The organism is Pseudomonas sp. SWRI18, assembly GCF_014268345.1.
In the GTDB taxonomy this organism is placed as follows: Bacteria; Pseudomonadota; Gammaproteobacteria; order Pseudomonadales; family Pseudomonadaceae; genus Aquipseudomonas; species Aquipseudomonas cedrina.
Map to the genome: position 1 here is coordinate 57,672 of NZ_JACCQQ010000004.1, position 114,707 is coordinate 172,378.

Consider the following 114,707-nt stretch of genomic DNA (forward strand, 5'->3'; position numbering starts at 1 on the left):
GGCCAGGAAAGCGTCGGCCGCGCCCAGCAGGAAATCACTCAGCTGGCGTCACGCCTCAATGGCACCCACGCAACCGTGCAAGGCCTGGCCGCGCAAGCCGAACAGATCGGCAGCGTGCTCGAAGTGATCAACAGCATTGCCAACCAGACCAACCTGCTCGCCCTCAACGCCGCCATCGAAGCCGCCCGCGCCGGCGAGCAAGGCCGTGGGTTTGCCGTGGTCGCCGACGAAGTCCGCAGCCTGGCGCAACGCACGGCGGTGTCCACCCAGGAGATCAAGACCATCATTGAAGGCTTGCAGCAAGGCAGCCGTGAGGCCGTCGAAGCCATGCACGACAGCCGCCAGGGCGTGGAACGCTGCGTGGAAGATAGCCAGGTGGCGGTGGACATGCTGCGTGCGGTGGGCGATGACATCGCGCACATCGACGACCTGAATGGACGGATCGTGACCACTACGCGCGAGCAGACCTCGGCCAACCTGGAGATTGTCGGGCGGTTGCAGTCGGTGCAGAGCATCGCACAAAGCACGGCCGATGACGTCGAAACCCTTGCCCGCAGCAGCGAACGCCTGCCGCCGATCGCCGTGCGGCTGGATGCGCTGGGCAAGCACTTTCATCAAGCTTGATGCGCCCTGTCGCTTATCCTGCCTCAAGCAGCAAGAGTGTCTTGCGATCCGGTTCACCGTCGAAAAACTGATCCAGTGCGGTTTGGTACACAGTGGACTCGTTCTGGACACTCATGAACAACGTCAGGCAAGAGCGAAACTTCAGGTCATCAGGCGCGCCGAACAGCTGACTGGCGTTTGTTCCGCGGTGTTGCAGAACCGCGTTGACGCAGCTTTCGAGCCTTGGGCCGAGCACCTCGTGCTCTAGATAGGCGCGTGCCTCGGCCACGCCGGATATAGCAAAACGCTGGGCCGTCTCGGAACGACCGAGCCCCTGCACTTGTGGAAAGATGAACCACATCCAGTGACTCGTCTTTCGCCCCGCGTGCAGCTCGTCCATGACGCGACTGAACACCGGGCGCTGGGCCTCGACAAAACGCGACAGATTGAACCTGTCTTGCATGGCTGGCTCTCCCTCTGGCTAAGCCACCTGGGTGGCAAACCTGCCCACTGCTTCGACGACCTTCTTTGCGCCGTCCTGAATTTCGACAATGACCTGGCCGGCCTGGGTGGCCAGCTCAAGGCCTTGCTCGGCCTGGGACTTGCTGTTGGCCATCTCCGCCACGGTCTCGTCCACCAGCTTCTGGTTCTGCAGGACCACCGATGCGATTTCTTCCGTCGCCGTGCTGGTGCGCCCGGCCAATTGTCGAACTTCATCGGCCACCACCGCGAAGCCTCGACCCTGCTCGCCCGCGCGGGCCGCTTCAATCGCGGCATTCAAGGCCAACAGGTTGGTCTGCTGGGCAATACTGCTGATCGTTTGGATGATTGAGCTGATCAACAGTGACTGCTTGCCGAGCGCTTCGACCCCGCCGGAGGCCGCCTGCATATCCACCGCGATTTTGCGCATGGTGTGCATCGTGTCGTTGACCACCACCGCGCCGCGTTGGGCGGTGACATCGGTCTGCTGGGATATTTCAAACGCCGTATGCGCTGCCCCGCTGACCTCTTGTTCGCGGGCCACCTGGTCACTGACCACCGTCGCGAACTTGACCACCTTGCACAGGTTGCCTTCGGTGTCGTAAACCGGGTTGTACGTCGCTTCCAGCCATACGGTCTGGCCACGGCTGTCCACGCGTTCGAATCGGCCGGCGACAAATTCACCTCTGTTCAAGGTTGCCCAGAAATCCTTGTATTGCTGCGACGACGTTTCCTCTGGCTTGCAGAAGATCCGGTGGTGATTGCCTTTGGCTTGCTCCAGGCTGTAACCCATCGCTTGCAGGAACTGGTCATTGGCCTTGAGGACATGCCCGGAAAGATCAAACTCGATCACCGCCGTCGAACGCAGCAGTGCGTCGATGAAGGAGGCATTTTCCGATGCTTTCTCCAAGCGGGAGGTGATATTCGTCGCATAGCAGGTGACATGGCTCAACTTGCCGGTCGCATCCGTTATGGGCCGCCAATGGGCGTGCAGCCACATTAAGGAACCGTCGGCGTGCAGGTACCTGTAGTCGTCGGAGATAGACTTGCCTGCGGCGACCGCAGCGCGGAAGTTATGAAAGCACGGCAGCTTGGACACGTATTGCGGGACAATCTGGGCCATGGCGCGCCCCAGGAGTTGATCCTGCGTATAGCCCAAGGCGTTGGCAAAGTTTTCGTTGCAGGCAATGATTTCGAACGCCGAATTGATACTCAACATGAGCATCTCACGGTCCAGACCATCGCGCAGTTGGCGCAGCTCCAACAGCTCGGCAGACTGCGACTGGAGCTGGTTCTTGATTTTGGTATTGAACATGGAATGCCGCCTCTTGGGTCATAACAAGTCTATCGGCATGCCATGCTGCATATTGAGGCCGTCCGATGGTCAAATAGCTCCTTTAACGCTCAAAGCATAGTTGAGCAAAAATATTACGGTGGTCGAAACTGGGGTCGTCGAATTACCCCCAGGCTATGAAGGCGGAATGGCCTCCGCTAAGTCGTACTATCTCTACAATATGGGCGGCTCTAATCCATCTACTCGCCTCGGCGAAACGGCCTAATCGAACCGAATTAATTCAAAGTGTTATGCGTCTTCAAGAAAGTCCTCCCTTGCCCCCTCGCTTAAAACGCGCTACAAAACCCTCGCAATGTTGTACGACAACTTAAAATAATCGGCCATCCACGACGGTGGCGCCAACTGCTCGAGCCTGCCATGACGCCCCCTGCCCCCGCTCCCTTCTCCCGCCAAGTCGCCGTATTGATCCTGCTGTGCATGGGCTGCGCCTTTGCAGGCAACCATATCGCCGCGCGCGTCGCCTTCGACGATGGCGCCGGTGTGCTATTGGCCATTCTGTTGCGCTCGGGCGGTACTTTGCTGGTGCTGGCCGTGCTGGTGCTGTGGCAACGCCAAAGCCTGCGCCTGCCGCCAGGTGCGTGGCGCTGGCAACTACTGTTGGGCGTACTCATCGCCACCCAAAGCCTGTGCCTTTATTCCGCCGTGGCGCGTGTCCCGGTCGCGCTGGCGCTCCTGGTGGGTAACGTGTTCCCGATCTTGCTGGCATTGCTCACTTGGGCATGCGGCGGCCCGCGTCCTAGCGCTCGCACCGCCTTGCTGATGGGCCTGATCCTGGTGGGCCTGGTGTTCGTCCTTGATGTACCAGGCCGCCTCTCAAGCCACACCGAACTCGGCCCGCAGTGGCTGCTCGGCGTAAGCCTGGCCTTCTGCGCCGCCTGTGCATTCGCCTGCGCGCTGTGGATCACCGACCACAAGTTGTCCCAGGTTCGCGGTTCGGTGCGCAGCCTGCTGACGATTTTCATCGTGTTCGGCAGCGTCAACCTGGCAGGCTTGAGCGGCGCCCTGCCGGGCGGCCTGAACCCGCCGGCGACCAGCATCGGCTGGCTGGCACTGGTCACGTTGGTGGTGCTGTATGGGACCGGGTTTATCGTGCTGTTCATCTCGGTACCGCGCCTGGATATGCCGCGCAACGCACCGGTGATGAACATTGAGCCGCTGGCGACATTGCTGATGGGCTGGATCGTGCTCGATCAAATGCTCAGCGCCGGGCAGCTGGCCGGAGGTGTGATTGTCGTCACGGGAATTGTGCTGCTGACGTATCGCAAGTCCCCTCGGCCTGCGCCTCGGTAACCCTCATCCCCGCGCCAGGCCTGGCCCGATTCCTGCCTGCTCCAATGCCAGCAAGTCGCTGCTGACTATGCGGACGACTCTTTTGGGCCCCGTCGCCCGAGCGCGTGCCCGGATAATCGGTTATCCCCCCGCCACACCGAGGCCTTCCCCATGACGAGCCCATCCACCGAACAGGTCAGCCCCCAAACCCTGCGAAAAGTCATCATCGCCGCCGGCATCGGTAACTTCGTCGAGTGGTTTGACTTCGCCGTCTACGGCTTCCTCGCCACCACGATCGCGCAACAATTCTTCCCCAGCGGCGATGCCAGCGCGGCGCTGCTGAAAACCTTTGCGGTGTTTGCGGTGGCCTTTGCGTTCCGGCCCTTGGGCGGCATTTTTTTCGGCATGCTCGGCGACCGGATCGGCCGCAAACGCACCTTGGCCATGACGATCCTGTTGATGGCCGCCGCCACCACCTTGATCGGCCTGCTCCCCACTTACGCCGCCATCGGCGTCGCGGCACCGATCCTGTTGTCGCTGATCCGCTGCGCCCAAGGCTTCTCGGCCGGGGGCGAATACGCCGGGGCCTGCGCCTATCTGATGGAGCACGCGCCCAGTGATAAACGCGCCTGGTACGGCAGCTTCGTGCCGGTGTCGACGTTTTCCGCCTTCGCCGCCGCAGCCGTGGTGGCGTACGCCCTTGAAGCGTCGTTGTCCGCCGAGGCGATGGGCAGCTGGGGCTGGCGCCTGCCGTTCCTGATCGCCGCACCGCTGGGCCTGGTGGGGCTTTACCTGCGCTGGAAGCTGGATGAAACGCCGGCCTTCGAGGCCGTGAAACAGGAACACGCGGTGGCCCACTCCCCGCTCAAAGACACCTTGCGCAACCATGGTGCGGCGATCTGCTGCCTGGGCGCTTTTGTGTCGCTGACGGCGCTGTCGTTTTATATGTTCACCACCTACTTCGCGACGTACCTGCAAGTGGCGGGCGGGCTGAGCCGGGCGTTGGCCTTGCTGGTGTCGCTGATCGCATTGATCTTTGCCGCGGCGATTTGCCCACTGGCGGGGCTGTATTCGGACCGCGTGGGGCGTCGGGTCACGGTGATGACCGCGTGCGCGCTGTTGATCCTCGTCGTGTACCCGTCATTTCTGATGGCCAGTTCCGGTTCGTTTGCGGCGTCGATTGTTGGCGTGATGTTGCTGGCGGTGGGAGCGGTGTTGTGCGGGGTGGTCACGGCGGCGTTGTTATCGGAAACGTTCCCGACCCGCACGCGCTATACCGCCTCGGCGATCACCTACAACATGGCCTACACAATCTTCGGCGGCACCGCGCCGCTGGTCGCGACCTGGCTGATCAGCACCACCGGCAGCAATCTGTCACCGGCGTTTTACCTGATGGCGGTGGCGTTACTGGCACTGGCAGGCGGGTTGGCGTTGCCGGAAACCTCGCGGATCTCCTTGCATGACGTGGGCACAGAGGAAAAAAGCGCAGCGGCGTTGGCCTCGCGGTAGGTTCATGAATGGGCGCGGGGCTGCTCGACACCGACCCCCTGTGGGAGCTGTCGAGCTTTAGCGAGGCTGCGAAAGCGGTGGGTCAAGCGCAGAAAATGCCAGCAATGCCGCCGCCTTCGCAGCCTCGCCGGGGCTCGACAGCTCCCACGAATCACTCAGAACCCGGGTATGATCCAGGCTAAATCGACCGCACTGGAGCCCACGCTCATGGCCACAACCCAAACCCGCCCTTCCCCCGCGCCTTTGCTTCAGCCCGGCGAGACCGTGGTGTTATTCGACGGCGTGTGCAAGCTGTGCAACGGTTGGGCAAGGTTCCTCATTCGCCATGACCACCAACGGCGCATAAGGCTGGCAGCCGTGCAATCCCCCGAGGGGCAAGCCTTGCTGGCCTGGGCGGGGTTGCCACTGGACCAGTTCGACACCCTGGCGGTCATCCGCGACCACCATTATTGGATGCGCTCGGACGCGGTGTTCGAAATCATCGCGCAACTGCCCGCCGCTTGGCGTCCCTTGCTGTTGTTGCGCGCCATCCCGCGCAGGCTTCGGGACTGGGCTTACGATCGCATCGCGCGCAACCGCTATCGGCTCTTCGGCCGATACGACACCTGCCTGTTGCCGCATCCGGATCATGAGCAGCGCTTTTTGAAGGGACCGCTGTGAACGCCCTGGCGCGTATCAACTGGATCGCCCGAGGCGGCCTGGCGTTCGTGTTCGCTTATCACGGGCTGGTGCCGAAGCTGCTGTGGCTCAGCGTGGATGAGCGGTCGATGATGCAGGCGCATGGGATCGAGCAGGTGCAGTTGTTCGCGACGCTGGCGGGCGTTGGGGAGATTGCCCTGGCGTTATGGATCGTGCTTTCGCCGCGCAGCGCCTGGCCGCTCGCGGTGGCGGCGACGGCATTGACCGGGCTGCTGGTGGATGTGGCGGTGGTCAGCCCAGCGATGCTCAGCGCGGCGTTCAACCCTGTGTCGCTCAATGTGGCCGGGCTGGCGTTGTGTGCAGTAGCGTGGCATGCGCGTCAGAGAAACGCGCCTCCACGCTCAGGTTCGCCGGGTCGTTGATGGCTGTCAGGTACTCGTCGACGGTGACTTCGCCGACGCACGGCCGCGCGCCGGGTTCCGGCAAGTAGCCTTGGGCGATTTTGATCGCCAGCGCGACAGCGGCGCAACTGGGGATTTGCGGGCCTTTATCATTCAAGGCGGTCAGTTGCACCGCCAGCGACAAGGGAAGGCCATCGGCACCCAAGCCCTGAACATTGATGTACATCGCGCTCTTGCCGTCACCCCATCGTTCGAACCAGGTGCCCAGCCGATGCAGCCGCGCAGCCCAAGCCAGATGATCACGCACGATCCCGACCCGCAGCGCGTGGGCCAACACGCAGTTGGCGACGCCACCCAGCTTGAGTCCCGCCCCCGCTTTGAAACTCAAGGTGTGGGCGCCATACCGGCCGGCGAATATATCCATGTCGGGCACGTCCACATTGGCCAGCACCCGCGTGCCGAGCTGAGGCAACTTGCGCAGCGTCAGGTCTTGCCAGCCCATCACTTCATGCACCTGGCCATTGCGCAGTTGCTTGATCGGTTTCCCCGCATAGGCGAGCACACCTTCGACCGTCGACAAGCCCGGCATCTTGGCCGAGGAAGAAATGCCGTGCTCGATCGAGTCGATGCGCGAGAAGCGATACCGGTACTGATCGAGAATCGCGGACGACAGCGTCGGCACTGAACTGCAACCACTGAATATCGCCACGCCCGCCTGCTTGGCCTGCGTGTCCAACACGCCCACGCCATTGACGAAGGTGCGGCAGTCGGACAGATCGCAGTAGTTCACGCCCGCCGCTATGCAGTGCTGGGCAACGGCATAGGACTGTCCCTGAAAAGGGCCACCGGTATGAATCACCAACCCAATGCCGTTCGACCGCAGAACGCCAGCGAACCCGGCCCCCAGGGCATCGCCACACCAGCCTTCGTAAACGTTATCGAACTGCGCGTTCAGCTCATCAAGTTTGCGCTGCAGCTTATGGGGGTCGCGTCCCGAAATCACCAGTTCGATGCCCGTCGCTTGCGCCAAATGCCGACAAACGATGCTGCCGAAGTTGCCGTAGCCACCGATCACCATCACCCTGAGTGCCATTCCATGCTTCCCTGAACAATCGATTGTGCGCTGAGTCTGAGGCAGACCGTCGGCGTAAGGCAATGCACTACGCTGCTGCCTTAGCTCCCGCATTCATCAAGAAATAAACTTACGTTACACTCGCCGCTCTACACATCAGCCAGGAAGGCAAGCATGAGCGTCCGCGGTAAAGACCGGCAAATCGACAACATCGAGTTCAACGTCAGCGATATTGCCCGCAGCAAAGCGTTCTACGGCCAGGCGTTCGGCTGGACCTTCGTCGACTACGGCCCCAGCTATAGCGAATTCAGCGATGGCCGCCTCACCGGTGGCTTCACGACCGGAGAGCCAATTCGCCCCGGTGGCCCTCTGGTCATCTTGTACGCCGATGACCTCGATGCCACGCAACAGCGGCTCAAAGGCCTGGGCGCTGTCATCACCCGCGAGACATTTTCGTTCCCCGGAGGCAGCAGGTTTCACTTCACCGATCCCGATGGTTATGAACTGGCGGTCTGGACCGTGCAGCGGTAGCGTTGCGAATGCGTGAGCACTCTTCGAGCAGATTGAACGGTGATCCATGAGCCTAACCCTTCAGACCGCAGCCAATGGTCACCTGACCCTGAACCTGAACGAGATGCCTGACGCATTTTGGCACTCGCTGGCCGACAGGCTCGTCAATCATCACGGATTCCAACGGGCCGGATCTCCAGGCTTCGGATTAGATGAACAGATTCACCCCGACTTCCAGTGCGCCGATTTCAACCTCGCGGCTGGCTGGGACATTTGGTCTGGGCATTATTTGCTTTCAGACTCCACGGCGGGTGATGCATTCCTGCACCAGCTGTTCGATCGGCTCCACACCTGACATCCTGACTTCGAATCAGCAAAGGACACCTCAATGGAACCTCTCAAAAACTCCATCATTGGCGAATTCTGGGAACACGGGTTTGTTGAAGCGCTGGTTCCGGGCGACGGCTCCAGCTTACGTGTTTGCGTTCGTGTGCCCATCGGCGCCGATTACCCGGCGCGTTTACGCAGTGCCGATGCGCTGTTGCCTGCCTTGATCGCAGATTTGAGGGCAGTAGAAGTCATGGCTGCCAGAGCGGTTGAAAGTGCCGCCCCTTCAAAAGTGTTTGATATCTGGATTGAGCCCGACGGTACCGCCTCTTATACCTGTGGGTTCTTCGATGGCGAGATGGAAGATGAGCTGGTAGTCGTTCATCGCAGTCAAGAAGGTGTTCTGAGCGTGGATGGCTAGGTGACCGACATCACGATCTCGCTGATAGCCCGGAATAACGACTGGAGGAAAAATGCGAATCTACATCACCGGCGCCTCATGCGCGGGCGTGACCACCTTGGGCCGAAACCTAGCAACACTGCTTGATATAAGGCAGGTGGATGTCGATGACTTCTACTGGATGCCCACGGACCCACCATTCACAACCAAGCGGCCTCCCAATGAGCGCGTGTCGTTGATGCCGCAGGCATGCGGTAATGATGATTGGGTGCTGACCGGCTCTTGCATGAACTGGGGCGATGCACTGATCGCCAATGCCGAGCTGATTGTCTTCGTTGTGACACCTACCGCCGTTCGCCTTGAACGCCTGGACGCGCGTGAAAAGGCGCATTTTGGAAAGCGGATCGCACCGGGTGGTGATATGCATCAGATCCATCTGGCCTTCCGAGAGTGGGCTTCGCAGTATGACGACCCGAACTTTTCAGGACGCAACCGCGCGTGGCATGAGGCTTGGTTATCGCGGCAGACGGCTCCGGTCCTGCGCGTTGACGGGATGAGCAGTGGTGAACAAATGGCTGCGCTGGTCATTCACGCAGTGGCGCGAGCAGCGCAATAACTGGAAACCGATTATTCTCTCCTCTGCACCTCAAGCAACCCGGAGCCGCCATGGACCTCACAACCCTCGCCCTCTTCCTCCCCGCCTGCTTCGCCCTGAACATGGCGCCAGGGCCGAACAACCTATTGTCCGTCAGCAACGCCACCCGCTACGGCTACCGCAACTCATGCCTCGCCGGTATCGGCCGACTGCTGGCCTTCGCCGGCATGATCGCCCTCGCCTCGGCCGGCTTGGCGGTGGTGTTGCAAACCTCGGAGCTGTTGTTCTACGGGATCAAGATTTTGGGCGCGGCGTATTTGTTTTACTTGGCGTACCAGCTGTGGCGGGCCAATCCGGAGGCGCAGGCGCAATCGGCTACGGCCACGGTGGGCGTGTGGGCGTTGGCGCGTCAGGAGTTTCTGGTGGCGGCGGGCAACCCGAAGGCGATCCTGATCTTCACCGCCTTTTTGCCGCAATTCGTGGTACCCGGCGAGCCCATTGCCGCGCAATTCGCCCTGTTGGGCGCGCTGTTTCTGCTGCTGGAATGGGTCGCCATCAGCGCCTACGCCTACATGGGCCTGCACATGCGCCGCTGGTTTGCCGAACCGCGTGGCAAGCGCCTGTTCAATCGCTGCTGCGCGGGGTTGTTGTCGGCGGCGGCGACGGTGTTGTTGATGGCGCGGCGTGCATGAGGGCTGCGCCGCTGCGCATCCCTCACGGTAAAGCCTGGGTCACGCTTACATGCGGAACTGCTTGACCATCCGATTCAGCTCAACGGCCAGGTTGGTCAGCTCAGACGTGGCGATCGCAGTCTGGCTCGCGCCTTCGGAGGTCTGGTTGGACAGATCGCGAATGCTCACCAGGCTGCGGTCAACCTCCCTGGCGACCTGAGCCTGCTCTTCCGAGGCGGTCGCAATCAGCACGTTGCGCTCGGTGATGTTGTCGATGGACTCGGTGATATCCACCAGTGCCGTGCCCGCACCCTGAGCGGTGTCCAGGGTTTTCTGGGCTTGGGTGTTGGTGCTGGTCATTGCCGAAACGGCAGCGCCCGTGCCTTTTTGAATCGAGCTGATCATTTGTTCGATTTCGCTGGTCGACTGCTGCGTACGATGCGCCAAGGCCCGTACCTCATCGGCCACCACGGCGAACCCTCGGCCCGCCTCGCCTGCGCGGGCGGCTTCGATGGCGGCGTTCAGCGCGAGCAGGTTGGTCTGTTCGGCAATGGCGCGGATCACGTCCAGCACTTTGCTGATGTCGGTGGCCATGACCGCCAGCCCCTGCACTTCCTGGGAAGCGTTTTCCACATTGGCGACCATCAGGCTGATGGCGGCCACGGTCTCGTCCACCCGTGCGCGCCCTGCCAGTGCCGCGCTGTTTGAGCGATTGGCGGCTTCGGAGGCCGCCGAGGCATTCCTGGCGACTTCTTCGACCGCTGCGCTCATCTCGGTGACGGCGGTAGCTGCCATTTCGACTTCGTTGTTCTGGCGCTGTATGCCTTTGTTGGCGTCCTCGGTCACCGCGTGCATCTGCTCGGAAGTCGAAGCCAGTTGGTTGGACGAATCGGAGATCAGCGACAGGGTGTTGCGCAGGCCCTGTTGCATGGCTTTCAAGGCCTGCATGAGCCTGGCGACTTCGTCATGCCCCTGCACGTCGATGGTTTCGCTGAGGTCGTTTTCAGCGATGCGCTCGGCGATCGCCAGCGACCGGCCCAAGGGCTGAGTGATGCTGCGGGTGTACATCAATGCCAGCACAATGGCCATCAACGTACTGACCAGGATAAACCCACCGACCGTGAGCTTCGCCTGGTTATAGGTGTGCGTGGCGTCTTCGCCTGCTTTCTTGGCCTTGTTGTTATTCAGCTCGATCAACTTTCTGATGTCGTTTTCTACGGCATCGGCCGACTGCTTCATCGCCTCGCTCGATAATTTGACCGCCTCCTCCAGCTTGCCGGAAGCGATAAGCGCCAGGTACTGATCCTGTACCTGCTGATAACTGCCATAGGTTTGTGTCAGCTCGGCGAAATTCTGCTTGCCCATGGGCGTCACGATGAGCGTCTGCAGTTCGGACAGCAGCGCCTGCAGATTGGCCCTGGACTTTCTGACGTCTTCAAGCGACTGCGCCTTGCGGTCCGCCGGCTCGATAGGGTTACGCAAGCGTGAGTTGCTGCCCCTGATGCTGACGAACTCTCGATCGATCTGGCCCAGCAGGGAGATGCTGGGCACGACGTTGGTTTCTACGAACTTTTCGGAAGCGTTCAGACTGGCAGCTTGCAGGAGTGCGATACCGCCCAGCGCGATGATCAGCACGCAGAAGAAGCCAAAGCAGAGCGCGGATCGGGGCGCCAGGTCAAGTTTACGCAGTAACATGGGGAAAACTCCTTATTGGTTCCCCTGTGTCGCCACTGATCTGGCTGCCTGTAGGACCGTCCGTCGCCCCTGACAGCGCAGGGCAATAAACCCTGGGTTTTGTCGGAGAATGGTTTATTACTGAATGTAACCTCAGCTACACCGCGCTTGGCCGCTTGATGCGCCAAATACAGACAACCATAGGACCCTCCGGTTGCGACCTGCCCGATCCCGGCCTATCGTCGATCTCATGTTTTGCCTTTCGCTGTCCATCCCATCCGTATTCAGGTGACGACATGCCCAGCCTTCCCCGCCCCGCCGTCCTCGAACTGATCGGCAACACACCGCTGGTTCGGGTCAGCCGGTTCGATACCGGCCCCTGCACGCTGTTTCTCAAGCTTGAATCGCAAAACCCCGGTGGTTCCATCAAGGACCGCATCGGCCTGGCCATGATCGACGCCGCCGAACGCGACGGCCGCCTGCGCCCCGGCGGCACCATTATCGAAGCCACCGCCGGCAACACGGGCCTGGGCCTGGCGCTGGTCGGCCGAGCCAAGGGCTACCGCGTCGTTTTGGTGGTGCCCGACAAAATGTCCACCGAAAAGGTGTTGCACCTCAAGGCCATGGGTGCCGAGGTGCATATCACCCGCTCGGACGTAGGCAAGGGCCACCCCGAGTATTACCAGGATGTCGCCGCGCGCCTGGCCAAGGATATTCCCGATTCTTTCTTTGCCGACCAATTCAACAACCCGGCCAACCCGCTGGCCCATGAGACCAGCACCGCGCCGGAAATCTGGGCGCAAACCCAGCACGACCTGGACGCGATCGTGGTGGGTGTCGGCTCGGCCGGTACGCTCACGGGCCTGAGCCGTTTTTTCAAGCGCGTGCAGCCCGAGCTGGCCATGGTGCTCGCCGATCCCGTCGGCTCGGTGATGGCGGAGTACAGCCGCAGCGGCCGCTTGGAAACGCCCGGCTCGTGGGCGGTGGAAGGCATCGGCGAGGACTTCATCCCGTCGATTGCCGACTTGTCCAGCGTGCGTCACGCCTATTCCATCAGCGATGAGGAAAGCTTCGATCACGCCCGCCAGTTGCTCAAGGCCGAGGGCATTCTGGGCGGTTCATCCACCGGTACCCTGCTGGCCGCCGCCCTGCGCTATTGCCGCGAACAGACCGCGCCCAAGCGCGTGGTCACCTTTGTCTGCGACACCGGAACGCGCTACCTGTCGAAGGTGTACAACGACCAATGGATGAACGACGCGGGCCTGCTGCAATACAAGCACTACGGCGACCTGCGCGACCTTATCGCGCGGCGCTTCGAAGACGGCCGCGTGATCAGCGTAAGCCCTGACGACACCTTGCTCACCGCGTTCCAGCGCATGCGCCTGGCGGATGTTTCACAACTGCCGGTGCTGGTGGACGGCCGCGAACTGGTCGGCGTGATCGATGAATCCGACATCCTGCTGGGCCTGCATCAAGACGCCGCGCATTTCAAAATGATCGTCGCCAGCGCCATGACCGACTCCCTGCGAACCCTGCCCCCCGGCGCCAGCCTTGGCGAATTGCAGGCAGAGCTGGATCGCGGCCTGGTCGCCATTATTGCCGACGCCACGGGCTTCCACGGCCTGATCACCCGCGTCGACCTGCTCAACCATCTACGGAGGTCCCTTGCATGAGCCAGACCGATAAAAGCGCGTTTGCCACCCGTGTGATCCACGCCGGGCAATCTCCCGACCCGACCACGGGCGCGCTGATGCCGCCGATCTACGCCAACTCCACCTACCTGCAAGACAGCCCCGGTGTACACAAGGGGTTCGACTACGGGCGTTCCCACAACCCGACGCGCTTTGCCCTGGAGCGCTGCGTGGCGGACCTGGAAGGCGGCAGCCAGGCGTTCGCGTTTGCCTCCGGGCTGGCGGCGATTTCGACGGTGCTGGAATTGCTCGACGCCGGCGCCCACGTGGTGTCCGGCAATGACTTGTACGGCGGCACCTTCCGCCTGTTCGACAAGGTGCGCCAACGCAGCGCCGGGCACCGCTTCAGCTATGTCGACCTGAGTGATCCGTCGGCGTTTGAAGCCAGCGTGCAGGACGACACCCGCATGGTCTGGGTCGAGACCCCAAGCAACCCGCTGTTGAGCCTCACCGACCTCAGCGCCATCGCGCGCATCTGCCGCGACCGCGGCATCCTCTGCGTCGCCGACAACACCTTCGCCAGCCCCTGGGTCCAGCGCCCGTTGGAGCTGGGCTTTGACGTGGTGGTGCACTCCACCACCAAATACCTCAATGGCCACTCCGATGTGATCGGCGGCATCGCCATCGTCGGCGACAACCCCGCGCTGGCGGAACGCCTGGGTTTCCTGCAGAACTCGGTCGGCGCCATCGCCGGCCCCTTCGACGCCTTCCTGACCCTGCGCGGCGTGAAAACCTTGGCGCTGCGCATGGAGCGCCATTGCAGCAACGCCCTGCAACTGGCCACCTGGCTGGAACAGCAACCGCAAGTGGCGCGGGTTTACTACCCAGGGTTGGCAACACACCCGCAGCACGAACTGGCACTCAGGCAGATGCACGGGTTTGGCGGGATGATTTCCATCGACCTGAACAGCGATCTGGCCGGCGCGAGGCGCTTTCTGGAAAACGTCAAGCTCTTCGCCCTGGCCGAAAGCCTCGGCGGCGTGGAAAGCCTGATCGAACACCCGGCGATCATGACCCACGCAAGCATCCCGGCAGCCACGCGGGCGCAGTTGGGGATTGGGGATGGGTTGGTGCGGCTGTCGGTGGGGGTTGAGGATGTGGAAGATCTGCGTGCCGACCTGGCCCAGGCCTTGGCCCATATATAAACAGCGCAGACAGCAGAGATCCAAATGTGGGAGCGGCGGTGCGACGATTCGACTTGCTCGCGAATGCGGTGGATCAGTCGATTAATCTGTCGACTGACACTCAGCATTCGCGAGCAAGCCCGCTCCCACAGGGGATTTGCGTCAGCTTGAAGCCAGGTTGGCGCGCGCCGCATGCAGCTTCTTGTAGCTCTCGATCAAGCGCTGATGCCGCTCCAGCCCTTCCAGCTTCATGCTGGTCGGCGTCAAGCCATAAAAACGCACGCTGCCGTTGACCGAACCAATCACCGCGTCCATGCGCTCGTTGCCAAACATGCGGCGGAAGTTGGTTTCGTAATCCGCCAGGTCCAGGTCGTCGTCCAGTTCCATCTCCAGCACCGCATTCATCGCCTGGTAGAACAGGCCGCGGTCGGCGGTGTTGTCGTTGTACTGCAAGAACATTTCCACGCATTCCTTGGCCTCTTCGTATTGCTTCAAGGCCAGGAAGATCAGCAGCTTCAACTCCAGGATGGTGAGCTGGCCCCAGACGGTGTTGTCGTCGAACTCGATGCCGATCAAGGTGGTGATGTCGGTGTAGTCGTCCAGCTCGCTTTCGATCAGGCGCTCGACCAGCGCGTGCAACTCGGCGTCATCCAGGCTGTGCAGGTTGAGGATGTCCGCGCGGAAAAACAGCGCCTTGTTGGTGTTGTCCCAGATCAGGTCATCCACCGGGTAGATTTCCGAGTAGTCCGGCACCAGAATCCGACACGCAGTCGCGCCCAGGTGTTCATACACGGCCATGTAGGACTCTTTACCCATGCCTTCGAGAATGCCGAACAGGGTGGCGGCCTCCTGGGCATTGGCGCCTTCGCCTTCGCCCGAAAAATCCCACTCGACGAACTCATAGTCCGACTGGGCACTGAAGAAGCGCCACGACACCACCCCGCTGGAGTCGATGAAGTGCTCGACGAAGTTGTTAGGCTCGGTCACCGCCTGGCCTTCGAAGGTTGGCTGCGGCAGGTCGTTCAAGCCTTCGAAACTGCGACCTTGCAACAGTTCGGTAAGGCTGCGCTCCAGCGCCACTTCCAGGCTTGGGTGCGCGCCGAAGGAGGCGAACACGCCGCCGGTGCGCGGGTTCATCAGGGTCACGCACATCACCGGGAACTCACCGCCCAGGGACGCATCCTTGACCAGCACCGGGAAGCCCTGGGCTTCCAGGCCCTGGATCCCGGCGAGAATCCCCGGGTATTTGGCCAGTACCTCGGCCGGCACGTCCGGCAAGGCAAACTCACCTTCGATGATTTCGCGCTTCACCGCGCGCTCGAAGATCTCCGACAGGCACTGCACCTGGGCTTCGGCCAACGTGTTGCCCGCGCTCATGCCATTGCTGAGGTAGAGGTTTTCGATCAGGTTGGATGGGAAGTACACCACCTGGCCGTCCGATTGGCGCACGAACGGCAGCGAGACGATACCGCGCGCTTCGTTGCCGGAATTGGTGTCGAACAGGTGCGAGCCGCGCAATTCACCGTCGCGGTTGTAGATCTTCAGGCAGTACGCATCGAGGATTTCGCTGGGCAGTTCGTCATCGGGGCCTGGCTGGAACCAGCGCTCGTCCGGGTAATGCACGAACGGCGCATTGGCCAATTCCTCACCCCAGAACTGATCGTTGTAAAAGAAGTTGCAGTTGAGCCGCTCGATAAACTCGCCCAGTGCCGACGCCAAGGCGCCCTCCTTGGTCGCGCCCTTGCCGTTGGTGAAGCACATCGGTGAATGCGCGTCGCGGATATGCAGCGACCACACGTTGGGCACGATGTTGCGCCACGAGGCAATTTCGATCTTCATGCCCAGGCCGGCCAGGATCGCCGACATGTTGGCAATGGTCTGTTCCAGCGGCAGGTCCTTGCCGGCGATGTAGGTAGGCGTCGCCCCGGCAGCGGCCGGCATCAACAGCGCCTGGGCGTCGGCGTCGAGGTTGTCGACCTCTTCGATCACGAACTCAGGCCCGGCCTGCACCACTTTCTTCACGGTGCAACGGTCGATGGAGCGCAGGATGCCCTGGCGGTCCTTGTCGCTGATATCCGCTGGCAATTCCACCTGGATCTTGAAGATCTGGTTGTAACGGTTTTCCGGGTCGACGATGTTGTTCTGCGACAGGCGGATATTGTCCGTGGGAATGTTGCGCGTGCTGCAGTAGAGCTTGACGAAGTACGCCGCACACAACGCCGACGACGCCAGGAAGTAATCGAAGGGCCCCGGTGCCGAGCCATCGCCTTTGTAGCGGATCGGCTGGTCGGCAATCACCGTGAAGTCATCGAACTTGGCTTCGAGCCGGAGGTTGTCGAGAAAGTTGACCTTGATTTCCATGGGGGCACACCAGAATAACGGGTAGACAAAAATGGCCGCCATTATGAGGGGTTTGCGCGCAAAGTTCAGGCTTTTGCGCTATGCGGGCCGCCGTGCGAAAAATCGAACCCCCAAACTCCAGGGCACTCCAAGCCACGTGATGTCACTCAAGCTGATATCCCATCACCCCGTTTTGATTGGAGAACAGCCCCATGCGACCGCAAACTTCATTTATCTTCGACCTCGACGGCACCTTGACCGACAGCGTCTATCAAAACGTCGCCGCCTGGAAAGAAGCGCTGGACGCCGAGCGCATCCCCTTGGCGATGTGGCGCGTTCACCGCAGGATCGGCATGAGCGGCGGGCTGATGTTGAAGTCGCTGTCCCGTGAAACCGGGCTGGACATCAGCGAACAGCAAGCCCGGCGTCTTGAAGACCTGCATGCCGAGGCCTACGCACGCTTGCAGGGCCAGATCATTGCACTGCCCGGTGCGCTGCAGTTGCTCGAGACCCTCAGCGAGGCCGGCCTCAACTGGTGCATTGCGACCAGCGGCGGTGTCGATACCGCCAAGATCAACCTCAAGGCGCTGCAACTGGACATCGAGCAGGTCAACATCATTACCCGTGACGACGTGAAGTACGGCAAGCCCGACCCGGACCTGTTCCTCGCCGCCGCCGAGCACATGCGGGTGCCGATCGATGAATGCCTGGTGATCGGCGATGCGGTCTGGGACATGCTCGCCGCGCGTCGTGCAAAAGCCACCGGCATTGGCCTGTTGTCCGGCGGCTATGACATTGGTGAGCTTGAGCGTGCCGGCGCCCTGCGCGTCTATGAAGATCCGCTGGATCTGTTGCAGCACTTGGATGAGATTGCTTCGCTGCCTTGAGCCCTTGCGTCGCTTCCTGAATACCGTCCGACAATCAGTCATCAACTTATCCCAAATGGTGCCGATGACCTTCAGGTAATTCAGGGAGCAGCCGAATGCGCAACAACCAGCCGGTAACACAGCGCGAGATTTCCCTCGCGCCTCAGCAAAAACTCATTTCCGCCACGGATGTGCGGGGCAACATCACTTACTGCAACGACGCCTTTGTCGATATCAGCGGTTTTGAACGTGATGACCTGATCGGAGCGCCGCAGAATATCGTGCGCCATCCCGATGTGCCGCCGGCGGTGTTTGCGCACATGTGGAGTGCGCTCAAGCAGGGGCTGCCGTGGATGGGCATCGTCAAGAACCGTTCGAAAAACGGCGACCATTATTGGGTCAACGCCTACGTCACGCCGATCTACGAAGGCAGCAGCGTGGTGGGCTTTGAGTCAGTGCGGGTCAAGCCCAGCGCCGACGAAGTTCGCCGTGCCCAGGCACTGTACCGCCGCATCAGCCAGGGAAAGCCGGGCGTGCCGCGCCAGGATGCCTGGCTGCCGGCCGTCATGAGCTGCGTGCCGTATGCGGCAACCGGGCTGGCCGGCAGCCTCGCCGGGCTGTTCCTCAGTGCACCGGTGGCCATTGCCGTGGCCGTCGCGGTGGCGCTGCCGGTGGGTCTGCTCTGCTCACACTGGCGTCAAGGCAGTACCTTGCGGTTGTTGCAGGGTGTCGAGCCGTCAACGTCGGATGCGTTGATCGCGCAAATGTACAGCGACACCCGCGGCCCCCAGGGACGCTTGGAAACCGCATTTCTCAGCCAGACCTCGCGCCTGAAAACCTGCCTCACCCGCTTGCAGGACAGTGCCGAACAACTCAGCGCCCTGGCCGGCCAATCCGACAAGCTCGCCACCGCCAGTTCCAAGGGCCTGGACCGCCAGCGCGTCGAAACCGAACAAGTCTCGGCCGCCGTCAACCAGATGGCCGCCACCACCCAGGAAGTCTCCAGCCACGTACAGCGCACCGCCGATGCCACCCAGCAAGCCAACGTGCTGACCAGCCGTGGCCGTGAAGTGGCGCGCGATACCCGCGAAGCCATCGAACGCCTGTCCGCCGTGGTGGGCGAGACCGGCGCCACCGTGGCGCAATTGGCCAAGGACAGCGACGAAATCGGCAGCGTGGTGGATGTGATCAAGGGCATTGCCGACCAGACCAACCTGCTGGCCCTCAACGCCGCGATTGAAGCCGCGCGTGCCGGCGAACAAGGCCGGGGCTTTGCGGTGGTGGCCGATGAAGTGCGCCAACTGGCCCAGCGCACCTCGCAATCCACCACGCAGATCCACGCGCTGATCACGCAGCTGCAAACGTCGTCCAACAACGCCGTGCACAGCATGCAAAACGGCCAGCGCCAGGCCCAGGAAGGCGTGGCCTGGGTACTGGAAGCCGATCAGGCGCTGGTGGGCATCAGCGAGGCCGTGTCGCACATCACCGACATGACCACCCAGATCGCCGCCGCCACCGAGGAACAGAGCGCCGTCGCCGAAGAGATCAGCCGCAACATCACCACCATCGCCGAACTGGCCGACCAGACCTCGATACAAGCGCATCAATCCACGGACCTGAGCAAGGAGCTGACCAATACCGCGGCCACCCAATATGCGTTGGTTGAGCGGTTCAACCGCTGACCAGCAGCCTTCCGGCGCCCGTCGTCATGGGCGACGGGCGCCGGTTTTTTCCACGAAGCGCGCTTTTCTGTGGGAGCTGACCTGCCTGCGATGGCATCAACTCGGTAAGCCTGATACACCGCAGCGTCTACATCGCAGGCAAGCCAGCTCCCACATATGGCCGCGTTCTAACCCGTAAATCGTCCACAGGCAGGCACGGGATGAGACACCCACACAACCGGTGTTCAACTCCAATCAGCCGTTTTCACCAGGGTTGATCAACGTTCTCAAAATAGGGTCTTCCCAAACCCCGGCAATTTTCAAATACGCCCGCGCATACCCTTCCCCTTCACAATCGCCTGGCTCATTGAACCGTCCTGATAGTTCTGATCGCCAGAAACGTAGTAGGCCCCTCGGGACCGGACGGCGCCCGGTAGCAGCCTTGCGCCTGGAGGTGATGAACGGCTGCGGCGGTCAGTTCCCAGGCCATGCCTTCGTCGTGAACCGCAAAGGCCTCATCGCTTCCAAAAATTTCACGCCCGGTAATGGCCTGGAGCTGTTTGAGTGGCAGCGCGGCGTCACGCAAGGCCGGTTCAACGCTAGGGTTACTCCAGGCCCATTTCCAGGTGTTGGACCTGGGCGAAAAACTGCCGACGCTCACCACTTCTGCCACGACGGCCAGCCTGTCGTGGCTGTCGAGGAACTGGACCACCCCGGTGGCCTGTTCGAACCACCAGCGGGCCATTTCACCCAACCCATAAGTGCGGCTCAACTCCGTTTGCTTGAGTGACAGCTCATCCATCACCTGCGCCAAAAATGCTTCGAATTCATGGTCCGTCATGGACGTCTCCTTGGTGAGGCTCAACCGGTTGGTACAAGGCGGCTTGGGGCACAGCCGTTGCGAATCATGCTGGCTGTGCGGCGCCGGGTTTTTATCACGCACGCAATTATGAAGAACCTGACCCGTCAGAACCAGCGACTAGTCGGGGTATCGAGCACACATGAACTCAACGAACGCCCGCACGTTTGGCGCCGCGAGGTGCCTGTCGTGATGATCTTGCCCAGCGATCTAATTTGAGTGTTATGTTTCGAGCCTCACACGCAACGGGACGTGCCATGCAACCGCCAGCCACCAACGCAGCACTGCTGATCATCGACATGCAGCAAGGCATGAACCAGCCGAAACTGGGGCGTCGCAACAACCCGGATGCCGAAGTGCAAATAGAGCGCTTGCTCGGTGCGTGGAGGCAATCCGGCCGCCCTGTCGTCCATATCCGGCATATATCCCGCGCCCCCGGCTCGGTGTTCTGGCCGGGCCAGCCCGGTTGTGAGTTTCAGCCCGCGCTGCAACCACTCGCGCATGAGCATGTGGTGGAGAAGAATGTTCCGGATGCCTTTGCGGCGAGCGGGCTGGAGCGCTGGCTGCACGCGCGCTCGATCCGGCAATTGGTGATCGTCGGTGTTATTACCAACAACTCAGTCGAGGCAACGGCGCGTTCCGGCGGCAACCTGGGTTTTGAGGTGACGGTGGTTTCAGACGCCTGCTACACGTTCGATCAAAGCGATTTATCCGGACGCTTGTGGCCGGCCGAGGATGTGCATGCGTTGTCGTTGAGCAACCTGGCGATGGACTATGCCGCAGTGGTCGAGACTGACCAAATCCTGGCTCATTCAGCTTGATTCCCGCCAGCCAACAGGCCTGTTGTGGCGAGCGGGCTTGTCCCGCGTTGGGCTGCGAAGCAGCCCCAAAACCAACCGCTACGGAATATCTGATACACCGTATTCGGCTTACCGGGGCTGCTACGCAGCCCAACGCGGCACAAGCCCGCTCGCCACAAGGGACCTCGTTAGCCTCTGACGTCGGCCTTGCATACCATAGCGTCTAACGCGGTTGCGCAACCATCGCGCGCCACGCCTGAACGCTAGCCCGTTCGTTCACCCTGGCAAGCCAGGCCTGCAAAGCCTCGCATTCGGCCGGTACCGGCAGTTCCACCAGCGCGGCGAAGATCATGCCGCCCAGCACGGCGATGTCCGCCATGGAAAACTCATTGCCCGCGACGTAGGGCCGGGACTTGAGCACGGCGTCGAAGTAGCGCATGCCTCGCACCGCCTTGTCGCGCATGCGCAGGCCCCATTCGGCGTTTTGATAGAGCTCGACCTCCGGGCCAAGCCCAGGCGTGGCGTGATGGAAGTACACGCTGACCGCGTCCATGAACTCGATCCGCGCGCTTGGTCATCATGTGGATCAAGCCTTGCTCGACCGGCGTTCTGCCGGTCAGGATCGGAGTGCCATCCAGAGCATCCAGGTACTGAGTAATCGCCGTGCATTCGGCGATGAGCGTGCCATCGTCCAGTTGCAACACCGGCAAGGTCCCGGAGTAGTTGAGGGCCAGGAACGCGGGTTGCTTGTGCTCGCCGTTCCAAAGGTTGACCGACACGAGCTCTATCCTGGGCAGCAGGCCTTTCTCGGCCAATGCAATGCGCACACGCGCCGGATAGGGGCCGTTGTACCAGTCATAAATCTTCATCATCGGTGGTTGGGCAGCAGCGGAATGTTGCGATTGCGTCGTCATGATGTGGTCGCCTACCTGTCAAGTGGTAGGTAAAGATTGTGGGCTTTTATCGGCACTGTCAAGCACTACCTACCACTTGGCAGGTAAAAAGCTTTAAGCGTAGAATCCGTCCATCTCCCTACGCACCGAGGAATCCACACGTGAGCGAAAACGCCCGGGAAGCCATCCTGGAAGCCGCCCGAATCGCCGCCCAGCATTACGGCTACAACGGCATCAACTTCCGCAGCATCGGTGAAACGGTGGGGATCAAGAACGCCAGCATCTACTACCATTTCCCCAGCAAAGCCGAGCTCGGCGCAGCCGTTGCCAAGCGGTACTGGGAAGACACCGCCAGGGTCCTTGAGGCCATGCGCGAGGAAAACCCCGACCCGCTGCAGTGCCTACGGGCCTACCCGAACATTTTTCGCAAATCGCTCGAAGACGGTAACCGCCTGTGCCTGTCCAGCTTCATGGCGGCCGAGTACCTGGATTTGCCCGAGGGCGTGAAGAAAGAGATCCTGGCGTTTGCCGATACCAACGTGGCCTGGCTCGCGGCCCTGCTCGATGAAATAACGCCAGGCGATTCGCAAAGCAACGAGCGCCGCGCCCGGGCGATCTACACCGCCATCGCCGGCGCACAATTGATTGCACGCACCCGCGCCGATCTGCGCGTGTTCGACGAACTGATCCAGAGCTATCGGGACGTGGGACTCATCCCTAATGCCGGTTAATTAAGCCTGCATTGCTCCTACAAACTGTGGGAGCTGTCGAACCCCGGCGAGGCTGCGAAGGCGGTGGCATTGCTGGCATCTTCATCGCCTGACACTCCGCTTTCGCAGCCTCGCTAAAGCTCGACAGCTCCCACAGGGGATCGGCTGTGGCAGGTGGGATTTGCGGTGTGGCGGCTGGCGCAATTCGAGCGGCGCTGGGGATCAATGTGGGAGCTTTCGAGCCCCGGCGAGGCTGCGAAGGTGGCGGCACTGCTGACTTATTCAGTGCCTGACACTCCGCTTTCGCAGCCTCGCTAAAGCTCGACAACTCCCACAGGGGATCGGCTGCATGGGTTGGATTTGCGGTGTGGCGACTGGCGCAATTCGAGCCGCGCCGCCGCTCGAAAATGTGGGAGCTGTCGAGCCCCGGCGAGGCTGCGAAGGCGGCGGCACTACCGCCTTATTCAGTGCCTGACACTCCGCTTTCGCAGCCTCGCTAGAGCTCGACAGCTCCCACAGGGGATCGGCTGCGGCAGGTGGGATTTGGGTTTCAGCGGCTGGCGCAACTCCAGTAGATGGAGCATCACTCCATCCCAATCTCCACCACTCCCCCGTTCAACCGCACCGGCCACACCCGCAGGTACTGATCCGGCGCCTCCAGGCATTGGCCGTCCTCAAGACGGTAATGCTGCTTGTAGATCGGCGCCGCCACCACCAAGTCGCCCTTGATACTGCCGAGCAAGCCACGACCGATCACATTCGCCCCTGACTCCGGGTCGTGGTTGTCGATGGCGTACAGCGTCTGGTTCTGAGCGCCCGGCAGGTAGAACAGCGCAACTTGCGCGCCATCCAGCCACACCACCACGCCGGAGTTGCTCACCAGGTCCTTCTCGCTGCACACGCTTTTCCAGGTAGCCAGGTTGCGTTGAGTGTTGAGCGTGCTCATCAGGCAGTCTCCTCGATCACGGGGATCAGGTTGAGTTCGGCGGCCATGATCGGCCGGCGCTGGCCACGCTCCTGGACGAAGTGGATGTCCGGGTCGGGGCGTTTGTCGTTGACGAAGGTGCGGAAGCGCTTGAGTTTTTCCGGGTCTGCGAGGGCGTTGGCCCATTCGCATTCGTAGCGGTCGACCACCAGCTGCATCTGCGCTTCGAGTTCAGCACCCAGGCCGAGGCTGTCGTGCAGGATCACGTCCTTGAGGAAATCCAGGCCACCTTCCAGGCTTTCACGCCATACCGAGGTGCGCTGCAACTTGTCGGCGGTGCGGATGTAGAACATCAGGAAGCGGTCGATGTAGCGGATCAGCGAGGCGTCGTCCAGGTCGGTGGCGAACAGCTCGGCATGGCGCGGGCGCATGCCGCCGTTGCCGGCGATGTAGAGGTTCCAGCCCTTCTCGGTGGCGATTACGCCCACGTCCTTGCTTTGGGCTTCGGCACACTCCCGGGTGCAACCCGATACCGCAAACTTGAGCTTGTGCGGCGAACGCAGGCCTTTGTAGCGGTCCTCGATCAGCAGCGCCATTTTCACGCTGTCCTGCACGCCGTAGCGGCACCAGGTGCTGCCCACGCAGGACTTCACCGTGCGCGTGGATTTGCCATAGGCGTGCCCGGTCTCGAAACCCGCCGCGATCAGCTCGCCCCAAATGTCCGGCAGTTCGTGCAGTTGCGCACCAAACAGGTCGATGCGCTGACCACCGGTGATCTTGGTATAGAGGTCGTATTTCTTCGCCACTTCGCCGATCACGATGAGTTTTTCCGCAGTGATCTCGCCGCCTGGAATACGCGGCACCACCGAGTAGGTGCCGTTCTTCTGCATGTTGGCCATGAACGTATCGTTGGTGTCCTGCAGCGGCACCAGGGACGCGTCCATGATTGGCTGGTTCCAGCACGACGCCAGGATCGAGCCGACCGCCGGCTTGCACACATCGCAACCGGTGTGCCCACGGCCGTGCTTGGCCAGCAGTTCGTCGAAGGTGATGATCCCTTCCACGCGCACCAGGGCATACAGCTCCTGGCGCGTATAGGCGAAGTGCTCGCACAGGCTTTTGTCGACGCTGACGCCACGGGCGATCAGCTCATGCTCGAACACCTGCTTGAGCAGGCCGGCGCAGCCACCACAGCCGGTGCAGGCCTTGGTCTGGGCCTTGAGCGCGCCGAGGTCGCTGCAGCCGCCGTCGATCGCTGAGCAAATCGAGCCTTTGGTCACGTTGTGGCAGGAGCACACGGTGGCCGACTCCGGCAAAGCGCCGGGGCCGAGGGTCGGTGCGCCGCTGGACGAAGGCAGGATCAGGCTGGCCGGCTCGGGCGGCAGCGCAATGCTGTTCTGCATGTACTGCAGCAGCGTGTCGTAGTAGCTGTTGTCGCCCACCAGTACCGCGCCGATCACATGCTTGCCTGATGCATCGACCACCAGGCGCCGGTAGCTGGCGCTGGCTTCGTCGATAAACTGGTAGCTGCGCGCGCCCGGTGTGTGGCCATGGGCGTCGCCGATGGAGCCTACGTCCACGCCGAGCAACTTGAGCTTGGTGGACATGTCCGCGCCAACAAACGGCTCGGCGCTTTGCTCGCAGAGCAGCGCAGCAACGCCGCGGGCCATCTGGTAGCCCGGCGCGACGAGGCCGAACAGGCTGCCGTTCCAGGACGCGCACTCGCCAATCGCGTAAATATTCGGGTCGATGCTCAGGCATTCGTCATTGATGACCACGCCGCCGCGCGGGCCGATGTCCAGGCCGGCCTGACGCGCCAACGCATCCTGGGCGCGGATACCGGCGGAGAACACGACCAGGTCGGTTTCGAGAAATTCCTCATTGGCAAAGTTCATGCGGTAGCGGTACTGCTCGCCCGCGCTGATCGACTGGGTCGCCCGCGACAAATGCACGCCCACGCCCAGCCGCTCGATCTGCGCCTTGAGCGCCAGGCCGCCGAAGTCGTCCAGTTGCACCGGCATCAAGCGCGGCGCGAATTCCACTACGTGCGCTTCAAGGCCCAGGCTCTTCAGCGCGTTGGCGGCTTCCAGACCCAGCAGGCCACCGCCCACCACCACACCGCGCCGGGCATTGGCGGCCGCTTTGCGAATCGCGTCCAGGTCCTCAAGCGTGCGATACACCAACCGCGAATCGCCCTCGGCGCCTTCAATGGGCGGCACAAAGGGATAGGAACCGGTGGCCAGCACCAGCTTGTCATAAGCCACGCAGCCCTCGGCGGTGATCACCTCGCAGCGGGCGCGGTCGATCTCCAGCACCGGCACGCCCAAGTGCAAGGTCACGCCTGGGGTCTGGTACAACGAGGCTTCGGACAATGCCAGCGACTCGGCATCGCGGCCGGTGAAATACTCGGACAGATGCACCCGGTCATAGGCGCGCATCGGCTCCTCGCTGAACACGTGCAAGCGGTAGTGATCCAGCGCACCGCGTTCGATCAGTTGCGCCACACAGTGGTGGCCGACCATGCCATTGCCGACGACGATCAGGGTTTTGAGACTGTTCATATAAAGCACCCGACAAAGCTCATCACGGTTTAAAAAAGCAAAAAAAAACGCCTGAAACCTTTCGGTTCCAGGCGCCTTTGCCTGTTCTTATGCAGGTTGGGACCGGGCGACTGCGCCGGATCCACCGCTATTGCCCAAGGTGTCGATCGTCGTTGACCGAAGTGGGTTGAGGGGGAGCTTGCAGGGTCTGTGCCAAATACTGGCACTGCCCATTGCAACGGCCTCTGGCGCCAATCGAAGGAGCCAGACATTTCCTCCTGCGCCTCCCGTTGGTGCGCCACGCTTCATAAATGTGCATGTAGTGAGCGGGCTTGCCCCGCGCTGGGGGGCGAAGCCGCCCCAATCGGACCGCTGCGGTGTGTCATTTGAAATTGGGGTGACTGGTTTGGGGCCGCTGCGCAGCCCAGCGCGGGCGGTGCGACGATTCGACAAGCCCGCTCACTACAGGGCCGAACCTGGCGCGTGATTTGCTAGGAAGATGCAAACCAAGCAGTCAACGCTGACTGCCTCTCACGACAAAGGCGCCGTGTAATCCCCGTGTTCAACGGAGGGTTGCAAGGCGCCTTTTTTGTTTACACAGGTGATTGATGGCAAACCAGAGCGTACGTAGCGTGTGTCCCTATTGTGGCGTGGGCTGCGGTATCGTCATGCAGGTCGAACACAATAAAGTGGTGAAGGTGACCGGCGACAAGGACCACCCCACCAACTTCGGCCGCCTGTGCACCAAGGGCACCACCTGCGGGCAAGCCATCGCCGAGTCCGGTCGCATGGAGCACGCCTATGTGCGCCAGGCCCGGGACCACGACCCGGTGCGAATCGCCATGGACAAGGCCATCAGCGAAACCGCCGGCCGCTTGCGCCACGTCCTCGACACGCACGGGCCGGATGCGTTGGCCTTCTACGTGTCGGGCCAGATGTCGCTGGAATCCCAATACCTGATCAACAAGCTGGCCAAGGGCTTCGTGCGCACCTCCAACATCGAGTCCAACTCGCGCCTGTGCATGGCCAGCGCCGGCAGCGGCTACAAACTGTCCCTGGGCTCCGACGGCCCGCCGGGGTCCTATGAGGATTTCGACCGCGCCGACCTGTTCTTCGTGATCGGCGCCAACATGGCCGACTGTCACCCGATTTTGTTCCTGCGCATGATGGACCGGGTCAAGGCCGGGGCCAGGCTGATCGTGGTAGACCCCCGGCGCAGCGCCACGGCAGACAAGGCCAACCTGTTCCTGCCGATAAAACCGGGCACCGACCTGGCCTTGCTCAACGGCCTGTTGCACCTGCTGGTGAAAAACGGCCATACCGACCCGGCCTTTATCGCCGCTTTCACCGAAGGCTGGGAGGCCATGCCGGCGTTTCTGGAAGACTACCCGCCCCAGCGGGTCGCCGCCATCACCGGCCTGGCCGAAGCCGATATCCGCCAGGCCGCCGACTGGATCGGCCAGGCCGCCGAGTGGATGAGCTGCTGGACCATGGGCCTCAACCAGAGCACCCACGGCACCTGGAACACCAACGCCCTGTGCAACCTGCACCTGGCCACCGGCGCCATTTGCCGGCCGGGCAGCGGGCCGTTTTCCCTCACGGGCCAACCCAACGCCATGGGCGGTCGCGAAATGGGTTATATGGGGCCTGGCCTGCCGGGGCAACGCTCGGTGCTGGTCGAGGCGGACCGTGCCTTTATCGAGGACCTGTGGCAGATCCCCCACGACAGCCTGCCGCGCAAGGCCGGCGACGGTACCGTGGCGATGTTCGAGCAGATGGCTGCCGGGCAGATCAAGGCCTGCTGGATCATCTGCACTAACCCGGTGGCCAGCGTGCCCAACCGCCAGACCGTTATCAAAGGCCTGCAAGCCGCCGAACTGGTGATCGCCCAGGATGCCTTCCTCGACACCGAGACCAACCGCTACGCCGACATTCTGCTGCCCGGCGCGCTATGGGCCGAGGCCGAAGGGGTGATGATCAACTCCGAGCGCAACCTGACCCTGATGCAAAAGGCCGTCGACGCCCCCGGCGAGACCTTGCCCGACTGGCAGATCATCGCCAGGGTCGCGTGTGAGATGGGCTTTGCCGAGGCCTTCACCTACACCTGCGCAGCCGAGGTGTTTGAAGAAATCAAACGCGCCTGGAACCCCACGACCGGCTACGACATCCGCGGCGCAAGCTACCCGCGCCTGCGCGAAAAGCCGCTGCAATGGCCCTGCGCATCCGCCGACGCAGCGGACCGTAACCCGATCCGCTACGTAAAGGACGGCACCCTCAGCTTCGCCACCGAAAACGGCAAAGGCCGGTTCTTCGCCCGCCCCCATATGCCGGCGACGGAGATGCCCGATGACGCATTCCCCTTCGTGCTCAACACCGGGCGCGTGCAGCACCAATGGCACACGATGACCAAGACCGGCAAGGTCGCCACGCTGAATAAACTCAACCCCGGCCCGTTCGTGGAACTGCACCCCGAAGACGCCGCGCGCCTGGGCATCAAGGACAAGGACGCCGTGGAAGTGCGCTCCCAGCGTGGCCGCGCCGTGCTGCCTGCCGTGGTCACCAACCGGGTGCGGCCCGGCAACTGTTTTGCACCTTTCCATTGGAATGATGTGTTCGGCGAACACCTGGCGATCAACGCCGTGACGCATGATGCCGTCGACCCGATTTCGTTGCAGCCCGGGTTCAAGTTCTGCGCTGTTTCCCTGGCGCGGGTTGAACTGATCGAACACCAGTTGCTGGACCTTCCCGCCCCTCTACCAGAGGAACTCGCCATGTCGCGCCTTGACGCTTTCGCCGACATCGCCGGCCTGCGCAATGTGCCGCCGCCTCAGTTGAGCGACAGCGAACGCACCTACCTCGCCGGATTTCTCAGTGGCCTGCAGTCCAGCGCCGCGCGTCAGGACGACGGCATGCCGACGCTCCCGGCGAATGCGCCGCTGGCCCGGGAGTCACGCTTGTGGCTGGACGGCTTGCTCGGCGGCTTGTTCAGCCGTGCGCAAACCATGGCAACGCCCTCCCCGGCCGTTACCCTGCTGTGGGCGTCGCAGACCGGCAATGCCGAGGCCCTGGCCGAGCGGTTTGCCCAGCGTCTGCGCGAGGCCGGCATCAGCGTAGAGTTGAGCGCGATGGCGGATTTTCCCGCAAGCAAACTGGCGAGCACCCACACCCTGGCGCTGATCAGCAGCACCTTTGGCGACGGCGACCCGCCGGACAATGGCGAGGGTTTCTGGCACAGCCTCAGCACCGCCGAGACACGCCTGGAGTCGCTGCGCTTTGCGGTGCTGGCCTTGGGCGATCCGAATTACGACCAGTTCTGCAACCACGGCAAGCGGCTCGACCAGCGCCTGCTGGAACTGGGCGCCACCCGCCTGCTGGAGCGCGTCGACTGCGATACCGAATTCGAAGCCCCCGCCGACGCCTGGCTGGTGCGGTTCCAGCAAAGCCTCAACCCGGTAAAGTCCATGGCGCCCGCCATGCCCGCCACGCCTGCCGGTAAAACCAAGCTGTATGGCTCGCGCCTGCTGCTCAACCGTCACCTGAACCCGCAAAGCCCGCACAAGGAAACCCGCCAGTTCGCCCTGGACCTGGCCGACTCAGGGCTGAGCTATGAAGCCGGTGATGCACTGGGTGTCAGGCCACGCAACTGCCCCGAGCTGGTCAGCGAATTGCTCGAACTGACGCGCCTGGATGCCAGTACCTGCGTGAACATCGATACCTTCGGCGACGTACCGCTGCAACAGGCGCTCACCCAGCACTTCGAAATCGCCCGCCCCAGCAGCGACACCTTGACCTTCATCGCCGAGCGCAGCGCCGATCCAGGCCTCAAGCATTTGCTCAACCCCGAGCACAAGGCCGAACTGAATGAGTGGCTATGGGGCCGGCAATTGGCGGATGTATTGCAGCAATACCCCATCGAGTGCTCGGCGGACGAACTGCTGGGCACCCTCAGGCGCCTGCAACCGCGCTTGTATTCCATCGCATCGAGCGCCAAGGCCTTCCCGCGGGAAGTGCACCTCACCGTGGCCGCGGTGCGTTACGGCAAGCGCAAAGGCGTGTCCTCGACCTTCCTCGCCGACCGCGTCGGCGACGGCGAAGTGCCGCTGTTCGTGCAGCCGTCCAAGCACTTCCGCACGCCAAGCGACGGCGATGTGCCGATGATCATGATCGGCCCCGGCACCGGCATCGCCCCCTTCCGTGCGTTTTTGCAGGAGCGTCGCGCCCTGGGGCATCAGGGGCGTAACTGGCTGTTTTTTGGCGAACAACACGCGGCCAGCGACTTCTACTACAAGGACGAGTTGCAGGGCATGCAACAGGATGGCCTGCTCACCCACTTGAGCCTGGCGTTCTCCCGCGACCAGGCGCAGAAGGTCTACGTGCAGGACCGCATCCGCGAACAGGGTGCGCAGCTTTGGGGTTGGTTACAGGATGGCGCCAAGCTGTATATCTGCGGCGATGCGAGCCATATGGCCAAAGACGTCGACCAGGCCCTGCGGCACGTCGCGCAAACCCACGGCGGGCTTGGCGCTGAAGGCGCCGTGGAATACTGGCGCCAGTTGAGCGAGCAGAAACGTTATTTGCGTGATGTGTACTGATTGGATACAGAACAATCGCAATTTGTATTGTGTACAAAAAACCCTAAAGGTTTCTCGAAGCCGGGCCGAAACAGAGTGATAGCAAATCGCCGTAGCGCCTACTGGTGAGCACGACGATTTGGCCGCCCTTCACGCTGATGGTCGTCTTGATGAAAATAAAAAATAAGCTGGTGCTGGCATTTGTTTCTGTGGCTTTTATCCCGGTGAGCCTTGTGGCCGTGATCTCGGTCATGAACACACGCACCCAGGCGGTGGATCAGTTTATCGATGGCAGCACCCGGGAAATCCGCCAGATCGACGGCAACATCCGCCAGTTCTTCGACGGCACGCTGCAGAACGTCGATCAAATGGCCACCGATCCTGTATACACGTCGATTAACACACTCAAGAACTATCAGCCCGCCGATGCGGCCAGCCAGCCGATGCCTGCCGAAGCCCAAACGGTGATCGAGCGTTTCGCGCGCTTTGGCGCTACGCACCCGACGGCGGCGATCCTGTCGATCGGGCTGGAAGACGGCACCTACGCCAAGTGGCCGGATGACCCGCAACTGGCCAAGTACGACCCGCGCACCCGGCCCTGGTACAAGGCGGCAATGGCCAGCCCCGGCAAGACCGTGCGCACGCCCGCCTATTACTATGACAAAGACGACGTGGCGTTGGTCGGCACCGCCCGCGCACTGTTGGAAAACGGCAAGGCCAAGGGCGTGTTCGTGGTCAGCGTCTCGCTGAAAAACCTCACCGAACTGGTCAAGAGCATCAAGCTGGGAGAAAGCGGCTACGTGATGCTGATCGAAGACGGCGTGGTGCTGGTTGACCCGCGTGACGCAGCCCACGGTTTCAAGCCGCTCAAGGACCTGGGCGCGCCGTATGCGCACCTGGCCGACACACCCCAGGGCTCCACCGAAGTGGTAATCGATGGCGTGCGCTATATGGCCAACGTATGGACCTCGCCCGGCCTGGGCTGGCGCTATATCGGGCTGATCGAACAGCGCGAAGTCATGGCCGAAGCCACACGCATGACCTACCTCACCGCCATTATCGTGGGCGTCCTGGTGCTGATTTTCGGGCTGATCGCGGCGGCGTTTTCCAACGTCATCGTCAAGCCCATCGGCCAGGTCAGCACCGGCTTGCAGTCTATCGCCGAGGGTGAAGGTGACCTGCGCCACGAACTGCAGGTGCAAGGCAAGGATGAAACCGCCGAACTGGCCGGCTGGTTCAACAAGTTCCTGGCGGCGATTCGTCAGCTGATCCAGCATATCGGCGCGGCCTCGGCCAATTTGCACAATGCTTCCAAGGTCAACAGCGAAGTGGCGCACAACATGAACGAAGCCGCGGGCCGGCAACGCGAGGCGGTGGAGCTGGTGTCCACGGCGTTCAACGAAATGGTCGCTACCGCCAACGAGGTGGCACGTTCCTGCAGCGGCGCGGCAGAATCCGCCGAAAACGGGCACCGCCGCGTGGCCGAGGGCAAGCAGCAGATCGAAGTCACCACCGACAACGTCAACCGCCTGGGGCGCCGCCTGACCGAGTCGTCCGAGGCCATGGCCGAACTGGAGGCTGGCAGTCGCAGCATCAACCAGATCATCGGCACCATCCGCGCGATTGCCGAACAGACCAACCTCCTGGCGCTCAACGCCGCCATCGAGGCCGCCCGCGCCGGTGACCAGGGCCGAGGGTTTGCCGTCGTGGCCGACGAAGTCCGTGCGTTGGCCAAGCGCACTTCGGACTCTACCGGCGAAATCGAGCAACTGCTCGGCACCCTTGGCAGCAAGACCGAGGAAGTCACGCAAAAGATGGGCAGTTGCCTGGACTTGTCGCGGGCCAGCGTCGCCTCCATCGAGAGCGCGCGCGACAGCTTTGAAGGCATACAGACGTCGGTCAACGAGATCCGCGATCAAAACCTGCAGATCTCCGCCGCCGCCGAGGAACAACACAGCGTGGCCGAAGAGATCAACCGGCATATCCAACAGATCTACGACGAGGCGCGGCTGGTGGAAAGCCTGGCCAATTCGGCGCAGGACGACTCGGGGCGGTTGTCGGACCTGTCGGATGAGTTGAATGGGTTGGTGGGGCGGTTCAAGTCGTAGCCGTGGTTTTTCGATGGCCTGACACACCGCTATCGCTGCCTCGCTAAGGCGGCGGCATTGCTGGCATTTTCGCCGCCTGACACTCCGCTTTCGCAGCCTCGCTAAAGCTCGACAGCTCCCACAGGGGATCGGCTTTTGTCGGTTGGATTTGCGGTGTGGCGACTGGCGCCCTTTTCAGCAGCACCGCCGCTCAACTGTGGGAGCTGTCGAGCCCCAGCGAGGCTGCGAAGGCGGCGGCATTGCTGGCATCTTCATCGCCTGACACTCCGCTTTCGCAGCCTGCTCGGGAGCTCCCACAGAGGATCGGCTGTGTTGGCTAGATTTGCGTTGTAGCGGCTGGCGCAATCTCAGCCGCGACGAAGATCAAATGTGGGAGCTGTCGAGCCCCGGCGAGGCTGCGAAGGCGGCGGCATTGCTGGCATTTTCATCGCCTGACACTCCGCTTTCGCAGCCTCGCTAAAGCTCGAGAGCTCCCACAAGGGATCGGCTTTTGTCGGTTGGATTTGCGGTGTAGCGACTGGCGCCATTTTCAGCAGCACCGCAGCTCAACTGTGGGAGCTGTCGAGCCCCAGCGAGGCTGCGAAGGCGGCGGCATTGCTAGCATCAGCATCTCCTGACACTCCGTTTGATCATACGAGCATCAGGAAAACTATCGTTGCTCCAGAATCATCCAAGCCAAAAACGCTTCGAGACGCACTGCGAACTTTTCGGCGGCGGCACTCGGATTTCTGGCTTCAAACAGGAAAAATGCCACCTCCGTCACCTTCATCGGATACGCCTGAACGAACAGCGCAACATGCTCTTCAAGTGTCTGAGGCCATGTAACCGCATCTTGCGGCCGTAGCACCTGCGTGGCCCGGAGCAATTTGCGCGCGGCTTCACGCTGCAAGACAAGCCGCTGCTGCTCTGTCTCGGCGCGCGCGATACGCGCAAGGTAGGCGGTCAATACCGATTCGAAGTCTCCGTTTACTGCCAAGGCAACGTCCAGTGAGGGGCGAAACCGCTCAAAGCGCAGTGCCAGGTCATTACCCCACAGGCATCGGCAGTGATGCTTGAGCCAGAACCCCCAACTGTATTTGTTCTCAGCCGCCAGTACCTGCGCGCGACTGCCGATATCAAAATCAACCTTGGTGACCAGCGGGTACCGACGCTCAATGTCGCGCCTCACCGCTTCCAACTGCTCCAATACCTGAGGCGTCGGCGATTCACTCAGAACCAGGGAGAGATCAAGGTCGGAAACACCCGGCACGGCGTCACCACGGGCGATGCTGCCATAAAGGTAGATGCCGTCCATTCCCAGTTCGTCCCGCGAAAGCGAGGTGCAGACATCATCAAGCAATGGCTGAAATGACGGCTGCATGCACGTCTGGGGAACAGTGAGGATGAACCCCTCTTGGTCGACCCCTCTCGCGTTCGTTCTACTCACGGCCGATACACCTCAATCACCAACCCCTCCTCCTCACTGGGTGCACAAAAATGCCGTGTGATCAGGTCAAACTCGGCATCCGTCGCCGCAAAGTCGTGTTCACCTTGCGCATTGCGCGCGTGCAGGCGGGCGCGGCAGGTGGCGTCGTCCAGTTCCAGGTAGTGCAGGCGGTGCGGTACGCCCGCCGTCCGTGCCAGGCCCACCAGCCAGGTGCGATTGGCCAGGGTGTTGGCCGGGAAATCCAGCACCACATTGACGCCTGCGGCCAGCATATCTATCACCAGCGGCTCCAGCACGCCGCGAATGCGTTGAGCGCAGCGCAGGTAATCCGCCACTGACGCGATCTCACCGGGGTATAGCCGCGCGAGCCACTGGTCCTCACTCAGCACCACTGCGCTGTGTTGCACGCCGAGGTGCTTGGCGAGCGTGGATTTGCCCGAGGCGATCTTGCCGCACAACAGGTGCAGGGTCGGCATGGGTGAAGGCTCCTTTCTCTAGATTGAGCGGCGCTTGAAATGCTCATAAAACGCCAGCGCCGCCACGTTCTTGTCCTTGGCTTCGAGCATGATGTCGAAGCGATCGAAAAACTGCAGCGCGTAGTCATTGGTCCAGCGGTTCCACATCTGCGCACTGTGAGCATACAGATCGCGCTTGGAGACCACCTGCAACAGCGCCTCCATTTCCAGCTTTTGCTCGGCGTCGAACCCCAGTTCCTGCAAGACTTCCTGCGGCTGCGAGTAGTGCATGGTCGGGCGCACGCCGCGCCAGCTTTCAATCACGCGGGCAACCCGTTCGGAATCGGGCGCAATGTAGTCGTTTTCATTGATCCAGCAATGGTGGATGTCCAGCACCACCGGCGCCAGGTCAGCCATTTGCAGGCAGTAATCGAGGCCGTAGGTTTTCTCGTCGTTCTCGAAGGTGATGCAATTGCGCGCCACCTCCGACAGGCGCGACCACACCGCGCGGGTGCCTTCCACACCCAGGCGGCCGGCGATGTGCACGTTGCACTTGAGGTCCTGGAAGCGTCGGCCGTAGCCCATCATGCGGATCATGTCGGCGTGGTATTCGAACTCGGCCAGGCTGTTTTCCACCACGCCAGGGTTTTCCGAACCGAGCACGCAGTACTGGCCAGGGTGGAATGACAGGCGAATGTCCGACGCGCGCGCCAGTTCACCGATGGCGGCGAAGCCTTGCGCCAACTGACGTTCGATGGCGGGGTCTTTGTACACGGCGGCGACTTTCGGGTGGCTGTAGAACGGCAGCAGATCGCTGCTCAAGCGCAGCATGCGCAAGGTCGGCGGCAGTTCAGCCACATAGGCCAACAAGCGCAGTTGGGCGGCCAGGTTGTGGGTGACCACTTCCACCAGCTTGTCGCGGGCGACTTGCGCGGTGACCCCGTCCATCCAGCGCAGGGTGGTGGTACGCGGGTTGAACGGGCCTTCGATCAGCTTCAGGGCGCTGGTCGACAGCAGGCGTTCGGGATGCTTGTACTGGCAGGCAAAGCCGATGCGGGGATGGGTCATGGGGGGCCTGATGGTGGCAATCGTCGGGATTATAAAGGCTTAGGCGCCCAACCCGGCCAGGGGTTCACTGCTCAACCACAGAGGCGATAGGTAGTGAGCGGGCTTGCCCCGCGCTGGGTGGCGAAGCCGCCCCAAACCAGGCGACTCGGTTCTGTCTGGAGCTCCGTGGTGTCTTTATTGGGGCGGCTTCGCTACCCAGCGCGGGACAAGCCCGCTCACTACAAAGGTTTGTAGACACCGTGGCCCGATAACATCCCGACACGAAAGCCAATGAACTTTCTGACAAAACGTACGCTCCTTTCCTATGCACTCCCCTGTGCAACGTCAATAAGGAGCCGCCCTTCACATGACTACCCTCCCCACCTACTACCCCACCAAGCCCGGTGCGCTGCATGCAATCTTGCTTGCCGGCAGCGTCCCGTTGTTTCTGGGCGCCCTGCTCAGTGACATTGCCTACGGCCAGACCTACCAGATTCAATGGGCCAACTTCGCGTCCTGGCTGATTGCGGGCGCGTTGGTATTCAGTGGATTCGCGCTGTTGTTCGCGCTGGTCAATCTGCTTCGCGCCGAGCGTAAATCCGGGCGACCGGCCGCGTATTTCCTGCTGTTGCTCGCCGCCTGGGTACTGGGCCTGGTCAATGCCTTCCAGCATGCCAAGGACGCCTTCGCGATGATGCCTGCGGGCCTGGTGCTCTCGGCGATCGTCACGCTGCTGGCATTGGTTGCCGCGTGGATCGGCCTGACTAACCTGCGCTCGGGAGTCGCCCAATGAAAACGTCCAGCACACTGACCCTGTTAAGTGCCGCCCTGTTGCTGACCGCGTGCGGTGGCGAAGGTGACAAGACCCAGGCGCGTGGCCCCGACCCCAAGTTGCCGGAGCAACAAAGCAGCCTGTTGCCGAGCATGAAGATTGCCGAGCCCGTCCCCTGGGGTGAACAGAAACCCAAAGTACCGGAAGGCTACAGCATCAGCGCAATCGCCACTGGCCTCGCCATCCCGCGCCAGACCCTGGTGCTGCCCAATGGCGACATCCTGGTGGCCGAAGGCCGGGGCGGCAGCGCGGCCAAGCTCAAGCCCAAGGATGTGATCGCCAGCCTGATCAAGGCCGAGGGCAACACCAAGGTCAAGGGCGGCAACCGCCTGACGTTGCTGCGCGACGCCGACGGTGATGGCACCTACGAACTCAAGACAGTCTTCGCCGACAACCTCAACGCGCCGTACGGCCTGGCGTTCGCCAACGGTAAACTCTACGTGGCCAACCAGGACGCCTTGGTGAGCTTTGACTACGCCGACGGCCAGACCAAGGCCGCCGGCCCTGCCACCAAGGTCACCGACCTGCCGGCGCAGATCAATCATCACTGGACCAAGTCTCTCGCGGTGAGCGAAGACGGCAGCCAGCTCTATGTGGGGATCGGCTCCAACAGCAATGTCACCGAGCGCGGCATGGAAGTCGAGATCGACCGCGCCATGGTCTGGCAGATCGACGCCGCGACCGGCGCGCACAAACCCTACGCCACCGGCCTGCGCAACCCGACGGCGCTGACCATTCAGCCGGGTTCCGGGCAACTGTGGACGGTCGTCAACGAGCGCGACGAACTGGGGCCCGACCTGGTGCCGGACTACCTGACGTCCGTGCGTGAAGGCGCATTCTATGGCTGGCCCTACAGCTATTGGGGCCAGAACGTCGACCCGCGTGCACAGCCGCAGAACCCGGCCAAAGTCGCCGCCGCGATCAAGCCGGATTACAGCCTGGGTTCCCATGTCGCGGCATTGGGCGTGGACTTTTCCATCCCGCAGATGGGCGAAAAATTCGCCGACGGCGTCTTCGTCGGCGAACACGGCAGTTGGAACCGGGACAACCCGGTGGGCTACAAGGTGATCTTCGTGCCCTTCAGCAACGGCAAGCCCTCCGGCGAGCCGGTCGATTTTGCCACCGGCTTTCGCGGTGACGACGGCAAGACCCGCGGGCGCCCGGTGGGCGTGACGGTGGACCCGAAAGGCGCGTTGATCATCGCCGATGACCTGGCCAACACCGTTTGGCGGGTAACGCGTAACCCATAACCGCGCACGACAGGGGCGACAAAGCCCCTGTCACTCCTCCTGCAGTTGCGCCTCGAGCCAGGCGAGCAACGCCGCCACTTCCTCCCGCCACCCCGCCGCCTGATGCCGGTAAACCGAGATAGCCTCGGGCAAGCGCACGCTCTCGGCGCACGGCCTCACCAGCGCTCCCATTTGCATCAAGCGGCTCGCGGTGCGACGCCAGCCCATGGCAATCCCATGTCCCTCCACGGCGGCTTGCAACATCAGTGGGTAGCTGTCGAACGTCGCGCTGCGCGCGTCCTCGGGCAATGCCTGGCCAAATACCTGCAACCACTCCTCCCACTCCATCAAGTGCGGCGGCGGGGCGCTATGGTGCAGGAGCGTCTGGCGTTGCAACCCGCTCAAGGGCAGCGGTTCGCCCGAGCTGAGGTAGGCCGGGCTGCACACCGGAAACACTTCGTCCGAAGCGGTGAATATCAGGGAGTGAGCCCCGCTGGCGCGCCGCGTGCTTTGCAGGGCTACGTCAAAGGGGTCGTTGAATTCAGTCAATGGCCGGGTGGTGGTCACCACCTGGATCTCGATATGCGGGCATTGCTGGTGAAAGGTCGATAGGCGCGGCATCAGCCAATAAAACGCTTCACACAACTGGCACAGCAACACCACCCGGTGGCTGTTGCGTGTCGCACGCAGGCTGGCGGCACTTTCACCGATGCGGTGCAACGCTGCGCTGACCACACCTGCCAGTTCGCGCCCTTGCGGCGTGAGAAACACGGCGCGATTACGCCGCACGAACAGCTTGACCCCCAGGTCGTCCTCGAGCCCGCGGATCTGCCGGCTGATTGCGGCCTGGGTGATGTGCAGTTCATCGGCCGCCTTGGAAAAACTCTCCAGGCGCGCCGCCGATTCAAAGGGCAGCAAACTGGCCAGGGGCGGTAAGGTTTTGCCGAGCGCATTCATAATCAGCGGTTATGCATCCAGGGCCGAGAACTCGTTTGTAGCACAGCCGCGCGGCCGCGCACCATGGCTGTCGATTACCGGATGGAGTACGCGGATGAAGCCGGCAGCTGTCTCACTGTTTCTCGGCCTGCTGTATGCGCTGGTGGCAACCCTGGGCTGGGCGCTGAACTTCATCACGCCCTACGTCACCGGCCCCTACAGCCTCTACGACCTGATGATGGTGCGATTCCTGTTCGTAGGCGTGCTGGGCGTCGGCGGGCTCATCCTGTGTCGCGCTCGGTTGCCGCTGATTACACCAGGCCGCCGGTTACTCGCCGCAGGCCTGGGAGCGCTGGGTTGCCTGGGTTACGGCGTATGCATCGCCGCTGGCGTGCACCTGGCAGGGCCCGTGCTCACGCCAGCGATGGTCGGGATGGTGCCGCTGTTGCTCGCCTTGCTGGGCAATGCCCATCACAAGACCGTCGAATGGGGCCGGCTGATCGCGCCTTTGTCGTGCCTGCTGGTGGGGTTGCTGCTGGCGAACCTCGGCAGCCTCCATCAACCGGCGTTGAACCCGGGCGCCTGGCTGGCGGGGCTGTTGTGTTCGTTGGGGGCCGTTGCTCTATGGTTGCTGTTCAGCATGCTCAATCAACAGCACCTGGACCGGTTGCCGGTTCAGGCGACCGGAGCATGGACCGCGCTGATGCTGGTGGGCGCCGGTGTGGCCGCGCTTTGCCTGTTGCCGCCGTTGCTGGCCCTTGGGCTGCTGAGGCTGCCGGTCCTCGGTGTCGGGGTTGAACAGGCGGCGCCGCTGTTTGCCTGGAGCCTGGTGATAGCGCTGATGTCCACCGTGGTCGGCGCCTGGGCCTGGAACGCCGCGACGCGGCGCCTGCCCATGGTGCTCAGTGGTCAGTTGATCGCCCTTGAATCCGTGTTCGCCAGCCTGCTCGGCCTGGCGTTCGAAGGCCGCGGCCCGACGCCGATGGAAGCGGCGGGCCTGGCGACGGTACTGATCGGCGTGGTCCTGGCAGTGCGAATCATCCTGGCAGGCAGGCATGGCGCCGACCTGCCCGTGCCAATTACAGGTCGGTGATTTCCTTGTGACGCGGCACCAGTGCCTTCATCACGCTCCAGGCCACCAGATAGGCCAGCGCACAAATCGCAAACATGATCATGTAGCCGGTGTGGATGTCGTTGATGGACTTGTAGTAGTCAAACACCCAGCCGCCGATCTTGGTCATCACCACGCCGCCCAGGCCGCCGGCCATGCCGCCGATGCCGACCACCGAAGCCACGGTCTTCTGCGGGAACATATCGGACACGGTGGTGAAGATGTTGCACGACCACGCCTGGTGCGCAGATGCACCCACGCCGATCAGCAATACCGGTATCCAGAAGCTGATGTAGCCCAAAGGCTGCGCCAGCAATACCACCAGCGGGAACAGTGCGATCACCAGCATGGCTTTCATGCGGCCATCGTAGGGTGCATCCCCGCGCGCCATGAAGTAGCTGGGGAACCAGCCGCCGCCGATGCTGCCCACCATGGTCATGCTGTACAGCACCGCCAGCGGCAGCACGATATCGGGGCCTTTCATGCCGTATTGCGCCGACAGGTAGGTGGGCAGCCAGAACAGGAAGAACCACCACACGCCGTCCGTCATGAACTTGCCGAAGGCAAACGCCCAGGTCTGGCGATAGGTGAGCAATTTGAACCACGAGACTTTTTTCTCCACCGCGCCAACGCTCGCGGGGGTCAAGGGCTGCACGGTCTGGTCGCTGCGGATATAGGCCAGCTCTTCGGCGGACAGACGCGGTTGTTCATCCGGCTTCTTGTAGAGCGCGATCCACACGGCGACCCACACGAAACCCAGCCCGCCGATCACGATGAACGCCGCTTCCCAACCCCACAGACCGGCAATCAACGGCACGCAGATAGGCGCCAGGATTGCGCCGACGTTGGCGCCGGAGTTGAAGATCCCGGTGGCCAGCGAACGTTCCTTCTTGGGGAAATACTCGGCGGTGGCCTTGATCGCGATCGGGAAGTTGCCCGCCTCGCCAATCGCCAGCACCGCGCGGGACAACATGAAACCGGCAATCGACACAGGTATCACCGCCAGGCCGATCGCACCGCTGATGGCGGCGATGCCCTCGCCCATCGGCACCGAGAACGCATGCATGATGGCGCCAGTGGACCAGATGCCAATCGCCAACACATAGGCGGCCTTGGTGCCGATCTTGTCGACGAAGCGCCCGGCGAACAGCATGGAAATGGCGTAGACGAACTGGAACACCGCGGCAATGTTGGCGTAGTCGGTGTTGCTCCAGCCAAATTGCGTCGACAGTTGCGGCGCCAGCAAGCTGAGCACCTGGCGGTCGAGGTAGTTGACGGTGGTTGCGAAAAACAGCATCGCGCAGATGGTCCAGCGATAGTTGCCTACAGCTTGGCCAACGCGGTGAGCGTGGATGGGCTCGATCAGATTCATGGCATCACTTTTTATTTTTGTTAGATAGGACATATGTAACGACATATGTCGTCGTACAACTGCCGCTTTTATATCGGGACGCCTGAACGCTGTCAATCTGAAGATTGCGCTTTATCGAGCTATTGCGAGGTTGTGTGAAGTATTAGGTTGTAGCAGTTGTAGGATGACAAACCCTGAACACCCGACTCGGCGCCCTGCCCGTTACGTCATCAAGCAGGCCGAAAGGCTGCATGCCGATCTTTTCCAGCACACGAATCGACGCGGCGTGGTCCGGGCGCACGAGGCCGAATACTTCGGGCAAGCCGAGGGTTTCGAAGGCCAGCGTCAGGGCGTCCCGACCCACTTCGGTGGCGTAGCCCTGCCCCCAGGCTTGCACGGCGAACCGGTAACCCAGGTTGACGCGCCGCTCGGTCAGGTAGTTAAGAGGCGCGATGCCACCAAAGCCGATGATGGATTCCGGCGCCTCCCTGCGGGCAATCGCCCACCAGCCGTAACCCTCGGCCGCCCACTGTTGGAGCCATTGGTCCAGCAGGCGTTGCGCCGCCTCCACATTGGCCAGGGGCCCGGCAGGGTTGAACTGGTTGGTCTGCGGATCGCCGAAGATCTCGAACAATCGCTGCAGGTCGCTGGGAAGGGGCTGACGGTAGACAAGACGCGATTCAGTGGTAGTCATAATGATCCTTGTAGTGAGCGGGCTTGCCCCGCGCTGGGTGGCGAAGCCGCCCCAAACCAGGCGGCTGGGTTCTGGATGAAAATGCGGTGTCGTTATTGGGGGCGCTCCGCACCCCAGCGCGGGGCAAGCCCGCTCACTACAAAACCTAAGCAAGCAAAAAAACCAAGACCGTGGTGAATTATTTAGTGTCCGCTTGTATCTGAACTGACAGAGCGGTGCCATCGCTGCGATGGCACCTCCCCTGTTCTGCTTTAGAGTGTCCCGCATGAAATTACGTAAGAAAAGCGTCAAGCCCATCGGATTGAAAGACATCACCATCGTCGATGACACCAAGGTGCGCAAGGCGATCACCGCCGCCGCACTGGGTAACGCCATGGAATGGTTCGACTTTGGCGTCTACGGGTTTGTCGCCTATGTGCTCGGCAAGGTGTTCTTTCCCGACGCCTCGCCCAGCGTACAAATGATCGCCGCGCTCGGTACGTTTTCCGTGCCCTTCCTGATCCGTCCACTGGGCGGCCTGTTCTTTGGTGCACTGGGTGACAAATACGGGCGACAAAAGGTGCTCGCCGCCACCATCGTGATCATGTCCCTGAGCACCTTCGCGATCGGCCTGATCCCCTCGTACGCCTCCATTGGTATCTGGGCGCCGATCCTGCTGCTGCTGTGCAAAATGGCCCAGGGCTTCTCCGTGGGTGGCGAATATACCGGCGCCTCGATCTTCGTCGCCGAATACGCCCCGGACCGCAAGCGCGGCTTCCTCGGCAGTTGGCTGGACTTCGGCTCCATCGCCGGTTTCGTGCTCGGCGCAGGCGTCGTGGTGCTGATTTCCAGCGTCCTGGGCGAAGCGGACTTTGAAGCCTGGGGCTGGCGCCTGCCGTTCTTCCTCGCCCTGCCCCTGGGCATCATCGGCCTGTACCTGCGCCATGCCCTGGAAGAAACCCCCGCCTTCCAGCAGCACATGGACAAGCTCGAACAAGGCGATCGCGAAGGCCTGACCCACGGCCCCAAGGTCTCGTTCAAGGAAGTGGCGACCAAACACTGGCGCAGCCTGCTGACCTGCATCGGCATTGTCGCGGCGACCAACGTGACGTACTACATGCTGCTCACCTATATGCCGAGCTACCTGTCGCACAACCTGCATTACAAAGAAAACAGCGGCGTGCTGATCATCATCGCGATCATGGTCGGCATGTTGTTCGTGCAGCCGTTCATCGGTTTTGTCAGCGACAAGATCGGCCGCAGGCCATTCATCATCGCCGGCAGTGTCGGCCTGCTGTTCCTGGCTATTCCGGCGTTCATGTTGATTACCAGCGGCAAGATCGGGCTGATCTTCGCAGGCCTATTGATCCTTGCCATCGTTCTGAACTTCTTCATCGGCGTGATGGCCTCGACGCTGCCCGCGATGTTCCCCACCCACCTGCGCTACAGTGCATTGGCGAGCGCGTTCAACGTGTCGGTGCTGATCGCCGGCCTCACGCCGACCGCCGTGGCCTGGTTGGTGGAAAGTACCAACGACCTGTTCATGCCCGCCTATTATCTGATGGTGTTTGCGGTGGTCGGCCTGGTGACCGGCCTGACCATGAAGGAAACCGCCAACAAACCCCTGCGCGGTGCGGCACCGGCCGCGTCCGACATGGAAGAAGCCAAGGAATTGCTGCAGGAACACCATGACAATATCGAGCAGAAGATCGAAGATATCGACGCCGAGATTGCCGCGCTGGAAGCCAAGCGCCAGAATCTGGTGCAGCAGCACCCGCGTATCAACTAACGCCTGAACAGATGGGGTGGCCCAGGCCACCCCACGAATGGAGTGTCACATATGCTGCCAAGCGTCACCGCGCCACAGTCTCTGCTCAGCGCAGACGAACGCGCCGCTATTGCCGAAATAGAAGCCACCACCAGCATCCTGCAATTGGTCACCCGCCTCACCGGAATGCGCTTTGCCGGCATTGCCAAGTTCACCGACCAGGATTGGATAGTGTGCTCGGTACACGACACCATCGACATGGGCATTCATGTCGATGACGTGCTCGATCTGGAAACCACGCTGTGCAGTGAGTTCTGCGTCGACCCCCACACCTTGTTCGTCCCGCAGATCAGCCAGAACGGCCGATTTGCCGCCCGCCCGGTGGTCAAGCAGTACGCCATCGAGAGCTACGCCGGCGCGCCGATCTTCCTGCCCGATGGCCGCCTGTTCGGCGCGCTGTGTGCGCTGGATTCGCGAGCGATGCTGTTCGAAGACCCCAACCTGCCGGAAACCCTCAGCCTGTTTGCGCGGCTGATCGGCTGCATTTTTTTCGCGAATTTGACCGCCGATAATTGACCGAGGGCCTTGGCGACCCGGTCGCCCCTGCCCAATCTAAATTTTTTGCCGCAGCGGCCGATAGCAAGACATACCCCTGACTTGCAGCGACGCCCTGCGGGAAATAATGCCGAACTCTCTCGCTCCTATCGCCCTCTCGCTTTCCGATCGAACCAGTCTTTCTCTGGCCCGCACCTCCCTGTTCCGCTTCATGGCCTTGCTCGCCGTGGTCTTCGCCGCCGCCGCCTACTCGCTGGTTTTTCTCGCCCACGAATTGGACCGGTCCGAAGAGGTTGAAAGCGCCTTCTATACCCGTAAAGCGGTGCAATCCCTGGAGAAAGCCCTGCGGGTCACGGTCAAGGACTACGCCTTCTGGAGCGATGCCTACAAGCACCTGCACGTTAAGGTCGATGAGGACTGGGCCTATGTGCGGGGCAATATCGGCGCCACGCTGTATGACGATTTCGGTTTCCAGGGCCTGTTTGTGGTCGACGACGCCAATCGCACGGTGTATGCGGTCATCGATGGCCAGCTGAAAAACGTCGAACTCACGCAATGGCTCGGCCAGCCCATTGGCGATATTCTCGAGCAGGCACGTGCCGGCGCAGACGACGAGACGCCGACCACGGCCTTTATCAATGTGCACGGCAGCCCCGCGCTGGTGGCCGCCGCCGCCATCACACCGGGCACCGATCCCACGGTCTCTACCGATGGCCGACAACCGTCGGTGCTGATCTTCATCGACATCCTCGACAGCGCCAAGCTGGCCGTGATCGGCAATGATTTCGGCGTGGATAAACTGCACATCGCCAGCCACGATGAAGTCGGCAAGACCCTGCTCTTCCCCCTCGGCGACAACGGCGCCGCCGGCAGCCTGCACTGGGAACCGACTCGCCCCGGTTTGCGCCTGATGGGTGTAGGCCTGCCGCTGCTGGGCCTGGCCGCGTTGCTGGTGTGCCTGATGACTTGGGTGATTTCACGCCGCACCACGGCCGCCGCGCTCGCCCTGGACGCCAGTCATTCCTCGCTGCGCAATAGCCAGGATGCCCTGGCCACCAGCGAAGCACGCTTTCGCGATGTGGTGGAGGCCAGTTCCGATTGGGTCTGGGAAATCGATGCCGGTTGGCGTTTTACCTACCTGTCGGAGCGCTTCGAAGGCGTCACCGGATTGGCTCGGCGTGCCTGGATCGGGGCCACGATGAACGACTTGCTGCAGACCGAAACCGGCCTGCTGTCCCAGTGGCTCAACGCGCCGGGGCGGCGCCCGGACATCAGCGTGCAATGTCGCTACGTCGATGCGCGGGGACAGGAGCGTAGCACGCGCTTGTCGGCGCGCCAGATGCCCTGCGGCGGGTTTCGCGGCACTGCCACCGACGTGACCGAAGAAGTCGAGGCCCGTCGACGCATCGAGTTCCTTTCCCAGCATGACGCACTCACCGGCTTGGCCAACCGCACGCGCCTGCAAAGCTTCCTCGACGGCAAGCTCAAGGCATTGCCCACCTCCAAGCAGTCGCTGGTCATGCTCAGCCTGGACCTTGACCGGTTCAAGCCGGTCAATGACCTGCTCGGACACGCCGCCGGCGACCGGGTGCTCAACGAAGTGTCCACACGCCTGGCCGACTGCGTGCGCCACGGCGATCTGGTGGCCCGCGTCGGCGGGGATGAGTTTGTGCTGATCCTGGTTGATGCAGGCACGCCAGACGAAGTCGAAGCCCTGTGCTATCGCTTGATCGAGTCCATCGAGCGGACGATCAAGATTGACGAGCAGGAAGTGTTCATCAGCGCCAGCATCGGCATTGCCATCGCCCCCAACGATGCCCGCGAAGCCACGGAGCTGCTGCGCTACGCCGACATTGCCTTGTACGAAGCCAAGGCGGCGGGTCGTAATACCTGGCGCTTCTACTCCGGCGAGATGAACGCGCGCATCATCGAGCGTCGCCGTCTGGAAAGCGACCTGCGCTTTGCGATCAAGCACGCCGAGCTGCGCCTGCACTTCCAACCGCGCTATCGCATTGCCGACGGGCAGATGGTAGGCGCCGAAGCCCTGGTGCGTTGGCAACACCCGACGCGCGGCCTGATCGCGCCGGACACCTTTATTCCGATTGCCGAAGAATCCGGCCTGATCCTGGCGCTGAGCGACTGGGTACTCGAAACCGCCTGCGCGTGCGCAGCCCAGTGGCCGGAACATCTGTTTGTGTCGGTGAACCTGTCACCCACGGAATTCAAGCGCGGCAACCTGGTGGCGCGCGTACGCCAGGCGCTTGACGCCTCCGGCATCGACCCTGCGCGCGTGGAGCTGGAGATCACCGAAAGCGTGATGCTCGAAGATGCCACCGGGGCGCTTGAGGTCATGAATACGCTCAAGCAATTGGGCATCCGCATCGCCATGGACGACTTCGGGACCGGCTACTCCTCCCTGAGTTACCTGCGTGCGTTCCCGTTCGACGGCTTGAAAATAGACCGCAGCTTCCTGACCCGGCTGGAAGACAGTGACGATGACAAGGCGATTATCCAGGCCATTGTCGGCCTGGGCCGCGCCCTGGCACTGACGGTCACCGCCGAAGGCGTCGAAACCGCTGAACATCTGGCATTGCTCAAGGCCGTGTCGTGTGAAGAAGGCCAGGGCTATTTCCTCAGCCAACCGCTGGATAACGACACCTTCAACGACCTGCTGGACGTGCACGCAATCAGCGTGCTGTGATCGCGCCCGACGCTAGCGGAAAAACTGGCTCGGCGTCTTGCCGAACTGTTTCTTGAACATGCTGGTGAACGCGCTGGGGCTGTCATAGCCCAGCTCCAGGGCGATATCGATCACCTTCTCGCCCACTGCGATGCGTTCCAGCGCCAACAACAGCCGCGCCTGCTGGCGCCATTGGCCGAAGGTCATGCCGGTTTCCTTGCGAAACAGGCGCTGGATAGTTTTCTGGTCCAGGTGCAGGCGCTCGCTCCAGTCCGCCACGGTGGAGGCATCGCCCGGTTCATCCTGCAACGCCAGGCAGATACGATGGATACGCGGCTCGGCCGGCAACGGCAGCGACAACGGCAAAGCGGGCAACAGCGCGAGTTCGTCGAGGATCAGGTGCATGATCCGCGCATCCCGTGAGTCTTCGGCATAGGGCGGCTTCAAGCTCACCGACGCCTTGATCAGCTCGCTCAACAGCGGCGAAATGCTCACCGCCTTGGTCTCGGTGGGCAGGTTGGGAAAGCTGTCGGGGCGAACGAACACGCTGCGCATCTTCAATGGCCCCACGCACCGCAGGGAATGCACGTGCCCACAGGGCATCCAGAAGCCACGGTTGGGCGGCACCGTCCACTGGTTCTGCGCCGAATGCACCACCATCACGCCCTCGGTCGCATACAAGAGCTGGTGCTTTTCATGGCTGTGGTCGGGGATCATCCAGTTTTCCGGATAATCGGTGGCCGAACTGACGACCGCCCAGTCGCCTTCGTCGATCTCCTGTAAGAATATATCCAGTGATTTGATCATTTCGCCCTTTTTGCGATGGTTGCCGCCCGAATTACGCGAGACAGGCATTTGCGGCGAATCTAGCATAAACGCCGAATCATTTTGTAATGGATGGCGACCTTAAGAAGTTGCCGCCTTTGATCAGCTGCCTTGTATGGAATGCCTGCATGTCGACCCTCACTGCGTCACCCGCCGCTGCAACCCCTGCGCCCCAAGCCAGCCCCTTGGTCATGCGCATCCTCGGCGCCTGCGCCCTGGCGCATTTGATCAATGACCTGATCCAGGCCGTGCTGCCGTCGATCTACCCGATGCTCAAGGCCAACTACGGCCTGTCGTTCGCCCAGGTGGGCCTGATCACCCTGACCTTCCAATTGACCGCCTCGCTGCTGCAGCCGTGGATCGGCTACCACACCGACCGCCATCCCAAGCCCTGGCTGCTCCCGGCGGGCATGGTGTGCACCTTGATCGGCATCCTGCTGCTGGCCTACGTCGGCAGCTTTCCCGCGATACTGCTGGCCGCCGGGCTGGTGGGCGTTGGCTCGTCGACCTTCCACCCGGAGACCTCGCGCGTTGCGCGCCTGGCTTCCGGCGGTCGCTACGGCCTGGCGCAATCGACGTTCCAGGTCGGCGGCAACACCGGCAGCGCCTTGGGCCCGTTGCTCGCGGCGGCGATCATCATTCCGTACGGCCAGGGCCATATCGCCTGGTTCGGGCTGTTCGCCGTGTTTGCGATCCTGGTGCTGTATGGCCTGAGCCGCTGGTACCGCAACCACCTCAACCTGTTCAAGCTCAAGCAGGGCGGCAAAGCCACCCATGGCTTGTCCAAGGGCCGCGTGACCTTCGCCCTGGTGGTGCTGGCCGTGCTGGTGTTCTCCAAATACTTTTACATGACCAGCCTGACCAGCTACTTCACCTTCTACCTGATCGAAAAATTCCATTTGTCGGTCGCCAGCTCCCAGATGTACCTGTTCCTGTTCCTCGGTGCGGTGGCCGTCGGCACCTTCGCCGGCGGCCCGATTGGCGACAAGATCGGCCGCAAGAAGGTCATCTGGTTTTCCATCCTCGGCGCCGCGCCGTTCACCCTCGCCCTGCCCTACGTCGACTTGTTCTGGACGGCGGTGTTGAGCGTGGTGATCGGCTTTGTCCTCGCCTCGGCATTCTCGGCCATCGTGGTGTTTGCCCAGGAACTGGTGCCAGGCAATGTCGGCATGATCGCCGGGATCTTCTTCGGCCTGATGTTCGGCTTCAGCGGGATTGGCGCGGCCTTGCTCGGCTTGCTCGCCGACACCCACGGCATCGAATACGTCTACACGTTGTGCTCGTTCCTGCCGCTGGTGGGCATCCTGACGGTCTTGCTGCCTTCCACCAAAGGCGTCTGACCAGCCTATGATTGACGCAGGCAAGGACGCCTGCGCAGCATGAGCGGGTCATTCCGTGCTTAAATCCTTGTTTGGCAGCTTCCCGTGCGTTTCTGCCCCTCCTAGGATCTTCGCATGCGCCTGCCCGACTTCATTCTTGAGAACCTCGAGCCGATCCTCCAGGCCTGGGAAGACTTTGCCCGCACCATCCAGACCCCAGGGGCCGACCTCGACCGTGCGGGCCTGCGTGACCACGCCGAGCAGATGCTGCGCGCCATCGTGCTCGACCTGCGAACCACCCAGACCGTACAGGAACAAATTGACAAGGCCCAAGGGTTGGCACCGCAGCAGGACGATGAGACCCCCGCTGAAACCCACGCGGTCACGCGCCTGATGGCGGGGTTCTCCATCGACCAGATGGTGTCTGAGTACCGGGCGTTGCGCACCAGCGTGCTCAGCCAATGGCTCAATCAGATCAAACACGGCACGCCGCTGGCAGTCGACGACATGAACCGCTTTCACGAGGCTATCGATCAGGCGCTGGCGGAATCCATCGCCAGTTACTCGCGCGCCGTGGAAGCCTCGCGCAATGTGTTCCTGGGCATCCTCGGTCACGACCTGCGCACGCCTTTGGGCGCGATCCTGCTGGGCGCCGATATCCTCAGGCGCTCCCCCACCGCAGACGAACGCGGTACGCGGGTGGCCAGGCAAATCTACTCCAGCGTGCAACGCGCCAGCCAGATCGTTGGCGACCTGCTGGATCTGACGCGTTGCCAGATGGGCCCGGGCATTCCGGTCAAGCGCACGACGACCGACCTGGCACCGATCTGCGAACGCATCGTCGAGGAGTTGCGCGCGTTTCACCCCGAGTCAAATATCCTGTTCGAAGCCGACACCCCGACCATCGGCGCCTTCGATGGCCCACGCATGGAGCAGGTGTTTTCCAACATCATCGGCAATGCGGTGCAGCACGGCGATGCGCAGTCACCGATCACGGTGCGACTGGCGGCATCAGCTGAAACGGTTGTGTTTACCGCGCACAACCACGGCGACCCCATCCCGGTCGATGTGCTGCCGTTTATCTTCAACCCCATGGGGCGCTTTTCCCAGCGCTCGGTGGTTGAACACGGGCCGACGGCCGGCCTTGGGCTGGGGTTGTTCATTGCTTCGGAAATTGCGGCATCCCATCAAGGGGTGATCGAAGTGGAGTCGGATCGGGCGGCGGGGACGCTTTTTCGCGTGGTAGTGCCCCGGCAATAAATACCAGGCCAGTTCAGCGAACGCAGTGCTTACAGCAACCTGGATCAAATGTCTGCGGTGAAGCGCTCATATCATTGCGCAAGCCACCAACCCGCCAAGCCCGAACAGGCATACTGTGCCGACCGCATACGCCAGGGTGCGCCAGGGCTGCCATCCGCCCAGATAAAGTAGCGTATGTGCCATGCGTGCCAAGGTAAAACCAACGAACAGCCCAGCAGTCATCTCACTGGAAGTCACCAGTACCACACACAACCCGCCAATCACAAAAAACAGCGGAATATTTTCCAGGTCATTGGCCCATGCCCTGGCCGCCCTCACAACCTGCGGCAACTGCACTGAGTGCACGGCGCGACTGAAGAATGCCGCGTCTTCGGGATTGGTAAACACCCGGCTCCTGAGGCGAAAAAAACCCTGGTAGCAGGATATTGCGAACATCTTCAGGCACAGCACCAGCACACACAGTGCGTAAACCTGCAAAAGCTCACTCATCCCGGCCCCCATTCACCACCAGATAGAGCAACGGCCCCACCGACACAAATACCGCCGTCAGCAAAAAATACGGCATGACCGACAACACCGAGCGCCCCCGGCGCCGCGCGTCCCGGTACATCCACACACACGCCAGCACCGCCATCAGGTACAGGTCGATCACCACTTGCGCGGTGTCCGGACGCGAGATCAACTCCCGGCCAAACGACAACAGCGACTGCTCGGCAGTCAGCATCGTCGCCAGGGTGTACAGGGAAAACCCGAGCAACGCGGCCAGGGCCATAGAGGGTCTTTTCATGGTGGCCTCCTTGAAGTGATCGAAGCTTAAGTTAGTGGTAAGGTTCGGCCCCTCGCAATGACCTCGGAGGTCATGGTTTGGTCACGGACTACTCTTCCACCGCTGGCGAACAACTGCGCCACTTGCGCAGGCTGGCCAAGCTGAGCCAACTCGATCTGGCGTTGATCACGGGGGTTTCCCAACGGCACCTCAGTTGCATCGAGACGGGCCGTGCCAAGCCGAGCCCCGGCACCTTGCATACGCTGCTCGCGGCGCTGGAGGCGCCGCTGGACCAGCGCAACCGCGTATTCCTCGCGGCCGGGTATGCCCCGCGCTACCCCTCCACGCCGCTCGCCTCCCCCGCCATGGCCGCGATCCGCGAAGCGGTCAGCCATGTGCTGCACGCCAACAATCCAGCCCCCGCTATCCTGTTGGACAGCCAATGGCAGGTGCTGGCGGCGAATGCCAGTACCCATGCGCTGTTTGCGTTGGTGGGCATCCCGCCGGATGCGGCGCAGGGTGTGAACCTGCTGGTCACCTTGCTGCAAGCGGGCGGCCTGGGCGATCACCTGCTCAATGCCGACGAAATTCGTACCCTGGCCTGGCAGCGTGCGGCCCGCGAAGCGCTGGGCAATCCCGAACTGGCCGCGCTACTCGCAACTTTACCCACGCCGACAGACACCGAGCTGCCCGCGCATCTGCCACCGTTGGTGCTGACGCGCGTGCGCTCCACCCAGGGCGTACTGAGCTTTCTGTCTACCTTCACCACCTTCGGCATGCCCCAGGACATCACCCTCGCCTCCCTGCGCATCGAACACCTGATTCCCGCTGACGCGGCCACCTGGCAGGTGATGCGCGGCGCCCAGGGGGATGATGCGGCGCTGGTTTTGTGAAATAGCTGTACGTAGACTGCCGCCATACACCCCCACTTGAAGGCGGCGAAAAAAACGTGATGCAAGTTACCGAAGTCTCCATTGCCCAATTGCGCGCTGCGCTCGAATCCGGCCAGACCACAGCCGTTGAACTGGTCAAGGCTTACCTGGCACGGATCGATGCCTATGACGGTCCGCAGACGGCCACCGCGCTGAACGCCGTGGTGGTGCGCAACCCCGACGCCCTGAAGGAAGCCGAGGCGTCCGATGCACGCCGGATGAGGGGTGAAACCCTTGGGCCGTTGGATGGTATCCCCTACACCGCCAAGGACAGTTACCTGGTCAAGGGCCTGACTGCGGCATCCGGCAGCCCGGCGTTTGCCAACCTGGTCGCCCAGCGCGACGCGTTCACCATCGAGCGCCTGCGCGCCGGGGGCGCCATCTGCCTGGGCAAGACCAATATGCCGCCGATGGCCAATGGCGGGATGCAGCGTGGCGTGTATGGCCGCGCGGAAAGCCCGTATAACGCCGGCTACCTGACTGCACCGTTTGCCTCCGGCTCGTCCAACGGCGCCGGCACCGCGACGGCCGCCAGCTTTGCAGCCTTCGGTTTGGCGGAAGAAACCTGGTCGAGCGGACGCGGCCCCGCGTCGAACAATGGACTGTGCGCCTACACTCCGTCCCGAGGGGTGATTTCGGTGCGCGGCAACTGGCCTTTGACGCCGACCATGGACGTGGTCGTGCCTTTCGCCCGCACCATGGCCGACCTGCTGGAGATACTCGAGGTGGTGGTGGCCGAAGACCCGGACACCCGTGGCGACCTGTGGCGCCTGCAGCCGTGGGTGCCGATCCCGAGTGTCGCTTCGGTGCGCCCGGCGTCCTACGCTGAACTGGCGGCGACGCCCGAGTCCCTCGCGGGCAAGCGCTTTGGCGTGCCGCGCATGTACATCAATGCAGACCCGGATGCCGGTACCAGCGAAAAACCGGGTATCGGCGGCCCGACCGGGCAGAAAATCAATACCCGCGCCAGCGTGATCGCGCTGTGGCAAGCCGCACGCCAGGCGCTGGAAGCTGCCGGTGCCGAAGTCGTGGAAGTGGACTTCCCGCTGGTGTCCAACTGCGAAGGCGACCGCCCCGGCGCGCCCACCGTGTTTACCCGCGGGCTGGTGTCCAAGGAATTCCTCCACGACGAACTGTGGGAACTGTCGGCCTGGGCCTTCGATGACTTCCTGCGCGCCAACAACGACCCCGCCCTCAACCGCCTGGCGGATGTGGACGGGCCGAAGATCTTCCCCCACGACCCAGGCACCCTGCCCAACCGTGAAGACGACCTGGCGGCCGGCATGGACGAATACGTGCGCATGGCCGAGCGCGGTATTACCCCGTGGGACCGGATCAGCAGCGTTCCCGACGGCCTGCGCGGCCTGGAGCAAACCCGGCGCATCGACCTGGAAGACTGGATGGACACGCTCAGCCTCGACGCGGTGCTGTTTCCCACCGTGGCCGACGTGGGCCCGGCGGATGCCGACGTGAACGAAGCCTGCGCCGATATCGCCTGGAGCAACGGCGTCTGGGTGGCCAACGGCAACCTCGCCATCCGCCACCTCGGCGTGCCGACCGTCACCGTGCCGATGGGCGTGATGGCGGATATCGGCATGCCGGTGGGGCTGACGTTTGCCGGGCGTGCCTATGACGATTCGGCGTTGCTGCGATTTGCTTCGGCGTATGAAGCGACGGGCAGCAAACGCCAGATCCCGCCGCGTACACCGCCGTTGGCGGCAGACTAAACACAGTGCAACTGTGGGAGCTGGCTTGCCGGCGATTGCGGTCTTTCAGGTACAGATATGCCGACTGACCCACCGCTTTCGCAGGCAAGCCAGCTCCCACATTTTTGAGCGTATTCCAGGCCGACTTGGCGTACACCGTCACCGACCGAAAACCCCAGATCCCACCGCAGGCAGCAGGCTAAACACCATGCAACTGTGGGAGCTGGCTTGCCTGCGATTGCGGTCTTTCAGGTACAGATATGCGACTGACCCACCGCTTTCGCAGGCAAGCCAGCTCCCACATTTTTGAATGTATTTCAGGCCGATTCGGCGTACACCGTCACCGGCCGCAAACTCCAGATCCCACCGCAGGCAGCAGGCTAAGCACCATTCAACTGTGGGAGCTGGCTTGCCTGCGAAAGCGGCCTTTCAGTGACAGATATGCCGACTGACCCACCGCCATCGCAGCATAGGTATCTACACAACTATCAACGACTGAAAAGTATCCCTGTAGTGAGCGGGCTTGTCCCGCGCTGGGTGGCGAAGCCGCCCCAATAAATGCATCGCCGAGCTTCAGGTAGAATCCGGTCGCCTGGTTTGGGGCTGCTTCGCAGCCCAGCGCGGGACAAGCCCGCTCACTACAAAGATGTGTAGATACCTATTGCCATCGCCGAGGCGTCGCTGGGCACCCTGGTATTTTTCATCGGGTGTCACGGGCGTGAATCCTCGTTTCGACGTAGCCACTCATCCACCACATCACCCAGGGTCTTGGGCTGGTCGTTGCGAATCCAGGCCATGAAGGGACGGTCGAACTTGAACCCCGGGCCGCAGTGTTCCAGCATGAAGCGGCGCACGTTCTGGGTGTTTTTGTAGTGACGGGTCACGGGTGTGGCCCGGGTGATGGGGTCGCTGTGCCAATTGAAGTCCATTTGCTTGACGCTCCGATGCCTCAGGAGCCAGCAGCATAGCGCCAAAATGCAACGGTGAACGCCGGTCAACCGACGTTCACCGTGGTTTTCTTTCGCGTCACGCGGCGAAATCGGCGCCGCGCGTATTGACGAACAACGCGTAGATCGAATGGCTGCCCGCCATGAACAGGCGGTTGCCCTCGCGGCCGCCAAAACACAGGTTGGGACAGCGCTCCGGCAGCGAGATATGCCCGATCGCCTTGCCCTGCGGATTGAACACACGCACGCCGTCGAGTTTTTCCAGGTCGGCCTTGGGGTCACCGTTGCCGCCCCAGCCGCACCACAGGTTGCCGCTCTCGTCGCATTTGATGCCGTCCAGCGCTGCGTAGTCAAACCCTTCGATATGCTTGCGACGTGCGCCGAGCGTGCCGTCGTCCTTCACGTCGATGGCCCAGACCAGCCGGTTGGGTTTGGCCCGGCCTTCCACCACATACAGGATTTTTTCGTCCGGGGAAAAGCACAAGCCATTAGGCCCGCTGAGGTCATCGATCACCCGCGTGACCTTGCCGCTGTCTGCGTCGATACGATAAACGCCGTGGGGCTGGGCGGGTGTGATCTTGTGCCCTTCATAGTTATTGCCGGTCTGGAAAGGCGGGTCAGTGAACCACACCGAGCCATCACGTTTGCACACGATATCGTTGGGCGAATTGAAAGGCTTGCCGTCAAAACTGTCCGCCAGCACGGTGATGCGGCCGTTGTGTTCGGTCCGGCTGATTCGCCGGCCCTCACTCGTGGTGGTCGAACCTTCGCACACCAGCAGACGGCCCTGGCGATCACGGCACATGCCGTTGGAGAAATTGGCGTTGTCACGGTACACCGACAGGCTATCGGTCACTTCGTCCCAGCGCAGGATGCGGTTGTTGGGGATATCGCTGACCAGCAGGTAGCGGCCATCGCCGATCCATACCGGCCCCTCGGCCCAGCGCAGGCCGGTCGCGAGCCGTTCGACGCTGGCGTTGAACAGGCGCAACTCGAGGAAGCTGTCATCGAGCACGTTGATCAGTGGGTCGGGATAACGCTGGCTCAAGGGTTCGGCGGCTTCTGCCAGGCCAGGCACGTTGCCGAGCACCGCGACCGATGCGGAAACAGCCAGGGAGCGCTTGAGGAAGACGCGGCGACTGTGGTCGGCCCGCGCAGGCAGAGGAGGAAATGCCATGGTGTGTCTCCGTTATTTTATTGTTAGACGGAGGACCATTCTTGCTTAGTGATGGGATGTCGTACAAGAACAAAACAATCTCAATACAAATGCCAGGCGGGTGTTTATATAAATAATCGAAAATTTACATTCCAAAATCGAGCTGAATATTGCAATGTTGTACGATGACATAATCTGTAACGTGTCTATCCTCCAACAACAATAAGGAACCCCCATGCAAAAACTCAAACTGCTGATCGGTTTTCTGTGCCTGTTCACCGGGTATGTCGCAGCGGCGCCCGCTACCGCCGAGAAGGAGGTGGCCCAAGCGGTCGACCAACTGACCCAAGCCATGCTGCACCTGGACCTCAAGCAGCTTCACGCGCTGACGTCCGACAAGCTCACCTACGGCCACTCCAGCGGCAAGGTGCAGAACAAGGCGCAATTCATCGCTGACCTGGAAACCCGCACCAGCGCCTTCAAGACCCTGGAGATGCAGAACCAGACCATCACCCTGCAAGGCGACACCGCGCTGGTACGCAACCACTTCCACGCGTTGGCCGTGAACAGTGGCGTTGAAGTCCCCACCGACATCGACAACTTCCAGGTCTGGCAGAAGCAAAAAGGCAAGTGGCTGCTGATCGGGCGTCAGGCTTACAAGTACTGATGGCCGCGGGTGAGCCGCCGCATCCGGCTCACCATGCCACCAGCCTGCGCACGGTCAGCAGCGCGTCACGCAGTGCCGGCATCGTCACCGAGCCCAACGCCAGCCGCAACGCGTGCGGGACATGGGCAGAAACGGCAAACGGCTCGGCAGTGGACACCGAGATGTTCTCGCACTGCAAGGCCATGGCGACCTGATCGGCGCGGGCCTCTTCGGCCAGGGGCAACCACAAGAAATACGATGAAGGATGGCTGGTGTAGGCCAACCCTTTGAGCACTTGCGCCGCCAGTGCCTGCCGCGCCTGGGCATCCTCGCGCTTTTGCGCTTCCAGTTGCGCAACGGTGCCATCCTCGATCCACGCCACCGCAATCGCACTCATCACGCCTGGGACGTTCCAGGTGGTGGCCATGATCGTGCGTTCCAGTGTCTTCACCCATTCCAGGGGTGCCGCGACAAAGCCCACGCGCAGACCGGTCGCGACACTTTTCGAAAGCCCGCCCACATACACCGTGCGTTCCGGCGCCAGGCTCGCCACGGGCGGCGGCGGGTGTGCGGCGAGGAACGCGTAGGCCGCGTCTTCGATGATGATCAGGTCGTGCTGGCGGGCGATGGCGACCAACCGCTCGCGCTGGGCCCGGTCCATCACCCAGCCCAAAGGGTTGTGCAGCGTTGGCATGCTGTACACGGCCCGCACCGGGCGCCGGCGACACAGGTTTTGCAGGGCGTCCAGGTCTGTGCCGGCGGATGTTACCGGGATTGCGACGATTTCCAGGTGCAGGGTCTCGGCGAGCACCTTGAACCCCGAATAAGTCAAGGCATCGACGGCGACCACATCGCCGGGCTTGAGCAGCGCCATCAGCGTCACCGCCAAGCCGTGCTGGGCGCCGCTGACCAGCAGCACCTGCTCGGCCTGTACGGTCAACCCGCGACTGCGCAAATGCCGGGCGAAGGTGGCTCGCTCATGCAAGCGCCCCGCGTGAGGCTGGTAGCGCAGCAGGGCCTCGAGGTCGCCGGACAGCGCCAATTGGCGTAACGCCGTGCGCAGCAGATCGGCCTGACCCGGCAACGAGGGGTAGTTGAAATTGAGGTCGCGCATGCCCGCTGCAACGGTCATCTGCCCACTGCCCTGCCCTGGCGGCAGCAAGATTTCACGCACAAAGGTGCCACGCCCGGTTTCACCGCTGACCAGCCCCATGGCCGCAAGCTCGCTGTACACGCGGCTCGCGGTGACCAGCGCCAGGCCGTGCTCGGCAGCCAGTTGGCGGTGAGTCGGCAGCCGCGTACCGGGCGGCATCTTCCCGCTGCGGATGTCCTCGGCAAACCCATCGACCAGTAATTTGTAGCGGGCACGCGGCATTGGGGATGTATCCATGACAATTTTTTGATTGTCACAATGCTCGCCCCTAGGATGGCCCAAGCGCAACCTTTCTTTCTGGCGGGCACTTTTCATGGAACGTACATCCCCCTTCAGCACCCTGGATACAAGTACCCGAGGCTGGATCAACGGTTTTATCGGCGTACTGATTTTCAGCGGTTCATTGCCCGCCACGCGCCTGGCCGTGATGGAATTCGACCCGGTTTTCCTCACCCTGGCCCGTGCTGCCATCGCCGCCAGCCTGGGCTTGCTGCTGCTGTGGCTGTTCAAGGAACAACGCCCCGCGCGCCACCAATGGATGCCTCTGGCAATCGTCGCCCTTGGCGTGGTCATCGGCTTCCCGCTGCTCACCGCCCTCGCGCTGCAATACGTGACGTCCGCGCACTCCATCGTGTTCATCGGCCTGCTGCCGCTGGCCACCGCCGTGTTTGGCGTACTGCGTGGCGGCGAGCGGCCACGCCCGGTGTTCTGGCTGTTTTCAACCCTGGGCAGCGCGCTGGTAATGGGTTATGCCGTCGCCCAAGGCTTGAGTGCCGCGCCCGTTGGCGACTTGTTAATGCTGTTGGCGGTGCTGGTGTGCGGCCTGGGTTACGCCGAAGGCGCCACGCTGTCGCGCAGCCTGGGTGGCTGGCAGGTGATCTGCTGGGCACTGGTGATCTCGCTGCCGGTGGTCTTGCCGTTGAGCCTGCTCCTGGCGCCGTCGAGTTTTGCCGGCATCAGCCTGCCGGCCTGGCTGAGCCTGGGTTATGTGGCGTTGTTCAGCATGTTGATCGGCTTTGTGTTCTGGTATCGCGGCCTGGCGCAGGGGGGCATCGCCGCCGTTGGCCAATTGCAATTGCTGCAACCCTTCTTCGGCCTGGCGCTGGCGGCGGGCCTGCTGCACGAACAGGTGAGCCTGGGCATGGTGCTGGTGACGGTCGCGGTGATCGGCTGCGTGGCCGGTGCAAGGAAGTTCGCCCGTTAGCGCTGCGGCGCGACCATCTTGAACTTGATGTTGATGTCATTGGACACCACGCTGTTGCCGGCCCACTCGCCCTCACCGATCCTGAAGTCGCCGCGCTTGAGAATGAACTCACCGTCAAACACGCCAATGCCATCCAGCTCCTTGAGCAGCACCTGTACATCAACCGGCCGCGTGGTGCCTTTGATGGTCAGGTGACCGCTGATCCTGAAGCGGTTACCGCCCAGCGCCTTGACCGAGGTGGACTCATACACGCCCACCGGATAGGTCGCGGTATCGAACCAGGACGCACGTTGCAGGGTGTCATTGGCATCGTCGCTCCCCGCGTTGATGCTGGCGAGCTGAATCTTGAGCAGCGCATGCCCCGCCTCCGGCCGCTGCGTATCGAAGGTCAGCGTGCCCTCGAACTGGCCGAACGTGCCGTACACCCGCTGCCCCAATTGCTGGTAGGTGAAGCTGATCTGACTGGCGGCAGGGTTGACGGCGGTGTACTCCACCGCCTGTGCATTGGCGATACAACCCAGGGCGAGCAGTAAAATTCCACGTTTCATGCCGCGCTCTCCGAACAAATGCATGTATTCCCATCAGGCGCCTGTTTTGCTAAACAGAGTAGCCGCTCACCACAATAAGGACTTTGCATGCATTCCCCGTCTCTGCAAGACATCACGGCCCCGGAAGGCGTCTGCTACGGCTGCGGCGCCAGCAACCCACAAGGCCTGCACATCAAGAGCCGCTGGGACGAAGACCGCATCCACGTCATCGCCGAGTATCAACCCGAGCCCCATTACACCGGCTGGCCCGACCTGGTCTATGGCGGCCTGATCGCCATGCTGGTGGACTGCCATTCCAACTGGACCGCCATGGCCTACCACTACCAGGCCGAACACCGCGAACCGGGCAGCCTGCCGCGTATCGATTGCGTCACCGGCAACCTGGGCATCAAATTTATCAAGCCCACCCCCATGGGCATTCCGCTGACCCTGCGCGCGCGGGTCGAAGGCGACGTGGGCCGTAAAAGCCGCGTGGTCTGCGAGGTATACGCCGGCGACGTGCTCACTGCAATCGGTGACTCGGTGTTCGTGCGCGTCGACACCGCGCAACTGGCCGCCGCCGCCCATGGCCGCGAGGGCTGAACCTGGTCTACATTGATTGCCACCGCCAATCGAGGATTGCACCGATGACTCGTCTCACCGCCAAAGACTTTGCACCCGAACTGCTGGAGCTCTACGACGGCTACGCCCACGGCAAGATCAATCGCCGCGAGTTTCTCGACCGCGCCGCGCTGTTCACCTTTGGCGGCCTCACCGCCTCGGCCCTGCTGGCGGCGCTGAGCCCCAACTATGCCCTGGCCGAACAGGTGAAATTCACCGACCCGGATATCGTCGCCGACTACATCACCTACCCCTCACCCAAAGGCAACGGGAGCGTGCGCGGCTACCTGGTGCGTCCGGCCAAGGCTGCAGGCAAATTGCCGGCCGTGGTGGTGGTCCACGAAAACCGTGGCCTGAACCCCTATATCGAAGACGTCGCCCGACGCCTGGCCAAGGCCGGTTTCATCGCTCTGGCTCCCGACGGCCTGAGCTCGGTCGGCGGTTATCCCGGTAACGACGAGAAAGGCGTGGCGCTGCAACAGACCGTCGACCCGACCAAGTTGATGAACGACTTCTTCGCCGCCATCGAATGGCTGATGCACCACGACAGCAGCACCGGCAAGGTCGGCATCACGGGCTTCTGTTATGGCGGTGGCGTGACCAACGCGGCCGCGGTGGCTTATCCGGAGTTGGGCGCGGCGGTGTCGTTTTACGGGCGCCAGCCAGAGGCCAAGGACGTACCACGGATCAAGGCGCCGATCATGCTGCATTTCGGCGAGCTGGATACACGTATCAACGAGGGCTGGCCCGCGTACGAAACGGCGTTGAAGGCGGCGGGCACGACCTATGAAGCCTATATCTACAAGGGCGCCAACCATGGTTTCCATAACGACTCGACACCGCGTTATGACGAGGCGGCGGCGAATCTGGCTTGGGAAAGGACATTAGGTTGGTTCCGCAAGTATCTGGTGTAATGCAGTTTTTACTGCGCGGCAGGCGTTCATAAATGCGCTGCCCCCTGTTCGGAATCCCGCCATGCGCCAAACGTTCGTAGCACGCCATTCAACCGCACTGGCGTTGTGCCTCGTGGCCGGCAACTGCCTGGCCGCGCCAGACCTGCGGGCGGTGGTGGACGCCAGCGTCAAGCCACTGATGCAGCAACAGTCCATTCCCGGCCTTGTCGTCGGCGTCGTGAAGGACGGCAAGATGGCGTACTTCAGCTACGGTGTCGCCAGCAAAGACACCCGGCAGCCCGTCAGCGAAAACACCTTGTTCGAGATCGGCTCGGTGAGCAAAACCTTCACCGCCACCCTTGCCGGGTATGCCGTGTCGACCGGCAACCTGACCCTCACCGACCCGGCAAGCCAGTATCTGCCAGCCTTGCGCGGCAGCCCGTTCGAGCACATCAGCGTGCTCAACCTGGGCACCTACAGCGCTGGTGGCCTGCCCCTGCAATTCCCCCGTGAGGCCGATAACAGCCAGCGCATGATCAGCTACTTCCAGCACTGGAAACCCGACTTCGCCCCAGGCACCCACCGCCTGTATTCCAACCCGAGCCTGGGCCTGTTCGGCTACCTGGCGGCGCAGAGCCTGAAGCAGCCTTTCGATCAATTGATGGGGACTATCTTGCTGCCGAAACTGGGCCTTGAGCACACCTTTATCAAGGTACCCACTGACCAGATGAGCCTCTATGCCCAAGGCTACGGCAAGGACGGCAACCCCGTGCGCGTGGGCTCTGGGGCCCTCGACAGCGAAGCCTACGGCATCAAGACCAGCGCTTCAGACCTGCTGCATTACGTGCAGGTGAATATGCGCCCGGCGACACTGGACCCTGCGCTGCAAAAGGCCATCGCTATCACCCACACCGGCTACTACACCGTCGAAGGCATGACCCAGGGCCTGGGTTGGGAGATGTATCCCTACCCGATCAAGCTTGATGCATTGGTGGCCGGCAATTCGACACAAATGGCCATTGAGCCGCACAAGGTCAACTGGCTGACCCCGCCGCAGGCCCCCAGTGCCGACAGGCTGGTGAACAAAACCGGTTCCACCAACGGGTTTGGCGCGTATGTGGCGTATGTGCCGAGCAAGGGCCTGGGCGTGGTGATAGTGGCGAACAGGAACTACCCGAATGCTGAACGGGTGAAGGCAGCCCATGGGATCCTGGAGGCGATGGGCCGATAACGCCGGGTGCGAAACCCCAGTGTGGAAAAGCCCGCGGCGGCCGTGGAGCCGAGCGATTCCTTATGTCGGCCCCGGTCAAACTGTGGGAGCTGGCTTGCCTGCGAAGGCGGAGTATCAGTGGATGCATGCAGCGACTGACACAGCGCGAGCTAACCCGCTCCCCTATCAGGCCCCATTGCTCATTGGCGTCATCGTTCTCTGTCTCTACAAAGCAATGCTGACCTCATAGGACTCGGCAGTTCCTCCAGCGCGTATTGCACTGAGAGGAGCCACCGGGTTTGCCCGTTAACAGTCTTTGACAGTTTTCGACAAAGCTGTCAAAGACCTCCGGGCGTCGTGCCCCTAGCATCCCGGCATCCAAACCACCTGCCGGGTGCTCTTCATGCTTCGCACATTGCGCAGTATTCCACTGCTCGGTTGCCTGTTGGGCAGTATCGGCTGCCATGGGCAGCCGCCTGCTCCGCCGTCGATCCCCAAGGGCGACTACAGCGCGATTATCCGCTACCTGCAAAACCGCATCCCCCATGACATGGCTCAGGCCAATACCCCAGGCCTGTCGATTGCGCTGGTCAACGGCCAGGAGTTGATCTGGGCCCGTGGGTTCGGCATGGCCGACAAAGCCAAGGGCCTGCCGGTGACGCCGAACACCGCCTTCCGGGCCGGCGCGATCTCCAAGCTACTCACCGCCAGCGCCGCCCTGCAACTGGTTGAACAGCAGCGACTGGCGCTGGACGCGCCGATCCAGCAGACCCTGCGCGAATTCCATGTGCGCTCGCGCTTCCACACCGACCAGCAGGCCGCCGACCGCGATATCACCTTGCGTCGCCTGCTCAGCCACCAATCCGGTTTGCCCAGCGAACACCTGCGCGACCTTCACAACCGCTACGCCATGGGGCAGATGCCAATGCGCCTTTCAGGCGTCTGGCTGAGCACACCGCCCGGCACGCAGGTGGCCTATTCAAACATTGGGTACGCGCTGGTGGGCGCTGCGATCGAGCGCAGCAGCGCAAAAGAATTTGAAGTCCAGCTGCAACACAGCCTGCTCAAACCGCTGCAGATGGACCGCGCAAGCTTTATCGGGACCGCTGCACAGACAGGCTATCGCGCCCAGGGTTATCAGGACGGTATCGCCAGCACCGACGCGCAAGTCCGTGACCTCGCCGCCGGCGGCTTGTGGGCCAGCCCCAAGGACCTTGGCCATTACGTGCAGATGCTCTTTGCCAAGGGGCTGTACAAAGGCAACCGGGTGATGGCCAGCCGCTCCATCGATGAAATGTTCACCCAACAGAACACCGGCAACGCCCTGGACTTCGATTGCCAGATCGGCCTGGCCTGGTTTCTTGCGCCCTGCGGTGACGAGCCGGTGGGCCGTGGCGTGCGTGCCTTCCAGCACAGCGGCGGTGGTGATGATTTTGCCGCGCAACTGACGCTGCTGCCGGACCAGCAGTTGGCCGTGATCATCATGGCCAATGACAGCAATGCCGAAGACCTGGTCGCCACATTGGCCACCGATACCCTGCGCCTGATGCTCCAGGCGCAAAGCGGCGAGCCGGTGTGCGGCGACGACTGCCAGGCGCCCCGCCACGGGCTCAAGTTGCGCCAGGTGCCGGCCGCCGTCGACCGCCAACGCCTGGCCGGGTTCTATGCCACCGCCTGGGGAATCTTTCGAATCAAAGACGATGCCCACCGGCTGCACGGCGAGCTGGCTGGCCATGACTTCGAGCTGCTGCGTGACGATCAAGGTTGGCTGCGCGCGCAAAAAAAGGTACTGGGCTTTTGGCTCAAGGACCTGGATGAACTGGGTCGCGTGCAGCTCGACGTCATCACCGTGCAAGGCCGACAGATGCTCACCGCGCGCAGCCATGGCCAGCGCGTCGCCATTGGTGAGCGCATCAACCCGCCGCCGCTGCCGCTGGCCTGGGCCGACACCATCGGCACCTATCAAGTGCTCAACACTCACGAACCCGATGCGCCGTTGAGCGGCATCAGTGTGCGCCTGGAAGAAGGTTTCCTGGTGATTCGCGGCCAACTGCACGACGAGCCGCTGACCGACTACATCCTGCTGCCCGTGGACAACGCCCATGCGGTGCTCGCCGGCACCGGCTACGGCCTGGGCGATACCGTCAGCCGCCAGGTCAACGGCCTGAGCGCTTCGGGCTACTCCTTCAAACGTACCCACCCCTCCCTGAGTTTCTGAGCCCATGAAAACCCTGATGAATGCCAAACACCTTTGCCTGTCCTTCACGTCCCTGTGCTTGCTAACCGGCGTCGACAGCGTGATGGCCGAGGATTGGGCCTACAGCCTCAAGGCCGGCGTGGCCAACCTGCCGCGCTACAGCGGCAGCGACGAGCGCAGGACCACTCCCGTGGTCGGCGCCGCCGTCGTCAGCCCCTGGGGGATTTTCCTCGACACCGACAAAGGGTTGGGCTGGGGCTACGAAGGCCATGCGTTGAGCTTCAGCGCCTACGTGGGCGCCAGCGAATCGCGCAAGGATAAAAACGCGTCCCTGCATGCGGGCTCCAAACGCCTCAAAGGCATGGGCGAGATCAAGTCGCGTGCGCAAGTGGGGGTCAGTGTTCGCTACAACCTGGGCCGCATGATAGTCGGCGCCACCCTGGAGCACGCCCTCAAGGAAGATGACCACAAGGACAGCGGCAAAGCGTTTACCCACCTGGAGCTGAGCCTCGGCACCCAGCTGTACGAAGGCCGCTACGGCTGCGTCGATGCCAGCCTCAGCAGCCATTTTGGCGACCGCAACTACCTGCAGACCTGGTACGGCGTGACCACCGGCCAGGCCGCGCGCAGCCGCTTCAACGCCTACAAGGCGGGTGCGGGCAATATCAGCAATGGCATGAACCTGGTATGGAGCCTGCCGATCAGCGAGCATACCCAATTCTCGACCTTGCTGGACATACAGTACCTGGCGGATGAAGCGGGCAAGAGCCCGATCGTGGAGCGGCGGCTGCAGACGTCGGTGATGGGTGTGATCGAATACACCTTCTAGCCGTTGTACGCCCATGTCATCCGGAACGACGCCCCGCCCCATTCCGAATCCAGCACTTGCACCTGGCCGCCGTGCCACTGCGACACCCGCTGCACCAGCGCCAGGCCCAGGCCGAAGCCGCCGGTGCGACGGTCGCGGCTGGCGTCCAGGCGCATGAAAGGCTGGAAAATCCTCGACCGGCCCTCCTCCGGCACGCCGGGGCCGTCGTCGCACACCCGCACTTCGTAGCCGCTGCCGAACTTGACCAGCGAGACTTCCACGCGGCGCTCGGCGTAGCGGATCGCGTTGCGCAGCAGGTTGATCACCGCACGCGCCATGAAGCGCGGTTCGATCTCGATAAAATCCACCTCACAGGTGCGCAACGACAGTTGGATGCCGGCGGCCTCAGCCTCCAGCGCCACGCTGCCGATCACACTGTCGAGCCAACTGTGGGCCTCGATGCGCTCGCGGGTGACCTGGGTGGCGCCACGCTCCAGGCTGGCGTAGGTGAGCAGCTCGGAGACCATTTCTTCCAGCTCGCCGAGGTCGGCATACATGTCCGCGATCAATTCACTGCGCTGGCGCGGGTCGCCCAGCTGCTTGAGCTGGTCAAGCTCGAACGACAGGCGCGCAATCGGCGTGCGCAGTTCATGGGACACGGCGTTGGTCAAGTCGCGCTGGTTGGCGATCAGGCTTTCGATGCGCTCAGCCATTTGGTTGAAATGCCCGGCCAACGCGCGCACGGTGGAGCGCCGTGGCAACAGGATGCGTGAGCTGAGGTCGTTGTTGCCAAAGCGTTGTGCCGCCAGGCGAATGTGTTCCAGGTCGCGCCAGTGCGGACGCACCCAGAAATACAGCACGATCGCCAGGCTCAACCCCAGCAGGCCGTAGGCCCACAAGTACAGCCATTTGGGCTCTTCGGGCAGCTTGATATTGAGCAGTTGCGGGCCGCCGTCGATGGTGGCGATGAACTCCATAAAATCGCCACGTACCACCAACTGCCCGTCCGCCAGCAATTGCCGCTCGCGTTGGCTCAACCCCAGTTCATCGCGCTGCACCAGGTCCAGGCGCAGGCCGTAATAGGGCTGCAGCTCGCGCACCCGGGCCTCGCGGGCACTCGCCGGCAGCGGCCGCAACTGCTCGACCAAACCATAGGCCGGGCCACGCATGGCTTCGCGGTTATAGGTTTCATTGGCTTCAGGCAGCAGCTCGTCGTAGGTGTAATTGACCAGCCAGATCGCCCCCGCCAGGCCCAGCGCCAGGATGATGTACAGGCGGATATACAGCCGCAGCATCTAGACCTCCCACGCGAACGGGTTGAACAGGTAGCCCTTGCCCCAGATGGTCTTGATGCACACCGGCTCGCGGGGGTTGTCGTTGAGTTTGCCGCGCAGTTTGCTGATGTACACATCGACGCTGCGGTTGAGGCCATCGAAGGCAATGCCGCGCATACGGTTGAGGATGTCATCGCGAGACAGGATCGTGCCCGAATTGCTGGCCAGCAGCCACAGCAGCTCGAACTCCATGGTGGTGAGGTCGATCTTGTCGTCGCCCAGGCTGACCACCCGGCAACTGCGGTCGATGGACAAGCGCCCGAAGGCCAGGGCCCCGCGCACCGTCGGTTCCGGCGCCTGCCGCCGTTGCAGGGCGCGCAGACGGGCCAGCAGCACGGGGGGCTTGATCGGCTTGATCACGTAGTCGTCGGCACCGGACTCCAGGCCAAGGATATGGTCAAGGTCGTCTTCCTTGGCCGTCAGGATCACGATCGGCGTGTCGGACACCGTGCGGATCCCGCGGCACACATGCAGGCCGCTCTGGCCGGGCAGCATCAGGTCGAGCACGACGATCTTCGGCTTGAAGTCCAGGAACGCCGCCAGGGCTTCGTCGCCGCGGTGCTCCACGCGCACCTCGAAACCATGCTGCGACAGGAAATGCGCGATCAGCCCTGCCAGTTTTTCGTCGTCTTCAACGAGCAAGACCTTGCCCAGCCCCAGGTTTTCCATAAATTCTCAGTGTGCCGACGCGGATTGAAGAGCAGGCATTATAGGTGGCAAGCTGGGCAACCCGAGCAGCTGGCCAGCATTGCTCGACGAAGCTTCATGCTTTTAAGAGTTTTTAACAAATAACCTGCAATCTTTAACGCCACCCACAGGGAGTTGTATGCGCAAGGATTACCTGGCGTTCTTCGTATCACTGTTCCTGTCACGGCTGGCCGACCAGATTCTGCTGTTTATCGTGCCGTTGATTGTGTTCCAGACCACCCAGAGCGTCGCCTGGGCCGGGCTGGCGTTTTTTGTCGAATCGCTGCCACGTTACCTGGCATTCCCCGTGTGCGGTGCATTGTGCGACAGGTTCGCGCCGGCGCGCATCCTGCATATTAGCCAGGTTTACCGGGCGCTGGCTTGTGTGCTGGCGGTCGCCTTGTACGCGATGTTCGACGGTATTTACTGGATCGTGCTGCTCTCGGCGCTGTGCGGGGTACTGACTACCCAGGGCATCATGGCGCGGGAAGTGCTGATGCCGCGGGTCTTCGAGCAATACACTTACGCCAAGACCCTCTCCTATTCACAAATTGCCGACCAGAGCGGCCTGGTGCTTGGCCCGCTAATCGCCGCCCTGATGCTGGAGGTGTGGGCCTGGCATTGGGTGGTGCTGGGGATCGCCGGGCTGTTTGTGCTGGCCGACCTGGCGATGCTGGTCTGGCAGCGCAACACCACGGTGAACCTGGAGCGCGTCGATCGGAACGCGGGTATCTGGCTGCAACCGCTGCGTATCGCCTTCGGGCATATCCGCAACTTGCCGGAACTCAAGCGCATCATTGCCCTCGCGGTCGGTGTGAACCTGATCATCGGCGTGACGCTGGCCACCTCGGCAGCGCTGGTCACGGGGCAATTCGCCGCCGGCAAAGAGGCCTACGCGCTGTTGCAGGCGGCCGGCGCGGGGGTGACGATTGCCATCCTGTTTTACCTGGCACGCGCCACCCTGGCGTTGAAAGTGCTGGGCGGGCTGTCGTACTCGATGATCGTCGTCGGGGCACTGGTCATGGCATTCAGTCCAGACCTGTGGGCCTATAGCCTGGGCTTCCTGCTGGTCACCGGCTTCGACAAGATGTTCAACGTGTACATGCGCAGCATGCGTCAGCGGGTTATCCCCGCGCAGGATTTCGGCAAAACGGTGGGCGTCATCACGCTGCTCAACAACCTGGCGCAACCCTTGGCCGGTCTCGCGATTGCCGTGCTGGCCGGGCCCTTAACGACCCAGACAGTGATCCTGCTGCTGACCGGGGTCAGCGCATTGATCGGCGTGGCCGTGGCCTCAGGCTGGCACGCCACTGTGAAAGCGGAACTCGACATCGGGTGATTCGATCAGTGCCTGCTCGGCCGCCCTCACCCGCTCGATGACCTGGGCGATGTCCTTGGCGTCGCCGTACTGGTACGCCAGCTTCAGGTAACCCTGGAAGTGTCGCGCCTCGCTTTTCAACAGGCCGAAGTAGAACTTGCCGAGTTCTTCGTCCAAATGCGGCACCAACGCTTCGAAACGCTCGCAACTGCGCGCTTCGATAAAGGCACCCACGACCAAAGTGTCCACCAGCTTGACCGGCTCGTGGCTGCGCACGACCTTGCGCAAACCGGAGGCATAACGCCCGGCATGCAACTGGCGCAGCTCCACCTTGCGCTTCTTGATCAGGCGCATGACTTGCTCATGGTGCACCAGCTCTTCGCGGGCCAGGCGCGACATCATGCTGATCAGGTCAACATGGCCGTGGTACTTGGCGATCAGGCTCAGGGCGGTGCTGGCGGCCTTGAATTCGCAGTTCTTGTGGTCGATCAGCAGGGTTTCCTGATCGGCCAGCGCGGCCTGGACCCAGGCATCAGGGGTGCGGCAACCGAGGAATTCGTGGATTTCTGGCAGGTTCATCGGGCTCACGGGCAAAAGCGTCACAAAAGGGCGCCGATTATACCGACCGCGCCGCAGACCACCAGTCGCGGGCCTTGATGTGCATCAACATGACGTGTGCCGCGCAGCAACTATAGTTGTTGCCTATGCCCCTTCCTGGAGATCCCGACCATGCAAGCTATCCGCAGCATCCTGGTGGTCATCGAGCCCGAACATTCGGAAAGCCTGGCCCTCAAGCGTGCCAAGCTGATCGCCGGCGTCACCGGCGCGCACCTGCACTTGCTGGTCTGCGACAAACAGCATGAGCATTCGGCGCTGTTGAGCCTGCTCAAGTCGGGTTTGCAGGAAGACGGCTACAGCGTCAGCACCGAGCAGGCGTGGAACACCAGCCTGCATGAAACCATCATCGACGTGCAGCAGGCCGAAGGGTGCGGGCTGGTGATCAAGCAGCATTTTCCCGACAGTCCGTTGAAAAAAGCCCTGCTGACGCCTGCGGACTGGAAACTGCTGCGTTATTGCCCGTGCGCGGTGTTGCTGGCCAAGACGGCGACGCCGTGGACGGATGGCGTCATCCTGGCGGCGATTGATGTGGGCAACACCGATGCTGAACATCAGCAGCTGCACAACACGATCATCGACCACGGCTTTGAAATCGCCAGCCTGGCCAAGGCGCAGTTGCATGTGATCAGCGCCCATCCGTCGCCCATGTTGTCGGCGGCGGATCCGACGTTCCAGCTCAGGGAAACCATCCAGGCGCGTTACCGCGAACAGTGCAAGGCGTTTCAGGCGGAATTTGATGTGGACGACGCGCACCTGCATATCGAGGAAGGGCCGGCGGATGTGTTGATCCCGTTTGCCGCCCGCAAGTGGCAGGCCGCCATGACGATCATCGGCACCGTGGCGCGTACCGGGCTGTCGGGGGCGCTGATCGGGAATACGGCGGAGGTGATACTGGATGCATTGGAGAGTGATGTGCTGGTGCTCAAGCCGCAAACGTTGATGGATCACCTGGGAGAGCTGGCTACCAAGGCCTGATTCGATGTTCCGGACGACGCCGCTCAAAAATGTGGGAGCGGGCTTGCTCGCGAATACGGTGTGTCAGTGAATACATAATTGGCTGATACACCGCCTTCGCGAGCAAGCCCGCTCCCACATTGGGTTATGTGTTATTCCTGGGAAAATGCATCCTTCAGGAAACCGGGGGCGATATAACGCTGATAATGCGCCTCGGACAGGATAAAGAACTCCCGATCAATCGCATCCCGCAGTTCCGGCAAGGCCCAGTCGCGAAACTCCGGCAGCAGCACCATGCCATATGCCTCCAGATTGGAAATCACCCGCGCGCCCCGGGCAATCAGCTGGTAGGCCCAGCAGTATTCGGACTGATGCGGCACAAAGCGGATCTTGCGTTGCTCCAGTTGGCCGCGCAGGGTCTTGGGGTCGAACACTTCCAGCTTGGCGACCATCACCTGCACCAGCAGTTGCTCCAACCGCAGCCAGACCGCGCGTTTTTCTTCTTCGTTATAGCCGTTCCACTGGATCACTTCGTGGTGGAAGCGCTTGCAGCCCCGGCACACGAGATCGCCGTAAACCGTGGAGCACAGGCCGACGCAGGGGGTCTTGATGGTTTGGTGGGACATGGGCAACGACACGCAGATCAGCGAAACACTGCGCCATGTTAGCCCTTTGTCTAACCTTCATCACCCTGCAAACTTGGCGTGGCAACTTACCTTTAGCATTTTTTTGCCGTAGAATCACCCGGCCTTGTAAGGCGCCAATAATCCGCTGGAAGCTGTTTTCAAAGCGTCACGAGCACAGTCGTTCCTTCAGAACGGTGTTGGCGATGGTCAATGACTCGGTAGGTCATGCCCTCGCCAACCCTCATCAGCTCCGTTCTGCAGGCGTAAAACTTTGAAAGCAGCTTCTGTGAGAGATGCCGGCAGCGCTGGCTTTGCGGCCCAAAAAGCCCCCGAGCGCACGCGTGCCGGTCATTTCTGGATGAGCGTCCCGTGGGACCACTGATGAGGGTAATAACTGTGCTTGAAGCCTACCGCAAACATATCGAAGAGCGTGCCGCCCTGGGTATCGTTCCCCAGCCGCTTAACGCCGAACAAACCGCAGGCCTGGTCGAGCTGCTGAAAAATCCCCCGGCCGGCGAAGAAGAATTCCTCGTTGACCTGATCACCAACCGCATTCCACCAGGCGTTGACGAAGCTGCCTACGTCAAGGCCGGTTTCCTGTCCGCCCTGGCCAAGGGTGAAGCCACTTCCCCCCTGATCGACAAGAAGCGCGCCGTTGAACTGCTGGGCACCATGCAAGGCGGCTACAACATCGTGACCCTGGTCGAGCTGCTGGACGACGCCGAACTGGCACCTGTCGCCGCCACCCAGCTCAAGCACACCCTGCTGATGTTCGATGCGTTCCACGACGTGGCTGAAAAAGCCCGCAACGGCAACGCACACGCCAAGGCCGTAATCCAGTCCTGGGCTGACGGCGAGTGGTTCAGCAACCGCCCTACCCTGGCCGACAAGATCAGCCTGCGCGTCTTCAAGGTCACCGGCGAAACCAACACCGACGACCTGTCCCCCGCGCCGGATGCCTGGTCCCGTCCCGACATCCCGCTGCACGCCCTGGCCATGCTGAAAATGGCCCGTGAAGGCATCGTGCCGGACGAGCAAGGCAAGACCGGCCCGATGAAGCAGATCGAAGAGATGCGCGGCCAAGGCTTCCCGATCGCCTACGTCGGTGATGTGGTCGGTACCGGTTCCTCGCGTAAATCCGCGACCAACTCCGTGCTGTGGTTCTTCGGCGACGACGTCCCTTACGTGCCGAACAAGCGCGCCGGCGGCTTCTGCTTCGGCAGCAAGATCGCTCCCATCTTCTACAACACCATGGAAGATGCCGGCGCACTGCCAATCGAATTCGACGTTTCCAACATGAACATGGGCGACGTGATCGACCTGTACCCGCATGCCGGCAAGGTTTGCAAACACGGCACCGACGAAGTCATCACCACCTTCGAAATGAAGACCCCGGTGCTGTTGGACGAAGTTCGCGCCGGCGGCCGTATCCCGCTGATCATCGGTCGCGGCCTGACCGACAAGGCCCGTGCCGAGCTGGGCCTGGGCCCTACCGACCTGTTCAAGCTGCCTGAAGCACCTGTCGACACCGGCAAAGGCTTCACCCTGGCGCAGAAAATGGTCGGCAAGGCGTGCGGCCTGCCGGAAGGCAAAGGCGTTCGCCCTGGCACCTACTGCGAACCGAAGATGACCACCGTGGGTTCCCAGGACACCACCGGTCCCATGACCCGTGATGAACTGAAAGACCTGGCGTGCCTGGGCTTCTCGACCGATCTGGTAATGCAGTCTTTCTGCCATACCGCGGCGTATCCAAAGCCGATCGACGTGACCACTCACCACACCCTGCCTGACTTCATCATGACCCGTGGCGGCGTATCGCTGCGTCCAGGCGACGGTATCATCCACAGCTGGCTGAACCGTATGCTGCTGCCGGACACCGTGGGTACCGGTGGTGACTCCCACACCCGTTTCCCGATGGGCATCTCGTTCCCGGCCGGCTCCGGCCTGGTCGCGTTCGCCGCAGCCACTGGCGTGATGCCACTGGACATGCCGGAATCGATCCTGGTGCGCTTCAAAGGCAAAATGAAACCTGGCATCACCCTGCGTGACCTGGTTCATGCCATTCCTTACTACGCGATCCAGTCGGGCCTGCTGACAGTCGAGAAGAAAGGCAAGAAGAACGCCTTCTCCGGCCGCATCCTGGAAATCGAAGGCCTGAACGACCTGACGCTGGAGCAGGCTTTCGAGCTGTCCGACGCCTCGGCCGAACGTTCGGCGGCCGGTTGCACCATCAAGCTGTCCAAAGAGTCCGTCACCGAGTACCTGAACTCCAACATCACCCTGCTGCGCTGGATGATCGGCGAAGGCTATGGTGACCCTCGTACTCTGGAACGTCGTGCCCAAGCGATGGAAGCCTGGGTTGCCAACCCTGAGCTGATGGAAGCCGATGCCGACGCCGAATACGCCGAAGTCATCGAAATCGACCTGTCGGAAATCAACGAGCCGATCCTCTGCGCGCCGAACGACCCGGACGATGCCCGTCTGTTGTCCAGCGTTGCCGGCGAGAAGATCGACGAAGTGTTCATCGGTTCGTGCATGACCAACATTGGTCACTTCCGAGCTGCCGGCAAGTTGCTGGAGCAGGTCAAGGGCCAGTTGCCGACGCGCCTGTGGCTGTCGCCGCCGACCAAGATGGACGCTCACCAGTTGACCGAAGAAGGCTACTACGGCATCTACGGCAAGGCCGGCGCGCGCATGGAAATGCCGGGTTGCTCGCTGTGCATGGGTAACCAGGCCCGCGTAGAGCCGAACTCGACCGTGGTATCCACGTCGACCCGTAACTTCCCGAACCGCCTGGGTGACGGCGCTAACGTCTACCTGGCTTCGGCCGAGCTGGCCGCAGTGGCTTCGACCCTGGGTCGCCTGCCGACCGTGGAGGAGTACATGGGCTACGCGGCGAAACTGGACACCATGGCCAGTGACGTCTACCGCTACCTGAACTTCGACCAGATCGCCGAGTTCCGCAAGATCGCAGCAAGCGCCAACATCCCGGTGATTCAAGCCTAAGGGTGTGTTGATGTGAAAGGCGCCGCGTATCGCAAGATACGCGGCGCTTTTTTTTGCCTGGAACAGTATTAATGACAACCCGAAACAAATGTGGGAGCTGGCTTGCCTGCGATAGCGATGTCTCAGTCAGCCCATCTGACATTGATACACCGCCATCGCAGGCAAGCCAGCTCCCACAGTTTCAGCCCTGCTCAGTCATAGAGACCGCGTGAGGCTTAAGCAATAAACGAATACACCAACGCCGTAATTGCCACCAACCCCACCGCAGTGACAAACACATTCGACGCCTGCCCACGGTACTTGGCCATGGCCGGCACCTTGCGGATCGCGTACATCGGCATCAGGAACAGGATCGAGGCGATGATCGGCCCGCCCAGGGTCTCGATCATGCGCAAAATGCTCGGGTTGAGCGTGGCAACGATCCAGCACACCACCAGCATGAAGGCGGCCGTCATGCGGTCCAGGTTCTTGGCGCTCGGACGGCGGCCGGTTTTCAGCACCAGGCCCTTGAGGCCTTCGCTGGCGCCGATGTAGTGCCCCAGAAACGACTTGGCGATCGCCACGAACGCGATCAGCGGCGCGGCAAACGCGATGGTCGGGTTGTTGAAGTGGTTGGCCAGGTAGGACAGGATCGACAGGTTCTGCGCTTTCGCTTCGGCCAACTGCGCCGGCGACAGGGTCAACACGCAACTGAACACGAAAAACAGCACCATCGCCACCATCAACAGGTGCGCGCGGGACAGGATCTGCGAGCTGCGCTCATCGGCGTGGGCACCGTACCGGCGCTTCTGGTCCACCGCAAAAGCCGAGATGATCGGCGAATGGTTGAACGAAAACACCATCACCGGAATCGCCAGCCACAGGGTATTGAGCAATGTGGAGGGTGCCGGGACCACGCTGGCAGTGCTGAGGATGCCGCCATTCCAATGCGGGACCAGGTACACCGCCAGGAACAGCAAGGCGACGATAAACGGATACACCATCAGGCTCATGGCCTTGACGATCACCTGTTCACCGCAACGCACCACGGCCAGCAGGCCGAGGATCAGCACGAACGACAGGATCGCCCGTGGCGGCGGCAGGATATGCAGCTGGTGTTCCATGAAGCTGCCGACGGTGTTGGTCAACGCCACGCTGTAGATCAGCAGGATCGGGAAGATCGCGAAAAAGTAAAGCAACGTGATCAGCGCACCGGCCTTGATGCCGAAGTGTTCTTCAACCACATCGGTGATGTCGGAGCCTTCACGCCCGGACAGGACGAAACGGGTCAGGCCACGGTGGGCGAAGAACGTCATCGGGAAGGCCAGCAGCGCCAGGATCACCAGCGGCCAGAAGCCGCCCAGGCCCGCGTTGATCGGCAAGAACAGCGTGCCGGCGCCAATGGCGGTGCCGAACAGGCCAAGCATCCAGGTGGTGTCCTGACGGCTCCAGGTTGTGAGAGTTGCAGGTGTCGTCTCATAGCGTTCGTCGACGCTATTGGCCTGATCATTCATCCGGTAGGATCTCCGCATTGACATGGCCGGGACGAGTCAGAAAACCTGACAGGCAGCGCCCCAACTATAGAAGGGGCCGGATTGTCCGGGATTCTTTCGAATAAGCAAAGACTTAGCTGAGGAACGGTGGGCCGGTGCAGCGGCCGGAATTGGGAGCAACGCGCCGCTACCCGGGGCATTGCCGGTTGACAGCGCCTCGCCCACGCAAGCATGATCGGCCCATGAATTTTATTGCGCCGAACCTCACCCACACTTCCACCACGACCGCTTCCGGCGGGCCGTGCGGTGGCTGTGGGTGCTTGAACTAAGCACTTCACGGATTCAACCCAAGGCCCCGCCAGCAATGGACGGGGCCTTTTTATTGCTCCGCCATTCGGCAATCACAAGGAGCAACACCATGGCTGACGCCCTGCTGATCATCGACATGCAGACCGGTTTATACGATGGTCCGGAAAAACCCTTCGAACGCGAACGCGTGCTGCACAGCATCAACCAGCTGATCCAGCGCACACGCCGCGCAGGCAAGCCGATCTACGTGGCCTGTCACACCGGCCCGGCAGGTTCGCCGATTGAAGCCGGCAGCCCCCTCTGGCAACCGTGGCATGCGCTGGACGTAGACGCGTCCCGCGATCATCTGTTCAACAAGAGCCGCCCCAGCTGCTTCCTGGGCACGGACCTGGAGCAGCATCTGAAAGCGGCGCACGTCGATGAGCTGGTGATCGTGGGCATGAAAACCCAGTTCTGCATCGACACCACATGCCGGGTGGCGGTGGAGCTGGGCTTTTCGGTGGTATTGCCGCAGGACGCTCACACCTGCATGGACACGCCAGTACTCAAGGCCGAGGCGATTATCGAGCATCACAATGCCACCCTGACAGGGGCCTTCGTGAAGCGGGTGAAAGCAGCCGAAGTCTTTTTCTGACCGCGCGGCGACTGCAGGAGCGAATTTGCTCGCTCCTACGGTATATTTTTCTATCCCGACAAAACGCCCTGCCTTACAAATCCCGCATACTGATCCCCTCAAACCCTTCAGGAAGAGCCTTCCGATGACCGCCACTGTTCTGGTTCTGGTTGAAACCATCAACGAATACCTGCCCATCATCGAGAGCAACGACTTTCATGTGATCCTGGCGCCGACGCCCGCCGAACGCGCCAACGCCATCAAGGCTCACGGCGGCCAGATCAAGGCGGTGCTGACCCGCGGCCCGCTGGGCTTGTATGCCGAGGAAATTGCCGCCCTGCCCCTGCTGGAAATCATCTGTGTCATCGGTGCCGGCTACGAACACGTGGACCTGCAGGCCGCCAGCAATCGCGGGATTGTCGTTACCAACGGCGCGGGTGTGAATGCGCCGTCGGTGGCCGACCATGCCATGGCGTTGCTGCTGGGGCTGGTACGCGGCATCCCGCAGACGGACGCCGCCGTGCGCCGCGGTGAATGGCCGAAGGTGATGCGCCCTTCCCTGGGCGGCAAGCAACTGGGCATTCTCGGGCTCGGTGCGGTGGGCCTGGAGATCGCCAAGCGCGCATCGCTGGGGTTCGGCATGCAGGTGAGTTATCACAACCGCCAGCCGCGCGATGACGTCGACTACACCTATTGCGCCACCGCCGTGGAACTGGCGCGCACCTCGGACTTCCTGGTCCTGGCCACGCCCGGCGGCGCCGGCACTCGGCACCTGATCGACCGCCACGCCCTGGATGCCCTCGGACCCAATGGCTACCTGGTCAATATCGGCCGTGGCAGCGTGGTGGTTACCGCCGACCTGGTCGCAGCCCTGGAGCAACGCCGCATCGGTGGCGCCGCGCTGGATGTGTTCGACGATGAGCCCAAGGTGCCCGACGCGCTCAAGACGCTCGCCAATACCGTGCTCACCTCCCACGTCGCGGGTCTGTCGCCGGAAGCCGCCCATGACACCGTGCAGCGCGTGGCCGACAACCTGGTGGAATACTTCGCCGGGCGTTCGGTGCTCACGCCGGTGGCCTTGCCCGCGCCCAATAAATGACCGATCAGGCACGCTGATCATCCTGCAACACGCTAACCTATTAAGCCGCCCCGACCTTGTCGCTGGGCGGTTGCGCGCATTAGATTAGGAAATAGTCCAAGGCCTCTAGAATAAGCAGAAGGGATAAGCATGGCGCTGAACGACCAATCGACCCAGATTCGCCCAGGCGAAGAACTTGATGCCGGCCTGATCGATCCCTACCTCAAGGCCCATATCCCCGGCCTGAGCGGCACGCCCACGATCAGCCAGTTCCCCGGCGGCGCGTCCAACCTGACCTACCTGCTGGAGTATCCGGGCCAGGAATTCGTGCTGCGCCGCCCGCCCTTCGGACACAAGGCCAAATCCGCCCACGACATGGGCCGCGAATTCCGTATCCTCAACCAGCTCAAAGACGGCTTTCCGTACTGCCCCAAGGCGTATGTGCACTGCACCGATGAGTCGGTGATCGGCGCCGAGTTCTATGTGATGGAGCGCGTCAATGGCATCATCCTGCGCTCTGACCTGCCGGCACAGCTGGACCTGGACGCCAGCAAGACCGAAGCCTTGTGCAAAAGCTTTATCGACAAGTTCGTCGAACTGCACCAGGTGGATTACACCGCCTGTGGCCTGGCGGACCTGGGCAAGCCTGAAGGTTATGTGGCGCGTCAGATCCGTGGCTGGAGCGACCGCTACGAAAAAGCCCTGACCCCCGATGCGCCGAGCTGGGAAGCCGTGCGCGCCTGGCTCAACGACAAGATGCCGGCCGATCATCCCACCTCCAGCATCGTGCACAACGACTACCGCTTCGATAACGTAATCCTCGACCCGCACAACCCGATGCAGATCATCGGCGTGCTGGACTGGGAGCTCACCACCCTCGGCGATCCGCTGATGGACCTGGGCAACACCCTCGCCTACTGGATCGAAGCCGCTGACCCTGCGCCGGTGCAACTGATGCGCCGCCAGCCGAGCAACGCCCCCGGCATGCTGACCCGCCGCGAGTTCGTCGACTATTACGCCGAGCGCTCGGGCCTTCAGATCGACAATTTCGATTTCTACTACACCTACGGCCTGTTCCGCCTGGCCGGCATCGTGCAGCAGATCTATTACCGCTTCTTTCATGGCCAGACCCAGGACAAACGCTTTGCGCAGTTCATTCACATGAACAAGCTGCTGGAGCAGATGAGCCTGACCGTCATCGGCAAATCGGCGCTCTGATCACAATAAGGAACCCCCATGTCCAAGACCCACCTGTTCGACCTCGATGGCAAGATCGCATTCGTGTCCGGCGCCAGCCGTGGCATCGGCGAGGCCATCGCCAAGTTGCTGGCCCAGCAAGGCGCCCACGTGATCGTGTCCAGCCGCAAGCTGGAAGGCTGCCAGCATGTGGCCGATGCGATCATCGCCGACGGCGGCAAGGCCACGGCCGTGGCGTGCCATATCGGTGAAATGGAGCAGATTACCCAGGTGTTCGCCAGTATCCGCGAACAATTCGGCCGCCTGGATATCCTGGTCAACAACGCCGCGACCAACCCACAGTTCTGCAACGTACTGGATACCGATCTGGGCGCCTTCCAGAAAACCGTGGACGTGAACATCCGCGGCTATTTCTTCATGTCGGTGGAAGCCGGCAAACTGATGCGCGAAAACGGCGGCGGCAGCATCATCAACGTGGCCTCGATCAACGGGATATCGCCGGGTGTGTTCCAGGGCATCTACTCGGTCACCAAGGCCGCGGTGATCAACATGACCAAGGTGTTCGCCAAGGAGTGCGCCGAGTTCGGTATTCGTTGCAACGCCCTGTTGCCGGGCCTGACCGATACCAAGTTCGCCTCGGCGCTGGTGAAGAACGACGCGATCCTGAAAATGGCCCTGGCGCAAATCCCGCTCAAGCGCGTGGCTGAGCCAAGCGAAATGGCCGGCGCGGTGCTGTTCCTGGCCAGCGATGCCTCCAGCTATACCACCGGTGTGTCGTTGAATGTGGACGGTGGCTTTCTGTCCTGATCACTCAGAGACCGCAGAACTTAATGTGTGTGGGCTTGCTCGCGAGGGCGGAGTGTAGTGAGCGGGCTTGCCCCGCGCTGGGCTGCGAAGCGGCCCCAATAAAGACACCGCCGGCCTCCAGATAGAACCGGGTCGCCTAGTTTGGGGCGGCTTCGCCACCCAGCGCGGGGCAAGCCCGCTCACTACAGGCTGCATTCGCGAGTAAGCCCGCACATTTGAGAGGCGCCGTACTCACGCATTCGGCGGCTGTTGCCGAAAGCTTACCGCCAGGCGGTTCCAGCCACTGATGCTGGACACCGCCATGGTCAGGTCCACCAGTTCCTGCTCGCTGAATTCCACGCGCACCGCCGCGTACAACTCATCCGACACCGTCGAGCTCGGCAGCGTCGCGACCGACTCGCTCCAGGCCAGCGCGGCTTTTTCCCGCGCCGTGAAGAACGGCGAATCACGCCAAACGCACAACGCGAACAAGCGTCGCTCGGTTTCACCGCGCTGACGCGCCGCCATCGAGTGCATATCGGTGCAGAAACCGCAGTGGTTGAGCTGCGACACACGAATCTTGATCAGCTCCAGCAAGGGTTTCTCGATGGACAAGCCAAAGGTCGTCGCCTCCAGCATCAGCATGCCCTTGAGCGCTTGCGGCGAGGCGGTGTAGTAATCCAGGCGCGATTCCATGGGGCAGTTCTCTGACGGCGGGTGCAATGAAAGTCCAGCCTAGGGCCCGTCAGGCATAAGCCCTATAGCCAATCGGGCGGTTTATGCGCAGACCATTTTGCGCCTGCCACGCACGCGCGTAATCTTGGCGCAGACTCAATGCCTGGAATACAACATGGAATTGCACGTGGTGATCAATGGCCGCAAGGACCTGGCCGAACAGCTCTACCAGCAGTTGCGTGAGGCCATTGGTTCCGGGCGCCTGGCCGCCGGCGCGCAACTGCCGCCCAGCCGCCTGCTCGCCGAACAATTGGGCGTGTCGCGCAAGACCGTGTCCGACACCTACGCCACCCTCACCTATGAAGGCCTGCTGATCGGCAAGACCGGGCGTGGCACCTTCGTCAACGCTGGCACGCCACAGAGCGAGCACCTGCAAACCGCCACCGATCTGGCCTGCGCCGCCCAACTGGCGAAGTGGCAAGCGCTGCCCTCGCCCATGCGCCACCCCACCCGCGACGGCACGCTGCGCTATGAATTTATCGGCGGCGCCACCAGCCGCAACCAGTTCCCCCAGGACGAATGGCGGCGCTGCACCCAGGACGCGCTGCGCCGCATTGCCCAGAACAGCGGGTTCTACAGCCAGCCCGAAGGCTTGCCGGCGTTGCGCAGTGCAATCGCCGGGCATATCGCGTTCTCGCGCGGCGTCAAATGCCGCGACAGCGACATCATCGTCACCAACGGCGCCCAGCAGGCGCTGGACCTGATCGCCCGCGTGGTGCTGGAGCCGGGCAGCATCGTGGCCATGGAAGACCCGGGCTACAGCCCCGCCCGCCAGCTATTCATGGCGATGGGGGCCCGCGTCGCCGGCGTGCCGGTGGATGACCAAGGCATCCAGGTCGACCGGATTCCCGACGGCACCCGGCTGATCTACGTGACGCCCTCCCATCAATTCCCCCTCGGCATGCCCATGAGCCCGCCGCGCCGCGAAGCCTTGCTGGCACGGGCGTTCGAGCTGGGCGCGATCATTATCGAGGACGATTACGACAGCGAATTCCGCTACGAGGGGCGGCCTACCGACTCCCTGCAAAGCATGGACAGCCGCGGCGTGGTGACTTACGTCGGGACCTTTTCCAAAACCTTGCTGCCGGAGCTGCGCCTGGGCTACGCGGTGCTGCCTCCGGCGATTCATGGTGCGGTGCTCAAGGCCAAGCAACTCACCGACCAGCACAGCTCGACGCTGCCGCAATGGGCCTTGGCCAAATTCATCGGTGAAGGCTACCTGCTCAAGCATATCCGCCGCTGTCATACGGTCTATGCCGGGCGTCGCGAGCGAATCCTGCAGCGCCTGGCGGGGGATCTGTCGCCCTGGTTCGAAGCCGTGCCTACCGTGGCCGGGTTCCATATGGCGGCGCTGTGCAAGGTGCCGGTGGACATCCCGCTGCTGATGCAGCTGGCGCGCCAGGTCGAAGTGGGCTTGTACCCTCTGGATGTGTTTTTCCACGACACCCCGGTACGTCCAGGCCTGATCGTCGGCTTTGGCGCCATCGAGACCCTGGATATCGACCCGGCGCTGGACAAGGTCCGCGATATCCTCAAGCAGATTGGCTAGCGGACTTTGCGCCGGATTGGTCATTGGTCCCCCAGGCCGCGCGGCGTAGGGTGAAGTGGTCTCGAACTACTTGGAAACCTTGCCATGAAACGCCTACTCGCAGCCTCCCTGATGCTTGCCTCGCTCAGCGCCTTTGCCCACGAACCGGTTTACCACCAGGAGTCGATCAAGGTCTTGCAAGAACACGCGTTAACCAATGTGCCCGGCAAGAAAACCCTCCTGCTCACCGTCGACTACGCCCCGGGGCAGGCCACCGTGCCCCACAGCCACACCGGCACCGCCGTGGCCTATGTACTGGAGGGCGCGGTCACTTCGCGGGTGAATGATGAAAAGGCGAAAACCTACAAGGTGGGTGAATCGTTCTATGAACCGGCGGGCTCGCGGCATTTTGAGTCGAGCAATGCCAGCCGGACGAAACCTGCCAGGTTGCTGGTGGTGATGGTGCTGGATGACAAAGCTGAGGTGCTCACGCCATTGCCACACTAACCCGCCACACCACAAAACCCATGTGGGAGCTGGCTTGCCTGCGATGGCGGTGTTCCAGGCACAGTTGTGTTGGCTGAACCGCCGCCATCGCAGCATAGGTATCTACACATCTTTGTAGTGAGCGGGCTTGTCCCGCGCTGGGCTGCGAAGCAGCCCCAAACCAGGCGAATTGGGTTTGTCTGAAACTGCGCGGTGTCTTTATTGGGGCGGCTTCGCCACCCAGCGCGGGACAAGCCCGCTCACTACAGGGAGATTTGTAAGCCTTTGAACGTTGTGTAGATACCTATGGCCATCGCAGGCAAGCCAGCTCCCACAGTTTGAATCGCATACAGCCAGGAACTCACGGACGTATGAACTGATGCCGCAGCGCTTCAATCCGTGGCCGACACGCGCAGCCGTCCAAGTGATCATTAACCATCCCCACCGCCTGCATCAGCGCATACATCGTGGTCGGCCCCACAAACGTCCAGCCGCGCTTCTTCAACGCCTTGGATAAACGCACCGATGCCGGCGACGTGGGGTTTGCCGTCCAGTAAGCCAGGTCCACCACCGCAGGGCGCTCCTCATCGCCGGGCTCGAATGCCCATAGCCAACGCGCCAGTGAACCCGTCTCCTCCACCAGCTCACAGGCCCTGCACGCATTGTTGATAGTCGACACGATCTTCGCCCGATTACGCACGATGCCAGGATCGCGCATCAACCGCTCGATATCCGCCTCGCCGTACTGCGCCACCCGGTGAAAATCAAACCCGTCGAACGCCGCACGGAACCGCTCACGCTTACGCAAAATGGTGATCCAGGCCATGCCCGCCTGGAAGCCCTCCAGGCAAATCTTCTCGTACAGCGCACTGTCACCCGCCACCGGCACGCCCCACTCATGATCGTGGTAGCGCGGATATTCCGGCGCGGCCGTGCGCCAGGTGCAGTGGGCTTGCCCGGTTTCGTCGGTGGTCAATCCTGGTTTGTCCATCCATCACCTCATGAGCCGAGCGGTGATGATAAGCGAAAATTTTTCCACCCCGCCAACCGCTCAAGCACCGCCCTCGCCGAGCAACTGGTCAGACCGGGACTCGTCAACCGACAAATAATGAGTTGTTATTTCAAAAATACCTGGCCTAGACTGGCGACGCACTGGACTTACCGGTATGACCACAACAATTAAGCCCTGGAACCACCAGGGCACCGAATAGAGATCCCTCCCATGCTCAGATGGTGCTCGCGTTCGATTTTCCTGCAAGTCGTGATTGGCCTGATGCTCGGCATCATTTGCGGCCTGGCCCTTCCCGAATTCTCCTCGCAACTCAAACCCCTGGGTGATGGCTTTATCAAGCTGATCAAGATGCTGATCGGCCTGATCGTGTTCTGCGTGGTGGTCAGCGGCATCTCCGGCGCCGGCGACTTGAAGAAAGTCGGGCGCATCGGCCTCAAGTCGGTGATCTACTTTGAAATACTCACCACCATCGCCCTGGTGATCGGCCTGGTCATGGCCTTCAGCACCGGCATCGGCACCGGCGCCAATATCCACCTGGAGCAACTGTCGTCGGCGAGCCTCAATGAACTGGCCGCCAAGGGTCAGCACATCAAGGGCACCAGCCAGTTCCTGATGGACTTGATCCCCAACTCGGTAATCGGCGCCTTCGCCGAAAACAACGTGCTGCAAGTGCTGTTGTTCTCCGTACTGTTCGGCAGCGCGTTGAACCTGGTGGGTGAAGCAGCTTCGGGCATCACGCGGCTGATCAATGAACTGAGCCATGTGATCTTCCGCATCATGGGCATGATCGTGCGCCTGGCGCCGATCGGCGTGTTCGGCGCAATCGCCTTCACCACCAGCACGTACGGGCTGGACTCCCTGCAACACCTGGGCAGCCTGGTGGGCTTGTTTTACCTGACCTGCTTCGCGTTCGTCGGCCTGATCCTCGGCGTGGTGATGCGCGTATCGGGCCTGCGCCTGTTGCCGCTGCTCAAGTACCTGCGTGAAGAGTTGCTGATCGTGATGGGCACCGCCTCTTCCGACGCCGTGCTGCCACAAGTCATGCGCAAACTGGAGCACCTGGGCATTGGCAGTTCCACTGTCGGCCTGGTGATTCCGACCGGGTATTCATTCAACCTCGACGGGTTCTCGATTTACCTGACCCTGGCCATCGTGTTCATCGCCAACGCCACCGGTACCCCGCTGTCGATGACCGACCTGATGACCATCCTGCTGGTGTCGTTGATTACCTCCAAGGGCGCCCACGGCATACCCGGTTCGGCGCTGGTGATTCTGGCGGCGACACTCACCGCCATTCCGGCGATTCCGGTGGTGGGCCTGGTGCTGGTGCTGGCGGTGGACTGGTTCATGGGCATCGGTCGCGCCTTGACCAACCTGATCGGCAACTGCGTCGCCACCGTGGCCATTGCACGCTGGGAGAAAGACATCGACATCCAGCGCGCCAACAAAGTGCTGGAGGGTCAGCAAGGTTATGCCTTCCAGGCCAAGAAACCGGTGTTGCCGGCGCATCAGGAGTTTTGATCTCAATGAGCGACACAGTTCAAATGTGGGAGCGGGCTTGCTCGCGAAGGCGGTGTGTCAGTCACCTGATGTGCAAGCTGAACCAGCGCATTCGCGAGCAAGCCCGCTCCCACAATTGAACGTCGCCATATTGACTAACGTATTCGCAACATGAAGGAGAGGTAGACGTGATCAGCACCTCAACCGTCGTCAATTCAGTGGTAGAAAAACTGCGCGCCGCCCTCGCGCGGGGCCAGTGGCGCCGGGGCGAAATGCTCCCCGGCCAGCGTGAACTGGCCGAACAGATGGGCATCAGCCGCCCCAGCCTGCGCGAAGCGGTGATTGTGCTGGAGACCCTCGGCCTGGTGCGCTCCATGCCCGGCAAAGGCGTGGTGGTCCTCGAAACCCGCATCAGCGAACCACAGTCCAGCGACGCGGTGGCGCACGCCAGCCTCGAAGACATCCTGCAACTGCGCTACACCCTCGAACCTTTCATCGTCGGCCTGGTGGCGCAGTCCATCAGCAGCAAGGAAGTCGGCCAACTGCGCCTGACCCTGATGGACATGCGCGAAGCCCTCGACGCAGGCGACGCCGAAGCCGGCATGAATGCCTACATCGGCTTTCACGAAGAACTGTTTGCCCTCACGTCCAACCCGATCTTCCAGAACGTGGTGCAGCAGACCAGCAATGCCCTCAAGCAAAGCGCCCAGGTGCTGCGCAATTCGCCCGAACACTTGGCCGAACGCCTGCAGGAAAACGAAGCCGTGGTACGCGCCATCCGCAACAAGAACAGCGCCCTGGCCAGTGCCGAAATGCGCCGGCACATCCTCCAGGAAGGCTTGCGCATGGGCATTGCCCTGAACATCCCGGACGACCATCTGGGCAGCTGACGTTTGGAGACCGGCCATGACCGCTCATGCACTGCAACGCGACCCGATCTTCCCTGCCCTGCGCCTGATCGCGGGTAAAAAGCTTTCAGTGGACGATATCTACCCACGCCTGTTCGACGCTATCCTCGAACAACGCATCGCCCCGGCCAGCCGGTTTACCGAAGAGAGCCTGGGCGAAACCTTTGGCGTGAGCCGTAGCGTGATCCGCCGCGTATTAGCCAAGCTGTCCCACCAGCAAGTGATTATTCTGCGCCCCAACCAGCGCGCCCGGGTGGCTGCACCGGACGTTCAGCAAACGCGGCAGATTATCGAAGCGCGGCGCATGACCGAACTCACCGTGGTGCAACTGGCCTGCGCGCAAGCAACAGCACCGCAAATCCGCCAGTTACGCGAGCTGATCAGCCGCGAGCGAGACTACCTTGAACGGAACCAGCGCGGGCCGGCGATTCGCTTGTCGGGTGAGTTTCACCTGCAACTGGCGGCGATCGCGGGCAACGCGCCGTTGGCGCAGTTTCTCAATAGCCTGGTGCCGTTGACGTCGCTGTTCATCGCCCAATACGAGGCACACGCCTGCACCTACTGTGCGTGGCAAGAGCACATGGCGATTGTCGATGCCGTTGAGCAACGGGACGTGCCCAGTGCGGTCAAGCTGATGACTCGACACCTGGATCACTTGGCGTCAAAACTGCTTGGCCGCCAAGCGCTATAGGTATGTAACGCCTGCGATCCCCCGCGATACCGGACCCTGTATTCGCACAATTTGAGTGCGTATTACAGGTATCAAACATGAACATGAGTTCAAACGTCGACCCCGTGCTGTTCAACTTTCTGTCTCAGGTGACTACGCAAAAAGCTGCGTTATCGCCACAAACACAGGCTACGTTGGATCAGTTATACAGCGCCGCACATGAGGCTGGAGCGAAGTTGTTTCGGCTGGGTAATCTTGAAAAAGCCGAGCCTTTGCTGAACATCGCCGCTGCGTCCGGAAACGGCTGGAGCCAGTTTGCCCTGGCGACATGCAATGTCTATCGAGACGGCATTTGGCATTCCGAGCACGACAGCCTGGTTTCTTACCCCAGTGAAGAAACAAAAAAATGGCTCAGGCTTGCGGCGGCCAATGACTATCTCCCTGCTCTCATCCAACTGGGTGATAGCGCCAGCGTGGAAAAAGCCAAGGCGCTGATCAGCCAATTGCCGGCCGAGGAAAAATCCCAGGGCCTGTATTACCAGTACCTGCTGACCGACGATGCAAAATGGCTGGAGAAGTCCGCCGCCGCCGGCTCCAACAAGGCTCAGCACGCGCTCGCCACGCTCTATCGCCGAAAGCCGCAGATGATTGCCAATGACGCATACCGCACGGCACGCATCGAAGAACTTTACCAACTGGCCGCGGACGGGGGCCTGCCCTTGGCGGTTTATTCACGGGTCTTTTCGGCGGATTCGAGCGCCAGTGTTGCTGAAAAGCGAAGCCGACTGGCTCAACTGGCTTGGTTGGGACACGTGGAAGGCATGCTGGAATATGGTTACGCGCTCGCCAACCTGCCACGGCGTTCAACCCGCAATCACCTGCCGTACGAAGACCAGCAGCCGAAACCGCGTACCTATGGCTTGGCCAAAGACCTGGGCGTGGCGTGCGCGATGCTGAAATTTGTCCTGAAAAACACGGCGGGGGCTATCAGCACGCCCATGCTCGCGGACGACGTCCACCGGATCGAAACGCACATGACGCCAGCGGACCAGGAACAGGCAGACACGACCCTGCGCCAACTGACGGAGAAGCAAATTTCACCGTTTTACCGTCTTGAGGAATTGATTATTCCAGGCACCGCTAAATGATTACCCAGTCATAGCGCTACCGGCTTCGGCCACGCAAAAAAAATCCCCGAACCATCAGATTCGGGGATTCTTTTAACACCAGTGCTTGCTTACAGCACCGACTGACCACTCAACGCCAGGTCCAGCAACTCACGGTTGGCCACTGCATACATGGCGTAGTCCGTGCCCACGGCGGCACGGATTTCCACCATCATTGCGCGCCAGCGATCGGCCATGTCCTGGTGCTGCTCAAGCCACAGGGCCACGCGGGCTTCCATGTCTTGGGGCGCATCGGCCATTTGCAGGACCGAGATGGTGATCGCGCGCTGCTGCCAATCCACGTCGTCGCGGAACGCTTCACGGGCCTGGGCCTGCCAATTGTTGGCCACCGGCAGATCGCTGATCTGCTGCAGGTACCATGGCAAGTCAAGCGCGCTGCCCACGGCGAAGTAGGCCTTGGCCACTTCGGCGGCATCGTGGCCCGTGACGTCGGCGGCCTCGATGATCGGCAGCAAGGTGTACAGGTGCGTAGTGCCTGCCACCATGCGCGCCAGCAACTCCGGCACGCCGGCCTCGGTGTAGGCCTGGTAGCGGGTCTGCCAACCTTCGCGGGTCGGACCTTCCAGCAGTTCGTCGAGCTTGAGGCCCAACGCGGCCAGGTGCGGACCGAAATGCGCGGTATCACGCCCGGCATCCTGCTCGTTGCGACGGCTGCGCAGGAACCAGCGCGTGGCGCGACGGCCCAGGCGCATCAGCTCGTCCATCAACTGCAATTGCACATCGGCCGACACCTGGTGGTCCAGGGCTTCGATCTGGCGGAACCAGTGCGGGAGGTGGAAGATGTCGCGCACGATCACATAAGCGCCCGCCACGTTCGCCGGGCTCATGCCGGTCGACTCTTTGAGCCGTTGAACGAAGGTGATGCCCATGTGGTTGACCAGGTCGTTGGCGATCTGGGTGCTGACGATCTCACGCTTGAGGCGGTGACGGCGCATGGCTTCGCCGAACTTGGCCACCAGGCTCGGCGGGAACGCGGTCTCCATGTCACGGGTCAGGTACTCGTCATCCGGCACCTGGGACTTGAGCAGCGCTTCCTTGAGGTCGATCTTGCTGTAGGAAATCAGCACCGACAGCTCCGGACGGGTCAGGCCCTTGCCATTCGAGGCGCGCTCGACGAGCTGCTCTTCGGTCGGCAGGTACTCGATGGCGCGGTCCAGCTTGCCACGGCCTTCCAGGTCGCTCATCAGACGCTTGTACTCGGCGGCACGTTCGTAGGCACGGCGCGCCGCCAGGGACAGGGCCTGGGTCTGCTTGTAGTTGTTGCCCAACACCAGGTGGCCGACTTCGTCGGTCATGCTCGCCAGCAACTGGTTGCGTTGCTTGTCGGTCATGTCACCGGCCTGCACCACTTCGTTGAGCAGGATCTTGATGTTCACTTCGTGGTCGGAGCAGTCCACGCCACCGGCGTTGTCGATGAAGTCGGTGTTGGAACCGCCGCCATTGAGGCCGAACTCCACGCGACCCAGCTGGGTCATGCCGAGGTTGCCGCCCTCGCCCACTACCTTGCAGCGCAGCTCGTTGCCGTTGACGCGCAGCGCGTCGTTGGCCTTGTCGCCGACGTCGGCATGGCTTTCGGTGCTGGCCTTGACGTAGGTACCGATACCGCCGTTCCACAACAGGTCCACCGGCGCCTTGAGCAAGGCGTTCAGCAGTTCGGTCGGGGTCAGCTTGTCGGCCTTGATGTCGAAGCGTTCCTTCATCTGTGGCGAGATGGCGATGCTTTTGGCGCTGCGCGAGAAGATACCGCCGCCTTCGGACATGATGCTGGTGTCGTAGTCGGTCCAGGCCGAGCGCGGCAAGTCGAACAGGCGCTGGCGCTCGACGAAGCTGGTCGCCGGGTTCGGGTTCGGGTCGATGAAGATGTGCATGTGGTTGAAGGCTGCAACCAGTTGCAGCTTGTCGGACATCAGCAAGCCGTTACCGAACACGTCGCCGGCCATGTCGCCGACGCCCACCACGGTGATGCTGTCTTCCTGCACGTTGATGCCGCGCTCACGGAAGTGACGCTGCACACCGACCCACGCGCCCTTGGCGGTGATGCCCATTTTCTTGTGGTCGTAACCGGCCGAGCCACCGGAGGCGAACGCATCGCCCAGCCAGAAGCCGTAGTCGATGGCGATGCCGTTGGCGATGTCGGAGAAGGTCGCGGTGCCTTTGTCGGCCGCCACCACCAGGTACGGGTCATCGTCGTCATGCCGCACGACGTTGGCCGGCGGCACCAGGGCGCCGTCTTTCAGGTTGTCGGTGATGTCCAACAGGCCGGAAATGAAGATGCGGTAGCAGGCGATGCCCTCGGCCGCGATCTCGTCCCGGCTGCCGCCCAATGGCAGGCGACGCGGCAGGAAGCCGCCCTTCGCGCCCACGGGCACGATGACCGAGTTCTTCACTTGCTGGGCTTTTACCAGGCCGAGCACTTCGGTACGGAAGTCTTCCTCACGGTCGGACCAGCGCAGGCCGCCGCGGGCCACGTTGCCAAAGCGCAGGTGCACGCCTTCGACGCGCGGCGAATACACGAAGATTTCAAACTTCGGCACCGGCTTGGGCAACTCGGGGATCGCGTGCGGGTTGAACTTGAAGCTGAAGTACGACTTGTTCTGGCCGTTAGCGTCGGTCTGGTAGAAGTTGGTGCGCAGGGTCGCCTTGATCAGGTCCAGGTAGCGACGCAGGATGCGGTCTTCGTTGAGCACCTGGACGTCGTCCAGCGCCGTGAGGATCGCTTGTTCCAGGCGATGCTGCTTGTCTTCCAGGTCGTCGGCGGTGAGCTTGCGCGCCAGGTAGAAGCGGGTCTTGAACAACCGGGTCAACTCGCGGGCGATGTCGGTGTGGTTGTTCAGGGTACTGGCGATGTAACCCAGGTCGAAGCCCAGGCGGATCTGCTTCAGGTAACGCGCGTAGGCACGCAGCAAGGCCACGTCACGCCACGGCAGGCCGGCGGTCAGCACCAGGCGGTTGAACGCATCGTTCTCGGCGTCGCCATGCACGATGTGCACGAACGCATCCTGCAGGGTGTCGTTGAGCTGCTGGATATCCAGGTTCACGCCTTCGGCGGCGATGAACGCGAAGTCATGGATCCAGAACTCACGGCCATTGGCATGACGCAGGCGGTAAGGGAATTCGCCCAGCACGCGCAGGCCGAGGTTTTCCAGGATCGGCAGCACGTCGGACAATGCCAGCGGGGTGTCCGCATGGTAGAGCTTGCAATGCAGCTCGCGCTGGCCGGAGACCTGGCCCAGCGGCTGATAGAAGCTCATCACCAGCGGGTTGGCTTCGGTGAGGCTAAGCAAATGCTGCATGTCGACCACGGCCGAGTGCGCGGCAAACCGCTCGCGGTAGCCGGCCGGGAAACCTTTCGGGAAATCCGCCAGCACGTTGGTCCCATGGGCTTCGCCGAAGCTTTCCACCACCAGGCTGGCGTAGTCGTCCTGCCAGCTGCGGCAGGCCTGTACCACTTCTTTTTCCAGTTGCAGCGGGTCGATGTCCAGGCGGTTCTTCGGATCCACCCGCAGAATCAGCTGCACACGGGCCAGCACGGATTCGGAGAAGAAGGTCCAGAATTCGCAATCCGAGGCTTTCAGGCGATCCATCAGTACTTGCTGGATCTTCTGGCGCACTTCGGTGGAATAGATGTCGCGTGGCACATAGGCCAGGCAGTAGCAGAAACGTCCGTACGGGTCTTTGCGCAGGAACACGCGGATCTTGTTGCGCTCCTGGATCTGCACGATCGACATCACGGTGCTGAACAGTTCATCGACCGGAGTCTGGAACAGGTCATCGCGCGGCAGCACTTCAACCACTTGAGCCAATTCTTTGCCCAGGTGAGCCTTGGGCTGGAAGCCGGAGCGGCGTTCGATTTCCGCGACCTTGCGCCGGATGTAAGGAATCACCCGCACGCTCTCGCCATACACCGAGGAGGTGTACAGGCCCATGAAACGGTGTTCCTTGATCACCTTGCCGTCGGCGCTGATCTCGCGGATCGACACGTAGTCCGGGTAAGCCGGGCGGTGCACGCGGCTCGGGTGCGCGGCCTTGGCGAACGACAGCACGGTCGGCTCGCGCAGGTAGGCCACGGCATAGTCCTCGATGCGCAGGTCATCGGCGGTGAGGCCGGCGCGCAGCAGCTTGGTCAGACCGAGGAACGAGCTGGCGTCATATTCGAGATGACCGCCATCGGCCTCGTCACGTACCACGAACTCCTCATAGCCGAGGAAGGTGAAGTGGTTGCCCACCAGCCATTCGAGGAAGTTCTTGATCTCGGCTTTTTCTTCACCGTCGATGCTGAACGGGCTGGCATCGATACCGGCCAGCAGGTCCTGGACCTTGGCTTTCATCGGTTCGAAATCGGCCACGGCCACGCGCACTTCGCCCAACACCTGCTCAAGCTCTTTGCTCAGCACGTTCAGTTCGGCGGCGTTGGCGCAACGGTCGATTTCCAGGTACATCAGCGATTCTTGCTGGATGCCTTCGCCCTGGGTGCCCTTGGGCAGGATCTCCAGCAGTTCGCCCTTGCTGCCACGACGTGTACTGAGCACGGTGGTCTGCAGGGTGTGGATGCTGTAGCCACGGCGGTTCAGTTCGGTACGGACCGAATCCACCAGGAATGGCAGGTCGTGGTGCAGCACTTCGACCGCGGTGTGGGTCGATTGCCAGCCATGACGTTCGTAATCGGGGTTGTAGACCCGCACTTGCGGTTGGGTGTGATCAAAGCGCTCAAGCAGGCGCCAGGCAGACAGGGTGCAACCGGCCAGGTCGGACAGGCGACGCTGGGTCAGTTCATCCAGGGAAATAATGCCGAAGAATTGCTCAGCGAACAGCGCCACTTGTGGCAGTGCCTGTTCACTGATGTGCTGCGCCAGTGCCGCTTGCAGTTGGTGCTGGAAGTCGGCCTTGCTGGCTGCGGTGAAGAACGCCATCTGTGGTACTCCGCTTGGGCTTGTTATTGATGGAAGCGTCGCGTGTTATCCCCTTGCGGGGAGACCGTCAGCTCTGATTCGCAGGTAAGCATAGGGCACCTTAACGGATCGGAGTGACAGGTGGGTGAAGCTGGACAAGACAATGAGGTCACATACAACTTCCATAAGATGCGCACCGTGCCGGGTGACGATACGACGGGCAGGTCAGGCGCCAGGCACATGCACATCCGTTGCGCAGCTTAACGAGTGTGGGAAGACAGCTGCTTGCGACGCTGCGACATATTCGGTCATCGGTAAGCAGGCTTCGGGTTGCGACTTGGGCAACCCGCGATATCCGGCAGCAAAACCGGGTATTTACACGCCTGCGAGTGTCGGAAATGACTGATACAGCCCGTCAGGTCATGCACTGGGTCTGACACAGGATGCAGCACAAAATTCGCCGCAATGGCACAATTGCCGCATTACTGCCAAGCCGAGACAGGATTCCCATGCTGCAATTGAAAACCGACGCCCTCATGGCTACGCCGTGCGACGAAGAAGAAGACAACATGGCCATGCTCTGCTGCCACGGCAAGAATGGCGAAATGTTCATGCTCAGCCGTTACCCGGATGAAGAGGAAGTCGAGCTTACCTGGGACTACGAGCCATCGACCCTGGATGGACTGAAGATCACCCTGGGCGCCACGACCTTGCTGGTTGAGCTGGCGGCCGGCGATGCCGATGCGCTGGGTGGCAAGGATCAACTGCACATCACTCACGACACGAGCGCGTCGGACCTGGCTGAAGTCGAAGAAACCCTGCAGAACATCCTCAAGGGCACCGGCACTTTCGTCCGGATCTAGGCCGGCACTTTCATGCACCGAAGATCAAATGTGGGAGCGGGCTTGCTCGCGAAGAGGCCGTGTCAGCCACTGCATCAGGTGACTGACACACCGCATTCGCGAGCAAGCCCGCTCCCACACTGACCGCGTTCACTACAGTGCGTACGCGATCTACACAAAAATCCTACAAGTTTTGCCAAAAATACCCGTTACGTCGTTAGTCGCTACCCCCTCCCATGCATTAAAGTAGGCGCCCCAGCCCGGCGCACGTGTCATGACGCTCCAGGCTCATCTTTCCAGGAACCGTCATCGATGGAACATCGTGAAGCGCTGCTTGCGCTGCGAACCTTTCTTTCTACGCAGATTCTCGGCCAGGAAAAACTCATCGATCGCCTGCTGATCGCCTTGCTCGCCGACGGCCACATGCTGGTCGAAGGTGCGCCGGGCCTGGCCAAGACCAAGGCCATCAAAGAGCTGGCCGAAGGCATCGAAGCGCAGTTCCATCGTATCCAGTTCACCCCCGACCTGTTGCCCGCCGACATCACCGGCACCGAGATCTATCGGCCGGAAACCGGCAGCTTTGTGTTCCAGCAGGGGCCGATCTTCCACAACCTGGTGCTGGCGGACGAAATCAACCGTGCACCGGCCAAGGTGCAGTCGGCGCTGCTGGAAGCCATGGCCGAGCGCCAGGTCAGCGTCGGGCGCAGTACCTACGACCTGTCGCCGCTGTTTTTGGTAATGGCCACGCAAAACCCCATCGAGCAGGAAGGCACTTACCCGCTGCCCGAAGCCCAGCTCGACCGCTTCCTGATGCACGTCAAGATCGGTTTCCCCGACGCCGCCGTCGAACGACGTATCCTGCAACAGGCCCGTGGCGAAGCGCTCAATGGCGAAACCAAGCCCGAGCGCCGCGTCAGCCAGCAGGCGATCTTTGCCGCGCGCAAGGAAATCCTCGGCCTGTACATGGCCGATGCGGTGGAGGAATACCTGGTGCAGCTGGTGATGGCCACCCGCACCCCGGCCAAGTTCGATCCGGAGATGGCCGAGTGGATCGCCTACGGCGCCAGCCCACGCGGCTCTATTGCGCTGGACCGTTGCGCGCGCGCCCATGCCTGGCTGGCCGGGCGTGATTTCGTCAGCCCAGAGGACATCCAGGCCGTGCTGTTCGACGTGCTGCGCCACCGCATCATTCTGTCGTTCGAAGCCGAAGCCGCCGGCATTGATCAGGACCGCGTCGTGCAACGCATTCTCGACGTCGTTGCCGTCGCTTGAACCCGATGAACGCCAGCGATGGGATCCGCGTCACGCTCAGCGAATTGATCGAGATGCGCCATCGCGTGCGCGAAGTGCAACTGTTCTCCACGCCAAGCCAGCGCAGCCCATTGATCGGCCTGCACCATTCCAAGCTGCGCGGGCGCGGCGTCGACTTCGACCAGGTGCGCGTGTACCAGGCCGGCGATGACGTGCGCACCATTGACTGGCGCGTGACCGCGCGCACCCAGGAACCGCACACCAAACTGTTCCATGAAGAACGCGAACGGCCGATCTTCATCATGGTGGAACAAAGCTGCCGGCTGTTCTTCGGCTCGGGGCAGATGTTCAAGTCGGTATTGGCCGCCCAGGCGGCGAGCCTGATCGGCTGGGCCGCGCTGGGGCATAACGACCGGGTGGGCGGGCTGGTGTTCGGCGACAACGAGCACTACGAAATCAAGCCGCGCCGCAGCAAGCAAAGCCTGCTGCAACTGCTCAACCGCCTGGTGCGCGTCAACCAGAGCCTGAGCACCGAAAGCCGTCCCGAAGCCGACGCCCTTGGCATGGCCCTGCGCCGTGGCCGCGAAGTGTTGCGGCCCGGCAGCCTGGTGATCGTGATCTGCGACGAGCGCGCGCTCACCGAAGGCGCCGAGCAACAGCTGAGCCTTTTGTCACGCCATTGCGACCTGCTGCTGTTGCCGATTTCCGACCCGCTCGACCACGCCCTGCCCGCCGCCGGGCTGCTGCGTTTCGCGCAGCGTGGGGCGCAACTGGAACTGGACACGCTGAACTTCGACTTGCGCCAGGCCTACAAGGCCCAGGCCGAAGCGCGCATCGCCCGCTGGGAGCTGCTTGCGCAGAAACTGCGGATTTTGCTGATGCCCTTGAGCACCCAGAGCGAAATGGTCGAGCAACTGCGCGACTACCTCAACCCGCAACGCCCGGCTAAAAAACAATGAGCAGCCTTGACCAACTGCAACCGCTGATCGCCCCGCCGGCCATTGGCTTCTGGCCGCCTGCGCCGGGCTGGTGGCTGTTGTTGCTGATCATTCCCCTGCTGGGTTGGGGCCTGTGGTCGCTGCGACGGTTCCTGCCGACCCGCCGCCCCATCGCCCGCGCCGAACAACCCTTGGACCCCTTGCGCATCGCCGCCCTGGCGGAGCTGGCGCTGATGCCCAAGCCTTACGACGGCGCCCCGGCCGGCGCCTGGCTGCAGCAACTCAACGGCCTGCTCAAGCGCCTGTGCCGCAACGACTATCCCTACAGCCAAAGCCACACGCTCAACGGTCGCAAGTGGCTGGCATTCCTCGACAACCGCTGCCCCGCCGCCGGCCTGACTCGCTGGATGGTGTTGGTGGAAGGCGCCTACAAGCCTGAATGCAAACTCGACGACAAGGCTATCGCCGGCCTGACCCAAGCCGTCGACACCTGGATTCGCAAACATGTTTGAGTTCGCCTGGCCGTGGATCTTCGCCCTGTTGCCGTTGCCGTGGTTGATGCGCCTTGTGTTGCCGGCGGCCGACAGCGGCGAGCCCGCGCTGAAAATCAGCTACCTCAGCGACCTTGAAGGCCTGGCCCGGCGCCGTGCCCGCGTCAACCTGCCCGGCTGGCGCCAGCAAGCGCCGTTCGTGGTGCTGTGGCTGTTGCTGTTGAGCGCCGCCGCGCGCCCGGAATGGCTCGGCGAGCCGCTGCCGATCGCCGCCAGCGGCCGCGACCTGCTGGTGGCGGTGGACGTGTCCGGCTCCATGGATTTCCCGGACATGCACTGGCGAGACGAGGACGTGAGCCGCTTGAGCCTGGTCAAACACCTGCTCGGCGATTTCCTTGAGGGCCGTGAAGGCGACCGCGTCGGCCTGATCCTGTTCGGCAGCCAGGCCTACCTGCAGGCGCCACTGACCTTTGATCGGCGCACCGTGCGCACCTGGCTGGATGAAGCGCGCATCGGTATCGCTGGCAAGAACACCGCGATCGGTGACGCCATTGGCCTGGCCCTCAAACGCCTGCGCCAGCGACCGGCGCAAAGCCGCGTGCTGATCCTGGTCACCGACGGCGCCAACAACGCCGGGCAGATCGACCCGCTGACCGCCGCGCGCCTGGCCGCGGAGGAAGGCGTGAAGATCTACCCGATCGGTATCGGCGCCGACCCTGAACAGACCGGCTCCCTGGGCATTCTGGGGGTCAACCCGAGCCTGGACCTCGACGAGCCGGCGCTCAAGGCCATCGCCGAAACCACCGGCGGCCAGTATTTCCGCGCCCGCGACGGCGAAGAACTGCAAGCGATCAAGCAAACCCTCGACACACTTGAACCCGTCGAGCAACAACCCACCCAAGCACGTCCGGCGCTGGCGTTGTACAGCGCACCGCTGGCCCTGGCCTTGCTGCTGAGCATGCTATTGGTGATCCAGGAGCGCTGGCCGAACAACGCCGTGCAGCGGCTGTTCAATCGACTGTCGAGCCAGGGGATTTTCCTGCAACAACACCCGCAATGGCGCCAGCGCCTCAAACGCCTGCGTTTGCGGAGGCGTCGATGATCGACCTGTGGCCGCATTGGTTCCGTCCGTGGTGGTTACTGCTGCTGCCGTTGCTCGGCGGGTTGTTGTGGCAGTTGTGGCATCGGCAAAAGCGCGCCGGGCGCTGGCAGATGATCCTGCCGCCGGCCTTCCACGCCGTGTTGCTCAGCGGCGGCAATGGGCGCGAAAGCAAGTCACCGTGGGTGGTGCTCGGCATCGCCTGGCTGTTGGCCGTATTGGCGTTGCTCGGCCCCAGCTGGCAGCGGGTTGAGCAATCGAGCCAGAAGCCGTCCGATCCTTTAGTGGTGCTGCTGGAACTGACCCCGGAAATGCTCGCCACCGACAGCCCGCCGAACCGCCTGGAACAGGCTCGACGCAAACTGTACGACTTGTTGCAGGCACGCAGCGATGCGCAAACCGCCATCGTCGTCTACGCCGGCAGCGCCCACACGCTGGTGCCGCTGTCGGACGACCTGGGCACCAGCCGCAACCTGCTGGAAGCCTTGCGCCCGTCGATCATGCCGGAGCCCGGTCACCGTGCCGACCTGGCCGTCGAGAAAGCCCTTGGCCTGCTCAAGCAAGGCGGCCTCGGCCAAGGCCGCTTGTTGCTGATGGGCTCCTCGCTGTCCAAACAGGAACGCCAAGGCATTCGCCTGCAACTGCAAAGCGCCCAGGCGCCGAGCCTGTCGATCCTGGGCATCGGTAGCCGCGAGGGCACCCCGGTAACCCAGGAAAGTGGCGAGTTCCTCAAGGACGAACAAGGCGCGATCCTGGTACCACGCCTCGACAGCCCGACCCTCAAGGCCTTTGCCAGCGAAATGGGCGGACGCTACCGCGCCGCGCGCCTGGACGACAAGGACCTGCGCCAGCTTGGCGTGCTCGACCCGCCACAAAGCCTGCGCAATGACGGCCAGCTGCTGCACCTGGACACCTGGGCCGACCAGGGTTACTGGCTGCTCTTGCCCTTGTTGCTGCTGGCCGCCTGCGCCGGGCGGCGAGGCTGGTTGTTCTGCCTGCCGCTGCTGCTGTTGAGCGCGCCCCAGCCCAGCTATGCCTTTGGCCTGCAGGACCTGTGGCTGCGTCCCGACCAGCAAGGCCACTACCTGCTCAAGCACAAACGCCCCGCCGAAGCGGCCGAACGCTTCCAAGACCCGCAGTGGCAGGGCGTGGCGCTGTACGAAGCGGGCAACTATGCCGAAGCCGCCAAGCGTTTCGCCGAGGGGAATGACGCCTATGCTCATTACAATCGGGGTAACGCCCTGGCCAGGTCCGGTGAGCTGGAAGCCGCCCTCGACGCCTATGAACAGGCCCTGGAAGCGCAGCCCGACCTGCAACCGGCGCTGAAAAACAAGGCGTTGGTCGAAACCCTGATGCAACAGCAGGCGCAACCGGAACCCCCTGCGCCTGCAAAAAACGAGGATGACGAAACCACCCAACCCGGCCAAACTGCGCAACCGGGCGCCAATGGGCAAAACGCCACGGGTGGCGAGCAGTCTTCCCAGGGCCAGGGCGAGGCCGGCACCGGCGATACCCAAGCCGGCGCCACGCCCCACACCGGCGGCAACGAAGTGCCCGGCAGCGAACTCGGCGATGAACAGACCACCACCCCGCCGCTGCGCCCGAGCGATGCCAGCCTTGACGGCGAGCAGCGCCAGGCGCTGGAGCAATGGCTGCGGGAAATCCCGGACAACCCCGGCGAACTGCTGCGCCGCAAATTCTGGTACGAACAGCAACAACATCAGGACAAGACTCGATGAGCCGCCGCACCACCCTACTGCTTCTGCTCGCCTTGTCGGCCGGCCACGCCCAGGCGGCGAACCTGAGCGCCAGCGTCGACCGCAGCCGCCTCAATTCGGGGGAAACGGTGGAACTGACGGTGCAGTCCAGTGATGTCACGCAGTTCGGCAAGCCCGACCTGTCGCCCCTTGAGGCACAGTTCGAAGTCAGCGGTACGCGGCAGATCAACCAGCTCACCACCCTGGACGGCGACAATCACGCCACGACGCGCTGGATCATCACCCTGTTGCCCAGGGAAAACGGCACGGTGATCATCCCGCCCCTGCAAGTGGGCGAGTACAAAACCCAGCCGATCAGCCTGCAAGTGTTGGAAACCGCCAGCCAGAACACCGCCGCCGAACTGGCGCCGGTGTTTGTCGAGGCCGACCTCGACCAGACCAGCGTCTACGTCCAGGCCCAGGCGCTGTTGACCGTGCGCGTGTACCACTCGGTGTCGCTGTATGACGACAGCAGCCTCACGCCGTTGCAGATTCCCGATGCCCGGGTGGAGCAACTGGGCGAGTCGCGCACCTATGAGAAGGTCATCAACAGCATCCGCCACGGCGTGATCGAGACCCGCTACGCCATTTACCCGCAACACAGCGGCACGCTGGCGATTCCTACCCAGACCTTCAGCGCGACGCTGGTGGAGTCGCGCCCGCCGCAGGAGAACACGCTGCAGGGCACCAAGCCGGGCAAGCTGATCCACGTCAGCTCGGCGCAGCTGCCACTGGTGGTCAAGCCCAAACCGGCGCTGTACCCGGCCGACACGCCGTGGCTGCCGGCGCGCAGCCTGACCCTGACTGAAAGCTGGAACCCGGAACCCGAGCAGGTGCAAGTGGGCGACTCGCTCACCCGCAGCCTCACGGTCAAGGCCGAAGGCCTGTCCAGCGCGCAATTGCCAGCCCTGCCCAGCACCGACATCAACGGGCTGCGCCGCTACCCGGACCAGCCGGTGCTCGGCAACCAGGCTAGCGACCGAGGCCTGACCGGCAGCCGCGAAGACCGCGAAGCGCTGGTGCCCACCCGCGCAGGCCCGCTGGAACTGCCCGCCGTGGACGTGGTGTGGTGGAACACCCACGAAGACCACCTGGAACGCACCAGCCTGCCGGCGCGCACCCTGCAAGTGGCGGCCAACCCGAGCCTGGCGGTAGACACACCCGCCACGCCCACCGTGATCACCGCCCCCGACGACAACCACCTGTGGCTGTGGCAACTGAGCACCCTGCTCCTCGCCTGCACCACCCTGCTGGGCTTTGGCCTGTGGTGGCGCGCGCGCTGGCAACCTGCCGTGCTGCGCGCCGCGCAAACCGGCCCAAGCCCGCGCACCCTGCTCGACGACCTCAAGCGCGCCACCCAGGCCAACGACCCCCACGCCACCCGCCAGGCGCTGGACGCCTGGGCGCGGCAACAACCGGAAACCCTCGCCGACATGGCGGCGCGGTTCGTGCCGCTGTCGGATGCCTTGGATGGGTTGAACGGCGCGCTCTACAGCGAAGGTGGCCACTATTGGCTGGGGGAAGATCTGTGGCGCGCGGTGAAGGCCATTCCAATGGCAGAACGCGAGCTGGACCCGGCGACGGATACCACCAGCCTGCCGCCGCTGTACCCCAAATAACCGAAACATCTCTGGCACCGCATTGGATCTCCATCGAAAGTGCCTTCCCTGATCGTTCCCACGCTCTGCGTGGGAATGCCGCCTGGGACGCTCCGCGTCCCGCCGAACAGCTCGTAAAGGTGAAGCAGAGCGTCACGGGATGCATCCCCACGCGGAGCGTGGGAACGATCAAAGTAACCGAAATATCTCTGGCACCACACAAACCAAAATGTGGGAGCGGGCTTGCTCGCGAAGGCGGTGTGTCAGTCAGTACATCTTTATCTGACACTCCGCATTCGCGAGCAAGCCCGCTCCCACATTGGTTCTCCATCGAAAGTGCCTTGGCTGTCCACTTCAACTCCATCAGCGCGGCATCGGCAATGGCGTTTCGCTGCCAAGGCTATGAGCCCAGGCCTGAACTGCCTGGTGATCAATTACGCGACCAGCCTCAACATCGGCCAAGGCGTCGAGGGTCAGACTATTACGCTCCCTGGCGATCCAGTTTCTGGAGTGATCAAAGCGCTCTGCCATCAACTCGACCTTTTGGGGCAGGTGCTCAGGAACAGGAGCGGTGACGGATCTGGTTTTATCGGGAGTTGCCATGATGGGTGGCTCCTGCTTTGTTGCATGTTCTCTTTGCACTTTAGTCATGCGCCACTGTGCGGCACTCTGAATCAAAACTAATCACAGCGACTCACTGTACAACATCAAGAGCCTGTATCCACTGGGCGGTAATTGCCTGATCGACATCGGTTGTTAAAGGCCAGCAATCCATATCCCTTTAATTTGCAGGAAGTTTCCTAGACAATCCCACGGCCTTGCGCCTGCTCAGTTCACTGGCTAGCCTTCGCTCCGTCGCTGCCTATCAGCGATCAGGGGTGAGATCCTGTGTTCGGGAGAGCAAGTGTCACAACCGCGAGCAACATGCTCTATGGCGGCTGTGTGCGGGTAGACTTCGGTCTGACCGGGTTCTCCTGTCCCGGTAATCTCACCCCGCACATAGCTGCCACCTTTTGACGAGTGAGATCGGCAAAAGAATGGCTCCCAGGACTACAGGAGTTTCATTAGATGAACAAAATCGTCCCCGACCCACCCCACTTCACCCCCGACCGCAAAATCTTCGAACGCGCCCTGAGCCACTACCTGCAACCCGCCTCAGCGCCACCCTTCACCGTGCACCAAGACCTCAGCTTCGAAGACGCCCTCGCGCAAATCTGCGACCTGCTGCGTTGCGCCGCCGCGACCGCAGCCGTCACCAGCCAAGGGCTGAGCGGCGTACAGCACCACATGGCCGGCGCCACCGAGCACTTGATCAACAACGCCAAAACCCTGGCCGACCGAGCGCTGGATTGCCTGCACACCAAACCCACCCACACAGCCTAACCCCTGTGGGAGCGGGCTTGCCCGCGATGGCGGCGTGTCAGCCAGCACATGTTCAACTGACCGAGCGCCATCGCAGGCAAGCCAGCTCCCACCGTTGATCTGCGTCGTCCGTACGTCTGCGTGTGCTTTTACAGGTAAACTCCCCTCCTTTTCATCTCTTCAACGGAGTTCGCCTTGCGTCTGTTCCACACCTCCGACTGGCACCTGGGCCAAAACCTCCACGGCCAGGAGCGCGACTTCGAACATGCCTGTTTCCTGGCGTGGCTGCTGGGCCAACTCAAGGCCCACTGTCCGGACGCGCTGCTGATCGCCGGCGATATCTTCGACACGGTCAACCCACCGCTCAAGGCCCAGGAGCGGCTGTACGATTTCATCATCAGCGCCCACGAACAAAACCCCAACCTGACCATTGTGATGATCGCCGGCAACCACGACTCCGGCTCGCGCATCGAATTGCCCGCGCCATTGATGCGCCGCTTGCGCACCCATGCCCTCGGCCGCGTGTTGTGGCTGGATGATGGCCAACTCGATGCCGAACGTTTGCTGATCCCGCTGCCGGATGCCAAGGGCAAGATTGCCGCGTGGTGCCTAGCGCTGCCCTTCCTGCGTCCGGCGGAAGTCACGGGTGCGCATCTGGGCGACGATTACCTGCGCGGCATCGGCCAGGTGCATGAATGGCTGATCGCCGCCGCCAACGCCAAGCGCAAGAAAGGCCAGGCGCTGATTGCCATCAGCCATGCGCACATGGCGGGTGGCTCGGTGTCGGAAGACTCCGAGCGCAGCCTGATCATCGGCAATGCCGAGGCGCTGCCGGCCAGTCTGTTCGATAGAAGTGTCGCCTATGTGGCGCTCGGCCATTTGCACAAACCGCAAAAGGTCAATGGCGAAGAACGCATTCGCTACAGCGGCTCGCCGATTCCGCTGTCGTTTTCAGAAATCAACTACAAGCACCAGATTCTCGACGTGACGTTCCAGGGCCAGGCGCTGGTCAGCGTCGAACCGCTGCTGATCCCCCGCGCCGTCAACCTGCAGCGCCTGGAAGCCGCGCCCCTGGCCGATATTCTCAAGCAACTGGCCGACCTGCCCGACGTCGACCTGCTGGCCGACACCCAGCGCCAGCCGTGGCTGGAAGTGCGCGTACGCCTGGACGAGCCGCAACCCGACCTGCGCCAGCAAATCGAAAATGCCCTGGACGGCAAGGCCGTGCGCCTGGTGCGCATCGCCGCGGAATACGCCGGCAAACGCGGCAGCGACGCTACCGACGAAGAGCGCTTGATCGAACTTGACCAGCTCACGCCCCAGGAGCTGTTCAGCCGCGCCTGGCAAGACAGCTACGGCAGTGCGGTGGATGAACAGACCTTGAAGGATTTCGCCGTGCTGCTCCAGGAAGTGCAACAGGAGAGCGAACAGCCATGAAGATCCTCGCCATCCGCCTGAAGAACCTTGCCTCCCTGGCCGGCCCGTTCGAGATCGACTTTACCGCAGAGCCCCTGGCCAGCGCCGGTCTGTTCGCAATCACCGGGCCGACCGGCGCCGGCAAAAGCACTTTGCTCGATGCACTGTGCCTGGCGCTGTTTGGCGCCGTACCGCGCCTGGGCGATACCGGCCAGGCGAAAATGCCGGACGCCGACAGCGATATCTCCATCGGCGACCCCCGCACATTGTTGCGGCGCGGTACCGGCGGCGGTTATGCCGAAGTGGACTTTGTCGGCGTCAGTGGCCGTCGCTACCGTGCGCGCTGGGAAGCCAACCGCGCCCGCGACAAGGCCAGCGGCAAGTTGCAGAACAGCCGCCAGAGCCTGATCGACCTGGACAGCGACCAACTGCTGGCCAGCCAGAAAACCGAATACAAAACCCAGCTGGAATTGGCCCTGGGCCTGAACTTTGAACAGTTCACCCGCGCCGTGCTGCTGGCGCAAAGCGAGTTCAGCGCCTTCCTCAAGGCCAACGATAACGAGCGCAGCGAACTGCTGGAGAAGCTCACCGATACCGCGCTTTACACCCAGCTCGGCCGACGCGCCTTCGACAAGGCCAAGGACGCCCGGGACGTGCACAAGCAGTTGCAGGACCAGGCCACCGGCGTGGTGCCCCTCGCGCCCGAAGCCCGTGCCGAACTCGACCAGCAATTCGATGCCGCGCAAGCCCAGCTCAAGACCCAGCAAGCCCAGCTCAAGCAGTTGGAGTTGCAGCACACCTGGCTCAAGGAATTGCGTGAATGGCAAGCGCGCCAGCTTGCCGCCACCGAAGCGCTGCAGCGGGCGCAGGCCGAATGGGATAGCCAGGCCCAGCAACGCCAGGACCTGAGCCGCCTGGACCAGTTGGCGCCGCAGCGCCACCACTTCGCGCGCCGGGCAGAACTGCGCACCGTGCTTGAGCCGTTAGCCGCGCAGATTCAGCTGTATAACCAACAACAAGGCGAATTGCATACCCGCCAGGAACAGGCCCAGCAACAACAAGTCACGGCGCAAGCCGCATTGGCCCAAGCCCTGCAAAACCAGGGTGACGCCCTGCCTTTGCTGCGCCAGGCCTTTGAAGAGCAAAGCACCCTCGCCCATTTGACCAAAGAACTGGCCAAGCGCACCGAGGACAAGCAGCAGCATGAAAACGCCTGCCATGAAGGGCAGGTCCAGCTCAACGGCCTGCTCGAAAAGCAGCGCCAGGTCGCCGAACGCCTGCAAGGCCTGGCCACCGAGCTTGAACGGAGCGCCGCCCTCGCCCCACTGAGCGAGGCCTGGAGCGCCTACCGCGACCGCCTGCAACAGCTCATGCTGATCGGTAACCGCTTGAACAAAGGCCAGGCCGAGCTGCCGCAACTGGAGCAACGCGCCACCCACGCCGCCGCACAGTTCACCCAGCAACGCGAGGCCCTGGACCTGCTGTATCAGGAGGCCGGCGCCGAGCCCCACGCCGTGGCCGAACAGATTCAGCTGCTGGCCAGCCTGCTGCAAGACAATCGTAAACAGCAACGCGCTTTCGAAGACCTGACGCGCCTGTGGGACAGCCAGCAGCAGCTCGACCACCAGGCCAGTGTCCTCGCGCAGAAGCTTGCCGATGCCCAGCAGCAACGCGAGCAACTGAACCAGACCGGCCTGCAGACCAAGGCCGAGCTGACCGTGGCCGAACAGACCCTGACGGTGACCAAACAGCTGCTGGAACGTCAGCGCCTGGCCCGCAGCGCCAGCGTCGAGGAACTGCGCGCGCAATTGCAGGACGACCAGCCCTGCCCGGTGTGCGGCAGCCATGAACACCCGTACCATCAACCCGAAGCGCTGCTGCAAAGCCTTGGCCGCCATGATGAAAACGAGGAGGCCCTGGCGCAGAAAGCCGTGGATACGCTCAAGGAAAAACTCACTGAGCTGCGCGGCGAAGTGGGCGGTTTGATCGCCCAGCAAAAGGAATACCTGCAACAGCAGGAGCAACTGGCGGCGCAACTGCAAGCGCTCAAGCCGAGCATGGACGCGCACCCGCTGTGCGCGGCATTGCTCAACCAGGATGCGGCCAAGCGCAGCGCCTGGCTTGACCAGCAACTGGCCCAACTCACCCAGAGCATCGCCCAGGACGAACAACGCCAAGGCGCCCTGCTCAACCTGCAACAGAACGCCGGGCGCCTGCAGCAGCAACTGCAAGCCGCCCAGGAAGCCAGCCAGCAGGCCCGCCAATTACTGGCAGACCAGCAACGCGAGCTGGCCAGCGACCGTGAACGCCTCGACCAGGAACTCAACGCCTTCGCCAGCCTGTTGCCGGCCGAGACCCTGCAAGGTCTGCGCGCCGAACCTGCCGCCACCTTCATGCAACTGGACCAGCAGGTCAGCCAGCGCCTTGAACAGCTCGGTTATCAACGCGACGAGCTGGCCGAACAACAGGCACGCCAACAAGCGATCGAGAAGGAAACGACCCACCAGCAGCATCGCCAGCAGCAACTCGATGCGTTGGTGCAGCAGGTCACCGAACTGGCCGCCCAACAACAGGCGGCCCAGGAAAAGCTGGGCGCATTGCTCGGCGAACACCGCAGCGCCGAACAGTGGCAGCAGCAGTTGGACCAAGCCGTCACCCAGTCACGCCAGAATGAGACCGACGCCAACAAGCAGTTGCAAGAGATCCACAACGCACTTGTCCAACTCGCCGCAGATCTCAAGGCCCAGCAGGAACGTCAGCAGGCGCTGCAGGCCGAGCAACAGACACTCGACACGCGCATCAGCGAGTGGCGCGCCCTGCATCCGGAGCTCGACGACGAAGGCCTCAACCGCTTGCTCGCCGTTGATGAGGCCCAGGTCAGCCAATTGCGACAGCAGGTGCAGCACAGCGAAAAAGCCGTCGAACAAGCCAAAGTCCTGCTGCAAGAGCGCGAACAACGGCTCGCCGAGCACCAGGCGCTGCACAACGGCAACCTCGAAGCCGAAGCACTGGACAGCGCCCTGGCCACACTCAACCAGCAATTGGCCGAGGCTGAAAAAGCCTGCGCCGAGCTGCGCGCGCGCCAATCCGAAGACCAGCGCCGCCAGGAGGCCAACCAGGCCTTCGCCGCGCAGATCGCCCAGGCTTATGACGAATGGCAGCGTTGGGCACGCTTGAATGCACTGATCGGCTCGGCCACCGGCGACACCTTCCGCAAGATCGCCCAGGCCTACAACCTCGACTTGCTGGTGCACCACGCCAACGTGCAACTGCGCCAGCTGGTACGGCGCTACCGCCTCAAGCGCGGTGGCAGCATGCTTGGCCTGCTGGTGATGGACACCGAAATGGGCGACGAGCTGCGTTCGGTGCATTCGTTGTCCGGCGGCGAAACCTTCCTGGTGTCGTTGGCACTGGCCCTGGGGCTGGCATCGATGGCCTCCAGCACACTGAAGATCGAGTCGCTGTTTATCGATGAAGGCTTTGGCAGCCTGGACCCCGAGTCGCTGCAATTGGCCATGGACGCACTGGATGGCTTGCAGGCCCAGGGACGCAAGGTGGCGGTGATCTCCCACGTGCAGGAAATGCACGAACGCATTCCGGTACAGATCCAGGTCAAGCGCCAAGGCAATGGCTTGAGCACCTTGGAGGTCACGTGAGCGAGGTATTGCTGTATTCGTTCCGGCGCTGCCCGTATGCGATGCGTGCGCGTTTGGCCTTGCGCTATTGCGGCGTGCCCGTGCGCATCATCGAGGTAAGCCTGAAGGCCAAACCGGCGGAAATGCTGGCGTTGTCACCCAAAGGCACAGTGCCGGTGTTGAGTGTGGATGGCGCGGTGATCGATGAAAGCCTGGCGATCATGCTGTGGGCGCTGGAGCGGCACGATCCGGATGACTGGCTGCTGCAAGGCGATCCCGCGGTGTTGGCACTGATTGCCGAGAACGACCACGGCTTCAAGTATCAATTGGATCGATACAAGTACGCCGAACGCTATCCCGAACAGCCCATGGAAGATTACCGGGCCGCGGGCGAAGTGTTCCTGCGAAAACTGGAGCAATTGCTGGCCGAACGCGCGTACCTGCTGGCCGATCACCCGAGCCTGGCGGACATGGCCCTGGCGCCTTTTGTGCGGCAGTTTGCCCATGTGGATCGGGAATGGTTCGCCGGTGCCCCGTATCCAAGGTTGCAGCGGTGGCTGGAGTGGTTTTTGAATTCGCCGCTGTTTATTAGCGTGATGGCAAAACCCCACCTGCTGACGATTTAACCCTGCACCAGGTTCAACAACCGCTCGCGGGCAATCTCCGGCTCGCCGTCCGCCAGTTGCGCCGAGGACAGGATAGGAGCGGAATAAAGGACCAGGATAAGTGCCGCGAGTCGGAGTGCCATGCTGTCGATTCCAGGAGATAGGCGTCAATATTCGAGCGCCAAATTTAAACTCATGGCAATGTGATATCAATGATTTTATGCAGCCGATGCACAAACGCCAAACCACTCGAACGAGGCAGGCTTCGTTCCAGTGGTTTGGCGTCTGCGGGTGTGCAGGGTCAATCAGCGTTCACGGCTGGGTTTTGTGATCCAGCGCGGCGTAGAAATTAGCGCTTTGTTGCAGGTATTTCTGGGTATAGGCGCTGGACGGCTTGCCGGAGACTTCCACGCTGGCCGCGGCCGGCAAGGCAACAGTGGCGGAAACGGCAGAAGCGGCAATGACGGAGAAAAGATTCAAGTTCATGGCGGTAACCCTCGTGTGCGTTTGGTTGAGTGGCCGGGGAAGGCCTTGGAACTCAACTTACGCCCGAGGGCTGAGCCTTAGAAATGCTTTGAAACACTAGCCGCTATCAATAGAATTAATAGCAAGGCTCAGGCCCCGTTGCGCGGGGCCTGTGGCTTATTGACGCACCAGGAACTTGAGATCGCTGGGCGCATCAATCGGCAATTTCTGCACGGTTTTACCGAGCAGGCCGGTTTTAGGGTCGCGTTCGACCACCACGATTTCATTGCTTTTTTGGTTGGCGACCAGCAGGAATTTGCCGGTCGGGTCCAGGCTGAACTCGCGCGGATGGTCGCCCTCAACGGAACGGCGTTGCAGCTCCTTGAGGTGCGCGGTGGCCGGGTCGATGCCGAACACCACAATGTGGTTGGCCGTGCCGCGATTGCTCACGTACAGGAATTTGCCGTCGCTTGACGCATGCAGCGCCGCACCGGCCTTGTCGGACACCGGTTGGCCGGCGGCGTAGTCCACCAATTGGGTCTGGGTCAGTTGGCCGTCTTTGTAGTCGAACACCGCAACCTGGGCGCTCATTTCGGTGGTCAGCCAGGCATGCTTGCCATCGGCGCTGAACAACAGGTGGCGCGGGCCGCTGCCGGGTGGCAACTGCACCGAGGCCGGAGTGGCCGGTGTGAGTGGCAGTTCATGGTTGGCCTTGGGGTCGTAGCGGTAGGCGAACAGCTTGTCAGCGCCCAGGTCCTGGACAAACACGTAATTGCCATCCGGCGACGACACCACCGAATGCACATGGTTGGACGCCTGCCGCTCGGGGTTCACGCGACTGGCCGGGTGCCCGCTCAGCTGCACCGGGGCCGACAGCTTGCCCTGGGCATCGACCGGCAGTACCGCCAGGCTTCCACCCGGGTCTTCGACCACCGAATAGTTGGCGACGAACAGGTAGCGGCCATCGGCGGCGACGCTGGCATGGGTGGGCTCGTTGCCCAGGCTCTGCACCTGGTTGATCAGGGTCAGTTGGTGATTGCGCGGGTCAATGCTGTAACTGCTCACGCGGCCTACCGGGTCTTTCTGGCCGGGACCATTCTCGTTGACCACAAACAGGTGCTTCTGGTCCTTGGAAAGCGTCAGCCATGAGGGGTTATCGGCCGTGGCCGCCAATACCGGCGGGCCCTGGAACTGGCCGGTGCGGCTGTCGAACTGCAGGCGGTAGATGCCTTCGCTGGTGCCGGCGGTGTAGCTGCCCACCAGCACTTCATACGTCTCGGCCGGTGCAGCCTGTACCGACATCGCACCGACACTGCCCGCCATCAGCAGGGGCCAGAATTTACGCATCATCCGCTTCGTCCTCATCGTTGTTGTTGTCGCCCTTGATCGCGCTCAGGCAGACCAGACGGTGTTCACCGTCCTCGTTGCTCAGCAGCCAGCTTTGCAAGCTGTCATCAAAGGTCGCGGCGTTCAGTTGATCTGGACTGAACGTCCAACGCTTGAGTTCCCGGCCGTCCATGCTTTCGATCTGCAAGTGCTGGTCAAAGGTGAAGTCGAAGGCGTGCAGCCCGTCGATGATCAGCATGTCGCTGGTGGCAAGGGCGGTGGTCAGGGGGGTGGCGGTCATGGGGGTCGGTCATTTACGAGGAAGGTCGCAATGATAGCGGAAACAGTCGCATGGACACAGAACCCAATGTGGGAGCCGGCTTGCCCTAATGCCGATCAGTTAAGCGAACGCAATGTTTAAAGCAACGAAGATCAAATGTGGGAGCTGTCGAGCTTTAGCGAGGCTGCGAAAGCGGTGGGTCAGGCGAAAAAATGCCAGCAGTGCCGCCGCCTTCGCAGCCTCGCTTGGGCTCGACAGCTCCCACATTTTGAACCGAGTTCGACATGAATACCGGTCGGCTCTAAGGCCGCCGCGCTTTGTTTTTGATCTTGATCTGAGGCGCCCCGTCAACCACGCTGGCCGGAATTCGATATTGATTTGGGGGGTAAACCGGCAGGACGCCGGTTTAGCCGCCCCGCGCCATGGATGGCGCGTGGCGGCGGCCCCCCAAATCAATGTCGGATTACGGGCATGCCGAGCCTAGGCGAGGCACCGAGTGGTGGGGCGAAGCGTTTTTGGTTACTTTTTGCGCTCTTCAAAAAGTGACCCGCCGTAAGGGCGGAACCCTAAGCCGCCGTTACCGCAGCAACGGATATGTACTCGGTCAAACCCAAAAAACGGTCGGCCCGAAGGCCGCCAAGCAAGCTCCTCGCCACACACCGTTGAAAGTTGTGTAGATACCCATGCCGCGATGACGGAGTGTCAGCCATACATCTGTTGACTGAACCACCGCCATCGCAGGCAAGCCAGCTCCCACAGGTTGGAATGTGTCGGGCCCTGAATCAGTGGGCAAACAACGAATTGCCCTTCTGCCCCGCCAATTTTTCAGGCTTGATCAGGAACCGCGCCAGCGCCGGCAGCAGCCACAGCGCGCCGAACATGTTCCACAGCAGCATGAAGGTCAGCATCAGGCCCATGTCGGCCTGGAACTTGATGGCCGAGAAGATCCAGGTGCACACGCCGATGGCCAGGCACAAACCGGTGAACAGCACCGCCTTGCCGGTGGACTTGAGCGTCTGGTAGTACGCCTCTTGCAGCGGCAGGCCGGCGCGCAGGAAACTTTCCAGGCGGCTGTAGATGTAGATGCCGTAATCCACGCCGATCCCCACGCCCAAGGCCACCACCGGCAAGGTCGCGACCTTGACGCCGATGCCCATGAACGCCATCAGCGCGTTACCCAGCACCGAGGTCAGCACCAGCGGCAGCACGATGCACAAGGTCGCCGCCCAGGAACGGAAGGTGATCATGCACATGGTCGCCACGCACAGGTAGACCAGGATCAGGATGGTCAGCTCGGACTCCTTGATCACTTCGTTGGTGGCCGCTTCGATCCCGGCGTTACCGGCGGCCAGGATGAACTCCAGGCCGTCCTTGTTGTTTTCCTTGGCGAAGTCCTGCACCGCATGCACCGCACGGTCGAGGGTTTCGGCCTTGTGGTCGTTGAGGAACACCAGTACCGGCGCCAGGGAACAGGTGTTGTTGTACAAGCCATCGGCACGGGCGATGGAGTTGTTCAGCACATCGGGGTTACGTGACAGGGTTTCCCATTTCAGGTTGCCCTCGTTCATGCCCTTGATCATCTGCTTGGACACGGTCACCAGCGAGATCGCCGACTGCACGCCCTCGGTGTTCTGCATTTTCCACATCAACTGGTCGATGGGCGCCATGGCTTCATAGCGCGAGCAGCCTTCGGCCTTGGTCTTGACCATCACCACCAGCACGTCGGAGCTGGTGGAGTAGTTGCTGATGATGAAGTTGTTGTCTTTGTTGTAGCGCGAGTCCGGGCGCAGTTCCGGCGCGCCCTGGTCAAGGTCACCGATCTTCAGGTTCTGGCTGTACCAGAGGCCGCCACCGAAGGCGACCAGCGCCAGCAGGATCGAGACCGGTGCGACCTTGGCGCTGGCGAACCTGGACAGCAGGCGCCAGAACGGATGCTCGCGGTGTGCGTCTTTCTTGCTGATGGCAATGGCACGCTGGCTGATGCCGACATAGGAGATCGCCACCGGCAGCAGGATCAGGTTGGTGAACACAATCACCGCCACGCCGATGGACGCACCGATGGCCAGCTCGCGGATCACGCCGATGTCGATGATCAGCAGCGTGATAAAGCCCACGGCGTCGGCGAGGATCGCGATCATCCCCGGCAGGAACAATTGCCGGAACGTGCGTCGCGCCGCCGTCAGCGCATTGTCGGCCTCACTGGATTGCAGCGCGATACCGTTGATCTTCTGCACACCGTGGGAAATACCGATGGCGAAAATCAGGAACGGCACCAGCATCGAATAGGGATCGAGGCCAAAACCGAAGAAGTGCATCAGCCCCAATTGCCAGATCACCGCCACCAGCGTGGTGCTCAACACGGCGATGGTGCTGCGCAGGCAGTGGGTGAACCACAGCAGCAACACCAGGGTAATGACGAACGCGATGCCGAAGAACAGCACCACCATCACCAGGCCGTCGATCAGGTCGCCTACCTTTTTGGCAAAACCGACGATGTGGATTTTGACGTTGGGGTTCTGCGCTTCGAACTTGTCGCGAATCTTGTCTTCGAGCTCATGGGAGAACTTGCGATAGTCCAAGGCCAGCAGCTTGCCCTGGTCCTGCGGGTCCGGGTAAGACTCCAGCAGCGGGATATCGACGATGCTCGATTTGAAATCGTTGGCCACCAGGCGCCCAACCTGCCCGGACTTGAGCACGTTGTTGCGCAGTTGATCGAGGCTTTGCGGCGAGCCGTTGTAGCTCTGCGGGATCACTTCGCCACCGGCAAAGCCTTCTTCGGTCACTTCGGTCCAGCGCACGCTGGGGCTCCACAGCGACTTGAGGCCCGAGCGGTCAACGCCGGAGATGTAGAACACCTCGTCGTTGATCTGGCGCAGGGTCTCCATGTACTCCTGGGTAAAAATGTCGCCGTCTTTGGCCTCCACCGAGATGCGCACCGTGTTGCCAAGGTTCGCCAAATCGTTGCGGTGCTCCATCATCTTCTCGATGAAGGGGTGCTTGAGGGGGATCATCTTTTCAAAGCTGGTGGATGGGCGAATCAAGGTCGCCTGCCAGAACAGGAAAATGCTCACCAGCAGGCAGATGACGATCACCGCCGGGCGGTTGTTGAAGATCAGGCGCTCAAGAAAGGTCGCTTTATCGTTGTGATGACTGCTCATTCTTTGCCCGCCTTCTTATTGTTTTTTCGGTTCGGCGCCAGCAGCTGTCGCGACGCGAACGCCGCCCTGCCCGACCAGAATCAAGTTGCCATTGCCCGCCGCTGTGACCGCCGAGAGGGAAATACGGTCCGGGCGATTGAACACGCTGAAGGTTTGCCCGTCGTCGCGGCTGACCACCACGCTGCCGCCATTGCCGACAACGACAATGGCGCCATCTTCCAGCAAGGTCGCGCCGGACAGACCAAACTCCAGCGCTCCCCGCGCCGCGTTCAATTCGACCTGCTCCCAGGTGCCGCCGAAATCCGTGGAGCGGTACAGGTTGCCGCGCAAACCGTAGACCAGCAGGGTCTGCGGTTGAGCGGTGCCGATCACGCCAAACAGCGAGCCCTCGTAGGGGCCTTCGAGTTTTTCCCAGGACTGGCCGTCGTCGCTGGAACGGAACATGCTGCCCTGCTCGCCGACGATAAACAGGCCGGCGTCCTTGATGTGGGCGATGGCGTTGAGGTGATACTGGTCTTCGTTGTCGAGGCGGTCGCTGACGTCTGCCCAGGTTTTGCCGCCGTCGGTGGTTTCGATCAATGCACCGTAGGCGCCGACGGCCAGGCCGTGGCTGGCGTCGTTGAACCACACATCGAGCAACGGGGCTTCGCGCTTGAGGTCCTGGTATTGCTGGGTCCAGGTGGCGCCGCCGTCGACGCTTGCGAGAATTTGCGCATCGTGGCCCACCGCCCAGCCCTGCTTGTCATCGACGAAAAATACCGCCGTGAGCAGTTGCCGGGTGGGGACTTTGGCTTGGGTCCAGGTATTGCCCTGGTCATCGGAAAAGAGGATGTGCCCGCGATCGCCGACGGCCACCAGGCGCTTGCCGGCATGCACCACGTCGATCATCAGGCCTTTAACGGCCTTGGGCGATTCAATCGCAAACGCAGGCGCTGCGGTGGTATCGCTGGCTGCCAGTACCGGTGTCGACAACGCGCCACCGATCAGCAGCGAGAGCGCTGTGGCCAGCAACGCAACCTTGCGTGCGGCGCGCGGGCGGCAAACAACCCAACCCATGACAGGCTCACTCATAGACCTTTCTCCCATTTATTATTGTTATCGCTGCCTTCCGCGGCCTTGAAACCTGCAATCTAGAGCGCCCGGAGGAAGCAGCGGCCATCCTATCGGGCTTTCGAATCGTCTGACAATCGGCGCTACGTTATCTTTTGTTAACTGACGGCGTTTGGCCACAGGGTGAATGTAGCTGTATTCGCCGGGGTGATCATTGATCATGATATGAATTTTTATTCCATATATTGAGTTTTGCGAATTTTTATTCCATTAATACGCCCTCTGAACAACAATAATTCAAAGGACCCTGGCGATGCGTGAACTCGGAATCGGCTTGATTGGCACGGGCTTCATGGGGCGTGCCCATGCGTTGGCGTTCAATAATGCGCGCACGGTGTTTGAACTGCCTGTGCACCTCAAACTGGCCGCCTTGGCCGATGCCGATACCGCACGCGCCCAGCACTGCGCCACGGCGTGGGGCTTTGCCAGGGCCCATGGCGACTGGCAAGCGCTGATCGATGACCCCGATGTGGACGTGGTAGCGATCACCACGCCCAATCATTTGCATTACCCCATGGCCATGGCAGCGATTGCAGCGGGTAAGGCGGTGTATTGCGAGAAACCGTTGGCCGTGAGCCTGGAACAGTCCGAGGCGATGCGCCGTGCCGCCAGCGTGGCCGGTGTGGTGACGCGGGTGGGCTACAACTATCAGCACAACCCGATGATCGTTTTGGCCAAGCAGATGATCGCCAGCGGTGTACTGGGCCAGATCACCACCGTCCAGTTTGAGAACTCCGAGGACTTCCTGGCCAACCCGCAAACGCCATGGGGCTGGCGCTGCGAAGCCACCCATGCTGGCGGCACGCTGGCGGACCTGGGCAGCCACGCGCTGGCCATGGCGCGCTATCTGGTGGGCGATATCGTCAGTGTCTGCGCCGACACACAGACCGTGCATCCCCTGCGTCCCGCCAGCCCCGCCAGCCTCGACCTGCGTGCGATCAGCGTCGACGACCAGGTGCATGCGTTGCTGCGGTTCGCCAACGGTGCGCGGGGTACGTTGAGCAGCAGTTGGATCAAGCACGGCTACAAGAACCACTTGAGTTTCGAGATCGGCGGCACCCTGGGCACCCTGGCCTTCGATCAGGAGCGCCTGAATGAATTGCGCCTGTATTGCGCCGGGCAAGCGGGGTTCCAAACGCTGCTGGCCGGCCCGGAACTGCCTGGTTATGCGGCATTCAGCCCGGCGCCGGGGCATCAACTGGGATACAACGAGTTGAAAACACTGGAGGTACAGGAACTGATCATGGCCGTGGCCGGCCAGGGCGCCGATGGCAGTGACTTCGAAGCGGCATGGGAGGTAGAGCGGCTGGCGGCGGCGATTCGCGTGGCGGCCAAGGAAGAGCGCTGGGTCAACGTGAGCTTGATCTAAAGCCCAACGCGGGTCCCATGTGGGAGCGGCGGTGCGACGATTCGACTTGCTCGCGAATGCGGTGTATCAGCCAGAAAATCGGTGACTGACACAGCGCTTTCGCGAGCAAGCCCGCTCCCACAGTTGGGTCCATCCAAACCTTCAAATCAGCGCAAAGCCCGGCGCAGCACTTTACCCACGGTGGTCTTGGGCAATTCAGTGGTCCGAAACTCCACATACCGGGGCACCTTGTACCCCGTGAGGTAGACCCGGCAATGGGCAAGGAGC

The 114,707-nt window shown here is 62.1% G+C and carries 98 protein-coding genes and 2 pseudogenes (2 of these 100 cut by a window edge); 60 read left to right on the plus strand and 40 right to left on the minus strand.

All coding sequences use genetic code 11. The features are described from left to right. Positions 1 to 624: the 3' end of a methyl-accepting chemotaxis protein gene (locus H0Z09_RS27460; RefSeq protein WP_186688748.1), read on the plus strand. Its footprint begins 873 nt before the window's first position; only the last 624 of its 1,497 coding nucleotides appear in the window; its start codon lies beyond the left edge, outside the window; the stop codon is at positions 622 to 624. 13 nt (positions 625 to 637) lie between these two features. Here H0Z09_RS27460 and H0Z09_RS06750 read toward each other — a convergent pair whose 3' ends face one another. Further along, complete coding sequence (locus H0Z09_RS06750) at positions 638 to 1,066, minus strand: DUF1810 domain-containing protein (RefSeq protein WP_186688751.1); 429 nt, start codon at positions 1,064 to 1,066, stop codon at positions 638 to 640. 18 nt (positions 1,067 to 1,084) lie between these two features. Then, complete coding sequence (locus tag H0Z09_RS27465; RefSeq protein ID WP_186688754.1) at positions 1,085 to 2,398, minus strand: methyl-accepting chemotaxis protein; 1,314 nt, start codon at positions 2,396 to 2,398, stop codon at positions 1,085 to 1,087. Positions 2,399 to 2,794: 396 nt separating this feature from the next. Here H0Z09_RS27465 and H0Z09_RS06760 point away from each other — a divergent pair, with 396 nt between their 5' ends. The 4 genes from H0Z09_RS06760 to H0Z09_RS06775 all read left to right on the plus strand — a co-directional run bounded on the left by H0Z09_RS06760 (position 2,795) and on the right by H0Z09_RS06775 (position 6,276). Then, on the plus strand, positions 2,795 to 3,727 hold the full coding sequence (locus H0Z09_RS06760; protein ID WP_186688756.1) for a DMT family transporter: 933 nt from the start codon (positions 2,795 to 2,797) through the stop codon (positions 3,725 to 3,727). 150 nt (positions 3,728 to 3,877) lie between these two features. Then, positions 3,878 to 5,215 (plus strand): MFS transporter, encoded by a 1,338-nt coding sequence (locus tag H0Z09_RS06765; protein ID WP_186688759.1) that lies wholly within the window; start codon positions 3,878 to 3,880, stop codon positions 5,213 to 5,215. Positions 5,216 to 5,422: 207 nt separating this feature from the next. Beyond that, positions 5,423 to 5,875 carry a thiol-disulfide oxidoreductase DCC family protein gene (locus H0Z09_RS06770; protein ID WP_186689285.1) on the plus strand — a complete coding sequence of 151 codons (453 nt, stop codon included), beginning with the start codon at positions 5,423 to 5,425 and terminating at the stop codon, positions 5,873 to 5,875. After that, entirely contained in the window at positions 5,872 to 6,276 is a 405-nt protein-coding gene (locus H0Z09_RS06775; RefSeq protein ID WP_186688762.1) for a DoxX-like family protein, read from the plus strand. Before H0Z09_RS06770 ends, H0Z09_RS06775 begins: the two co-directional genes overlap by 4 nt. Here H0Z09_RS06775 and H0Z09_RS06780 read toward each other — a convergent pair. Further along, on the minus strand, positions 6,188 to 7,348 hold the full coding sequence (locus tag H0Z09_RS06780; RefSeq protein ID WP_186688765.1) for a saccharopine dehydrogenase NADP-binding domain-containing protein: 1,161 nt from the start codon (positions 7,346 to 7,348) through the stop codon (positions 6,188 to 6,190). The two genes, H0Z09_RS06775 and H0Z09_RS06780, sit on opposite strands and share 89 nt — an antisense overlap. 153 nt (positions 7,349 to 7,501) lie before the next feature. On the opposite strand from H0Z09_RS06780, the gene H0Z09_RS06785 reads away from it, so the two are divergent. From H0Z09_RS06785 to H0Z09_RS06805, 5 genes are read left to right on the plus strand one after another with little or no spacing between them, the layout of a single operon-like run. Further along, positions 7,502 to 7,858: a VOC family protein gene (locus H0Z09_RS06785; RefSeq protein WP_186688768.1), complete on the plus strand. Its 357-nt coding sequence runs from the start codon at positions 7,502 to 7,504 to the stop codon at positions 7,856 to 7,858. 46 nt (positions 7,859 to 7,904) lie between these two features. Continuing rightward, the gene (locus H0Z09_RS06790; protein WP_186688771.1) at positions 7,905 to 8,192 is read left to right on the plus strand and encodes a hypothetical protein; all 288 of its coding nucleotides are present in this window, start codon (positions 7,905 to 7,907) and stop codon (positions 8,190 to 8,192) included. A gap of 33 nt (positions 8,193 to 8,225) precedes the next feature. Then, on the plus strand, positions 8,226 to 8,585 hold the full coding sequence (locus H0Z09_RS06795; RefSeq protein WP_186688773.1) for a hypothetical protein: 360 nt from the start codon (positions 8,226 to 8,228) through the stop codon (positions 8,583 to 8,585). 52 nt (positions 8,586 to 8,637) lie between these two features. Then, positions 8,638 to 9,180: an adenylate kinase gene (locus H0Z09_RS06800; RefSeq protein ID WP_186688775.1), complete on the plus strand. Its 543-nt coding sequence runs from the start codon at positions 8,638 to 8,640 to the stop codon at positions 9,178 to 9,180. 50 nt (positions 9,181 to 9,230) lie between these two features. After that, positions 9,231 to 9,851, plus strand: a complete 621-nt coding sequence (locus H0Z09_RS06805) for a LysE family translocator (protein ID WP_186688777.1) — start codon at positions 9,231 to 9,233, stop codon at positions 9,849 to 9,851. A gap of 45 nt (positions 9,852 to 9,896) precedes the next feature. On the opposite strand, the gene H0Z09_RS06810 is transcribed toward H0Z09_RS06805, so the two are convergent. Further along, positions 9,897 to 11,525, minus strand: coding sequence for a methyl-accepting chemotaxis protein (locus tag H0Z09_RS06810; protein WP_186688779.1), 1,629 nt, complete (start codon positions 11,523 to 11,525; stop codon positions 9,897 to 9,899). A 275-nt stretch (positions 11,526 to 11,800) separates the two neighbouring features. Here H0Z09_RS06810 and H0Z09_RS06815 point away from each other — a divergent pair, with 275 nt between their 5' ends. Together H0Z09_RS06815 and H0Z09_RS06820 are read left to right on the plus strand one after the other, a co-directional pair. After that, positions 11,801 to 13,177: a cystathionine beta-synthase gene (locus tag H0Z09_RS06815; RefSeq protein ID WP_186688782.1), complete on the plus strand. Its 1,377-nt coding sequence runs from the start codon at positions 11,801 to 11,803 to the stop codon at positions 13,175 to 13,177. Next, positions 13,174 to 14,340, plus strand: coding sequence for a cystathionine gamma-synthase (locus H0Z09_RS06820; RefSeq protein ID WP_186688785.1), 1,167 nt, complete (start codon positions 13,174 to 13,176; stop codon positions 14,338 to 14,340). Before H0Z09_RS06815 ends, H0Z09_RS06820 begins: the two co-directional genes overlap by 4 nt. A 141-nt stretch (positions 14,341 to 14,481) precedes the next feature. On the opposite strand, the gene H0Z09_RS06825 is transcribed toward H0Z09_RS06820, so the two are convergent. Continuing rightward, complete coding sequence (locus H0Z09_RS06825) at positions 14,482 to 16,680, minus strand: OsmC domain/YcaO domain-containing protein (RefSeq protein WP_186688788.1); 2,199 nt, start codon at positions 16,678 to 16,680, stop codon at positions 14,482 to 14,484. A gap of 191 nt (positions 16,681 to 16,871) precedes the next feature. Between H0Z09_RS06825 and H0Z09_RS06830 the strand changes: the two genes are divergently transcribed. Then, positions 16,872 to 17,546, plus strand: a complete 675-nt coding sequence (locus H0Z09_RS06830) for an HAD family hydrolase (RefSeq protein WP_186688790.1) — start codon at positions 16,872 to 16,874, stop codon at positions 17,544 to 17,546. Positions 17,547 to 17,641: 95 nt separating this feature from the next. Continuing rightward, a complete protein-coding gene (locus H0Z09_RS06835; protein WP_186688800.1) occupies positions 17,642 to 19,207 on the plus strand; it encodes a PAS domain-containing methyl-accepting chemotaxis protein in 1,566 nt (521 codons plus the stop codon). Positions 19,208 to 19,441: 234 nt separating this feature from the next. On the opposite strand, the pseudogene H0Z09_RS06840 reads toward H0Z09_RS06835, so the two are convergent. Beyond that, a pseudogene (locus H0Z09_RS06840) lies at positions 19,442 to 19,537 on the minus strand (30S ribosomal protein S5 alanine N-acetyltransferase); the annotation flags it as partial. A gap of 13 nt (positions 19,538 to 19,550) precedes the next feature. Beyond that, complete coding sequence (locus H0Z09_RS06845) at positions 19,551 to 20,027, minus strand: DUF6882 domain-containing protein (RefSeq protein ID WP_186688804.1); 477 nt, start codon at positions 20,025 to 20,027, stop codon at positions 19,551 to 19,553. A gap of 275 nt (positions 20,028 to 20,302) precedes the next feature. On the opposite strand from H0Z09_RS06845, the gene H0Z09_RS06850 reads away from it, so the two are divergent. Continuing rightward, on the plus strand, positions 20,303 to 20,866 hold the full coding sequence (locus tag H0Z09_RS06850) for a cysteine hydrolase family protein (RefSeq protein ID WP_186688807.1): 564 nt from the start codon (positions 20,303 to 20,305) through the stop codon (positions 20,864 to 20,866). 202 nt (positions 20,867 to 21,068) lie between these two features. Here H0Z09_RS06850 and H0Z09_RS06855 read toward each other — a convergent pair. Further along, positions 21,069 to 21,714 (minus strand): annotated as a pseudogene (locus H0Z09_RS06855) (glutathione S-transferase). Between the two features lie 185 nt (positions 21,715 to 21,899). Between H0Z09_RS06855 and H0Z09_RS06860 the strand changes: the two are divergent. Continuing rightward, a complete protein-coding gene (locus H0Z09_RS06860) occupies positions 21,900 to 22,469 on the plus strand; it encodes a TetR family transcriptional regulator (protein WP_186688810.1) in 570 nt (189 codons plus the stop codon). 562 nt (positions 22,470 to 23,031) lie between these two features. On the opposite strand, the gene nirD is transcribed toward H0Z09_RS06860, so the two are convergent. Together nirD and nirB are read right to left on the minus strand one after the other, a co-directional pair. Beyond that, positions 23,032 to 23,394 (minus strand): nitrite reductase small subunit NirD, encoded by a 363-nt coding sequence (gene nirD / locus H0Z09_RS06865; protein WP_186688813.1) that lies wholly within the window; start codon positions 23,392 to 23,394, stop codon positions 23,032 to 23,034. Then, positions 23,394 to 25,934 (minus strand): nitrite reductase large subunit NirB, encoded by a 2,541-nt coding sequence (gene nirB, locus H0Z09_RS06870; RefSeq protein WP_186688816.1) that lies wholly within the window; start codon positions 25,932 to 25,934, stop codon positions 23,394 to 23,396. The genes nirD and nirB overlap by 1 nt, the downstream gene beginning before the upstream one ends. 587 nt (positions 25,935 to 26,521) lie before the next feature. On the opposite strand from nirB, the gene H0Z09_RS06875 reads away from it, so the two are divergent. Continuing rightward, the gene (locus H0Z09_RS06875) at positions 26,522 to 30,505 is read left to right on the plus strand and encodes a bifunctional nitrate reductase/sulfite reductase flavoprotein subunit alpha (protein ID WP_186688820.1); all 3,984 of its coding nucleotides are present in this window, start codon (positions 26,522 to 26,524) and stop codon (positions 30,503 to 30,505) included. A gap of 43 nt (positions 30,506 to 30,548) precedes the next feature. On the opposite strand, the gene H0Z09_RS06880 is transcribed toward H0Z09_RS06875, so the two are convergent. After that, positions 30,549 to 30,737, minus strand: a complete 189-nt coding sequence (locus tag H0Z09_RS06880; protein ID WP_162279226.1) for a hypothetical protein — start codon at positions 30,735 to 30,737, stop codon at positions 30,549 to 30,551. Between H0Z09_RS06880 and H0Z09_RS06885 the strand changes: the two genes are divergently transcribed. After that, a complete protein-coding gene (locus H0Z09_RS06885; protein WP_186688822.1) occupies positions 30,655 to 32,592 on the plus strand; it encodes a methyl-accepting chemotaxis protein in 1,938 nt (645 codons plus the stop codon). The genes H0Z09_RS06880 and H0Z09_RS06885 overlap by 83 nt on opposite strands. A gap of 649 nt (positions 32,593 to 33,241) precedes the next feature. Here the strand turns inward: H0Z09_RS06885 and H0Z09_RS06890 are convergent. The 3 genes from H0Z09_RS06890 to H0Z09_RS06900 all read right to left on the minus strand — a co-directional run bounded on the left by H0Z09_RS06890 (position 33,242) and on the right by H0Z09_RS06900 (position 35,541). After that, on the minus strand, positions 33,242 to 33,952 hold the full coding sequence (locus tag H0Z09_RS06890; protein WP_186688824.1) for a nucleotidyltransferase domain-containing protein: 711 nt from the start codon (positions 33,950 to 33,952) through the stop codon (positions 33,242 to 33,244). 62 nt (positions 33,953 to 34,014) lie between these two features. Then, entirely contained in the window at positions 34,015 to 34,494 is a 480-nt protein-coding gene (locus H0Z09_RS06895) for an ATP-binding protein (protein ID WP_186688826.1), read from the minus strand. Positions 34,495 to 34,512: 18 nt separating this feature from the next. Continuing rightward, entirely contained in the window at positions 34,513 to 35,541 is a 1,029-nt protein-coding gene (locus H0Z09_RS06900; RefSeq protein WP_186688828.1) for a UV damage endonuclease UvsE, read from the minus strand. A gap of 346 nt (positions 35,542 to 35,887) precedes the next feature. On the opposite strand from H0Z09_RS06900, the gene H0Z09_RS06905 reads away from it, so the two are divergent. Next, the gene (locus H0Z09_RS06905; protein ID WP_186688831.1) at positions 35,888 to 36,313 is read left to right on the plus strand and encodes a DUF2231 domain-containing protein; all 426 of its coding nucleotides are present in this window, start codon (positions 35,888 to 35,890) and stop codon (positions 36,311 to 36,313) included. Beyond that, positions 36,310 to 37,602 carry a sorbosone dehydrogenase family protein gene (locus H0Z09_RS06910; RefSeq protein WP_186688834.1) on the plus strand — a complete coding sequence of 431 codons (1,293 nt, stop codon included), beginning with the start codon at positions 36,310 to 36,312 and terminating at the stop codon, positions 37,600 to 37,602. The genes H0Z09_RS06905 and H0Z09_RS06910 overlap by 4 nt, the downstream gene beginning before the upstream one ends. Before the next feature lie 30 nt (positions 37,603 to 37,632). Here the strand turns inward: H0Z09_RS06910 and H0Z09_RS06915 are convergent, their stop codons facing one another. After that, the gene (locus H0Z09_RS06915; RefSeq protein ID WP_186688836.1) at positions 37,633 to 38,538 is read right to left on the minus strand and encodes a LysR substrate-binding domain-containing protein; all 906 of its coding nucleotides are present in this window, start codon (positions 38,536 to 38,538) and stop codon (positions 37,633 to 37,635) included. 94 nt (positions 38,539 to 38,632) lie between these two features. On the opposite strand from H0Z09_RS06915, the gene H0Z09_RS06920 reads away from it, so the two are divergent. Further along, positions 38,633 to 39,610, plus strand: coding sequence for a DMT family transporter (locus tag H0Z09_RS06920; protein WP_186688838.1), 978 nt, complete (start codon positions 38,633 to 38,635; stop codon positions 39,608 to 39,610). On the opposite strand, the gene H0Z09_RS06925 is transcribed toward H0Z09_RS06920, so the two are convergent. After that, positions 39,597 to 41,000: an MFS transporter gene (locus H0Z09_RS06925; RefSeq protein WP_186688841.1), complete on the minus strand. Its 1,404-nt coding sequence runs from the start codon at positions 40,998 to 41,000 to the stop codon at positions 39,597 to 39,599. The genes H0Z09_RS06920 and H0Z09_RS06925 overlap by 14 nt on opposite strands. 142 nt (positions 41,001 to 41,142) lie before the next feature. Continuing rightward, a complete protein-coding gene (locus H0Z09_RS06930) occupies positions 41,143 to 41,673 on the minus strand; it encodes a GNAT family N-acetyltransferase (RefSeq protein WP_186688842.1) in 531 nt (176 codons plus the stop codon). A gap of 265 nt (positions 41,674 to 41,938) precedes the next feature. Between H0Z09_RS06930 and proP the strand changes: the two genes are divergently transcribed. The 3 genes from proP to H0Z09_RS06945 all read left to right on the plus strand — a co-directional run bounded on the left by proP (position 41,939) and on the right by H0Z09_RS06945 (position 46,676). Then, a complete protein-coding gene (gene proP / locus H0Z09_RS06935; protein ID WP_076954635.1) occupies positions 41,939 to 43,441 on the plus strand; it encodes a glycine betaine/L-proline transporter ProP in 1,503 nt (500 codons plus the stop codon). Positions 43,442 to 43,492: 51 nt separating this feature from the next. Continuing rightward, the gene (locus H0Z09_RS06940; RefSeq protein WP_186688843.1) at positions 43,493 to 43,996 is read left to right on the plus strand and encodes a GAF domain-containing protein; all 504 of its coding nucleotides are present in this window, start codon (positions 43,493 to 43,495) and stop codon (positions 43,994 to 43,996) included. Between the two features lie 106 nt (positions 43,997 to 44,102). After that, positions 44,103 to 46,676: an EAL domain-containing protein gene (locus H0Z09_RS06945; protein WP_186688844.1), complete on the plus strand. Its 2,574-nt coding sequence runs from the start codon at positions 44,103 to 44,105 to the stop codon at positions 46,674 to 46,676. Positions 46,677 to 46,688: 12 nt separating this feature from the next. On the opposite strand, the gene H0Z09_RS06950 is transcribed toward H0Z09_RS06945, so the two are convergent. After that, on the minus strand, positions 46,689 to 47,510 hold the full coding sequence (locus tag H0Z09_RS06950) for a helix-turn-helix transcriptional regulator (protein WP_186688846.1): 822 nt from the start codon (positions 47,508 to 47,510) through the stop codon (positions 46,689 to 46,691). A gap of 98 nt (positions 47,511 to 47,608) precedes the next feature. Here H0Z09_RS06950 and H0Z09_RS06955 point away from each other — a divergent pair, with 98 nt between their 5' ends. Further along, entirely contained in the window at positions 47,609 to 48,820 is a 1,212-nt protein-coding gene (locus H0Z09_RS06955; RefSeq protein WP_186688848.1) for an MFS transporter, read from the plus strand. A 114-nt stretch (positions 48,821 to 48,934) separates the two neighbouring features. Continuing rightward, positions 48,935 to 50,059 carry a sensor histidine kinase gene (locus tag H0Z09_RS06960; protein ID WP_186688850.1) on the plus strand — a complete coding sequence of 375 codons (1,125 nt, stop codon included), beginning with the start codon at positions 48,935 to 48,937 and terminating at the stop codon, positions 50,057 to 50,059. 66 nt (positions 50,060 to 50,125) lie between these two features. Here the strand turns inward: H0Z09_RS06960 and H0Z09_RS06965 are convergent, their stop codons facing one another. Continuing rightward, the gene (locus H0Z09_RS06965) at positions 50,126 to 50,548 is read right to left on the minus strand and encodes an MAPEG family protein (protein ID WP_186688852.1); all 423 of its coding nucleotides are present in this window, start codon (positions 50,546 to 50,548) and stop codon (positions 50,126 to 50,128) included. Further along, positions 50,541 to 50,846 (minus strand): DUF2834 domain-containing protein, encoded by a 306-nt coding sequence (locus H0Z09_RS06970; RefSeq protein ID WP_186688854.1) that lies wholly within the window; start codon positions 50,844 to 50,846, stop codon positions 50,541 to 50,543. The genes H0Z09_RS06965 and H0Z09_RS06970 overlap by 8 nt, the downstream gene beginning before the upstream one ends. A 77-nt stretch (positions 50,847 to 50,923) precedes the next feature. Between H0Z09_RS06970 and H0Z09_RS06975 the strand changes: the two genes are divergently transcribed. Both H0Z09_RS06975 and H0Z09_RS06980 read left to right on the plus strand, forming a co-directional pair. After that, positions 50,924 to 51,718 carry a helix-turn-helix domain-containing protein gene (locus H0Z09_RS06975; protein WP_186688856.1) on the plus strand — a complete coding sequence of 265 codons (795 nt, stop codon included), beginning with the start codon at positions 50,924 to 50,926 and terminating at the stop codon, positions 51,716 to 51,718. A gap of 56 nt (positions 51,719 to 51,774) precedes the next feature. Continuing rightward, a complete protein-coding gene (locus H0Z09_RS06980; protein WP_186688858.1) occupies positions 51,775 to 53,484 on the plus strand; it encodes an amidase in 1,710 nt (569 codons plus the stop codon). 689 nt (positions 53,485 to 54,173) lie between these two features. Here the strand turns inward: H0Z09_RS06980 and H0Z09_RS06985 are convergent. Both H0Z09_RS06985 and H0Z09_RS06990 read right to left on the minus strand, forming a co-directional pair. After that, a complete protein-coding gene (locus H0Z09_RS06985; RefSeq protein WP_076954626.1) occupies positions 54,174 to 54,392 on the minus strand; it encodes a DUF6434 domain-containing protein in 219 nt (72 codons plus the stop codon). 97 nt (positions 54,393 to 54,489) lie between these two features. After that, on the minus strand, positions 54,490 to 55,587 hold the full coding sequence (locus tag H0Z09_RS06990; RefSeq protein WP_186688859.1) for an SMP-30/gluconolactonase/LRE family protein: 1,098 nt from the start codon (positions 55,585 to 55,587) through the stop codon (positions 54,490 to 54,492). A 214-nt stretch (positions 55,588 to 55,801) separates the two neighbouring features. Here H0Z09_RS06990 and H0Z09_RS06995 point away from each other — a divergent pair, with 214 nt between their 5' ends. After that, complete coding sequence (locus tag H0Z09_RS06995; protein ID WP_076954624.1) at positions 55,802 to 56,233, plus strand: nuclear transport factor 2 family protein; 432 nt, start codon at positions 55,802 to 55,804, stop codon at positions 56,231 to 56,233. Positions 56,234 to 56,261: 28 nt separating this feature from the next. On the opposite strand, the gene H0Z09_RS07000 is transcribed toward H0Z09_RS06995, so the two are convergent. Next, positions 56,262 to 57,587, minus strand: coding sequence for a PLP-dependent aminotransferase family protein (locus H0Z09_RS07000; protein ID WP_186689288.1), 1,326 nt, complete (start codon positions 57,585 to 57,587; stop codon positions 56,262 to 56,264). 91 nt (positions 57,588 to 57,678) lie between these two features. Here H0Z09_RS07000 and H0Z09_RS07005 point away from each other — a divergent pair, with 91 nt between their 5' ends. Then, entirely contained in the window at positions 57,679 to 58,569 is an 891-nt protein-coding gene (locus H0Z09_RS07005) for a DMT family transporter (RefSeq protein WP_186688861.1), read from the plus strand. On the opposite strand, the gene H0Z09_RS07010 is transcribed toward H0Z09_RS07005, so the two are convergent. Continuing rightward, a complete protein-coding gene (locus tag H0Z09_RS07010) occupies positions 58,566 to 59,117 on the minus strand; it encodes a YceI family protein (RefSeq protein ID WP_186688862.1) in 552 nt (183 codons plus the stop codon). The two genes, H0Z09_RS07005 and H0Z09_RS07010, sit on opposite strands and share 4 nt — an antisense overlap. Before the next feature lie 87 nt (positions 59,118 to 59,204). On the opposite strand from H0Z09_RS07010, the gene H0Z09_RS07015 reads away from it, so the two are divergent. From H0Z09_RS07015 to H0Z09_RS07035, 5 genes are all read left to right on the plus strand, one after another. Then, positions 59,205 to 59,699, plus strand: a complete 495-nt coding sequence (locus H0Z09_RS07015; protein WP_186688863.1) for a PaaI family thioesterase — start codon at positions 59,205 to 59,207, stop codon at positions 59,697 to 59,699. A gap of 44 nt (positions 59,700 to 59,743) precedes the next feature. After that, on the plus strand, positions 59,744 to 60,631 hold the full coding sequence (gene yghX / locus H0Z09_RS07020) for a YghX family hydrolase (RefSeq protein WP_186688864.1): 888 nt from the start codon (positions 59,744 to 59,746) through the stop codon (positions 60,629 to 60,631). Positions 60,632 to 60,692: 61 nt separating this feature from the next. After that, positions 60,693 to 61,841 carry a class C beta-lactamase gene (gene ampC, locus H0Z09_RS07025; RefSeq protein WP_186688866.1) on the plus strand — a complete coding sequence of 383 codons (1,149 nt, stop codon included), beginning with the start codon at positions 60,693 to 60,695 and terminating at the stop codon, positions 61,839 to 61,841. Between the two features lie 382 nt (positions 61,842 to 62,223). Further along, a complete protein-coding gene (locus H0Z09_RS07030; protein WP_186688879.1) occupies positions 62,224 to 64,038 on the plus strand; it encodes a serine hydrolase domain-containing protein in 1,815 nt (604 codons plus the stop codon). 16 nt (positions 64,039 to 64,054) lie between these two features. Further along, positions 64,055 to 64,846: a MipA/OmpV family protein gene (locus H0Z09_RS07035; protein WP_238340203.1), complete on the plus strand. Its 792-nt coding sequence runs from the start codon at positions 64,055 to 64,057 to the stop codon at positions 64,844 to 64,846. Here H0Z09_RS07035 and H0Z09_RS07040 read toward each other — a convergent pair. Both H0Z09_RS07040 and H0Z09_RS07045 read right to left on the minus strand, forming a co-directional pair. Further along, on the minus strand, positions 64,843 to 66,120 hold the full coding sequence (locus H0Z09_RS07040) for an ATP-binding protein (protein WP_186688885.1): 1,278 nt from the start codon (positions 66,118 to 66,120) through the stop codon (positions 64,843 to 64,845). The genes H0Z09_RS07035 and H0Z09_RS07040 overlap by 4 nt on opposite strands. Continuing rightward, on the minus strand, positions 66,121 to 66,828 hold the full coding sequence (locus H0Z09_RS07045) for a winged helix-turn-helix domain-containing protein (RefSeq protein WP_186688888.1): 708 nt from the start codon (positions 66,826 to 66,828) through the stop codon (positions 66,121 to 66,123). Positions 66,829 to 66,985: 157 nt separating this feature from the next. Between H0Z09_RS07045 and H0Z09_RS07050 the strand changes: the two genes are divergently transcribed. Continuing rightward, on the plus strand, positions 66,986 to 68,185 hold the full coding sequence (locus tag H0Z09_RS07050) for an MFS transporter (RefSeq protein ID WP_186688891.1): 1,200 nt from the start codon (positions 66,986 to 66,988) through the stop codon (positions 68,183 to 68,185). On the opposite strand, the gene miaE is transcribed toward H0Z09_RS07050, so the two are convergent. Further along, positions 68,141 to 68,743 (minus strand): tRNA isopentenyl-2-thiomethyl-A-37 hydroxylase MiaE, encoded by a 603-nt coding sequence (gene miaE, locus H0Z09_RS07055; RefSeq protein WP_076954603.1) that lies wholly within the window; start codon positions 68,741 to 68,743, stop codon positions 68,141 to 68,143. The two genes, H0Z09_RS07050 and miaE, sit on opposite strands and share 45 nt — an antisense overlap. A 150-nt stretch (positions 68,744 to 68,893) precedes the next feature. Here miaE and H0Z09_RS07060 point away from each other — a divergent pair, with 150 nt between their 5' ends. Next, positions 68,894 to 69,757 carry a universal stress protein gene (locus H0Z09_RS07060; protein ID WP_186688894.1) on the plus strand — a complete coding sequence of 288 codons (864 nt, stop codon included), beginning with the start codon at positions 68,894 to 68,896 and terminating at the stop codon, positions 69,755 to 69,757. 131 nt (positions 69,758 to 69,888) lie between these two features. On the opposite strand, the gene H0Z09_RS07065 is transcribed toward H0Z09_RS07060, so the two are convergent. Continuing rightward, the gene (locus H0Z09_RS07065; protein ID WP_186688897.1) at positions 69,889 to 70,362 is read right to left on the minus strand and encodes a DUF1289 domain-containing protein; all 474 of its coding nucleotides are present in this window, start codon (positions 70,360 to 70,362) and stop codon (positions 69,889 to 69,891) included. A gap of 396 nt (positions 70,363 to 70,758) precedes the next feature. Between H0Z09_RS07065 and acnB the strand changes: the two genes are divergently transcribed. Continuing rightward, a complete protein-coding gene (acnB, locus tag H0Z09_RS07070; protein WP_186689291.1) occupies positions 70,759 to 73,368 on the plus strand; it encodes a bifunctional aconitate hydratase 2/2-methylisocitrate dehydratase in 2,610 nt (869 codons plus the stop codon). A gap of 215 nt (positions 73,369 to 73,583) precedes the next feature. Here the strand turns inward: acnB and H0Z09_RS07075 are convergent, their stop codons facing one another. After that, complete coding sequence (locus H0Z09_RS07075) at positions 73,584 to 74,861, minus strand: serine/threonine transporter (protein WP_186688899.1); 1,278 nt, start codon at positions 74,859 to 74,861, stop codon at positions 73,584 to 73,586. Between the two features lie 397 nt (positions 74,862 to 75,258). Here H0Z09_RS07075 and H0Z09_RS07080 point away from each other — a divergent pair, with 397 nt between their 5' ends. The 4 genes from H0Z09_RS07080 (at position 75,259) to H0Z09_RS07095 (ending at position 78,844) form a co-directional block, all read left to right on the plus strand. Further along, a complete protein-coding gene (locus H0Z09_RS07080) occupies positions 75,259 to 75,783 on the plus strand; it encodes a cysteine hydrolase family protein (RefSeq protein ID WP_186688901.1) in 525 nt (174 codons plus the stop codon). 124 nt (positions 75,784 to 75,907) lie between these two features. Next, positions 75,908 to 76,861, plus strand: a complete 954-nt coding sequence (locus H0Z09_RS07085) for a 2-hydroxyacid dehydrogenase (protein ID WP_186688903.1) — start codon at positions 75,908 to 75,910, stop codon at positions 76,859 to 76,861. 129 nt (positions 76,862 to 76,990) lie between these two features. Then, complete coding sequence (locus H0Z09_RS07090) at positions 76,991 to 78,058, plus strand: phosphotransferase family protein (protein ID WP_186688905.1); 1,068 nt, start codon at positions 76,991 to 76,993, stop codon at positions 78,056 to 78,058. A gap of 18 nt (positions 78,059 to 78,076) precedes the next feature. Next, positions 78,077 to 78,844: an SDR family oxidoreductase gene (locus H0Z09_RS07095; RefSeq protein WP_186688907.1), complete on the plus strand. Its 768-nt coding sequence runs from the start codon at positions 78,077 to 78,079 to the stop codon at positions 78,842 to 78,844. A gap of 231 nt (positions 78,845 to 79,075) precedes the next feature. On the opposite strand, the gene H0Z09_RS07100 is transcribed toward H0Z09_RS07095, so the two are convergent. Then, on the minus strand, positions 79,076 to 79,519 hold the full coding sequence (locus H0Z09_RS07100; protein ID WP_186688909.1) for a carboxymuconolactone decarboxylase family protein: 444 nt from the start codon (positions 79,517 to 79,519) through the stop codon (positions 79,076 to 79,078). Between the two features lie 154 nt (positions 79,520 to 79,673). On the opposite strand from H0Z09_RS07100, the gene H0Z09_RS07105 reads away from it, so the two are divergent. Next, positions 79,674 to 81,107, plus strand: coding sequence for a PLP-dependent aminotransferase family protein (locus H0Z09_RS07105; RefSeq protein ID WP_186688913.1), 1,434 nt, complete (start codon positions 79,674 to 79,676; stop codon positions 81,105 to 81,107). Positions 81,108 to 81,191: 84 nt separating this feature from the next. Then, the gene (locus H0Z09_RS07110; RefSeq protein ID WP_186688916.1) at positions 81,192 to 81,593 is read left to right on the plus strand and encodes a cupin domain-containing protein; all 402 of its coding nucleotides are present in this window, start codon (positions 81,192 to 81,194) and stop codon (positions 81,591 to 81,593) included. Positions 81,594 to 81,933: 340 nt separating this feature from the next. Here H0Z09_RS07110 and H0Z09_RS07115 read toward each other — a convergent pair whose 3' ends face one another. After that, complete coding sequence (locus tag H0Z09_RS07115; protein ID WP_186688919.1) at positions 81,934 to 82,563, minus strand: DNA-3-methyladenine glycosylase I; 630 nt, start codon at positions 82,561 to 82,563, stop codon at positions 81,934 to 81,936. A 216-nt stretch (positions 82,564 to 82,779) separates the two neighbouring features. On the opposite strand from H0Z09_RS07115, the gene H0Z09_RS07120 reads away from it, so the two are divergent. The 4 genes from H0Z09_RS07120 (at position 82,780) to H0Z09_RS07135 (ending at position 86,810) form a co-directional block, all read left to right on the plus strand. After that, entirely contained in the window at positions 82,780 to 84,105 is a 1,326-nt protein-coding gene (locus H0Z09_RS07120) for a C4-dicarboxylate transporter DctA (protein ID WP_186689295.1), read from the plus strand. A 167-nt stretch (positions 84,106 to 84,272) separates the two neighbouring features. Further along, on the plus strand, positions 84,273 to 84,974 hold the full coding sequence (locus tag H0Z09_RS07125; protein WP_186688922.1) for an FCD domain-containing protein: 702 nt from the start codon (positions 84,273 to 84,275) through the stop codon (positions 84,972 to 84,974). 16 nt (positions 84,975 to 84,990) lie between these two features. Further along, complete coding sequence (locus tag H0Z09_RS07130) at positions 84,991 to 85,683, plus strand: GntR family transcriptional regulator (RefSeq protein WP_186688925.1); 693 nt, start codon at positions 84,991 to 84,993, stop codon at positions 85,681 to 85,683. Positions 85,684 to 85,760: 77 nt separating this feature from the next. Continuing rightward, positions 85,761 to 86,810 (plus strand): hypothetical protein, encoded by a 1,050-nt coding sequence (locus H0Z09_RS07135; RefSeq protein ID WP_186688928.1) that lies wholly within the window; start codon positions 85,761 to 85,763, stop codon positions 86,808 to 86,810. A gap of 89 nt (positions 86,811 to 86,899) precedes the next feature. Here H0Z09_RS07135 and H0Z09_RS07140 read toward each other — a convergent pair whose 3' ends face one another. Then, a complete protein-coding gene (locus H0Z09_RS07140) occupies positions 86,900 to 91,759 on the minus strand; it encodes an NAD-glutamate dehydrogenase (RefSeq protein ID WP_186688930.1) in 4,860 nt (1,619 codons plus the stop codon). A gap of 488 nt (positions 91,760 to 92,247) precedes the next feature. Between H0Z09_RS07140 and H0Z09_RS07145 the strand changes: the two genes are divergently transcribed. The 7 genes from H0Z09_RS07145 to H0Z09_RS07175 all read left to right on the plus strand — a co-directional run bounded on the left by H0Z09_RS07145 (position 92,248) and on the right by H0Z09_RS07175 (position 99,735). Further along, positions 92,248 to 92,601, plus strand: coding sequence for a hypothetical protein (locus tag H0Z09_RS07145; protein ID WP_186688933.1), 354 nt, complete (start codon positions 92,248 to 92,250; stop codon positions 92,599 to 92,601). A 291-nt stretch (positions 92,602 to 92,892) separates the two neighbouring features. Beyond that, a complete protein-coding gene (locus tag H0Z09_RS07150) occupies positions 92,893 to 93,852 on the plus strand; it encodes a MoxR family ATPase (protein WP_003174327.1) in 960 nt (319 codons plus the stop codon). Between the two features lie 5 nt (positions 93,853 to 93,857). After that, entirely contained in the window at positions 93,858 to 94,790 is a 933-nt protein-coding gene (locus tag H0Z09_RS07155) for a DUF58 domain-containing protein (protein WP_076954578.1), read from the plus strand. Then, positions 94,787 to 95,281: a DUF4381 domain-containing protein gene (locus H0Z09_RS07160; RefSeq protein WP_076954577.1), complete on the plus strand. Its 495-nt coding sequence runs from the start codon at positions 94,787 to 94,789 to the stop codon at positions 95,279 to 95,281. Before H0Z09_RS07155 ends, H0Z09_RS07160 begins: the two co-directional genes overlap by 4 nt. Continuing rightward, positions 95,274 to 96,362 (plus strand): VWA domain-containing protein, encoded by a 1,089-nt coding sequence (locus tag H0Z09_RS07165; RefSeq protein WP_186688936.1) that lies wholly within the window; start codon positions 95,274 to 95,276, stop codon positions 96,360 to 96,362. The genes H0Z09_RS07160 and H0Z09_RS07165 overlap by 8 nt, the downstream gene beginning before the upstream one ends. Then, the gene (locus H0Z09_RS07170) at positions 96,359 to 98,098 is read left to right on the plus strand and encodes a tetratricopeptide repeat protein (RefSeq protein WP_186688949.1); all 1,740 of its coding nucleotides are present in this window, start codon (positions 96,359 to 96,361) and stop codon (positions 98,096 to 98,098) included. The genes H0Z09_RS07165 and H0Z09_RS07170 overlap by 4 nt, the downstream gene beginning before the upstream one ends. After that, positions 98,095 to 99,735, plus strand: coding sequence for a BatD family protein (locus H0Z09_RS07175; RefSeq protein WP_186688952.1), 1,641 nt, complete (start codon positions 98,095 to 98,097; stop codon positions 99,733 to 99,735). Before H0Z09_RS07170 ends, H0Z09_RS07175 begins: the two co-directional genes overlap by 4 nt. Positions 99,736 to 100,077: 342 nt before the next feature. Here H0Z09_RS07175 and H0Z09_RS07180 read toward each other — a convergent pair whose 3' ends face one another. Next, the gene (locus H0Z09_RS07180; RefSeq protein WP_186688955.1) at positions 100,078 to 100,317 is read right to left on the minus strand and encodes a CopG family transcriptional regulator; all 240 of its coding nucleotides are present in this window, start codon (positions 100,315 to 100,317) and stop codon (positions 100,078 to 100,080) included. 465 nt (positions 100,318 to 100,782) lie between these two features. On the opposite strand from H0Z09_RS07180, the gene H0Z09_RS07185 reads away from it, so the two are divergent. The 4 genes from H0Z09_RS07185 (at position 100,783) to H0Z09_RS07200 (ending at position 106,753) form a co-directional block, all read left to right on the plus strand. After that, on the plus strand, positions 100,783 to 101,097 hold the full coding sequence (locus tag H0Z09_RS07185) for a hypothetical protein (RefSeq protein ID WP_186688958.1): 315 nt from the start codon (positions 100,783 to 100,785) through the stop codon (positions 101,095 to 101,097). Between the two features lie 174 nt (positions 101,098 to 101,271). After that, complete coding sequence (locus H0Z09_RS07190; protein WP_076954570.1) at positions 101,272 to 102,513, plus strand: exonuclease SbcCD subunit D C-terminal domain-containing protein; 1,242 nt, start codon at positions 101,272 to 101,274, stop codon at positions 102,511 to 102,513. Then, on the plus strand, positions 102,510 to 106,148 hold the full coding sequence (locus H0Z09_RS07195; RefSeq protein WP_186688961.1) for an AAA family ATPase: 3,639 nt from the start codon (positions 102,510 to 102,512) through the stop codon (positions 106,146 to 106,148). Before H0Z09_RS07190 ends, H0Z09_RS07195 begins: the two co-directional genes overlap by 4 nt. Further along, positions 106,145 to 106,753, plus strand: coding sequence for a glutathione S-transferase N-terminal domain-containing protein (locus tag H0Z09_RS07200; protein WP_186688964.1), 609 nt, complete (start codon positions 106,145 to 106,147; stop codon positions 106,751 to 106,753). The genes H0Z09_RS07195 and H0Z09_RS07200 overlap by 4 nt, the downstream gene beginning before the upstream one ends. Here the strand turns inward: H0Z09_RS07200 and H0Z09_RS27470 are convergent. The 6 genes from H0Z09_RS27470 to H0Z09_RS07225 all read right to left on the minus strand — a co-directional run bounded on the left by H0Z09_RS27470 (position 106,750) and on the right by H0Z09_RS07225 (position 113,017). Further along, positions 106,750 to 106,875 (minus strand): hypothetical protein, encoded by a 126-nt coding sequence (locus tag H0Z09_RS27470; protein ID WP_273017000.1) that lies wholly within the window; start codon positions 106,873 to 106,875, stop codon positions 106,750 to 106,752. The genes H0Z09_RS07200 and H0Z09_RS27470 overlap by 4 nt on opposite strands. Positions 106,876 to 107,044: 169 nt before the next feature. Continuing rightward, positions 107,045 to 107,218 (minus strand): hypothetical protein, encoded by a 174-nt coding sequence (locus tag H0Z09_RS07205; RefSeq protein WP_186688967.1) that lies wholly within the window; start codon positions 107,216 to 107,218, stop codon positions 107,045 to 107,047. Positions 107,219 to 107,374: 156 nt separating this feature from the next. After that, a complete protein-coding gene (locus H0Z09_RS07210) occupies positions 107,375 to 108,547 on the minus strand; it encodes a lactonase family protein (protein ID WP_186688969.1) in 1,173 nt (390 codons plus the stop codon). After that, a complete protein-coding gene (locus tag H0Z09_RS07215) occupies positions 108,537 to 108,824 on the minus strand; it encodes a DUF5629 family protein (protein ID WP_186688973.1) in 288 nt (95 codons plus the stop codon). Before H0Z09_RS07215 ends, H0Z09_RS07210 begins: the two co-directional genes overlap by 11 nt. A gap of 761 nt (positions 108,825 to 109,585) precedes the next feature. Next, complete coding sequence (locus tag H0Z09_RS07220; RefSeq protein WP_186688975.1) at positions 109,586 to 111,961, minus strand: RND family transporter; 2,376 nt, start codon at positions 111,959 to 111,961, stop codon at positions 109,586 to 109,588. Positions 111,962 to 111,976: 15 nt separating this feature from the next. After that, positions 111,977 to 113,017 carry a YCF48-related protein gene (locus H0Z09_RS07225; protein WP_186689297.1) on the minus strand — a complete coding sequence of 347 codons (1,041 nt, stop codon included), beginning with the start codon at positions 113,015 to 113,017 and terminating at the stop codon, positions 111,977 to 111,979. Positions 113,018 to 113,324: 307 nt separating this feature from the next. Here H0Z09_RS07225 and H0Z09_RS07230 point away from each other — a divergent pair, with 307 nt between their 5' ends. Then, positions 113,325 to 114,440, plus strand: coding sequence for a Gfo/Idh/MocA family oxidoreductase (locus H0Z09_RS07230; protein WP_186688978.1), 1,116 nt, complete (start codon positions 113,325 to 113,327; stop codon positions 114,438 to 114,440). 146 nt (positions 114,441 to 114,586) lie between these two features. Here the strand turns inward: H0Z09_RS07230 and H0Z09_RS07235 are convergent, their stop codons facing one another. Beyond that, positions 114,587 to 114,707, minus strand: the final stretch of a protein-coding gene (locus H0Z09_RS07235) for an AMP-binding protein (protein WP_186688980.1). Its footprint extends 1,583 nt past the window's final position; only the last 121 of its 1,704 coding nucleotides appear in the window; its start codon lies off the right edge, out of view; its stop codon occupies positions 114,587 to 114,589.

Bases quoted from the DNA above. Each gene is read 5' to 3' on its own strand.
- H0Z09_RS06825 (WP_186688788.1), bottom strand. From the start codon at position 16,680: ATGGAAATCAAGGTCAACTTTCTCGACAACCTCCGGCTCGAAGCCAAG.
- H0Z09_RS06815 (WP_186688782.1), top strand. From the start codon at position 11,801: ATGCCCAGCCTTCCCCGCCCCGCCGTCCTCGAACTGATCGGCAACACA.
- H0Z09_RS06770 (WP_186689285.1), top strand. From the start codon at position 5,423: ATGGCCACAACCCAAACCCGCCCTTCCCCCGCGCCTTTGCTTCAGCCC.
- H0Z09_RS07100 (WP_186688909.1), bottom strand. From the start codon at position 79,519: ATGGAATCGCGCCTGGATTACTACACCGCCTCGCCGCAAGCGCTCAAG.
- H0Z09_RS07040 (WP_186688885.1), bottom strand. From the start codon at position 66,120: ATGCTGCGGCTGTATATCCGCCTGTACATCATCCTGGCGCTGGGCCTG.
- H0Z09_RS06970 (WP_186688854.1), bottom strand. From the start codon at position 50,846: ATGAAAAGACCCTCTATGGCCCTGGCCGCGTTGCTCGGGTTTTCCCTG.
- miaE (WP_076954603.1), bottom strand. From the start codon at position 68,743: ATGAACCTGCCAGAAATCCACGAATTCCTCGGTTGCCGCACCCCTGAT.
- H0Z09_RS06900 (WP_186688828.1), bottom strand. From the start codon at position 35,541: ATGACCCATCCCCGCATCGGCTTTGCCTGCCAGTACAAGCATCCCGAA.
- proP (WP_076954635.1), top strand. From the start codon at position 41,939: ATGAAATTACGTAAGAAAAGCGTCAAGCCCATCGGATTGAAAGACATC.
- H0Z09_RS07065 (WP_186688897.1), bottom strand. From the start codon at position 70,362: ATGTCCCACCAAACCATCAAGACCCCCTGCGTCGGCCTGTGCTCCACG.
- H0Z09_RS07230 (WP_186688978.1), top strand. From the start codon at position 113,325: ATGCGTGAACTCGGAATCGGCTTGATTGGCACGGGCTTCATGGGGCGT.
- H0Z09_RS06905 (WP_186688831.1), top strand. From the start codon at position 35,888: ATGACTACCCTCCCCACCTACTACCCCACCAAGCCCGGTGCGCTGCAT.
- H0Z09_RS06885 (WP_186688822.1), top strand. From the start codon at position 30,655: ATGAAAATAAAAAATAAGCTGGTGCTGGCATTTGTTTCTGTGGCTTTT.
- H0Z09_RS07150 (WP_003174327.1), top strand. From the start codon at position 92,893: ATGGAACATCGTGAAGCGCTGCTTGCGCTGCGAACCTTTCTTTCTACG.
- H0Z09_RS06830 (WP_186688790.1), top strand. From the start codon at position 16,872: ATGCGACCGCAAACTTCATTTATCTTCGACCTCGACGGCACCTTGACC.
- H0Z09_RS06910 (WP_186688834.1), top strand. From the start codon at position 36,310: ATGAAAACGTCCAGCACACTGACCCTGTTAAGTGCCGCCCTGTTGCTG.
- H0Z09_RS06820 (WP_186688785.1), top strand. From the start codon at position 13,174: ATGAGCCAGACCGATAAAAGCGCGTTTGCCACCCGTGTGATCCACGCC.
- H0Z09_RS07215 (WP_186688973.1), bottom strand. From the start codon at position 108,824: ATGACCGCCACCCCCCTGACCACCGCCCTTGCCACCAGCGACATGCTG.
- H0Z09_RS06805 (WP_186688777.1), top strand. From the start codon at position 9,231: ATGGACCTCACAACCCTCGCCCTCTTCCTCCCCGCCTGCTTCGCCCTG.
- H0Z09_RS06810 (WP_186688779.1), bottom strand. From the start codon at position 11,525: ATGTTACTGCGTAAACTTGACCTGGCGCCCCGATCCGCGCTCTGCTTT.
- H0Z09_RS07060 (WP_186688894.1), top strand. From the start codon at position 68,894: ATGCAAGCTATCCGCAGCATCCTGGTGGTCATCGAGCCCGAACATTCG.
- H0Z09_RS06790 (WP_186688771.1), top strand. From the start codon at position 7,905: ATGAGCCTAACCCTTCAGACCGCAGCCAATGGTCACCTGACCCTGAAC.
- H0Z09_RS07145 (WP_186688933.1), top strand. From the start codon at position 92,248: ATGCTGCAATTGAAAACCGACGCCCTCATGGCTACGCCGTGCGACGAA.
- nirD (WP_186688813.1), bottom strand. From the start codon at position 23,394: ATGAGCACGCTCAACACTCAACGCAACCTGGCTACCTGGAAAAGCGTG.
- H0Z09_RS07030 (WP_186688879.1), top strand. From the start codon at position 62,224: ATGCTTCGCACATTGCGCAGTATTCCACTGCTCGGTTGCCTGTTGGGC.
- H0Z09_RS27465 (WP_186688754.1), bottom strand. From the start codon at position 2,398: ATGTTCAATACCAAAATCAAGAACCAGCTCCAGTCGCAGTCTGCCGAG.
- H0Z09_RS06930 (WP_186688842.1), bottom strand. From the start codon at position 41,673: ATGACTACCACTGAATCGCGTCTTGTCTACCGTCAGCCCCTTCCCAGC.
- H0Z09_RS07015 (WP_186688863.1), top strand. From the start codon at position 59,205: ATGCATTCCCCGTCTCTGCAAGACATCACGGCCCCGGAAGGCGTCTGC.
- H0Z09_RS07035 (WP_238340203.1), top strand. From the start codon at position 64,055: ATGAATGCCAAACACCTTTGCCTGTCCTTCACGTCCCTGTGCTTGCTA.
- H0Z09_RS07080 (WP_186688901.1), top strand. From the start codon at position 75,259: ATGGCTGACGCCCTGCTGATCATCGACATGCAGACCGGTTTATACGAT.
- H0Z09_RS06955 (WP_186688848.1), top strand. From the start codon at position 47,609: ATGTCGACCCTCACTGCGTCACCCGCCGCTGCAACCCCTGCGCCCCAA.
- H0Z09_RS07010 (WP_186688862.1), bottom strand. From the start codon at position 59,117: ATGAAACGTGGAATTTTACTGCTCGCCCTGGGTTGTATCGCCAATGCA.
- H0Z09_RS06890 (WP_186688824.1), bottom strand. From the start codon at position 33,952: ATGCAGCCGTCATTTCAGCCATTGCTTGATGATGTCTGCACCTCGCTT.
- H0Z09_RS07005 (WP_186688861.1), top strand. From the start codon at position 57,679: ATGGAACGTACATCCCCCTTCAGCACCCTGGATACAAGTACCCGAGGC.
- H0Z09_RS06850 (WP_186688807.1), top strand. From the start codon at position 20,303: ATGCAACCGCCAGCCACCAACGCAGCACTGCTGATCATCGACATGCAG.
- H0Z09_RS07155 (WP_076954578.1), top strand. From the start codon at position 93,858: ATGAACGCCAGCGATGGGATCCGCGTCACGCTCAGCGAATTGATCGAG.
- H0Z09_RS07220 (WP_186688975.1), bottom strand. From the start codon at position 111,961: ATGAGCAGTCATCACAACGATAAAGCGACCTTTCTTGAGCGCCTGATC.
- H0Z09_RS06780 (WP_186688765.1), bottom strand. From the start codon at position 7,348: ATGGCACTCAGGGTGATGGTGATCGGTGGCTACGGCAACTTCGGCAGC.
- H0Z09_RS07110 (WP_186688916.1), top strand. From the start codon at position 81,192: ATGAAACGCCTACTCGCAGCCTCCCTGATGCTTGCCTCGCTCAGCGCC.
- H0Z09_RS07210 (WP_186688969.1), bottom strand. From the start codon at position 108,547: ATGATGCGTAAATTCTGGCCCCTGCTGATGGCGGGCAGTGTCGGTGCG.
- H0Z09_RS07170 (WP_186688949.1), top strand. From the start codon at position 96,359: ATGATCGACCTGTGGCCGCATTGGTTCCGTCCGTGGTGGTTACTGCTG.
- H0Z09_RS06950 (WP_186688846.1), bottom strand. From the start codon at position 47,510: ATGCCTGTCTCGCGTAATTCGGGCGGCAACCATCGCAAAAAGGGCGAA.
- H0Z09_RS06795 (WP_186688773.1), top strand. From the start codon at position 8,226: ATGGAACCTCTCAAAAACTCCATCATTGGCGAATTCTGGGAACACGGG.
- H0Z09_RS07105 (WP_186688913.1), top strand. From the start codon at position 79,674: ATGGAATTGCACGTGGTGATCAATGGCCGCAAGGACCTGGCCGAACAG.
- H0Z09_RS06985 (WP_076954626.1), bottom strand. From the start codon at position 54,392: ATGGACTTCAATTGGCACAGCGACCCCATCACCCGGGCCACACCCGTG.
- H0Z09_RS06800 (WP_186688775.1), top strand. From the start codon at position 8,638: ATGCGAATCTACATCACCGGCGCCTCATGCGCGGGCGTGACCACCTTG.
- H0Z09_RS06925 (WP_186688841.1), bottom strand. From the start codon at position 41,000: ATGAATCTGATCGAGCCCATCCACGCTCACCGCGTTGGCCAAGCTGTA.
- H0Z09_RS07135 (WP_186688928.1), top strand. From the start codon at position 85,761: ATGAACATGAGTTCAAACGTCGACCCCGTGCTGTTCAACTTTCTGTCT.
- nirB (WP_186688816.1), bottom strand. From the start codon at position 25,934: ATGAACAGTCTCAAAACCCTGATCGTCGTCGGCAATGGCATGGTCGGC.
- H0Z09_RS07045 (WP_186688888.1), bottom strand. From the start codon at position 66,828: ATGGAAAACCTGGGGCTGGGCAAGGTCTTGCTCGTTGAAGACGACGAA.
- H0Z09_RS07000 (WP_186689288.1), bottom strand. From the start codon at position 57,587: ATGCCGCGTGCCCGCTACAAATTACTGGTCGATGGGTTTGCCGAGGAC.
- H0Z09_RS07095 (WP_186688907.1), top strand. From the start codon at position 78,077: ATGTCCAAGACCCACCTGTTCGACCTCGATGGCAAGATCGCATTCGTG.
- H0Z09_RS06920 (WP_186688838.1), top strand. From the start codon at position 38,633: ATGAAGCCGGCAGCTGTCTCACTGTTTCTCGGCCTGCTGTATGCGCTG.
- H0Z09_RS06945 (WP_186688844.1), top strand. From the start codon at position 44,103: ATGCCGAACTCTCTCGCTCCTATCGCCCTCTCGCTTTCCGATCGAACC.
- H0Z09_RS06940 (WP_186688843.1), top strand. From the start codon at position 43,493: ATGCTGCCAAGCGTCACCGCGCCACAGTCTCTGCTCAGCGCAGACGAA.
- H0Z09_RS07115 (WP_186688919.1), bottom strand. From the start codon at position 82,563: ATGGACAAACCAGGATTGACCACCGACGAAACCGGGCAAGCCCACTGC.
- ampC (WP_186688866.1), top strand. From the start codon at position 60,693: ATGCGCCAAACGTTCGTAGCACGCCATTCAACCGCACTGGCGTTGTGC.
- H0Z09_RS07050 (WP_186688891.1), top strand. From the start codon at position 66,986: ATGCGCAAGGATTACCTGGCGTTCTTCGTATCACTGTTCCTGTCACGG.
- H0Z09_RS06750 (WP_186688751.1), bottom strand. From the start codon at position 1,066: ATGCAAGACAGGTTCAATCTGTCGCGTTTTGTCGAGGCCCAGCGCCCG.
- H0Z09_RS07195 (WP_186688961.1), top strand. From the start codon at position 102,510: ATGAAGATCCTCGCCATCCGCCTGAAGAACCTTGCCTCCCTGGCCGGC.
- H0Z09_RS06895 (WP_186688826.1), bottom strand. From the start codon at position 34,494: ATGCCGACCCTGCACCTGTTGTGCGGCAAGATCGCCTCGGGCAAATCC.
- H0Z09_RS06875 (WP_186688820.1), top strand. From the start codon at position 26,522: ATGGCAAACCAGAGCGTACGTAGCGTGTGTCCCTATTGTGGCGTGGGC.
- H0Z09_RS07185 (WP_186688958.1), top strand. From the start codon at position 100,783: ATGAACAAAATCGTCCCCGACCCACCCCACTTCACCCCCGACCGCAAA.
- H0Z09_RS27470 (WP_273017000.1), bottom strand. From the start codon at position 106,875: ATGGCACTCCGACTCGCGGCACTTATCCTGGTCCTTTATTCCGCTCCT.
- H0Z09_RS07175 (WP_186688952.1), top strand. From the start codon at position 98,095: ATGAGCCGCCGCACCACCCTACTGCTTCTGCTCGCCTTGTCGGCCGGC.
- H0Z09_RS07205 (WP_186688967.1), bottom strand. From the start codon at position 107,218: ATGAACTTGAATCTTTTCTCCGTCATTGCCGCTTCTGCCGTTTCCGCC.
- H0Z09_RS06880 (WP_162279226.1), bottom strand. From the start codon at position 30,737: ATGACCGAGATCACGGCCACAAGGCTCACCGGGATAAAAGCCACAGAA.
- H0Z09_RS07160 (WP_076954577.1), top strand. From the start codon at position 94,787: ATGAGCAGCCTTGACCAACTGCAACCGCTGATCGCCCCGCCGGCCATT.
- H0Z09_RS07225 (WP_186689297.1), bottom strand. From the start codon at position 113,017: ATGGGTTGGGTTGTTTGCCGCCCGCGCGCCGCACGCAAGGTTGCGTTG.
- H0Z09_RS06785 (WP_186688768.1), top strand. From the start codon at position 7,502: ATGAGCGTCCGCGGTAAAGACCGGCAAATCGACAACATCGAGTTCAAC.
- yghX (WP_186688864.1), top strand. From the start codon at position 59,744: ATGACTCGTCTCACCGCCAAAGACTTTGCACCCGAACTGCTGGAGCTC.
- H0Z09_RS07165 (WP_186688936.1), top strand. From the start codon at position 95,274: ATGTTTGAGTTCGCCTGGCCGTGGATCTTCGCCCTGTTGCCGTTGCCG.
- H0Z09_RS06965 (WP_186688852.1), bottom strand. From the start codon at position 50,548: ATGAGTGAGCTTTTGCAGGTTTACGCACTGTGTGTGCTGGTGCTGTGC.
- H0Z09_RS07085 (WP_186688903.1), top strand. From the start codon at position 75,908: ATGACCGCCACTGTTCTGGTTCTGGTTGAAACCATCAACGAATACCTG.
- H0Z09_RS06845 (WP_186688804.1), bottom strand. From the start codon at position 20,027: ATGACGGACCATGAATTCGAAGCATTTTTGGCGCAGGTGATGGATGAG.
- H0Z09_RS06960 (WP_186688850.1), top strand. From the start codon at position 48,935: ATGCGCCTGCCCGACTTCATTCTTGAGAACCTCGAGCCGATCCTCCAG.
- H0Z09_RS06760 (WP_186688756.1), top strand. From the start codon at position 2,795: ATGACGCCCCCTGCCCCCGCTCCCTTCTCCCGCCAAGTCGCCGTATTG.
- H0Z09_RS07180 (WP_186688955.1), bottom strand. From the start codon at position 100,317: ATGGCAACTCCCGATAAAACCAGATCCGTCACCGCTCCTGTTCCTGAG.
- H0Z09_RS06765 (WP_186688759.1), top strand. From the start codon at position 3,878: ATGACGAGCCCATCCACCGAACAGGTCAGCCCCCAAACCCTGCGAAAA.
- H0Z09_RS06835 (WP_186688800.1), top strand. From the start codon at position 17,642: ATGCGCAACAACCAGCCGGTAACACAGCGCGAGATTTCCCTCGCGCCT.
- H0Z09_RS07075 (WP_186688899.1), bottom strand. From the start codon at position 74,861: ATGAATGATCAGGCCAATAGCGTCGACGAACGCTATGAGACGACACCT.
- H0Z09_RS07130 (WP_186688925.1), top strand. From the start codon at position 84,991: ATGACCGCTCATGCACTGCAACGCGACCCGATCTTCCCTGCCCTGCGC.
- H0Z09_RS06995 (WP_076954624.1), top strand. From the start codon at position 55,802: ATGCAAAAACTCAAACTGCTGATCGGTTTTCTGTGCCTGTTCACCGGG.
- H0Z09_RS06915 (WP_186688836.1), bottom strand. From the start codon at position 38,538: ATGAATGCGCTCGGCAAAACCTTACCGCCCCTGGCCAGTTTGCTGCCC.
- H0Z09_RS07090 (WP_186688905.1), top strand. From the start codon at position 76,991: ATGGCGCTGAACGACCAATCGACCCAGATTCGCCCAGGCGAAGAACTT.
- H0Z09_RS06990 (WP_186688859.1), bottom strand. From the start codon at position 55,587: ATGGCATTTCCTCCTCTGCCTGCGCGGGCCGACCACAGTCGCCGCGTC.
- H0Z09_RS07140 (WP_186688930.1), bottom strand. From the start codon at position 91,759: ATGGCGTTCTTCACCGCAGCCAGCAAGGCCGACTTCCAGCACCAACTG.